The 84651-nt window shown below is 71.3% G+C and carries 67 protein-coding genes, 2 tRNA genes and 2 pseudogenes; 40 read left to right on the top strand and 31 right to left on the bottom strand.

Annotation, left to right across the window (positions count from 1 at the left end; translation table 11 throughout):
- Positions 1-115: 115 nt before the first annotated feature.
- Positions 116-727 (bottom strand): hypothetical protein, encoded by a 612-nt coding sequence (locus tag AB0G47_RS39350; RefSeq protein ID WP_360780400.1) that lies wholly within the window; start codon positions 725-727, stop codon positions 116-118.
- A gap of 216 nt (positions 728-943) precedes the next feature.
- On the opposite strand from AB0G47_RS39350, the gene AB0G47_RS39345 reads away from it, so the two are divergent.
- On the top strand, positions 944-1240 hold the full coding sequence (locus tag AB0G47_RS39345) for a YciI family protein (protein ID WP_360780397.1): 297 nt from the start codon (positions 944-946) through the stop codon (positions 1238-1240).
- Here AB0G47_RS39345 and AB0G47_RS39340 read toward each other — a convergent pair.
- Entirely contained in the window at positions 1237-2415 is a 1179-nt protein-coding gene (locus AB0G47_RS39340; protein ID WP_360780394.1) for an oxidoreductase, read from the bottom strand. The genes AB0G47_RS39345 and AB0G47_RS39340 overlap by 4 nt on opposite strands.
- A gap of 218 nt (positions 2416-2633) precedes the next feature.
- On the opposite strand from AB0G47_RS39340, the gene AB0G47_RS39335 reads away from it, so the two are divergent.
- Complete coding sequence (locus tag AB0G47_RS39335; protein ID WP_360780391.1) at positions 2634-3050, top strand: SsgA family sporulation/cell division regulator; 417 nt, start codon at positions 2634-2636, stop codon at positions 3048-3050.
- Between the two features lie 25 nt (positions 3051-3075).
- Here AB0G47_RS39335 and AB0G47_RS39330 read toward each other — a convergent pair whose 3' ends face one another.
- Positions 3076-3912, bottom strand: a complete 837-nt coding sequence (locus AB0G47_RS39330) for an isocitrate lyase/phosphoenolpyruvate mutase family protein (protein WP_360780388.1) — start codon at positions 3910-3912, stop codon at positions 3076-3078.
- A gap of 357 nt (positions 3913-4269) precedes the next feature.
- Between AB0G47_RS39330 and AB0G47_RS39325 the strand changes: the two genes are divergently transcribed.
- From AB0G47_RS39325 to AB0G47_RS39310, 4 genes are all read left to right on the top strand, one after another.
- Positions 4270-5901, top strand: a complete 1632-nt coding sequence (locus AB0G47_RS39325) for an ABC-F family ATP-binding cassette domain-containing protein (RefSeq protein WP_360780385.1) — start codon at positions 4270-4272, stop codon at positions 5899-5901.
- Between the two features lie 10 nt (positions 5902-5911).
- A complete protein-coding gene (locus AB0G47_RS39320; RefSeq protein WP_360780382.1) occupies positions 5912-8203 on the top strand; it encodes an excinuclease ABC subunit UvrA in 2292 nt (763 codons plus the stop codon).
- 72 nt (positions 8204-8275) lie between these two features.
- Entirely contained in the window at positions 8276-9052 is a 777-nt protein-coding gene (gene ddaH / locus AB0G47_RS39315; RefSeq protein ID WP_360780379.1) for a dimethylargininase, read from the top strand.
- A gap of 182 nt (positions 9053-9234) precedes the next feature.
- Complete coding sequence (locus tag AB0G47_RS39310; protein WP_135333005.1) at positions 9235-10206, top strand: acyl-ACP desaturase; 972 nt, start codon at positions 9235-9237, stop codon at positions 10204-10206.
- 26 nt (positions 10207-10232) lie between these two features.
- Here the strand turns inward: AB0G47_RS39310 and AB0G47_RS39305 are convergent, their stop codons facing one another.
- The 5 genes from AB0G47_RS39305 to AB0G47_RS39285 form a co-directional block, all read right to left on the bottom strand.
- Positions 10233-13574 carry a hypothetical protein gene (locus tag AB0G47_RS39305; RefSeq protein ID WP_360780376.1) on the bottom strand — a complete coding sequence of 1114 codons (3342 nt, stop codon included), beginning with the start codon at positions 13572-13574 and terminating at the stop codon, positions 10233-10235.
- A gap of 92 nt (positions 13575-13666) precedes the next feature.
- Positions 13667-13742, bottom strand: a tRNA-Trp gene (locus AB0G47_RS39300).
- 111 nt (positions 13743-13853) lie between these two features.
- The gene (locus tag AB0G47_RS39295) at positions 13854-15068 is read right to left on the bottom strand and encodes a ribonuclease inhibitor (RefSeq protein ID WP_360780374.1); all 1215 of its coding nucleotides are present in this window, start codon (positions 15066-15068) and stop codon (positions 13854-13856) included.
- A complete protein-coding gene (locus AB0G47_RS39290; RefSeq protein ID WP_360780411.1) occupies positions 15062-16411 on the bottom strand; it encodes an SDR family oxidoreductase in 1350 nt (449 codons plus the stop codon). The genes AB0G47_RS39295 and AB0G47_RS39290 overlap by 7 nt, the downstream gene beginning before the upstream one ends.
- A 66-nt stretch (positions 16412-16477) precedes the next feature.
- Positions 16478-16549 (bottom strand) — tRNA-Ala (locus tag AB0G47_RS39285).
- 130 nt (positions 16550-16679) lie between these two features.
- Here AB0G47_RS39285 and AB0G47_RS39280 point away from each other — a divergent pair.
- Entirely contained in the window at positions 16680-19151 is a 2472-nt protein-coding gene (locus AB0G47_RS39280) for a hypothetical protein (RefSeq protein ID WP_360780371.1), read from the top strand.
- Between the two features lie 24 nt (positions 19152-19175).
- Here the strand turns inward: AB0G47_RS39280 and AB0G47_RS39275 are convergent, their stop codons facing one another.
- Together AB0G47_RS39275 and AB0G47_RS39270 are read right to left on the bottom strand one after the other, a co-directional pair.
- Positions 19176-19415: a WhiB family transcriptional regulator gene (locus AB0G47_RS39275; protein ID WP_266872361.1), complete on the bottom strand. Its 240-nt coding sequence runs from the start codon at positions 19413-19415 to the stop codon at positions 19176-19178.
- Between the two features lie 235 nt (positions 19416-19650).
- Positions 19651-20445 carry a VOC family protein gene (locus AB0G47_RS39270; RefSeq protein ID WP_360780368.1) on the bottom strand — a complete coding sequence of 265 codons (795 nt, stop codon included), beginning with the start codon at positions 20443-20445 and terminating at the stop codon, positions 19651-19653.
- A gap of 240 nt (positions 20446-20685) precedes the next feature.
- Here AB0G47_RS39270 and AB0G47_RS39265 point away from each other — a divergent pair, with 240 nt between their 5' ends.
- On the top strand, positions 20686-21912 hold the full coding sequence (locus AB0G47_RS39265; protein ID WP_360780365.1) for a glycoside hydrolase family 64 protein: 1227 nt from the start codon (positions 20686-20688) through the stop codon (positions 21910-21912).
- Positions 21913-21994: 82 nt separating this feature from the next.
- Here the strand turns inward: AB0G47_RS39265 and AB0G47_RS39260 are convergent, their stop codons facing one another.
- The 3 genes from AB0G47_RS39260 to AB0G47_RS39250 all read right to left on the bottom strand — a co-directional run bounded on the left by AB0G47_RS39260 (position 21995) and on the right by AB0G47_RS39250 (position 25097).
- Positions 21995-22237 carry a chaplin gene (locus AB0G47_RS39260; RefSeq protein WP_360780362.1) on the bottom strand — a complete coding sequence of 81 codons (243 nt, stop codon included), beginning with the start codon at positions 22235-22237 and terminating at the stop codon, positions 21995-21997.
- A gap of 129 nt (positions 22238-22366) precedes the next feature.
- A complete protein-coding gene (locus tag AB0G47_RS39255; RefSeq protein ID WP_360780359.1) occupies positions 22367-23386 on the bottom strand; it encodes a LacI family DNA-binding transcriptional regulator in 1020 nt (339 codons plus the stop codon).
- A gap of 118 nt (positions 23387-23504) precedes the next feature.
- Positions 23505-25097: a GMC family oxidoreductase N-terminal domain-containing protein gene (locus AB0G47_RS39250; protein ID WP_360780356.1), complete on the bottom strand. Its 1593-nt coding sequence runs from the start codon at positions 25095-25097 to the stop codon at positions 23505-23507.
- A gap of 167 nt (positions 25098-25264) precedes the next feature.
- Here AB0G47_RS39250 and AB0G47_RS39245 point away from each other — a divergent pair, with 167 nt between their 5' ends.
- From AB0G47_RS39245 to AB0G47_RS39230, 4 genes are all read left to right on the top strand, one after another.
- Complete coding sequence (locus AB0G47_RS39245; RefSeq protein WP_360780353.1) at positions 25265-26326, top strand: hypothetical protein; 1062 nt, start codon at positions 25265-25267, stop codon at positions 26324-26326.
- A 66-nt stretch (positions 26327-26392) separates the two neighbouring features.
- Positions 26393-27868, top strand: a complete 1476-nt coding sequence (locus tag AB0G47_RS39240) for a HEAT repeat domain-containing protein (protein WP_360780351.1) — start codon at positions 26393-26395, stop codon at positions 27866-27868.
- Positions 27869-27898: 30 nt separating this feature from the next.
- Positions 27899-29377: a HEAT repeat domain-containing protein gene (locus AB0G47_RS39235; protein WP_360780348.1), complete on the top strand. Its 1479-nt coding sequence runs from the start codon at positions 27899-27901 to the stop codon at positions 29375-29377.
- A 119-nt stretch (positions 29378-29496) separates the two neighbouring features.
- On the top strand, positions 29497-29715 hold the full coding sequence (locus AB0G47_RS39230) for a LysE family transporter (RefSeq protein ID WP_360780345.1): 219 nt from the start codon (positions 29497-29499) through the stop codon (positions 29713-29715).
- A gap of 25 nt (positions 29716-29740) precedes the next feature.
- On the opposite strand, the gene AB0G47_RS39225 is transcribed toward AB0G47_RS39230, so the two are convergent.
- Entirely contained in the window at positions 29741-30763 is a 1023-nt protein-coding gene (locus AB0G47_RS39225; protein WP_360780342.1) for a multicopper oxidase domain-containing protein, read from the bottom strand.
- Between the two features lie 409 nt (positions 30764-31172).
- Between AB0G47_RS39225 and AB0G47_RS39220 the strand changes: the two genes are divergently transcribed.
- From AB0G47_RS39220 to AB0G47_RS39210, 3 genes are all read left to right on the top strand, one after another.
- Positions 31173-33518, top strand: a complete 2346-nt coding sequence (locus AB0G47_RS39220) for a ThuA domain-containing protein (protein ID WP_360780339.1) — start codon at positions 31173-31175, stop codon at positions 33516-33518.
- On the top strand, positions 33515-35719 hold the full coding sequence (locus tag AB0G47_RS39215) for a family 16 glycoside hydrolase (RefSeq protein ID WP_360780336.1): 2205 nt from the start codon (positions 33515-33517) through the stop codon (positions 35717-35719). Before AB0G47_RS39220 ends, AB0G47_RS39215 begins: the two co-directional genes overlap by 4 nt.
- 149 nt (positions 35720-35868) lie before the next feature.
- On the top strand, positions 35869-37980 hold the full coding sequence (locus AB0G47_RS39210) for a HEAT repeat domain-containing protein (protein WP_360780334.1): 2112 nt from the start codon (positions 35869-35871) through the stop codon (positions 37978-37980).
- A gap of 156 nt (positions 37981-38136) precedes the next feature.
- Here AB0G47_RS39210 and AB0G47_RS39205 read toward each other — a convergent pair whose 3' ends face one another.
- Positions 38137-38478, bottom strand: a complete 342-nt coding sequence (locus tag AB0G47_RS39205) for a hypothetical protein (protein ID WP_360780331.1) — start codon at positions 38476-38478, stop codon at positions 38137-38139.
- A gap of 101 nt (positions 38479-38579) precedes the next feature.
- Between AB0G47_RS39205 and legP the strand changes: the two genes are divergently transcribed.
- Entirely contained in the window at positions 38580-40442 is a 1863-nt protein-coding gene (legP, locus tag AB0G47_RS39200) for a Dot/Icm T4SS effector Zinc-dependent metalloprotease LegP (RefSeq protein WP_360780328.1), read from the top strand.
- A 49-nt stretch (positions 40443-40491) separates the two neighbouring features.
- On the opposite strand, the gene ligD is transcribed toward legP, so the two are convergent.
- Positions 40492-41505 carry a non-homologous end-joining DNA ligase gene (ligD, locus tag AB0G47_RS39195; RefSeq protein WP_360780326.1) on the bottom strand — a complete coding sequence of 338 codons (1014 nt, stop codon included), beginning with the start codon at positions 41503-41505 and terminating at the stop codon, positions 40492-40494.
- Positions 41506-41578: 73 nt separating this feature from the next.
- Between ligD and AB0G47_RS39190 the strand changes: the two genes are divergently transcribed.
- Positions 41579-42640, top strand: a complete 1062-nt coding sequence (locus AB0G47_RS39190; protein WP_360780323.1) for an ATP-dependent DNA ligase — start codon at positions 41579-41581, stop codon at positions 42638-42640.
- A gap of 15 nt (positions 42641-42655) precedes the next feature.
- On the opposite strand, the gene AB0G47_RS39185 is transcribed toward AB0G47_RS39190, so the two are convergent.
- From AB0G47_RS39185 to AB0G47_RS39165, 5 genes and pseudogenes are all read right to left on the bottom strand, one after another.
- A complete protein-coding gene (locus tag AB0G47_RS39185) occupies positions 42656-43915 on the bottom strand; it encodes a vanadium-dependent haloperoxidase (protein WP_360780320.1) in 1260 nt (419 codons plus the stop codon).
- Positions 43912-45258 carry an LLM class flavin-dependent oxidoreductase gene (locus tag AB0G47_RS39180; RefSeq protein WP_360780317.1) on the bottom strand — a complete coding sequence of 449 codons (1347 nt, stop codon included), beginning with the start codon at positions 45256-45258 and terminating at the stop codon, positions 43912-43914. Before AB0G47_RS39180 ends, AB0G47_RS39185 begins: the two co-directional genes overlap by 4 nt.
- Positions 45259-45698: 440 nt before the next feature.
- A pseudogene (locus AB0G47_RS39175) lies at positions 45699-46358 on the bottom strand (ABC transporter ATP-binding protein); the annotation flags it as partial.
- Complete coding sequence (locus AB0G47_RS39170) at positions 46334-47194, bottom strand: ABC transporter permease (protein WP_360780314.1); 861 nt, start codon at positions 47192-47194, stop codon at positions 46334-46336. The gene AB0G47_RS39170 and the pseudogene AB0G47_RS39175, both read right to left, overlap by 25 nt.
- Positions 47191-48249 carry an ABC transporter substrate-binding protein gene (locus AB0G47_RS39165; RefSeq protein WP_360780312.1) on the bottom strand — a complete coding sequence of 353 codons (1059 nt, stop codon included), beginning with the start codon at positions 48247-48249 and terminating at the stop codon, positions 47191-47193. The genes AB0G47_RS39170 and AB0G47_RS39165 overlap by 4 nt, the downstream gene beginning before the upstream one ends.
- Positions 48250-48682: 433 nt before the next feature.
- Between AB0G47_RS39165 and AB0G47_RS39160 the strand changes: the two genes are divergently transcribed.
- A complete protein-coding gene (locus AB0G47_RS39160; RefSeq protein WP_360780309.1) occupies positions 48683-50467 on the top strand; it encodes an FAD-dependent oxidoreductase in 1785 nt (594 codons plus the stop codon).
- Positions 50468-50539: 72 nt separating this feature from the next.
- A complete protein-coding gene (locus AB0G47_RS39155) occupies positions 50540-51493 on the top strand; it encodes a DUF3048 domain-containing protein (RefSeq protein WP_360780306.1) in 954 nt (317 codons plus the stop codon).
- 2 nt (positions 51494-51495) lie between these two features.
- Here AB0G47_RS39155 and AB0G47_RS39150 read toward each other — a convergent pair whose 3' ends face one another.
- Positions 51496-51963 (bottom strand): MarR family transcriptional regulator, encoded by a 468-nt coding sequence (locus tag AB0G47_RS39150; RefSeq protein ID WP_360780303.1) that lies wholly within the window; start codon positions 51961-51963, stop codon positions 51496-51498.
- Between the two features lie 170 nt (positions 51964-52133).
- On the opposite strand from AB0G47_RS39150, the gene AB0G47_RS39145 reads away from it, so the two are divergent.
- Genes AB0G47_RS39145 through pcaD form a run of 6 tightly spaced genes read left to right on the top strand, consistent with a single transcriptional unit; the run spans position 52134 to position 57375 of the window.
- Positions 52134-52916, top strand: a complete 783-nt coding sequence (locus AB0G47_RS39145; RefSeq protein WP_360780301.1) for a CoA transferase subunit A — start codon at positions 52134-52136, stop codon at positions 52914-52916.
- Positions 52916-53563 carry a CoA transferase subunit B gene (locus AB0G47_RS39140; RefSeq protein ID WP_360780298.1) on the top strand — a complete coding sequence of 216 codons (648 nt, stop codon included), beginning with the start codon at positions 52916-52918 and terminating at the stop codon, positions 53561-53563. Before AB0G47_RS39145 ends, AB0G47_RS39140 begins: the two co-directional genes overlap by 1 nt.
- Before the next feature lie 32 nt (positions 53564-53595).
- Entirely contained in the window at positions 53596-54366 is a 771-nt protein-coding gene (gene pcaH / locus AB0G47_RS39135) for a protocatechuate 3,4-dioxygenase subunit beta (RefSeq protein WP_360780408.1), read from the top strand.
- Positions 54366-54920, top strand: coding sequence for a protocatechuate 3,4-dioxygenase subunit alpha (gene pcaG / locus AB0G47_RS39130; protein ID WP_360780295.1), 555 nt, complete (start codon positions 54366-54368; stop codon positions 54918-54920). Before pcaH ends, pcaG begins: the two co-directional genes overlap by 1 nt.
- On the top strand, positions 54917-56257 hold the full coding sequence (pcaB, locus tag AB0G47_RS39125) for a 3-carboxy-cis,cis-muconate cycloisomerase (RefSeq protein ID WP_360780293.1): 1341 nt from the start codon (positions 54917-54919) through the stop codon (positions 56255-56257). Before pcaG ends, pcaB begins: the two co-directional genes overlap by 4 nt.
- A complete protein-coding gene (gene pcaD, locus AB0G47_RS39120; protein ID WP_360780290.1) occupies positions 56254-57375 on the top strand; it encodes a 3-oxoadipate enol-lactonase in 1122 nt (373 codons plus the stop codon). Before pcaB ends, pcaD begins: the two co-directional genes overlap by 4 nt.
- A gap of 84 nt (positions 57376-57459) precedes the next feature.
- Here the strand turns inward: pcaD and AB0G47_RS39115 are convergent, their stop codons facing one another.
- Entirely contained in the window at positions 57460-58476 is a 1017-nt protein-coding gene (locus AB0G47_RS39115) for an alpha/beta fold hydrolase (protein WP_360780287.1), read from the bottom strand.
- Between the two features lie 69 nt (positions 58477-58545).
- Complete coding sequence (locus AB0G47_RS39110) at positions 58546-59202, bottom strand: TetR/AcrR family transcriptional regulator (RefSeq protein WP_360780284.1); 657 nt, start codon at positions 59200-59202, stop codon at positions 58546-58548.
- A gap of 132 nt (positions 59203-59334) precedes the next feature.
- Between AB0G47_RS39110 and AB0G47_RS39105 the strand changes: the two genes are divergently transcribed.
- The 3 genes from AB0G47_RS39105 (at position 59335) to AB0G47_RS39095 (ending at position 62961) form a co-directional block, all read left to right on the top strand.
- A complete protein-coding gene (locus AB0G47_RS39105) occupies positions 59335-60771 on the top strand; it encodes a DHA2 family efflux MFS transporter permease subunit (RefSeq protein ID WP_360780281.1) in 1437 nt (478 codons plus the stop codon).
- Between the two features lie 171 nt (positions 60772-60942).
- Positions 60943-61317 carry a hypothetical protein gene (locus AB0G47_RS39100; protein ID WP_360780279.1) on the top strand — a complete coding sequence of 125 codons (375 nt, stop codon included), beginning with the start codon at positions 60943-60945 and terminating at the stop codon, positions 61315-61317.
- A 141-nt stretch (positions 61318-61458) separates the two neighbouring features.
- Positions 61459-62961, top strand: coding sequence for a SulP family inorganic anion transporter (locus AB0G47_RS39095; RefSeq protein WP_360780276.1), 1503 nt, complete (start codon positions 61459-61461; stop codon positions 62959-62961).
- A gap of 132 nt (positions 62962-63093) precedes the next feature.
- Here AB0G47_RS39095 and AB0G47_RS39090 read toward each other — a convergent pair whose 3' ends face one another.
- Both AB0G47_RS39090 and AB0G47_RS39085 read right to left on the bottom strand, forming a co-directional pair.
- A complete protein-coding gene (locus tag AB0G47_RS39090) occupies positions 63094-64014 on the bottom strand; it encodes an SDR family oxidoreductase (RefSeq protein ID WP_360780273.1) in 921 nt (306 codons plus the stop codon).
- Entirely contained in the window at positions 64011-64844 is an 834-nt protein-coding gene (locus AB0G47_RS39085) for an SDR family oxidoreductase (RefSeq protein ID WP_360780270.1), read from the bottom strand. Before AB0G47_RS39085 ends, AB0G47_RS39090 begins: the two co-directional genes overlap by 4 nt.
- 68 nt (positions 64845-64912) lie before the next feature.
- Here AB0G47_RS39085 and AB0G47_RS39080 point away from each other — a divergent pair, with 68 nt between their 5' ends.
- Genes AB0G47_RS39080 through AB0G47_RS39065 form a run of 4 tightly spaced genes read left to right on the top strand, consistent with a single transcriptional unit; the run spans position 64913 to position 68413 of the window.
- Positions 64913-65692: an enoyl-CoA hydratase family protein gene (locus tag AB0G47_RS39080; RefSeq protein WP_360780268.1), complete on the top strand. Its 780-nt coding sequence runs from the start codon at positions 64913-64915 to the stop codon at positions 65690-65692.
- Complete coding sequence (locus tag AB0G47_RS39075; RefSeq protein WP_360780265.1) at positions 65689-66552, top strand: CoA-transferase; 864 nt, start codon at positions 65689-65691, stop codon at positions 66550-66552. The genes AB0G47_RS39080 and AB0G47_RS39075 overlap by 4 nt, the downstream gene beginning before the upstream one ends.
- On the top strand, positions 66549-67334 hold the full coding sequence (locus AB0G47_RS39070; RefSeq protein ID WP_360780262.1) for a CoA-transferase: 786 nt from the start codon (positions 66549-66551) through the stop codon (positions 67332-67334). The genes AB0G47_RS39075 and AB0G47_RS39070 overlap by 4 nt, the downstream gene beginning before the upstream one ends.
- Before the next feature lie 17 nt (positions 67335-67351).
- Positions 67352-68413 (top strand): nitronate monooxygenase, encoded by a 1062-nt coding sequence (locus tag AB0G47_RS39065; protein ID WP_360780405.1) that lies wholly within the window; start codon positions 67352-67354, stop codon positions 68411-68413.
- Positions 68414-68543: 130 nt separating this feature from the next.
- Here the strand turns inward: AB0G47_RS39065 and AB0G47_RS39060 are convergent.
- The 4 genes and pseudogenes from AB0G47_RS39060 to AB0G47_RS39045 all read right to left on the bottom strand — a co-directional run bounded on the left by AB0G47_RS39060 (position 68544) and on the right by AB0G47_RS39045 (position 74012).
- Positions 68544-71193: pseudogene (locus AB0G47_RS39060) on the bottom strand (AAA family ATPase).
- Between the two features lie 128 nt (positions 71194-71321).
- Entirely contained in the window at positions 71322-72479 is a 1158-nt protein-coding gene (locus tag AB0G47_RS39055; protein WP_360780259.1) for an acetyl-CoA C-acetyltransferase, read from the bottom strand.
- 57 nt (positions 72480-72536) lie between these two features.
- Positions 72537-73124, bottom strand: a complete 588-nt coding sequence (locus tag AB0G47_RS39050) for a TetR/AcrR family transcriptional regulator (RefSeq protein ID WP_360780402.1) — start codon at positions 73122-73124, stop codon at positions 72537-72539.
- 105 nt (positions 73125-73229) lie between these two features.
- A complete protein-coding gene (locus tag AB0G47_RS39045) occupies positions 73230-74012 on the bottom strand; it encodes an SDR family oxidoreductase (protein WP_360780256.1) in 783 nt (260 codons plus the stop codon).
- Positions 74013-74154: 142 nt separating this feature from the next.
- Here AB0G47_RS39045 and AB0G47_RS39040 point away from each other — a divergent pair, with 142 nt between their 5' ends.
- From AB0G47_RS39040 to AB0G47_RS39015, 6 genes are all read left to right on the top strand, one after another.
- Positions 74155-75342: an acyl-CoA dehydrogenase family protein gene (locus AB0G47_RS39040; RefSeq protein ID WP_360780253.1), complete on the top strand. Its 1188-nt coding sequence runs from the start codon at positions 74155-74157 to the stop codon at positions 75340-75342.
- A complete protein-coding gene (locus AB0G47_RS39035; protein WP_360780251.1) occupies positions 75342-76328 on the top strand; it encodes an acyl-CoA dehydrogenase family protein in 987 nt (328 codons plus the stop codon). The genes AB0G47_RS39040 and AB0G47_RS39035 overlap by 1 nt, the downstream gene beginning before the upstream one ends.
- A gap of 192 nt (positions 76329-76520) precedes the next feature.
- Positions 76521-77687, top strand: a complete 1167-nt coding sequence (locus AB0G47_RS39030; protein WP_360780247.1) for an anhydro-N-acetylmuramic acid kinase — start codon at positions 76521-76523, stop codon at positions 77685-77687.
- Between the two features lie 78 nt (positions 77688-77765).
- Positions 77766-78608: a 5'-methylthioadenosine/S-adenosylhomocysteine nucleosidase gene (locus tag AB0G47_RS39025; RefSeq protein WP_360780244.1), complete on the top strand. Its 843-nt coding sequence runs from the start codon at positions 77766-77768 to the stop codon at positions 78606-78608.
- Between the two features lie 4 nt (positions 78609-78612).
- On the top strand, positions 78613-80721 hold the full coding sequence (locus tag AB0G47_RS39020; RefSeq protein WP_360780241.1) for a tetratricopeptide repeat protein: 2109 nt from the start codon (positions 78613-78615) through the stop codon (positions 80719-80721).
- Positions 80722-80788: 67 nt separating this feature from the next.
- Positions 80789-81772 (top strand): DUF2510 domain-containing protein, encoded by a 984-nt coding sequence (locus AB0G47_RS39015; protein WP_360780240.1) that lies wholly within the window; start codon positions 80789-80791, stop codon positions 81770-81772.
- A 156-nt stretch (positions 81773-81928) separates the two neighbouring features.
- On the opposite strand, the gene AB0G47_RS39010 is transcribed toward AB0G47_RS39015, so the two are convergent.
- Positions 81929-82564, bottom strand: a complete 636-nt coding sequence (locus AB0G47_RS39010) for a TetR/AcrR family transcriptional regulator (RefSeq protein ID WP_360780239.1) — start codon at positions 82562-82564, stop codon at positions 81929-81931.
- 184 nt (positions 82565-82748) lie between these two features.
- On the opposite strand from AB0G47_RS39010, the gene AB0G47_RS39005 reads away from it, so the two are divergent.
- Together AB0G47_RS39005 and AB0G47_RS39000 are read left to right on the top strand one after the other, a co-directional pair.
- Positions 82749-83561, top strand: a complete 813-nt coding sequence (locus tag AB0G47_RS39005) for a phosphatase PAP2 family protein (protein WP_360780236.1) — start codon at positions 82749-82751, stop codon at positions 83559-83561.
- A complete protein-coding gene (locus tag AB0G47_RS39000) occupies positions 83558-84460 on the top strand; it encodes a DMT family transporter (RefSeq protein WP_360780233.1) in 903 nt (300 codons plus the stop codon). Before AB0G47_RS39005 ends, AB0G47_RS39000 begins: the two co-directional genes overlap by 4 nt.
- The last annotated feature ends 191 nt before the right edge of the window (positions 84461-84651 follow it).

The following is an 84651-nucleotide window of genomic DNA, read 5'->3' as shown; positions in this document are numbered from 1 at the left end:
TACGTGGTTGACCACACTGTCCTGCCGCCACCGCGCGAAGTCCCGTGCGCCGGGCGCGAGGAACCGCTCGTACCCCCGGCCGTCCCAGCCGTGCATCACTTCGTACGGTGTCAGCTCACTTCGTAGCGGCGAACTTCCAGATGAACGGCTCGCCGTCCTCCTCCGACCACTGGACCTCGAGGTCCTTGGCGTCCTTGGGAATCAGGTAGGTCTCGCACAGGACGTGGCTCTCACCCTGCTTCCAGCCCTTGAGGGAGTAGGCGTCCTCGCAGCCCGGAGCATCCTCCGAGGCGCCGATGAGGAGCGTTCCGGGCCGGCCGTCCGCGAGGATCCTGGTTTCGTCGTTGGCGTCCGGGGTCTCCTTGAGGGCCGCGCCCGACTTGTGCGTGAACTTCACATGGGCGACGGCGGGGACCAGGCCCTTGGCCTTCTTGGGGTCGCCGACCAGCTTCTTGGTGTCGGCCTCCGTGCCCACGTCGACCTTCTGCGCGGTGATCTCGTACGTGACGGGGGCGTCGCCCTCCTTCACCTTGCCGGTGGCGCTCTCGCCGGTGCCGAGCTCGCCGCCCGACTCCGGCTTCGCCTTGGCCTTGTCGGCCGCGGCCGGCTTGTCCTTCGACTTGCCCGACGAGGACTTCTCGTCGTCGCCGCCCCCGCAGGCGGTCAGCGCGAGGGCCAGAACGGCCACGGGCGCGGCAAAGCGAAGGGCGGTCTTCTTGTGCAGCAAAGTGAACTCCCGGCAGAAATGGGCCCGCCGCTCACCCTGTGGTCAACCCACGGGAGCGGCCGGAGGAGCGGTCAGCATATGAGTCGACTACGCATCGCGTCGAGCCGGTTCCGCTGCGTACGTCAGTGATTCGTTAACACTTGCTACGCATTCGGAAGAAAGCGAACGGCCCAGCGGGGACTACGTATTGCGGCTCACAGCGGTAGCCTCGCGATCATGTTCGTTCTCGAGTTGACCTACACCGCGCCCGTCTCCGCCGTCGACCAGGAGATGGAGGCCCATGTCACCTGGCTCGACCAGCTGTACGCCCAGGGCGTCTTCATCGCCTCCGGGCGCAAGAACCCGCGCGACGGCGGCGTGATCCTCGCCGTCGCCGACGACCGCGCGACGATCGAGAAGATCGCGGCGAGCGACCCCTTCGTCGTCGCGGAGGTCTGCGAGTACCGGATCACGGAGTTCATCGCGACGAAGACCGCCCCGGAACTCGCCCCGTACCGCCAGCAGTTGCCCTAGTTCTGCCCCGCTTCGGGCTTCTGGTCCCGCTCCCAGCGGGCGATGCGGCCCTTCTCGCCGGACGCCCAACAGGACCGGTCCCGGGCGCAATCCACCGTGTCGTACGACCCCGTGTCGACGGTACGCCAGCTGCGCCCGCCGTCCGCGGAGACGTCGGTGCCGGTCGGGCCGACGGCCAGGGCCGTGGTGCGGCTCCCCGGCAGCCAGGCGACGCCCGAGCGGTAGGCGGGCGGGGGCTGCGCGGACGGGGTCCAGGTGCGGCCGCCGTCGCCGGTCGTGGCCGCCGCCTTCGGAGAGGGCCGGCCGGCGCGGTAGTCGCCGCCGACCGCGATGCCGTGCGTACGGTCGCGGAAGGCGAGGCCGAAGACGCCGCGGGCCGGGTCGCCCGCGGGGATCGGCGCGTCGGTGGCCTGCCAGGTGCGGCCGCGGTCGGCGGAGTGCAGGACACGCGCGCGCGGCGCGCCGCCGGTGGCCAGCCACACGTCGCGGGGGCCCGAACTCACCAGGCACTGGCCGCTCGCCGCGAAGCCCGCCTCGCCCTCCTGGGCCGCGGGCATCCCGTCGCTGGGCAGCACCTTCCAGGAGCGGCCGCCGTCGCCGGTGGACAGGATGCGGTACTTGCCGTCGACCGGATCGCTCATCGCAAGGCCGTGGCGCCGGTCGAAGAAGGTCATGCAGTCGTAGAAGGCCTTGGGGTCGGTGTTGCGGAACGACTCGGTCCAGGTCGCGCCGCCGTCCGCGGTGCGGAAGACCCGCGACGCCTCGCCCTCACCGATGGCGAGGACCACCGCGCGGCGGCCGTCGAACGCCTCGATGTCGCGGAACTCCAGCTCGGCGGCGCCGGGCGGGGAGACGTCGCGCCAGCTCGCGCCGCCGTCCGTGGTGCGCAGGACCGTGCCCTTGGAACCGGCCGCCCAGGCGGTGTCGCGGCCGACGGCGGCGAGGCCACGGAAGCGGGCGTCGGTTCCGCTGTCCTTCACGTCCCAGCCGCCGCGCTGCGCGGTCGGCGCCGGCGCGTCAGCCGTCGGAGCCGCCTGCGCCGACCCGGGCTCCGCGAGTAGCGTCGCCGCGAACGCCGCCCCGCACAGTCCCACCGACACCACACGGCCCAGCGACTGCGCCGCCCCCGTCTGCCCCGCCCGCATCGTCCGCCTCGAATTCCCCATACCCCTCATGGCGCGCGAAACTAGCCCACTCCCCCGGCCCCGTCCAGATGGCCTCCCTGTCCCGCCGGGGCCCCTGGAACACCCGGATCCTTCCGGGAATCCCGTGAAAAGAGTGAATAGAGGGCGGTGACCGAGGTCACTCGGTGTTCGCGTGCACGGATTCCTCCATTCCGACGTCTATCTCAGTGCCGACCCCAGTCGTCCAGCTGTGAGTGAGGGAGCAGGCGTTGTCCAACCGCATCGAGCAAGCCGTAGAGGCCCGCCTGGTAGCCGCCGCACCGCGGATGCCGACCATCCCCGCGAAGCTCCACTACGACCCGCGCGACCCGTTCGCCGTCCACATGAGCTTCCCCGCCCCGGCGACCCTCGAGGGCGTCGAGGTCTACTGGACCTTCGCCCGTGAACTGCTCACCCAGGGCACGGAGAACGCGGTGGGGGACGGCGACGTCCGGGTGCGCCCCTACGGATTCGACCGCACCGTCCTGGAGTTCCACGCCCCCGAGGGCACCGCGATCGTCCACATCCGCTCCGGCGATCTGCGCCGCTTCCTGCACCGCACCATGGCCCTGGTCCCCGCGGGCGACGAGCATCTGCACGTCGACCTGGACCAGGACCTCGCCGAACTGATGCGGGACGCCTGCTGACGCCACAGCCCCGGCCGCCCCGCCCTCAGGAGCCGAGCAGCCCGTTCAGCTCCCCGTAGTCGAGCCCGCCCGCGAGCGACTCGTACGTCCCCTCGGCGAGCAGCTCCCGCGCGGCCCTGCGCACGACGGCGTGCGCGGCCTGCGCGATGCCGGCGCCCACGCTGATCCGCGCGACCCCGAGCCCGGCGAATTCCGCGACCGACGGCGCACCCGGGCCCGCCATCACATTGAGCGGCCCCGCCACGCCCTCCACGAGCACCTTGACCGTCGCCGGATCGACCGCCCCCGGGACGAAGATCCCGTCCGCTCCCGCGGCGAGGAAGGCGGCCGCCCGCTCCAGGGTCAGACCGACGCGGTCGGCACGCGCGCCCACGCCGCGCAGATACGTGTCGATGCGGGCGTTCACGAAGAGCGGCACGCCCGCGGAGTCGGCCGCCGCACGGACCGCGGCGATGCGCTCCGCCTGCTCGGCGACCGGACGCAGCGGTGCGTCACCGTCGTACAGGGCGTCCTCGATGTTCACGCCCACGGCGCCCGCCGCGAGCACCGCGCGCACGGTGTCGGCGACGCCCGCAAGATCCTGCGCGTAGCCGCTTTCGATGTCCGCGGTCACCGGCACCCCGACCGCCGCCGCGATCCGGGCGACCGCGCCGAGCGCGCGGTCCCTGCCGAGGTGGTCGCCGTCCGCGGCCCCGAGGTCCCACGCGACCCCGGCACTGGTCGTGGCGACGGCCGTGGCGCCCGCGGCCTCGACGATGCGGGCACTCGCCGCGTCCCACGCGTTCGGCAGCACGAGCGGCCGTCCGGCGGTGTGCAGGGAGCGGAACTTCAGAGCGCTGTCACGGAGGTTCGTCGTCGTCATGCGGACCACTCAACCAGCGTTCCGTGGACCGGGGCTGGCGAGAATCCGACATGTACGTCGCCGTGGTCCGTTGTAATTCGTTGACAGCCGAGCGATCCCCTCGTACGTTGTAGAACGGTTCTGTTGTCGCCGATAGGAGAAGGACGTTGCTCGTCTGAGGTCTGGAGTCACCGCGTCACACAGCTCGGCTGTGTGCGTAGCGTGCGACCTCGGCGTTCGAGCCGTCCCCGGCGCAGGGCCTTTTCTCATGCCCCCGCGCTGACGCCTCCGTCTCCGCCTCTGTCTGTCGCACCCCGCGGTGTCCCGAAACGCGTTGCCCCTTGACCGCGCTTCATCTCACGCAACCGCGAGGCCTGTATGTCTACTCACCCCACCTCCATCACCTGCACGTCGCTCGACTTCACCTGGCCGGACGGCACCTCGGTCTTCGACGGGCTCCAGGTGGCCTTCGGCCCCGGCAGGACCGGCCTCATCGGCGTCAACGGGTCCGGAAAATCAACCCTGTTGAAGCTGATCGCCGGTGAGCTGACGCCGGGCGACGGCGTCATCCGGGTCGCGGGCGACATCGGCTATCTGCCGCAGAACGTCACCCTCGACACCGGACTGCGCGTCGACGACGTACTCGGCATCGCCGGGACGCGTGCCGCGCTGCACGCCATCGAGGCGGGCGACGTCGCCGATGAGCACTTCACCGCGGTCGGAGACGACTGGGACGTCGAGGAGCGCGCGATCGCGACCCTCGACCAGCTGGGCCTTGGCCACATCGGCCTCGACCGCACCACGGGTGAGGTGTCGGGCGGCGAGTCGGTGCTACTGCGTCTTGCCGCGCTGCTGCTGCGCCGCCCCGACGTGCTGCTCCTCGACGAACCCACCAACAACCTTGATCTGTACGCCCGCCGGCGCCTTTACGAGGCCGTCGAGGCCTGGTCCGGAGTGCTCGTCGTGGTCAGCCACGACCGTGAACTCCTCGACCTGGTCGACCAGATCGCCGACCTCAGGGACGGCGAAGTGAAGTGGTACGGCGGCAATTTCACCGCATACGAGGAGGCCCTTGCCACCGAACAGGAAGCGGCGGAGCGCATGGTGCGCGTCGCCGAGTCGGACCTGAAGAAGCAGAAGCGTGAACTGGCCGACGCTCAGGTCAAGTTGGCCCGGCGCAAGCGGTACGGCCAGAAGATGTGGGACCAGAAGCGCGAGCCGAAGATCGTCATGGGCGAGCGCAAGCGCGCGGCGCAGGTGTCCGCGGGCAAGCACCGCATCATGCACGAGGAGAAACTCTCCGAGGCCAAGGAGCGTCTTGACGATGCCGTGGAGGCGGTGCGTGACGACGACGAGATCCGTGTCGACCTGCCGCACACCGCGGTCCCGCCGGGCCGCACCGTACTCGGTCTCAGCAATCTGACGCTGCGTTATGGAGCGCGCGTGGCGGGCGAGTTCGAGCTGCGCGGGCCCGAGCGGGTCGCGCTGGTCGGCCGCAACGGCGCGGGCAAGACGACCCTGCTGCGGACCATCGCGGGGGAGCTGGCCGCCGAGGAGGGGGAGGCGCTGGCGCACGTCCCGATGCGCTTCCTGCCGCAGCGGCTCGATGTGCTCGACGAGGAGCTGACCGTCGCCGAGAACGTGGCACGGTTCGCGCCCGACGCCACCAATAACCGGATCCGGGCGCGCCTCGCCCGCTTCCTGTTCAAGGGGGCGCGGGCCGACCAGCCGGCGGCGACCCTGTCGGGCGGCGAACGGTTCCGGGCGGCGCTCGCGGCGCTGTTGCTCGCGGAACCCGCGCCGCAGCTCCTGATGCTCGACGAGCCGACGAACAACCTCGACATGGCGAGCGTGAAGCAGCTGGCCACGGCCCTGGAGTCGTACGAGGGAGCGCTGATCGTGGCCAGTCACGACATGCCGTTCCTGGAGTCGATCGGCATCACACGCTGGCTGCTCCTCGACGGCGAAATGAAAGAAATCACGACAGAGGCTGTCGGGTATCCCGGCTAGCTTCGCGTGCATGCACCAATACATCACCATCAGGGGAGCCCGTGAGAACAACCTCAAGGAGGTGAGCCTGCGCATCCCGAAGGGCCGGCTCACGGTCTTCACCGGAGTCTCGGGGTCGGGAAAGTCGTCGGTCGTCTTCGACACGATCGCGGTCGAGTCACAGCGCCAGCTGAACGAGACCTTCACGTGGTTCATCCGCAACCGGCTGCCCAAGTACGAGCGGCCGCACGCGGAGACCATCGAGGATCTCTCGCCCGCGATCGTCGTCGACCAGAAGCCCATCGGCGGCCACTCCCGCTCGACGGTGGGCACCATGACGGACATCTACTCGGTGATGCGCGTGCTGTTCTCGCGGCACGGCACACCGAGCGCCGGACCTGCCACGGCGTACTCGTTCAACGACCCCTCGGGCATGTGCCCCGAGTGCCACGGCCTCGGCAGGACCGTGCGGCCCGACTACGACCGCATCCTGGACCCCGCCAAGTCCATCGCGGACGGCGCGATCCTCTTCCCGCCGTTCGCCGTGGGGACCTGGCAGGGCCAGACGTACACCAACACACCCGACCTCGACACGCACAAGCCGGTGGGTCAATTCACCGCCGCCGAGCGGCAGTTCCTGATGCGCGGCGACAGGAACGGCGGCAAGGTCAACGTCAACAACACCGGCGGCACACGGGACATCGACTACGAAGGTCTCGCCGACCGCTTCGAGCGGCTCTATCTCAACCGCGACCTCTCCGCGCTCTCCCAGAAGACCCGTGACCTGGTGCAGCGTTTCCTCGTCGAGGGCGAGTGCGACGCCTGCCACGGGGCGCGGCTCAACGCGGCGGCGCTCGCGACGCGGATCGACGGCAGGAACATCGCCGAGTGCTCGCGCATGGAGGTCACCGACCTCATCGCCGCCCTGGAGCGGATCGACGACCCGGTGGCGGGCCCCATCGCGGGAGCAGCCGTGGCGGCGCTCGAGCGGATCGAGGCGATCGGCCTCGGCTATCTCAGCCTCGGGCGCGAGACGTCCACGCTCTCCGGCGGCGAGGGGCAGCGCCTGAAGATGGTGCGGCATCTCGGCTCCAGCCTCACCGGCATGACGTACATCTTCGACGAGCCCAGTGTCGGCCTGCACCCGCGCGACGTGGGCCGTCTCAACGATCTGCTGCTGCGGCTTCGCGACAAGGGGAACACCGTCCTGGTCGTCGAGCACGACCCCGACGTGATCGCCGTCGCCGACCATGTCGTCGACATGGGTCCTGACGCGGGCGCCGGAGGCGGCCTGGTCGTCTTCGAGGGGACACCGGACGAGCTGCGGCACGCGGACACGCTCACCGGCCGGTTCCTTCGGCGCTCCACAGGCGTCAAGGAGAGCCCGCGCGAGGCGGTCGGCGGGCGCTGGGTCAAGGGCGCCGACCTGCACAATCTCAAGGATGTCAGCGTGCGCGTGCCGACCGGGGTGCTCACGGCGGTGACCGGTGTCGCGGGCTCCGGCAAGAGCACGCTCGTGTCGCGGGCGTTCGTCGACGAGCATCCGGACGCCGTGGTCGTCGACCAGTCGGGCATCGGCATCTCGGGCCGGTCGACCCCGGCGACGTATCTCGGGATCATGGACTCGCTGCGCAAGCTGTTCGCCCGCAAGACCGGCCAGGATGCGGGGCTCTTCAGCTTCAACTCCGCGGGAGCGTGCGAGAGTTGTCAGGGGCGCGGGATCATCTACAGCGATCTGGCGTTCATGGATCCGGTGACCACGACCTGTGAGGCGTGCGAGGGGCGGCGCTTCAAGGAAGAGGTGCTGCGGCTCACCGTGGACGGCCGCTCCATCGTCGACGTCCTGGAGATGACGGCCGAGCGCGCTCTCGACTTTCTCGCCGCCGTCGACGACAAGGCGGTACGCCGCCGGCTGCGCGCCCTGCGGGACGTCGGGCTCACCTACCTGACGCTGGGGCAGCCCCTGAGCACGCTCTCGGGCGGCGAGCGGCAGCGCATCAAGCTGGCGACACAGCTGCACCGCACCGGCACGACGTACGTCCTCGACGAGCCGACGACCGGCCTTCACATGGCGGACGTGGGCGGGCTGCTCGCCCTCCTCGACCGGCTTGTCGACGCGGGGAACACGGTGCTCGTCGTCGAGCACAACCTGGAGGTCGTCAAGCACGCGGACTGGGTGATCGACCTCGGCCCTGACGGCGGCAAGCACGGCGGCCGCGTCGTCTTCGAGGGGACACCGCAGCAGCTGATCGGCACGGAAGGGTCCTTCACCGCCGCCCATCTGCGGCGAGACCTGGGCCTGGAGCCCTCGCGCGCTGCATGATGTGCGGCAACACCCCGGCCCGGCACCCCGCCGGGCCGGGCGCCCCCGCCGCCGCACTACGGAGAACGCCCCGTGCCCAGCAAGAAAGCGCTGATCCGCCGCCCCAGCCCGCGCCTCGCCGAAGGCCTGGTCACGCACATCGAACGGACGCCGGTCGACGCGGACCTCGCCCTCGAGCAGTGGGAGGCCTACGCCGAAGCGCTGCGGGCGCACGGCTGGGAGACGCTCGAGGTGGAGCCCGCCGACGACTGCCCGGACGCGGTCTTCGTCGAGGACGCGGTCGTGGTCTTCCGCAATGTGGCGCTGATCGCCAGGCCCGGCGCCGAGTCGCGGCGCGGCGAGACGGCCGGGGTCGAGGAGGCGGTGGCCCGGCTCGGCGCCTCGGTGAACTGGGTGTGGGAGCCCGGGACGCTCGACGGCGGCGACATCCTCAAGATCGGCGACACGATCTACGTCGGACGGGGCGGGCGCACGAACGCCGCGGGCGTACGGCAGCTGCGGGCGGCCTTCGAGCCGCTCGGCGCGCGCGTCGTCGCCGTACCCGTCAGCAAGGTCCTGCACCTGAAGTCCGCCGTGACGGCGCTGCCCGACGGCACGGTCGTCGGCCATCCGCCGCTGGTGGACACCCCTTCGCTCTTCCCGCGCTTCCTGCCCGTGCCGGAGGAGTCGGGGGCGCACGTGGTGCTGCTCGGCGGTTCGAAGCTGCTGATGGCGGCGAGCGCGCCGAAGACCGCGGAGCTGTTCACGGATCTCGGGTTCGAACCCGTCGTGGTGGACATCAGCGAGTTCGAGAAGCTCGAAGGCTGTGTGACATGCCTCTCAGTGCGGCTCCGCGAGCTGTACGCCTGACCAGTACTGGGGCGGATGTGGCGATCGGGGCCGGTGGGCCCCGCTTTCTCAGGCACTTTACGGAGGGCTTAACCTACGGCAACGTAACCTACGACACCGTAGGTAGGTAGCACCCGCTCGTGCGACCTGGTAACCCCCTGTAGCCCGTTATCCGAAAAATCTCCCGTCCCCCTGGAGCCCCCGTGACGATCACCTCTCCCCACCTCGGCAGCACGGACGACTGGACCGACGCCCGGTTGCTGTTCGCCCTGGAAGAAGTGGTCGAGAAGGAGCTCAACCGCCACCTGAAGGTGGCCAAGGACTGGATGCCGCACGAGTACGTCCCGTTCTCGGACGCCCGGAACTTCCCCGGCTACTTCGAGGACGGCGAGGCCTGGGAGCCCGAGCAGTCCAAGGTCACCGACATCGGCAAGGTCGCCCTGGTCGTCAACCTCCTGACCGAGGACAACCTCCCCAGCTATCACCACGAGATCGCCACCCTCTTCGGCCGCGACGGCGCCTGGGGCACCTGGGTGCACCGCTGGACCGCCGAGGAGGGCCGGCACGGCATCGTGATGCGCGACTACCTGCTTGCCTCGCGCGCCGTGGACCCGGACAAGCTCGAGCAGTTCCGCATGGCGCACATGGCCGAGGGCTTCGAGTCCGACAACCGCCACTCGATGCTGCACTCGGTCGCGTACGTCGCCTTCCAGGAGCTCGCGACCCGCGTCTCGCACCGCAACACCGGCCACCAGTCGGGCGACCCGGTCTGCGACCGGATGCTGGCGCGCATCGCCACCGACGAGAACCTGCACATGGTCTTCTACCGCAACCTCCTGGGCGCGGCCTTCGAGATCGCCCCCGACCTCACCATGCAGTCCGTGCGCGACGTCGTGGTCAACTTCCGTATGCCCGGACACGGCATGCCCGGCTTCGAGCGGGCCGCCGCGCAGATGGCGATCGGCGAGATCTACAACATGCGGATCCACCACGACGACGTGATCCAGCCCGTCCTTCGCTACCTGAAGGTCCTGGACATCGACGGGCTCGGCCCCGAGGGTCTCAAGGCGCAGGAAGAGCTCGGCCTGTACATGAACGGGCTCGACACCGAGGCCGCCAAGTTCGACGAGAAGCTGGCTGCGCGTAAGGCGCGGATGGCTGCGCGGGGGAAGTAGGCGCGGCCGCCGGTGTGCACGGCGGGTCATTCCTCCGCCGTGCACACCGTCAGAGCCGCGTCCCGGACGTCCGGGACCGGATGGAGCCGCAGGGACACGAGCAGGTCCCGCCAAGGCGCGGGCCAGTTCGTGCGCTCGCCGAGCGCATCCGTGATCGCCAGGGCGAAGAACCCCTCCGCATGGCCGCCTTCCTCCGCGAGGCGGTGCGCCACGGGCAGCAACAGAGCCTCCCTCGTGTGCTCCGTGTCCGCGAAGCGCGTCCGGAGGGCGATCGCGGTCTGCATCGCGAGCACCGGCCGCCCCTCGTGCAGTCGGGCAAGGCGCAGCAGCGCCGCACCGGGCTCCACGTCGACATCCATCGCCGCCGCAAGGATCTCCGCGGCCTGTGACACGTAGTCCGCGTACCCGGCGAGCACGTCACCCGCGGCCAGAGCGGGAATCCCATAGGTCCCGCCTTCCTCTGCCAGCGTCTGCGCCAGATACTCGATCCGCCGACGGGCGGGCAGATCCCGGCCCGGAGTCGAAGCGGGCGCCGCCTCCGCCAGCGCCGCAAGCGCCCCGCACAACGCCTCTCCCCCGCGCGGAGCGATCGCCGCCGCCGTCACGAGCCCCCGCGCCGCCGCGCGCCACGTGGCCCGCCGGGACAGATCCGCGACCGCCTCCGCGAGGACCGCGGCCGCGTCCGGCGACCACGGGGCCCACCGCGCCAGCGCCGACAGCGCCAGGGCCGCCGCGTCGTCGTCATCGGCGCCGACCGCCTCACGTACGAGACGCGCGTACCGCTCCCGATGTCCCTCCGCCAGATCGAGCGGCCGCACCCGCAGCACGGCCGTCCGCAGCACCGCCTCGCCCGCCGCGGCGTCCCGCAGCAGCGCCCAGACCCGCTCCTCGCCAAGGAGCCCGCCCGCGAAGGCGACACACGCCGCCCGTACGTCACGGTGGGCACCCGGCGCCTCGTAGGCATCGCCGAGCAGCGCCGCCGCCTCGGGCGCGGGCAGCCGTACGGCGGCGAGCCTCGCGGCCTCCTTGCGGCTCGTCACCTTCTTGCCCTCGCCGCACAGGACCTCCCGCAGCAGCGCCGCGAGGCGGGACGGTGCGAGGTGGCGTGACGCCTGCGTGGCCGCGTACACGGCGACGCGCGCCCGCTCGCCCCCTGCGTGCGCGAGCAGCTCGGGCAGGGAGTCCCCCGGCCGCTGGGTGTGGGCGAGCGCGCCGAGGGCCGCCTCGGCTAGCACCGTGTCGGGCGATCCGGTCCAGCGGCGTACGAGGTCCTCCCCGGCGCCGGGCATGCACGCACCGCGCGCGATCGCCGCCGCGCGGGTCCACTTCGGCAGCCCCGCGTCACCCGCCGCTTGGGCCAACTGCCGTACCAGTGCGTCCTGTTGGCGCGGCAGCCAGCGGCGTATCTGCCAGGCGTAGGCCGGTACGGTCCACGCCGCGCCCTTGGTCAGGAACCGCCCGTACGGCGGTGTGCCGGACAGGAGTTGGTCGAGCAGGTCCGTGCGGCGGGCGCACAGCAGTGAGTACACGGGGGTCAGCACGCCCGTCGACGGCTCCTGCGCGAGCACCCGCGCCACGCGCTCGTCGCGCGTCGCGGCCGGTTCAAGCCACAGGGCGATCGCCTTCGAGACGGTCGCGTTGTCGCCGAAGCGGATGGCCTGCCAGAGGAGTTCCTGGAGTTCGGGCAGGCCCGCGGCGCGCTTGCCGACGGCTCGGGCGAGCGCGAAGGCCAGGCTGTAGTCGGCCTTCTCGGCGCCCGCCTCGATCCAGGGGCGCAACGCTTCGAAGACCTGGCGTTCCTGGCCGCGGCGCAGTGTGCGGTCGAGGCGGCCGAGGTCGGCGCCGCCGGTGCTGCCGGAGATCCGGACGAGGGTGCGCAGCGCCCAGTTCACCAACTCCCGCTCCCCGCCCGCCGCGTGCTCGCGCAGCACGGCGACGGCGAGGCGGCTGAGTGCGCCGCGGGTGCCGTACGAGGAGTCGCGGGCGGCGACGGCGTCGGCGCAGATCCGGTCGAGAAACGGTTCGGCGTCGGCGCCGAAGAGTGCGGGGCGGGTCTCGGCGAGCGCGGACAGGGCGGCGGAGCGCACCGGGTCCTGCTCGTTGGCGAGGCGCGTCATCTCTTCGAGCACGGCGGCGACTTGGGCGCGTTCCCCGGAGCGCGCGGCATTGCGGACGAGCAGCGGCCAGGCCTCGGCGCGGTCCTCCGCGGCCGACCGCCGGGTCGCCGCGACGAGCCGCTCGCGTACCTCGGCGCAGGGCAGAAAGGACTCGGCGAGCAGGACGGAACTCCCTTGCCCGCCACGCTCCTTGGCCCGCTCGGCCATCCGCCGGGCCACGTCGGCGACCGCACTGCGGGGCAGCGCGCCGAGAAGAACCCCGTCGACGGTGGTGAACCCCGCGCCGCGCCCCTCTACGGCCCGCGCGTACACGGCGGCCCGCTCCCCCGGCGGGTGGGCGAGGATCAGCCGGGAGAGGTCGGCGGAGTCGTCGGCGACGGCACGGGCGTACGCGAGGAGTTCGGGGGCACCGGAACGGGCGAGCTTGCGCAGCACGGGCATCGTGAGCTCACCACTGCGCCGCAGCGACCACCCCCACGTCCCGGCGAGCATCTCCAGCACGCGCCCCGGAGCCACGCCCGCGAACACGCCGATATACGACCGGAGTTGAGCGGGAAAGTCACTGGGTGCGAACCGGTCCAGCAGGTCGAGCACCCGGACCGGCTCGGCGTCCGTGGCCGCCGCGATCCCTGCCGCGTACCGCTGCCACCAGGCGTCCCGCAACGCCTCGGGCAGCGCGCCGAGTTCGCGTGCCGCCACGTCGATGAGCACACCCGCGTGCCGCTTCGCCAGCGGCCGCCACCCGCGTACGGCGTGGAAGAGCTCCGGCATCAGCCGTTCCACCACGGGGACCGAGCAGCCGGGCAGCAGCCTGGCCGCCTCCGTGTCACCCCACGCGCGCCGCAGCGGGCCGATGACGCGATCGGCGAGCGCGGTGCGGCGCCCGGCGACGATCGCCTGAAGCAACTGCCGCCGCACCGCTTCGGGGGCATCGTCGAGCGCGGCCTCGAAGGCGGCGTCCGGCACCCCATGGCTCTCCGCGATCCGCAGCGCGTGACCGCGCACGAAGGGGTCGGGGTCGGCGAGCCGCGCCCCGGTCCACTCGGCATCCCCGCTGGCACAGGCGAGCACGATGGCCACTCCGCGCTCGTACGCCCCGCCGCACTCCAGCTCCTCCAGGACCGACCGCAGCGCGCCGCGCGCCGCGAAGTCCCGGGCGCTCTCGGCGATCTCGCGCATCCGGCGCGGATACGGCAGCGGATCGAGGTCGGAGAGCAGATAACGGGCGGCGGTCTTCTCGGGCGGGGCCATGCGCGGATTCTGCCTGGCGGGACCGGCCCGGGGACAGCGAATTGCGGAGGTGACGGGGAGGTACGGAGGTGACGGGGGTGAAGAGCTGAGGGGGCGGGGCGGCTGGATTCGAACCAGCGTGTTCCGGTTTTGGAGACCGCCGCGACTGCCTCTGCGCTACGACCCCGCCCTTGGGGGGATCGTATCCCCCGGGCTCCGGGCCCCGTAAGGGGCGCGGGGAACTGCGCGACCAGCCCCCACCGATCCGCAGAATAAATCACCACATGCCCAGCAAAGCCTTCACCGATGCGCGCTGCGTACGGCGGCAACGTCCGCCGGGACACTCGGCACGGCGATCTCCGCAGCGAACGCCGCAAGCCGCCGCTTGACGCTGGCCGCGACACCCTGGCCCAGGACGAATCGCGTAGGCGTCAGCGCCAACGCGGCGCCGTCCAGAAGCCGGTGCGCCTCCCGGCTGCGCAGCCCGGTGTGGCTGAGCACCAGGTGGGCCAGGCGGTGCTCCCCCGCGGCGAGACTTCCGGCGATGGCGGTGGCGGCCGCGTCGTCGACACGGTTGTCCGCCGCGCCGAGCGCCCCCGCGGCGCGCACCCGGCCGAGGTCGAGCAGCTCGACTCCGGCGGCCACGGCGGCGGCGACAAGGCGGGCGGCGGCGCGTGGCCCGATGCCGTTGCTGGCGACGGCGAGGCGGTCGAGCCCGCCCCACGGCGCACGCTCAAGACCTTCCGCGAGCCGCAGCGCTCCCGCGTCGCCCAACTGCGCTGCCGATACGTAAAGTTCACGCACCCCGCCCGGGGCGATCAGCTCGGCGAGCGGCGCGGCCCCCGCCGGGCCGAGCGGATTGCCACCCAAGAAGACCCGTTCGACGCGCCGCCCCGCGGCGGCCGCCGCGAGCAGCGCGTCGGCGAGGACGGCGGTCCCGGCCGCGTCGAGCCCCGTCTGGACGAGGTCGAGCGTGCGCAATGTCCTTACGGATTCGATCAGTTCGGTCGCCGCGGCGCCGCCCCGCGGACCCAGCGGATTGCGCTTGAGCCAGACGCCCGTCACCACCTGCGGCGAGGCCCGCAGCTGATCCGCGATGCGGCAGGCGCCGCCCGCGGTGATGCCGTTGCAGCCGAGGTAGAGGGTCTGCACCCCCTTGGCTCCGGTCGCGGTGGCCGCCGCGACGGCCGCCCCCTCGTCGCCCAGGCCGTCGGTGCCGAGCAGCAAGTGACGTACAGGAGGAGGCCGTTCAGTATCGCGTTCGGCATCCGAGCCGCCCCGCAGCGCATCGGCGACCAGCGCGACGCCCTCCGCACCGAGCGACTGCTTACACAGGTCGAGCCGCCCGTCCGGAAGTACCGTCCCGGCCGCGAAGTCGAGGCGCTCGCCGGCCGGACGGCCGCCCCGCAACCAGTCGAGCAGCGGCTCCAGTTCGGCGGCGGGGCGTGGCACTACGCGCGGAACTCCCGCGAACGCGAACTCGAACGGGCCCACGGCCGCCGGGTCGTTCACCACTCCGCCTCCCGATAGTCCTTGAGAAAGACCCCGGAGACGGGTGCGCCCGCCTCGCCGCGCACGATCGGGTCGTAGATCCGCGCCGCGCCGTCCACCACGTCGAGGGGCGTGCGGAAGCCCGCGCCGGCGATGCGGTCCTTCTTGGGCGCCGGGTTCTCGTCCGTGATCCAGCCGGTGTCGACGGCGCACATGTGCACGCCGCGCTCGGCGAGTTCGGCTGCGCTGGTGCGGGTGAGCATGTTCAGGGCGGCCTTCGCCATGTTCGTGTGCGGGTGTCCTGGCATCTTGTTGCGCACCGCGAAGCGGCCCTCGACCGCCGTGACATTGACGATGTACGTACGCGGCCGTGGCGAGGCAAGGAGCAGGGGCAGCAGGCGGTCGCAGAGCAGGGCCGGGGCGAGCGCGTTGACCAGCTGGGTCTCCAGGACCTCGGCGGGGTCGAGGTCGCCGAGCCGGGCCGACCAGGAGTTCTCCGGCGAGGGGTCGGGCAGCAGCCCCGCCTCGTCGGCCTCGCGAAGGACCAGGGCGATGGCGCCCTGCGCCGCTGAGCCGTCGAGCGCCCGCATCGGCCGGAACCCGGGCGCCGCAAGCGCCCCGGCGGGCAGTGTCGCCGACTCCCCCGCCGTGAGCGCCGCGTACGACTCCGGCGGCCGCCGGACCGTCTGCGCGGCGTTGTTGACCAGGATGTCCAGCGGCTCGCCGGCCTGCCGCAACTCCTCGCACAGGCCAAGGACCTGTCGCGGGTCGCGCAGGTCGACGGCGAGCACCGTGAGCCGGTCGAGCCACTTCTCGCTGCCCGGCACCGCGCGGAAGCGCCGCTCCGTGTCGTGCGGGAAGCGGCTGGTGACCAGGAGTTCGGCGCCGTCGCGCAGCATCATCAGGGCCAGCTGGAAGCCGATCTTCACGCGGCCCCCGGTGAGCAGCACGCGGCGCCCGCTCAGATCGGTGGTGAGCGCGCGCCGGGCACGGTTGTCGGCGGCGCAGTCGGGACAGAGCCGGTGGTAGAAGGAGTCGACCTGTCGATACGACGCCTTGCAGACATAGCAGGGCCGTGGCCGCCGGAAGGCACCGACCGCGCCCGTCGAGGCCTCGGCGACCAGCGGCGCGTCCTCGCGGCGGCCGTCGGCCCCGGTGGCGGTGGCGGCCATCACGGCCGCGTCGGCGGCGGAGAGTTCGGCGCCGCGCGCCTTGCGTCTGCGCAGCCGTCCGTCGCGGGCGAAGGACGCGGCGACCTGCTCGGCGCGCAGCCGCACCGGGTCGTCGACGGGCAGCTCGCGGAGCCTGCCGACCATGTCGTGGAAGACCGCGAGGTCCGCCGCGCTGATCCCACCGCTCTCGCTGATCCCACCGCTCTCGCCGATCCCGCCGCTCTCACTCATCCGTCCCGCCCCGCCCGTGCCGCTCGCCCGTGGTCCCGGCCGGATTCGAACCGGCGTATCCGCCATGCCGTGGCGGCGAGTCTGCCTCTGCTCTACAGGACCCCGCATACGCCCGGACCAGCGGTGATCGCCTGGCCCGCGCCCCCGGATCGTAACCGTGCGAGGACCGCCGTGCCGAACGGATTTACGGCCGCCCGCCGCGGTGCAACGGTGGGCAGCGGGGGTGGAACCCATGGCGCAGACCCATGAATGGATGTTCTACGAGGTCATGTGGCGCGGCTGGGCGGGCAGGGCACGCATGCCCTATCCCGTGCCGTGGTGGGCACAGGCGGCCTTCCGGCGCTGGAGCGACGACTTCGACCAGGGGACGTACGAGTCCAAGGAGGCGGCCTTCGCCTCCAACGCCCTGTACCGCTACTGGCACATGGTGGGTGTGAAGGACCACCGCCAGGAGTCGCTGATCGGCCAGGCGGGCGAGATCGAGCCCGTCTACGACAAGTACTGTCTCTCCTTCTTCCTCTACGAACCGGCGAACGGCGCCCTGCATCTGCCGCAGCTGACGGGCGGCGGGACGGTCGGGCAGCGCATGGAGGCGCCGCATCTGCCGGTGGTCCTGACGACGTTCCGCACGGCCGACGGCACCGAATTCGTGCAGCGGACCTTCGCGACCACCGTCGGCACCCGGCAGCGCGATCTCGTCGTGACCCGTCTGACGGTGGGCAGCGCGAGCGGGCAGCCGCGCGAGGGCTGGCTGTGCGCGGCGGTCATGCCGGCCGGGCCGAGCGGTTTCCAGCGGCACGACCGCAACGGCCGGCAGATCACCGACCGGCGCCTGACGTTCCTGCGCCATCTGCCGGACGAGGGGCGGGTGGAGACCAACAGCGGGTGGGGCCCGGTGTTCGACACGGCTCCGGAGCAGTACGGCGTGTACGGCAACCCGGACTTCACGTACGACCCCGACTCCTACCTCACGCACAGCCCGTTCCACGACCTGGTCAACGGTGGCAAGCTGAACGGCGCGCTGCGCGCCCAGGACCAGATCGCGGGACTGTGCAGCGCGGCGTTCGCCTGGCCCTACCGGGTCGCGGACGACGAACTGTTCGAGCTCGACGTCCGTCTCCCCGTCGATCTCTACAGCGGGGCCGCCGATCTGGCCGAGATCAAGGCCACTCCCGCCGCACGCCTGGAAGAGGCCAACCGCGACTTCTGGACGGACAAGCTCCTGTCACAGGGAGTGCAGCCCGAACTACCGTCGCCCGTCGCCCACTTGACGGACCGGTTCCGGCAGTGCCGCTCGCAGCTGCTCATCCTCTCCGACCACGGCGAGATCCATCCCGGGCCGACGGTGTACGACTCCTTCTGGATCCGCGACTCGTCCGTCGAGGCCACGGCATGCTCGCTGGTGGGCGATTCGGCCCTGGCCGAGCACCAGTTGGGCACGCACTATCCGCTCAAGTTCAACCGCGGGACGGGCCGGATCGGGCCGTGCGCCGAGTACGGCTTCTACGGCGGCCCGCACGAGAAGGACGACCGCGAGTGGGACAGCAACGGCCAGGCGCTGTGGGCGATCGGCCGCTTCGACCGCACGCGCGGCCGGGCCGCCGCCTTCGGAGCGAAGCTCTACACGCCGTACGTCATCGACGGCGCCCGCTGGCTGCGGGACAACCGCGACCAGTACGGCCTGCTGCACAGCGGCTGGAGCGCCGAGCACCTCGGCGAGCGCGACAAGCCGCACTACTGGGACGACCTGTGGGGCCTGGCCGGACTGTACGAGGCGGCGCGGCTCGCGGAGCGCATCGGCTCGCCCGACGTGCCGGAACTCTGGGGCGCCTTCGACGACTTGAAGCGCGCGACGGCCGCGTCGGTGCGCTGGGTCCTTGAGGAGCAGCGCCGGCGCGGCGCCTGGGAGACGTACATACCGACCGGACCCGCCGACGTCGGCCGGCTCGACTCGACGATGATCGGCACGGCGGCGTTCTTCCATCCGCTGCGGCTGCACATGGGCAGCAAGCTGGGCGAGGACATCGACCGGGCGGCACGCCACACGCTCGACACGATGTACGCCCATTTCGTGACCGGCGGCTACCGGCACGAGGCGGCATGGAACACCTACGGCCCCTACCTGACGACGCAGTTGGCGCACGCCTACCTCCTGGCCGGCGACGCGGCGCGGATGGACGCGCTGCTCGGCTGGATCGTGGGCGCGTCCATGCCGCGGACCGATGAGCGTGCGGTGGCGCTGGGCGCGTGGAACGAGCAGCACGCGTTCCCCATCGCGTCCGACTACCGCGAAGTCCCCGGCCGCCACTGGTACATGGGGGACATCCCGCACGGCTGGGCGGCGGCCGAGTATCTGCTGCTGCTCCGCGACATCCTCTTCTTCGAGGCCGACGAGGACCGCGACCCGCATCTGTACATCGCTCCGGGCGTACGTCCGCACTGGGTGCCGGACGGCGAATCGGTGGCCGTCGACGACGCCCCGAACCTGTTCGGCACGCCCTTCGGCTACCGCCTCACCCATGACGCGGGCGCGCGGAAGGTCACCGTGGACATCACCCGGTCACCGGAGCGGGTCCGCTATGTCTATCCGTGCCGGTTCGGCTCGGTGCGGTCGGCGACCGCGGACGGCCGTGATCTGACGGTCACGGGCGACGATGTGCGCGTACCGGCGGGGACGAGGAGGTTCACGGTCACGTACGCGTGAGAAGGTCGCGAACGCGTCAGATGATCACGTACGCCTGAGGTGGAGCCGCTCCTTCTCGGAGAGCCCGCCCCAGACGCCGAACCGCTCGTCATGGGCGAGGGCGTATTCGAGACAGGCGGGGCGCATCTCGCAGAGCTGGCATATGTACTTCGCCTCGCGCACGGAGCTGCCCGGTTCGGGAAAGAAGAAGTCGGAGCCCGTCTGCGCACACAGCGCCTGCTCCTGCCAGGCGAGTTCCGGCTCGGTGGTCATGTCGATCTTCATGCCGATGATGCTGGCAGGGCGCGCGAAACAACCGATCAACGAACGATCAACGCGGCGCGGCGAGGCGTTTCGGCCGTTGTGGAACGTGGCGAAATCCTCCATGCCCGCCAGGAACATGGCGTAACCCCCGTCAGGTTCAGTCGGGTTCAAGTGATGCACGGGGCAGGCCCGATCCACGGCTCCGGCCTGCCCGGCGCCGCCCCCGGTGGCGGGCGACGCCGGAAGGCCGACTCCCTCAGCCCGCGCTCGGCGCCTCCGGCTGCATCAGCGCGAACCGCGCCCCGGACGGATCGGCGAGCTTGGCGAAGCTGCCGACGCCCGCCAGGTCCATCCGCGGCACCCGCACCGCGCCGCCCGCGGGCTTGACCTTGGCAAGCACCGCGTCGATGTCGGTCACCTGGAAGTACGGAGTCCAATAGGCCCCGCCCTCGGCTTCCTCCGGGGCGTCGGCCAGCGGCCACAGGCCGCCGAACATGTCGTCCTCGGTGCCGCCGGCGGGGTGGATCATCGTGTACGAACCGCCGGGGAAGGACTGGGTGGTGGTGCCCCAGCCGAAGACCGTGCCGTAGAAGGCGGCGGCCGCGGCGATGTCCGGCGTGTACAGCTCCGTCCAGTTCATGCTGTTCGGCGCGTCCACGAGGTCCAGGCCCTTGATCGTGCCCGGCTGCCAGACGGCGAAGCCGACCCCCTGGGCGTCGGTGAACACCGCCATGCGGCCGAGGTCGCCGACGTCCATGGCCTCGTACTTGACGCTGCCGCCGGCCTGCTCGACCGCCTTGCTCGCCGCGTCGGCATCCGGCGTCTTGAAGTAGATCGTCCAGGACGGCGGGGCCTCGTCGACGGGGACGGTCATGGCGCCCGCCACGGTCTTTCCGTCCGACTGATACATGCCGTATCCGCCGAATTGCTCGCCGCCGGACTGGAACTCCCAGCCGAAGAGCGCGCGGTAGAAGGCGTTGGCGCGCTCCAGGTCCGGAGTGCCGAGGTCCACCCACACAGGGGCACCCGTGAGGAAACGGGTACTAAGCATGATCGACTCCTTTGTCGCATCTCGCTTCCGTTCCTCCGAGTCTGGCACCTGGCACTGACACCGCACGCCGACCGCCATCTTGTGAAGGAACAACATTTCTGAGAGCGCTCTCAGCCACATCTCTTGACGCCGGATTTCCCCGACGCAACAGTGGTCGCACGGCACGGCCGGCCGCACCCCACGCCCCCACACCTTCACGTACGACATCCCCCCACACCCCCACACTCCGGGAGATCCTCCGTGATATCGCGTCGCGTATTCCTGTCGTCCGCAGCCGGTGCCGCAGGAGCCCTGACCTATCCCGCCTGGGGCAGCGTCCTCAGCCCCGACGCCAAGGCGGCGCCCGCCACCTGTGAACTCGCCCTGCAGAACAAGTCGTTGCCCGGCGAGGTGCGCGCCTACGTCACCGGCCACGAGCAGGGCACCGACCGCTGGGTGCTGCTCAAGCCGGACGGCGGTGTCTACCGGCCCGACTCGCCGTCGGCCCCGCAGACGCCGCTCCCGGTCGACTGCTCCATCCCGCTGGGCGCGGCCGGTTCCGCACCGAAGGTCCTGACGCTGCCTCAAATGTTCGGCGCCCGCGTCTACTTCGTGCGGGACGACAAGCTGGACTTCTTCCTCAACCCGGGCCCGTCCCTGGTCGAGCCCGCCTTCGCGACCAAGGAGGACCCCAACTACGGGCGCACCTGGTCGTTCTGCGAATTCACCTTCAACAGCACGCAGTTGTACGCCAACATCAGCTACGTGGACCTGGTCACGGCCCTGCCCATCGGCCTGACCCTGGAGGGCGACGCCAAGCACACCGTCGCCCCGCTGCCCGACGGGGCCGTCGACAAGATCGCGGCTGATCTCGTCGCGCAGGGCGAGAAGGACGGGCAGCCGTGGGGCGACCTGGTGATCCGGGGCGACGGCGGGGACGTACTGCGCGTCATCTCACCGCAGAACCTCATGGCCCCGTACTTCGACCGGCCCGACCAGATGCCGTTCCGGGACGTGTGGAACAGCTACATCGACCAGGTGTGGGAGAAGTACCGCGGCACCGACCTCAAGATCGACCTCCAGGGCGGCCGGGGTGTGTTCACCGGGCGGGTGAGCGGTGACACGCTGACCTTCGACGGCGGGCACACCTTCGCGAAGCCCACGTCGAAGGACATCTTCACCTGCAACCACGGGCCGTTCACCAATGACCCCGCGGACTCCGACGACAAGAAGGGGCTGCTCGCGCGGCTCGCGGCGGGGTTCAACCGGAGCATCATGCTGACGCACGCGGAGCAGCCGAACGGGGCGGGCTCCGGGGACTACTACAAGGACGCGGTGACGAACCACTGGGCGCGGGTGGTGCACGCGAACTCCCCCATCGGGTACGCGTTCCCGTACGACGACGTCCGGCCGGACGGGGAACCGGATGTGTCCGGCGCGGCGCACGACGGCAATCCGCGCAGGTTCACGGTGAGCGTCGGGGCGTAGCCCGGCGAGTGTTCGGGACGTAGCCCGGCACGCGCGAAGGCCCCGTCGCGTTCGGCACGCGACGGGGCTTTCGCCGGCAGACTTATGCGCAGCGGTTGGCCACGGCGGGGTTGAAGGCGCCGATGACATTCACGGAGTTGCCGCAAACGTTGATGGGAACGTGGACCGGCACTTGCACGAGGTTGCCGCTGAGGACGCCGGGCGAGTACCCCACCACGCCCTTCGCGAAGGCGCCGGGATCGGGACCGGCGATTGCGGAGCCGGCCCCGCCGATGACGGTGACCGCGGCGAGGGCCGCCGCTGCCAGGATCGCGCGCTTGCGCATGGGTCTACCTCCTGATGAAGGGAAATACCGCTCGCAGCCTCACCCGGCAGGCACGCGGCGAAAACGCCGGTGAGCCACCCGGGGTAACGAGGGCACCCTTTCGTGCGGCGCGCTGGTCCGTCCGGCCGCCTACGCCGACCCCCTGCGCACCAGCTCCGTCGGCAGGACGACGCTCTCCTCCGGGCCGCCCCGCGCAAGCAGGATGCGCGCCATCAACCGCCCCATCTCCTCGATGTCCTGCCGCACCGTCGTCAGCGGTGGAGACGTCTGCTCGGCCACCGCCACCATGTCGTCGAAGCCCACCACCGCGACGTCCTCCGGCACCCGCACCCCCCGCTCGTGGAGCACACGGAGCGCGCCCGACGCGGACAGGTCGTTGGCCGCGAAGACGGCGTCCAAGTCCGGGCAGCGGTCGAGGAGTTCGCGCATCGCCCGCTCCCCGCCGGCCGGCGTGAAGTCGCCATCGGCGACGTACGCGTCGCCCGCATCCGGCAGGACGTCGCGGAAGCCGTCGAGCCGGTCCACCGCCGACGTCTGGTCAAGCGGGCCGGTGATGTGCGCGACGCGGGTGCGGCCCAGCGAGACCAGATGGCGGACCGCGGCCCGCGCGCCCCCGCGGTTGTCGCAGTCGACGTACGGCGATGTGGCCGTACCGTCGGGCCACCCCGGGCGGCCGCCGAACACCGTCGGCACACCGGCGCCCTGGATGATGCCGGGCAGCGGATCGTCGAGGTGCAGGGAGAAGACGAGCGCGCCGTCGACATGGCCGCCCGACAGATAGCGGCCGACCCGCTCGTGGTCGTCGCGCCCCTCGGTCAGGAGCAGCACCAGCTGCACGTCGCGCGAGGTCAGCTCCTTGCTGATGCCGCGCAGCTGCAGCGCGAAGAACGGGTCGGCGAAGACCCGTGTCTCCGGTTCGGCGATCACGACGGCGACCGCGTCGTGGCGGCGGGTGACCAGGCTGCGGGCGGCGCGGTTCGGTACGTAGCCGAGCTCGTCGACCGCGTGCCTGACCTTCTCGGCGAGCGCGTCGCGCACCCCCTTGTCGCCGTTCACGACGCGGGACACCGTGGCCCGTGAGACCCCGGCGCGGGCGGCCACCGCCTCCAGCGTGGGGCGCGCGGCGGCGCTCGTCGGCGGCTCGGTCACCTGGGGCTCCTCTGGGACTGCGGTGAATCAAGGACTTCGGCGGATCACGGACCGCTGCGGATGACGGACTGCTGCGGATCGTCCGCCGGTCAGAATACGGTCGGCTCGGTGCGCCCGGTCACCTCCGCGGTGCGTCCGCCCTGATCAGCTCCGCAGCCTTCTCCGCGAGCGCGACCGTGGGCGCGTGGGTGTGGCCGCGGGTGATCCTCGGCATCACGGAGGCGTCGACCACCCGCAGCGCCTGCACGCCGCGCACGCGCAGCGTCGGATCGGTGACCGACCGCTCGTCGCCGCCCATCCGGCAGGTGCCGACCGGGTGGTAGAGCGTCTCGGCGGAGCCGCGGATCGACCGGGCAAGGGTGTCGTCGTCGACGGTCCCCGGATACGGTTCGAGCGGCCCCGACGCGTACGGGGCCAGGGCGCTGCCCGCGAGGAGTTCCTCGGCGCGGCGCACCCCGGCGACCAGGGTGGCGATGTCGGCGTCGGCCGTCAGATAGCCGGGGTCGATGCGGGGCGGCGCGGAGACCCCCGGCCGGGTGGGCGTGGTCCGGCCCTCGCTCTGCGGCTGGAGGAGGACCACGCCGATGGTGATGCCGTGCTCGGTGGGCGGGACGAGCCCGTGGTCCACGAACGGCACGGGGGCGTAGATCAACTCGATGTCGGGGGCGGTCAGTTCGGGCCTCGTCCTGATGAAGGCGACGGCCTCGGCGACGTTGGACGTGAGCGGGCCGCGCCTGCCGAGCAGGAAGCGCCCGACGTTGGCGAGGGAGTCGGCGCCGGTCAGGGTGACGGGCTGCGGGCAGCGCATGGTGACCGAGTAGGCGAGGTGGTCCTGGAGGTGACGGCCCACTTCGGGTGCGGGGACGCGGGTCTCGATGCCCGCCTTGGAGAGTTCGTCGGGGTCGCCGACGCCGGAGGCCTGGAGCAGCTGGGGCGAACCGATGGCGCCCGCGCTGAGGATCACTTCGCGGCGGGCGATCAGCTTGCCCGCGACACCGTCGGCGATCACTCCGGCCACGCGTGTCCCGTCGAACTCCAGCCTGCGCACCCGCGCGTCGGTCAGGATGTGCAGGTTGCGGCGGCGCCCCGCCGTCCTGAGATAGCCGTCGGCGGCGCTCCAGCGGCGGCCGCGGCGCTGGTTGACCGGGGTGAGCGCGAAGCCGCCGTTGTCGGGGCCGTTCAGCTCGGTCAGTTCGCTCAGGCCCGCCGCACGGCAGGCGTCGAGGAACGCGGGCGTGGTCGGGTTCAGTGCGCGCGGCGGCGAGATCCAGAGCGGCCCTTCCGTTCCGTAGACGCTGCCTGCGCCCGCCGGGCCCGTCCACCGCTCGGCGCGCCGGAAGTAGCGCTCGAACTCCTCGTAGGACCACTCTGGGCCCGCGGCCTCGCCCCAGGCGTCGTAGTCGTCGCGGTGGCCGCGCACCCACATCATGGCGTTCATCGAGGACGAGCCGCCGAGCATGTGGCCGCGGGGCCAGAAGAGTTCACGGCCGTCGAGGGCGGACTGCTTCGCGGTGGAGAAGTTCCAGTCGTACGGCGTCTTGAACAGCTTCGGGAAAGCGGCCGGGATCCGGATCTCGGGCTTGCGGTCCCGCGGCCCCGACTCCACGAGCGCCACCCGCGTCGCGGGATCCTCCGAAAGCCGCGCGGCAAGCACACATCCCGCGGATCCGGCACCGACGATGACGTAGTCGTACTCGCTGTCCTTGCTCAACTCGACTCCCTCGGGGGACGGTTCGCGGCGGCGTGCGTACTGGGACGTGCGGGTCGCAGGGGTGCTCCGGACAAGTCGCAGGGGCGATCCGTACAAGGAGTACACCCAACGTGTATCCCTGGGTAAAGGGTTGGCACGACGATCCGTGTGTCGTACAGGATCTCCACATGACGACCAGAAAGGCCGATGCCGACCACAGCAACTCCGTTGCCGGGCACAGCACCTCTGTTACCGGGCACAGCAACCCTGTTGCCGGGCACAGCACCCCTGTTGCCGGGCACAGCACCTCTGTTGCCGGGCACCCTCAGGAAACGCCTCCGACGCCCCTCACCCCGTACGCACACCTGCCGCGCAGGTACCACGACCGTCACATCGCCCACAGCACCGTCGACGCCTTCGGGTCCGCGCACTGGCTGCTGGCCGCGCGCGAGCCGAAGCCCGGGCGCGGCGCCCTCAGGCCGTACGACGCCCTGGTCGTCACCGTCGACGCCGAGGGACGGAACCACACGACGGAACTCAGCGCGCTCCGCGCCCGGTTCCCCCGGATCGACGCGCTGCCGGACGGGGGCTTCGTCGTCGCCGACGCGCGCAGCCGCAGGAGCGAGCAGCATGTGCAGGTGTACGACGCGCTGGGCCGCGAGTCGTGGACGTTCCGCGTCGGGGACGCCATCGAGCAGTTCCTGGTCGATCCGGCCGGCCGGCTTTGGGTCGGCCACTTCGACGAAGGCGTCTTCGGGGACGACGAGCTCAGCGGCCCCGGCCTGCGCTGCTGGAGCGCCGAGGGCGAGCCGCTGTGGGCGTACGAAGCGGTGGAGGGCGCGGGCGAGATCTACGACTGCTATGCGCTCAACGTGAGCGGGGACGGCGTCTGGGCCTGCGCCTACGACGACTTCGCGCTCCTGGAGATCGACCCGGATCGAATGGACGGCACGGACGGCACGCATGGCTCCGATCGCACCGTGCGGCCGCGCCTCAACTCCGTTGCGGGCGCGCATGCGTTGGCCGTGTGGGCGGGCCGGGCGATGTTCGTCGGCGGGTACGGCGACGACCGTGACCGTCTCGTCGACGCCGTGGTCACGCACGACCGGGTACGGCCGGTCTCGACCGGACGGCTCGTCCGGCCGGACGGCACCCCGCTCGGGCGCCGGCGGACGGTCAGCCGTGGCCGGAGGGTCTATGTACAGGAGGAGCCGCACTCGGCTTGGGCAGTCCTCGACATCGGCGTGTGACTCCGCTGAGGGGGCGGGCGTCGGACCCGCCTCCGGCCCGCGCGGCGCCCCGCCTACGCTGTCGGGATGTTCGCGAACCGGAGAGCGCGCAAGCAGGCGGAACTGCATGAGGAGCTGGCCGCCAGGCTGCGGGACACGGACCCGGAGGTCCGGAGCAAGGCGGCGACCGAGGCCGCCGAGACCGACGACCAGGAATGGGCGCTGCGCGAACTGGTGCGGGCCGTGGAGCGCGAACCGTGGGCGGAGGACTTCTCCGGGACGGTGGTCAGCGGCTTCGCGGCAGCGCTGCGCCGAGAACGGCCGATCCGCGAACGGACGGAACAGGTCATCGCGCGGCACCTGGACGACCCCGAAGGCTTCGTGCGGGCCTGGACCTCGCTGACGGCGGAGCTCGGCGGCGGCCCCGCCGTACGGGACATCGACGACGACCTGCGCGACGACATGCGGGGCCGCCTCATCGCCATGCGCCGCGAGGGCTGGACGGCCGAGGGCATATCCGGCCGCGGACAGCCGGGCGGCTTCGCCTACGACCTGGCGTTCGACATCGCCGTCATGCTGGCCTGCGTCGTGCTGCACCAGAACGCGCCGGTGTCGGACGAGGAGGCGCAGCGGCTCCGCGCCGAGACGCGCGCCGCGCTGAGGAACGCGCTGCCGTACGCGCCTGGAAGCGACGAACGGGCCACCGCCCTCGCCCCGTTGACCAAATCCCCCGAGGCCGAGTCATGGACCGACCGGGCCCGTGCGGGCGTACGCGTCGACGAGGCACTGGACCTGTGCACCAGCGGGGAGCAGGACCTGGTGACGCTGGGAGCCGAGCTCCTGGCCAAGCTCCTCTTCGGTGAAGTGGTCCGGCTCGGCCCGGTGCGCGAGGTCCTGGACGGTCTCGTCGAGCGCGAGGCCCGGGAGAACCCCTTCCTCCTGAGCCGGATCCTGCAGTGCTACAGCCATCTGCACATGCCGATGCCCCTGGACGACCCGCCCCTCCCGCTGCTGCTCGACTCGCTGCGCCACCCCGACCCCGTCGTCCGCGCCGCGGCCGCGGAGGGCCTCGACCCGATGGCCACCGGCTCCCCTGCGGAGGCTGAAGCCGTGGAGGGCCTCGTCGGCCTCCTGGAGAACGACCCGGACACGGGTGTGCGGTGCCGCGCGGCCCTGGCACTGCGGTGGCTCAAGTACGACGACGAACGCCACGCCCGCATCGCCTCCGACGCGTTGGAGCGCCAGGCGGACTCGGACGTACCGGAGATCCGCGCGCACAGTGTCGCCGACGCCCTGCGGCGCGGCGCCCCGGACGCGTACGACAGGCTGCTCGCGGGGCTCGAATCCCCGTCCGCACACTGGCAGTTGGTCCTGGCCCTGGGGAACGTGCCCGGCGGATCCGGCTTCGTCCTCCCTACGCGCTCCCAGCGCAAGGCGATCATTCAGCGCGTCGAGGCGTTGCGCGACACAGGGTGGGCCGACCGGGACATCACCGCGGACTTCACGGGTGCGGAGAGGGCGCAGCTGCTGTCCCACCTGCTGGATCTGCTGCGGGGCCGGTAGCCGCAGAGCGCCGCCGCATACGGTGTCCTCATGTTCAAGAAGCGGAAAGCGCGCCTGCAGGCAGAGCTGCACGAGGACCTGGCCGCCGCGCTGCGGGACGCGGACCCGGAGGTCCGGGGCAAGGCGGCGGGCGACACGGCGGAGACTGCCGAGCTGGGATGGGCGTTGCGGGAGTTGGCGCTGGCCATGGCACGCGAGCAGTCGGTGGACGAACCGTTCGACTCCCTCGCGGGCGCCTTCGCCGTCGCCCTGCGCCGCGACCGCGCGATCCGCGAGCGTACGGAGGCGGTCTTCGCCGCGCATCTGGACGACCCCGAGGAATTTCTGCGGGAGTGGACGGCTCTGACGGCAGACCTCGGCGGCGCCCCGGCCCTGAGTGAGATCTCCCCCGACGCACGGGACGATGCGCGAGGACGGCTCCGCCAGATACGGGACCACGACTGGACCGCGCAGGGTCTCGCACACGCGGGCCGACCCGACAGCTTCGCGTACGAGGTGCGGTTCGGTGTCGCCGTCACGCTGGCCTGCATCGTGGTGCGGCGAGCCGTACCACTGCCCGCCGACGAGGCGGAGCGGCTGCGCGCCGCCGCCCGCGACGCCCTCGCGAAGGCACTCCCCCTCGCTCCGGGCGGCCCCGAACGTACCGACGTCCTGACGGAGCTGGCCGAACAGCCCGAGGACGAGTCCTGGACGGATCGCGCGCGGTGCTGCCTGCTGATCGACGAGGCCCTGTCCCTGTGCGACGACGCGGACCCGGACCGGGTGGCGCTCGGCGTCGAGGCGCTGTCCGCGGTGCTGCTGTTCAACGGCGTGTTCCGGTCCGACCGGATCCGCGAGACCCTCGACCGCCTCGCCGCGGGCCCGTCCGACGCCGTCGCGTTGAGCGAACTGCTGTGCTGCTACGAACGGCTGCACATGGACGAGCCGCTGGAGGCCCCACCCCTCCCCTTGTTCCTCGACGCATTGCGGCACGCCGACGCCAGGGTTCGCAGCGCCGCCGCCGAGGGCCTCGACCCGATGGCCGAGGGCTCCCCGTCGGAGGGCGATGCCGTGGACGCCCTGGTCGACCTGCTCGAGCACGATGCCGACCTCGGTGTCCGCGTGAGCGCCGCCAGGACTCTTGCCGGCCTCGTCTGCGCCGAGGAGCGCAACTCGTGGGCCACGTTCGACGCCCTGCAACGGCACGCCGACTCCCCCGTCCCGGAGATCCGCGCGCTCAGCCTCCGTGACGCACTCAAGCGCGGCACTCCGGACGCGTACGACCGCCTCCTGCGCGAACTCGAACCATCCGACGTGCACTGGGAGTTCCTGTCGGCATACAGCTACGCCGCCATGCGCCACGATTTCCGTCTCTCGCCGGACATCCGCCCTCGCCTCGTCGAACGCCTGGAGCACCTGCGGTCATCCGGCTGGTCCGACCGCTGTGAGGATCCGGACGCCTACCCCGATCCGGAGGACCGGGCCGAGATGCTCGACGAGATCCTGCGAGACCTCCGCGCCGACGCCTAAGGCCTTCCCGGGAGCCGACGCCGAACGGTGCGAGCTCCCGTGGGCCCACTGGCAAAGGGGCAGGTCCGGCGGGGTGACCGCACTTCTCACGGCCTCCCACATCGCCTACACCGCCGTCCTTGTCCCACTTCATCCCTCCAGGCACAGGCCACTTCTCGATGGGCCTCCTGCTGACCACCGTGCACATCCTCATCGGTCTGCTCTGGTCCGCCGTTCTCATCGGCTTCGCCCGCGTTCTGCACGGCTGGCTCCGCAAGCCCCGGGCCCGCCGCCTGCTCGACAGGATCACCGGCACCGTCATCGGCATCTTCGGCATCAGACTGGCACTCGGCGACTGACGATCCGATGACGATCCGACACGCTCTAGCCGTGGTCGTGCCCGGACGCCCCGGACTTCTCCGCGGACCCTGACTTCTGCGCGGACCCGGCCGCCCCATGATGCGGCTCGTAATCCGGGATGGTCCCGTCCGCCTTCTTCACCAGGAACAGCCCCGCCATCCCCATGTCCGAGTGGCTCTGCACATGGCAGTGGTACATCCACGCGCCCGCGCCGACCCCCTCCCCCGCGATCACCTGGAAGCCGAACGAGTCCCCCGGCCCCGTGATCTTGTCGTCGAGGATCTGGCTGGGGTCCTCGGGGCCGGTCAGCAGGCCCGTGCGGTTGTCCGCCCAGCGGTGACCGTGGACGTGGAAGGTGTGGTAGTACTCGCCGTGCGTGATCGAGACGAACTCGACCCGATCCCCCACCGTGGCCTCGAAGTTGGGGCTGTCGTGGCCGGCCTTGTTGTTGATCGTCATGTCGTTGAAGACGATGGTGAACGTCTTGTCCGGCAGCAGATCGCCCTTGCGCCGCACGATCAGCGGCCCGTAGAGCCCCTTGCGTACGCCGCCGGTGCCGTGATCGGTGCCGACCACGTGGTCGTGGTAGTGCCAGTAGCCCGCGGTACCTGGGCGCCAGGTGCCGTCCTTGCGGCGGCCCGGCGCGTGCGTGCGCCAGGTGTAGGTGCGTTTCCCGCCCGGCCCGACATCGCTCTTGGTGTGCTTGGTGCCGTCGCTGGAGATCTCGTAGTCCATGCCGTGGACGTGCAGGCTGGCGTTCACGTCCATCAGGTTCTCGAACTCGATGTGCAGCGTGTCGCCCTCGTTCAGCTCGATCAGCGGGCCGGGGATGGACGCCTTGCCCTTCTCCAGGCCGTAGCCCATCTGCCCGTCCGGCAGCTTCTCGGCGTACATCTTGATGCGGCGCACCTCGCCGCCCGCCGGCGCGGTCTTCGGCCCTTCGGCCGTGCTCGCCTCGGGGGCGGAGGCCAGCGACAACGATGTCACCCCGGCCGTCGCGGCCACGCCACCCACGAGCATCCGCCGGTTGAAGCTCCGTCTGTCCATGCCGAACTCCCCACTGCGGTACGGAGACTGACGGGGCAGAGGTTGCCCCCGGGACGGCCACACGGTACTGGGGGGATCTTCGTTTATCCACACTCAGGACAAAGTTGGCACTGTTGCAGTCATACCTATTGGCGAGTGACGAAAAGAGGTCTAGCTTCATCGGCGCTGTTGCTGTGACCGACGAGGGGTGGGTGTACTCATGCGGCTCACACCGCATCAAAGGCCCTTGGGCGTACGAGGGTTGAGCAGACGCAGGGACCGCAAAGACCGCAGAGACCACAGAGACCGGGGAAGACGCCGGCCGCCCCGAGCCTGGGCCGCCGCCCTGCTCTCCGGAGCCCTGGTCACCGGCGCGCTCTCCGCACAGGCCGCCACCGCGCGGCCCTATCCGGAACCGCCGTTGACAACGATGTCCCTGCCGACCCCGCCCGGCGGGGCGAACGTCCGCGTGCTGGTCTTCCACGGCTCGGCGGCGGGCGGCGACGAGTCCCCCGTCGTCAACGCGGGCATCGAGGCCATCGAGAAGATCGGCCAATCCGGCCCGGCCGCCCAGCGGTTCAGGATCGAGGCGACGGACGACCCGGCGGTCTTCACGAACGAGGCCAAGCTCGGCAAGTTCAACGCGGTCGCCTTCCTGACCGGCGGCGGCGACATCCTCGAACCCGAGCAGGAGGCGGGCCTCGAGGCCTACATGGAGGCCGGCGGCGGCTTCCTCGGCATCCATGACGCGGCCCGCGCCGAGCCGTACTCGACCTGGTTCACCGGTCTTATCGGTGCCCGCCCCGCCGACTCCAGCCCAACGAACGTACAGCGGGCCACAGTTGAGGTGGGCGACCGCCAGAACCCCGCCACCAAGGACCTGCCGCTGCAGTGGAAGCGCCCCGACCGGTGGCTGAACTGGACGAAGAACCCGTCAGGCGACGTGCACACCGTGGCCCGCGTGCGCGAGGCGACCTACCAGCCGGGCGAGAGCAAGAACGGCTGGGACCACCCGGTGTCCTGGTGCCGTGACTACGACGGCGGGCGCTCCTTCTACACCGGCATGGGCGGCACCGCGGACTCCTACGACGAGACCGACTTCCGGCAGCATCTGCGCGGCGCCCTGCTGTGGACGACCCGCATCGCGCGCGCCGACTGCAAGTCGACGATCAACGCCAACTACAAGGCGGAGCGCCTGACACAGGCCAATCAGCCGGGCCAGAACGACCAGATCGGCGAGCCGCACGGCCTGGTCACCGCGCCCGACGGGCGGGTCTTCTACATCGGCCGCGGCGGCGCGGACTCCTCGCAGCCGGTGGTCACCGACTGGAACAACCCCGACATCGGCAAGGGCAAGGGCGAGATCCACGTCTACGACCCCAAGACCAAGAAGGTGACCCTCGCGGGAGCGCTCACCGTCTTCGGCAACAAGGGCGGCGGCGATGAGCTGATCAAGGTCGAAGAGGGCCTGCTCGGCATCGAGTTGGACCCGAAATTCGCGGAGAACGGGTGGGTGTATCTGCACTACACACCCCACTCGAAGATCAACCGCGATACGCACATGGCCGAGCGCCATGTCTCCCGCTTCACCCTCGACCAGACCACGAACAAGCTGGACCTGGGCAGCGAGAAGGTGCTGCTCAAGTGGCCCGTGCAGATCCACAGTTGCTGCCACTCGGGCGGCGGGATGGCCTGGGACTCCAAGGGCAATCTCTACATCGCGACCGGCGACAACAACTCATCACGGTTCAGCGACGGTTACGCGGGCAACAACCCGGAGCCGAACTTCAAGGGCGTCTCCTTCGCCGACGCGCGCCGCACCGCGGGCAACACCAACAATCTCAACGGCAAGATCCTGCGCATTCACCCGGAGGCCGACGGGACGTACACGCTCCCCGATGGCAATCTCTTCACCGGCAAGGAGCCGGACGAGGGCGGCGGCAAGACGCGCGGCGAGATCTATGTGATGGGCGTCAGGAACCCGGCGCGTATCTCGATCGACAAGAAGACCGACACCTTGTACGCGGGCTGGGTCGGGCCCGACGCCGGTGCGCCGTCGACGACTTGGGGTCCGGCGAAGTACGACACGTTCGCCGCGATCACCCACGCGTCCAACCGCGGCTGGCCGTACTGCATGGGCAACAACCAGCCCTACCGCGACCGCAATCTGCCGGACCCGACGAAGCCACTCGGCTGGTACGACTGCAAGAACCTCAAGAACGAGTCGCCCAACAACGACGGCCTGGTGAACATCCCGCCGGCCGAACCGAACAACATCTGGTACTCGCCGCAGGGCGGCGGCATCGACTATCCGCGCGACGCGAACGGCGTGCCGAGCTACAAGACGGAGGAGCAGAAGCAGCTCCTTCCGTGGCTCAAGGGCGGCGGCCAGGCCACGATGAACGGCCCCGTCTACCGCTTCGACGCGGCGAGCACGAGCGCCGACAAGTGGCCCTCGTACTGGGACGGCAAATGGTTCGTCGGTGACTTCTACGACGCCGACCAGCCGCGCCACGCGGTGCTCACCGACCCCAAGACGGTCGGCAGCGGCGGGCTTCCGACGCACGCCGAGTCCCTGAAGAAGATCATCCCGATCGGCAACGACGGCATCAAGAACCTCATGGACTGGAAGTTCGCCCCAGACGGTTCGCTGTACGTACTCGACTACGGCCGCGGCTTCTTCACCTCGGACCCCAAGTCGGCGCTGTGGCACGTCACTTACAAGGGCGGCGAGGCCACACCGGCCGCCGACGACCTGGCAAGGAGGGCGGGATGAAGCCCGTCGTGCGCAAACGAAGACTCTGGACGGCGCTGCTCGCGTCGCTCCTGATGGTGCTCGGCCTGACGTCGACGGTGGCCTTCGGGCGCGACGACAACTCGGGCCTGGCCGCCCAGACCCTGACCTGGACGGCGAACAACAGCATCGACGAGTACGCCTCCGCGCCCACCACGGCGGTCGCGGGTGCGACGACGATCGTCTTCGAGAACAGCGTGGCGACCGGCAACGACACCGGCATGCCGCACACGCTGACGTTCGACGTCTCGGACCCCGAGTACAACAACGACGTACCGCTGAACATCCTGGCCAACCCCAACGACGACCAGGGCGGCAAGCACACCGCCGAGGTGAACCTGACGCCCGGCCGTTACCGCTACCACTGCACGATCCCCGGCCACGGGGCGATGCAGGGCATCCTCGTGGTGACCGAGGGCGGCGGCGAGGACACCACGGCTCCCGAGACCTCGGCGAAGGTGGAAGGGCAGACCAACTCCGATGGCGCGTACATCGGTTCGGCAAGTGTCGCGGTGACGGCGACCGACGCGGGTTCGGGCGTCGACAAGGTCGAGTACGCGGTCGGCGCGGACGGCGCCTGGCAGCCGTACACGGCCCCCGTCGTCGTCGACCAGGTCGGCACCCACAAGATCCGCTACCGGGCGAGCGACAAGGCGGGCAACGTGGCGGCGGAGAAGGCCGTCGACTTCACGGTGGTCCCGCCGCCGACCGACGACAAGACACCACCGGAGACCTCGGCCACGGTGACCGGCGAGAAGAACGACAAGGGCGAGTACATCGGGATGGCGACCGTCACCGTGACGGCGTCCGACACCGGCTCCGGCGTCAACAAGATCGAGTACGCGGTCGGGGACGGCGGCGCATGGACGGCGTACACGGCGCCGGTCATGGTCCACGCGGCGGGCGCGCACAAGATCCGCTATCGCGCGTCCGACAAGGCGGGCAATGTGGCGGCGGAGAAGGCCGTCGAGTTCACCGTGGTCACGCCGCCGGTCGAGGACAAGACGCCGCCGGAGACCGGCGCGAAGGTCGAGGGCGACAAGGACTCGGACGGCGCGTACATCGGCAAGGCGAAGGTGACGGTCACGGCGACCGACGCCGAATCGGGGGTCGACAGGATCGAGTACTCCCTGGACGGTGGCCCCTATCTCGCGTACGCCGATCCGGTCGTCGTCGACCGCGTGGGGCGCCACACGGTGGCGTACCGGGCGAGCGACAAGGCGGGCAATGTGGCGGCGGCGAAGGACGTCTCCTTCACGGTCACGGAGGGCGGCGGGATTCCGGCGCCCAACTGCCCGGAGTACGACGAGCGGTTGACGGTGTTCGTCGGCACCGTCGACACGGGCATCCCGAACCGCGTCACCAACAACCGGTGCCGCATCAACGAGTTGATCGAGGACGAGAAGGAATGGACGTCGCAGGCGCTCTTCCTGAAGCACGTCAAGAGCGTCACCGACAAACTCCTGAAGGCCGGTGAGATCGACCAGCGCGAGTACAACAAGATCAACCGCGCCGCCAAACAGTCCGGCATCGGCAGGCCGGGCCAGACCGAGGGCTACCGCAAGATCTTCGACGGCACCCAGGAGTCCCTGAACAAGTGGGAGCAGGTCGGCGGCGGCAAGTTCGGCCTCAACGGCGACGGCTCGATCACCAGCAGCACCTCCGTGGCGGGCATGGGCATGCTGTGGTTCCCGGAGCGCAAGTACGGCGACTTCTCGCTGAAGCTCCAGTGGCGGGACGACGCCCCGGGCAACGGAAACGCCAACTCCGGTGTCTTCGTGCGCTTCCCGCAGGTCCACGACCACCCGGAGGAGCCGCGTCCGGAGTGGGTCGCCATCAAGTACGGACACGAGGTGCAGGTGCTCGACCGTCCTGACGGCGACATGTACAAGACGAGTTCGATCTACGGCTTCGACCGGGTGGGCCTCGGCGGCGCCGGTGTCACCCCGAAGGGCACGTGGAACGACTACGAGATCCGCGTGGTGGACCAGCACTACTCGGTCTACCGCAACGGCGTGCTGCTCAACGAGTTCGACAACACGGGCGGCCAGGACTTCGTCCCGCCGCGCGGTGACGACCCCGGCACGGACGGGCGGCGGTTCGCGTCCGGCTATGTCGGGCTGCAGGTGCACGGGGTCACTGATGTGATCTCGTACCGGGACATCAGGATCAAGGAGCTGTAGCCGGCCACCGCCTACCCGGACCGGCTTCGGCCCCCGCACCCCGACTTGGGGCGCGGGGGCCGTTGTCAGTGGCGTGAGGCATGCTTTTGATCAACGGAATCGAGCACGGCCGAGCAGGATCAAGCGCGGCCCGGCACGGGGGAACAGTGATGGCTTTCACGGGGATCGACGACATCGACTGGGCGTCGATGGTGCATGCCTACGGCGACGCGTCGGACGTGCCGCGGCTGCTGCGGGGTTTGGCGTCGGCGGACCCGGAGGAGCGGGACATCGCCCTGGACGGGATGTACGGCGCGGTGCATCACCAGGGCGATGTCTACGACTCGACCGTCGCGTGCCTGCCGTTCCTCTTCGACCTCGTCGCCGACGCGTCGGTCGCCGACCGGGGTTCCCTCGTGGGCCTGTTGTGCAGCATCGCGGGCGAGGAGGAACCGGACCCGGAGGAGATCGGCGGCCTCTTCGAGGACGAGGAGGAGGACGCGCACTGGGTCGGGAACTTCCTCACCGCCAGCGCGACGATCCGGGGACGTGCCGGGTTCTTCCTGGATCTCCTCGCGGACCCGGATCCAGGCCTGCGCGAGGTGCTGCCGGAGGCGGTGGTCCAGCTGCACGACGACCCCGCGCGGGTGCTCGCAGCGCTGCGCGGGCGGATGGCCGTGGAGCAGGCGGATGTGGTCGTACGTTCCCTGGTGCGGGCGATCGGCATGCTGGGCACCCGGCACGCACAGCTGCTCGGTGCGGAGGCCGGCGCCTGCCTGCGCGAGGTGCTCTCGTCCGGCGGCGCCGCCGATCCCGAGCTGCGCCTGACGGTCCTCGCACAGCTGGCCCGGTGCGCTCCCGAGCTGCTGCCGGAGGACTGCGTGGACATCGCCACGGAGGTGATGCGGATCGCGTACGAGGCAAAACGCGAGCGAGGCAGCGCTGCCGGGGAAGCCGCCGCCTCCGACCAACGGCCGCGCACCAACACGATGTTGTCCCATCTCAGGGATCTGGAGGCCGCGCACCGCGCGAGCATCGACGCGGACCTCGCCGACGACCTCCTCGAGGATCTGCACGACGCACTCGGCGACTCCACGGAGCAGCGGTTCGAGCTGCTCCACGAGCAGCTGTACAGCCCCGACTGGGGACAGCGCATGGCGGCGGTCCAGATGAGCGGACAGCTGCTGACCGGCTGGCGCGCGCCGAACGACCTCACGGTCGCGCTGCTCGCGCGGCAGCTGGTGGAGCACGAGGAGCGGCTTTCCCGGGCCGCGCTGCGGGAGTTGGGGGTTGTGCATCCCATCGCCCGTTTCATGGCGGATGTGCTGGAGGCGGCCCTCGTCGAGTGGGAGGACGAGTGGGAGCCGGAGGACTGGGAGACCTCCCTCTTCGGCGGGGCGATCAACGTGCTTGCCCTGCAAGGTGATGAGCGGGTCGTGCCGTATCTGGCTGCGGTCCTGGAAAGCGGCGGCCCCATCCCCGAGGATCTGTCCCGGTGGGTCGGGGCGATCGGCCCCGCCGCGGCGCGCCTGGCGCCGGTGCTGCAGCACAGGCTGGCCTCCCTCGGTCCGAACGACGCAAGGTCGGACTCCTCACGACTCGTCGCGGCCTTGGGCCGCCTGCGCGCAGCCGATTCCCTGCCCCTGATCGTGCGCATCCTGCGGGACAACCACGGCGCACAGACCCAGTGGCCCGCACTGAGGGCGCTCGTCCGGTACGGGCCGGCCGCCGCCGAGGTCGCGCCGTATCTGCGCGATCTGGTGTCAGACGGCTACCCCACCACGAGCCATCGGCTGAAGGCGGCCGACGCCCTCCGGGCGGTGACGGGCGAGACCGGACTCGTGCTGCCCGTACTGCGCGAGGCCCTGGCCGCGGACCAGCAGTACGACCGGAATCTCGCACTGCGCATCGCGGGATCGCTCGGCCCTCAGGCGACGGAACTCGCGCCCCGGCTACACGAGCTGATGACCGATGAGGGATCGATGGAGGCGACGATCGCGCTCTGGAAGGTGCGGGCCGAGGCGGCCGAGGTCCTGCCGACGTTCCTCGCCCAGTGGACGGCGAAGCCCGGCACCCGTCCGGCGACGGCCACCTGTCTGGTCGAGATGGGCGCCGAGGCCCTGCCCGCCCTCCCTCTGATACGCGAGGAGCTGGCCGCCACCCGCCGCCACAACAACACCGGCTCCCGCGGCATCATGCGCGATGCCTGTGCCGATGACGAGGCCCTGCTGAGGAGGTGCCGCCGCATCGCCGCCGCGCTCGCCCCGGAGGGCACCGGCTGACCTCCCTGCAAGGCTCTCCAGCCCTGTCGGGTCGGGCAGTTTCAGCTGGTCGGACGCGATCCTGCAGTGGGCGGGCAAGACCGCGGACGCGTTCACGGAGCAGTTCGAGGACGCGCCGGACAAGCTGAAGAAGCTCAAGAAGTACCGGAAAGACATTCACCGGGTCGGTGAGACCTCCACGGCCACCGTGTCCGGGCTGCCGTGGGTGAGGACCGGGTTGCCGCGGACCGAGACGAAGTCACCGGGGGCGACCACACCCGAGCCGTCGAGGTCGGCGTGGACACGGACCGTGTAGCGGGCCCGGGGGTCGGGAGGCGGCACCTCCAGGGTGAGGTGCGGGGCGTCGGCGAGGTCGACGCCCCGCTCCACCACGCGGGACACGACGCGCGCCGGCGCGTCGGCGGCGGTGATCTCCTCGACCTGCGCGCGCAGGGTCACGGTGCCCTGCGGCGCCTTCGCCCCCGGCACGAGACGGACAGCGATTTCTACGTTGCGCATACGCTCGCCCAGCCCTTGTTGGTCTCCATGTCCGCCACTACTTTCCGCAAAATAGCGCCCTTTACCTCGGGGCGGGAAGTCAGCAGCGAGGGAGAAACAGAATGCCTGCTTCGGAGTCGCGAGTTGCCGGTGAGGGACACGGTGAATTCCGGTCCTCGCGTGATGTGAAGACCGGTCTGATCGACGGCGCCACTTTCCAGACCAAGCCGGTCCAGTACGTGAACATCGACGGGCTCGCGGTCTTCGAGGGCGACATCGTGCTCGGTACGGTGGCGGATGTGGAGCGCCGCACTTCGGAACTGAAGGCGGAGTCCGAAGGAAAGGTTCCGCAGTCGGCGGTCGCCATCAGCGGAAAGCAATTCCGCTGGGCCAACGCTCTGGTGCCGTTCGAGATCGACCCGGCGCTGCCGAACCAGCAGCGGGTGACCGACGCGATCGCGCACTGGGAGAGCCGTACCCGGATGCGGTTCGTTCGGCGCACGCCCGCCAATCAGGGGCAGTTCCGCGACTTCGTCCGGTTCGTGCCGGGCGGTGGCTGTTCCTCGTTCGTGGGCAGGCAGGGCGGATCGCAGAACATCACGCTGGCAGGAGGCTGTTCGACGGGAAACTGCATTCACGAGATCGGGCACGCGATCGGTCTGTGGCACGAGCAGAGCCGCGAGGACAGGGACACGTTCGTCACGATCGTCTGGGCCAACATCACCCAGGGCTTCGAGCACAACTTCGACCAGCACATCACCGACGGCGACGACGTCGGCGCCTACGACTACGGCTCGATCATGCATTACCCGCGGGACGCCTTCTCGAAGAACGGCCAGGACACCATCGTGCCGTCCGTGCAGGGCGTCACCATCGGTCAGCGCTCGGGGCTCAGCACGGACGACATCGCCGCCGTGCACGCGCTGTACGGTCCTTCGCCGGCCTCCGGGCCCGTGGTGTCGTGGGAGTCGGACCGCATCGACGTGTTCGGGATCGGCACGGACTCCGCTCTTCACCACAAGTGGTGGGACGGCAACGCGTGGGGCCCCGGCATCAAGAACTGGGAATCCCTCGGCGGCATCTGCACCAGTCCCCCGACGGCCCTCGCATGGGCGCACGACCGCCTCGACGTGTTCGTCATCGGGACGGATTCGGCGCTTCACCACAAGTGGTGGGACGGCACGGCTTGGGGGCCCGGCGTCACAAGTTGGGAATCCCTCGGCGGAATCTGCACCAGTGCGCCCGAAGCGGTTTCCTGGGGGCCCGACCGCCTCGATCTCTTTGTCGTCGGCACCGACTCCGCTCTCCACCACAAATGGTGGGACGGCAGCGCGTGGGGCCCCAGCGTCAAGGGCTGGGAATCCCTCGGCGGAATCTGTACGAGCAAGCCTGTAGCGGTGTCCTGGGGCGCCAATCGACTCGATCTCTTTGTGGTCGGCGCGGATTCCGCGCTGCACCACAAGTGGTGGGACGGCAGCGCGTGGGGCCCCAGCGTCAAGGGCTGGGAATCCCTCGGCGGCATCTGCCAGGGCACACCCACCGCCGTGTCCTGGGGGCAGAACCGTCTGGATCTCTTCGTGGTCGGCACGGATTCCGCGCTCCATCACAAGTGGTGGGACGGCACGGCTTGGGGACCCAGCGTGCAGGGCTGGGAATCCCTCGGCGGCATCTGCCAGGGCACACCCACCGCCGTGTCCTGGGGCACCGACCGCCTCGACCTCTTCGTGGTCGGCACGGACTCCGCGCTGCACCACAAGTGGTGGGACGGCACGGCTTGGGGACCCAGCGTCAAGGACTGGGAATCCCTCGGCGGCATCTGCACGAGTCCACCCGCGGCCGTCTCCTGGGAGCCCAACCGCCTCGACCTGTTCCTCACGGGCACGGACTCCGCTCTTCACCACAAGTGGTGGGACGGGAAGGCGTGGGGGCCGAGCGTCACGGGCTGGGAGTCCCTCGGCGGGACCCTGACGAGCTTCACGGACTAGGGCCTGTCCGGCGGCTCATGGCCGGCCTGTCCGGCAGATCATGGCCGGGTCACTCCTCGTGCTTGGCCCGGCTCGGCTGCACCCGCTTCGGCTCGCCCGGCATCTTCGGGTACTCGGGCGGGTACGGCATGTCGCCGAGGCCGCGGTCGTGCTCGTCGCGGTCGGCCTGTTCCAGGAGTGCGTCGAGCGAGAAGGCGTGCTTCTCCATGTCCGCGTGCACATCGCCCACTTGGGCATACCGGCGCGGCATCGAGGCGATGTCGAAGTCCTGCGGGACGGCGTCGTCGATCTCGTCCCAGCGCAGGGGCGCCGAGACAGGCGCGTTCGGCCGGGGGCGGACCGAGTAGGCGGAGGCGATGGTGCGGTCGCGGGCGGTCTGGTTGAAGTCGACGAAGATCCGCTCACCCCGCTCCTCCTTCCACCACGCGGTGGTGACCGCGTCCGGCATGCGCCGCTCCAGCTCACGTCCGCAGGCGATCACGGCACGCCGCACCTCGGTGAAGTTCCACCGCGGCTCGATCGGCACGAAGACGTGGATGCCACGCCCGCCGGACGTCTTGGGCCACCCTTGCAACCCGAACTCATCAAGGACAGACCGGAGTTCATGCGCGGCGCGGACCGCGTCCGCGTAGTCGGTGCCGGGCTGCGGGTCGAGGTCGATGCGGAGTTCGTCGGGGTCGTCGGGGTTGTCACGGCGTACCGGCCAAGGGTGGAAGGTGAGGGTGTTGAACTGCGCGGCCCAGACGACGGCGGCGATCTCGGTGGGGCAGATCTCGTCGGCGGTGCGGCCGCTGGGGAAGGCGATGGTGCCGGTGGGGATCCAGTCGGGGAGGTTCTTGGGGGCGCGCTTCTGGTAGAAGAACTCGCCGGTGACGCCTTCCGGGAAGCGCTGGAGCGTGGTGGGCCGGTCCCGCAGGGCGCGCACGATCCCGTCGCCGACCGCGATGAAGTACTGGGCGACGTCCAGCTTGGTGAAGCCCCGCTCCGGAAAGACGATCTTGTCGGGGCTGGAGAGCCGCACCATCCGCCCGCCCGCGTCGAGCTCCACCGCTTTACCAGCCATGCCGTCACGCTAGGCGCAGGGGGCGAAAGTCGCATACCGGGCGGGCAGTGGCGCACGGGGACACAATCGAGCCATGGATCTGCCGGTGATGCCCCCCGTCAAGCCCATGCTCGCCAAGCCCGTGGCGAGGATCCCGCCGGGCATGCAGTACGAGGCCAAGTGGGACGGGTTCCGGGCGATCGTCTTTCGTGACGGCGACGATCTGGAGATCGGCAGCCGGACGGGCAAGCCCCTCACCCGGTACTTTCCCGAGTTGGTCGAGGCTCTGCGGGAGCGGATCCCGGAGCGGTGCGTGCTGGACGGCGAGGTCGTCATCGCGCGCGACGGACGGCTCGATTTCGATGCCCTCACCGAGCGCATCCACCCGGCCGAGTCGCGCGTGCGGACGCTCGCCGAGCGGACCCCGGCCTCGTTCGTGGCCTTCGACCTGCTCGCCCTGGACGACGAGGCGCTGCTCGACACGCCCCTCACCGACCGGCGCGCCCGCCTGACCGAGGCCCTCGACGGGGTCACCGCGCCCGTCCATCTCGCGCCCGCCACCACGGACCCGGAGCTGGCGCAGCAGTGGTTCGAGCAGTACGAGGGCGCGGGCCTCGACGGGGTCATCGCCAAGCCGCTCGACCTGCGCTACCGGCAGAACGAACGCCTCATGTTCAAGATCAAGCACGAGCGCACTGCGGACTGCGTCGTCGCCGGCTACCGCTTCCACAAGAGCGGCCCCATCGTCGGTTCGCTCCTGCTGGGTCTGTACGACGACGAGGGCACCCTGCAGCACGTCGGTGTATGCGCCGCGTTCTCCATGCAGCGGCGCGCGGAGCTTGTGGAGGAGCTGGAGCCGCTGCGGATGGAGTCCGCCGAAGGGCACCCCTGGGCGGCCTGGACGGAGGAGTCCGCGCACGAGACGTCGCGGATGCCGGGCGCCCCCAGCCGCTGGTCGGGCAAGAAGGATCTCTCCTGGGTGCCGCTGCGCCCCGACCGCGTCTGCGAGGTGGCGTACGACCACATGGAGGGCGGACAGCGCTTCCGGCACACGGCGCGGTTCCGCACCTGGCGGCCGGACCGGACCCCTGACAGCTGTACGTTCACCCAGCTGGAGGAGCCGGTCCGGTACGACCTGGCGGATGTGCTGCGGTAGCCGCTCCCCGCGGGGTCAGCGGGCCGGGCGCAGCAGGGTGTCGGCGTGCCGGAGTGTCTCGGCCGCGACCTGCTTGCCGAGGCGGATCCCCGCCTCGTCGGCGGACCGGGTGTGGATGCCGGAGTAGATGCGGGCCTGCACGTTCTCGGCGGAGAGCCGGTGCCAGTCGGTGTAGGTACGGGTCACGCCCGGCGCGGTGGGGCTGGTCAGCTCGTACGGCGCGGTGTGCGGGCCCGCGAGGGCGTTCAGGACCCCTTCGGCCGCACCCGAGTACGTGTTGTGTCCGCTCGGGTAGTCGGGGTGGGCAGGGGTGTCGTGCAGCGGGGTCCAGCCCGTGTCCTGGTCGATGTCACCCGTGCGGATCGCGGTGACGGGGCGCCAGCGCTGGTGGGCGTACTTGCTGTCGGACGTGGCGATCTGCGTGTCGACGGACGCGACGTGGAAGAGCGCGACCAGACGTGCCCGGTCGGCGGACGAGCGCGGGGCACGGTCGACGGCGACGCGCAGGGGCGTGGTGTAGAGGGTCAGCGACGAGCCGAGCCAGAAGTTGGCGGTCTCGGTCTGCCGGGCGGTGCGGCTGCTGCCTTCCCTGACGCCGTACGCGCGGACCTCGGCGAGGTCCGCCTTGTACCGCCGGGAGTCCAGTGCGGGCGGCGCGGGCAGCCGGTACTGGTCGGCGGTGCGCAGCGCGAAGGGCTTGGCGAGGCGGTTACCGTACTGGGTGGCGGGTGCGTACGCGGGCGGGGTCGGCTGCCAGACGCCGGGGGCGGCCGGCGGCACGGTGAAGGGGGCGTTGACCGACTGCGGGTCGAGCCCGTCGTCCTCGCGGGACTTCAGGGCGAGGGCGGCCTGCCGGGATCCGGCGGCCACACCCTTGGTCTCGGCAGCACCATCGGGGATCGCGTCCAGGGTCGTCCGCAGCGCCGCGTCGAGCTGCTCGGTGCGGGCGGGCGCGAGGGCCACCAGCGCGTCGTGGACGGCGGAGGCGAGGGCGGCGTCCTGGAAGTCGGCCCGCGCCACACCGTCGGGCACGGCACGAGTCGCCCGCGCGGCCGCCAGCCAACTGATCGCCCACGTACGGTTGTTGGTGACCTGCGTCGTGGCGCCGGCGGTGGCGATGGTCTCCGCCGTCGTGTCGTACCAGTCGAGCGCGGCGGACGGCGCACGTCCTGTGCCGGTCGGTGTCGCGGCGACGGAAGGCGCTGCGGTGGAGACGGCGAGCAGCGCGGTGGCGCCGAGCGCGGTCAGCGCGGCACGGGATCTGAACACGTTCACGAACTCTCCTTGAGGCGGGCGGGGTTGGCGTACTGACTGTCCGGGCGGGTCAGCCCGTAATGATCGCGCAGGGTCGTGCCGGTGTACTCCGTACGGAACAGGCCGCGGGCCCGCAGGATCGGCACGACGTGGTCGGCGAAGAGGTCGAATCCGCCCGGCAGCCAAGGCGGCATGACGTTGAACCCGTCGGCGGCGCCCTGCTCGAACCACTCCTGGATCTGGTCGGCGACCTGCTCGGGCGTCCCCGCGATCACCCGGTGGCCGCGGGCCCCGGCGAGGCGGTGCAACAGACCGCGCACGGTGGGCTGTTCGCGTTCGATGATGTCGAGGATCACCTGGAACCTGCTCCCGTTGCCGCGCTCGCCCCCGGTCTCGATGAGCTCGCGGGGTACGGGCCCGTCGAGCTGATCGGCGGTCAGCCGGACGCCGAGGATCCGGTGCAGCAGTTGCAGGGAGTACTCGGGCTGGGTGAGTTCGTTGAACTCGTCGTGCAGGGCCCGTGCCGCGGACTCCGTGGAGGCGATGAACGGGCTGATTCCGGGAAGGACGAGCACCTTCTCCGGGTCCCGCCCGGCCTGCCCCACCCGCTTCTTCAGATCGGCGTAGAAGTCCTGGCCGTTGCCGAGGGTCTGGTGCGCGGTGAAAACGGCTTCCGCGTACCGCGCCGCGAAGGCGCGACCGTCTTCCGACGACCCCGCCTGGACGTAGACGGGCCTGCCTTGCGGCGTGCGCGGGGTGTTGAGCGGCCCGCGCACGGTGAGTCGCGGGCCCACATGCTCGATCGGGTGGATCCGCTCGGTGTCCGCGAACAGCCCGCTCCCGGGGTCGGCGACGAGCGCGTCGTCCTCCCAGCTGTCCCAGAGCTTGGTGACGACGTCGAGGAACTCCCGTGCCCGGTCATACCGTTCGGCGTGTACGGGGTGCACGTCGAGCCCGAAGTTCTGCGCGGCCTGCGGGGCGCCGGTGGTGACGATGTTCCAGCCCGCGCGTCCCCCGCTGAGGTGGTCGAGCGAGGCGAAGAGCCGGGCCAGGTTGTAGGGCTCGGTGTAGGTGGTGGACGCGGTGGCGATGAGGCCGATGCGTTCGGTGACGGCGGCGATGGCGGAGAGCCAGGTGAAGGGTTCGAGGCGGAAGCGGCTCGCGTACCGGACGTTGTCGGCGAGGGCGGGCCCGTCCGCGAAGAAGATCCCGTCGAAGGCGGCAGCCTCCGCGCGCCGGGCAAGATCCTGGTAGAAGCGGATGTCCAGGATCCGCCCGGGCTCGGACCCGTCATACCGCCAGGCAGCTTCATGGTGCCCGCCGGGATAGACAAAGAGGTTGAGGTGAAGCTCCCGCCGACTCATACGTGCCCCACCTCTACGGCCCGCGCGCCGGCCGCGTGGGCATCGACGCCGGGGGCCACGCCGCCGGCCGCCGGGTCTCGGTCGGCCGGGTCCGTACCGACGGACGACGCATCGCCTTCGGCCGGGCCCCCGCCGGCGAGCGAGCGGGCACCTTCCGCCGAGCGCGCGCCAGCAGGAGGCGGGGCACCCTCAGCCGAGCCCACGTCAGCGATCAACGCTTCGCCTCTGCTCAACTCCGCGTCGGCGCGCGGCAGATCACCTCCAGCCGGGCCCCCGCCGGCGAGCGACGGAGCGCCTTCTGCCAGACCCGCGCCAGCAGGCAACTCATCTCCGTCAGCCGGATCCACGTCGGCAGGCGGCGAATCCCCTTCGGCAACGTCAACGCCCAGTTGCCGCAGCAGCCTCCCCCGCAGCGCCGCGTACTCCGTGCTGCCCTGGACGCGTGGCGCCGGCAGCTCCACCCGCACGTCGGCCGCGATGCGGCCCTCGTCCAGGACGAGCACCCGGTCGGCCAGTGCGATGGCCTCGTCTACGTCATGGGTGACCAGGAGCACGGCGGGGCGGTGTGCCTCGCAGAGGCGGCGCAGCAAGGCGTGCATGCGGATGCGGGTGAGTGCGTCCAACGCGCCGAACGGTTCGTCGGCCAGGAGGAGTTGGGGCTCGCGCACCAGGGAGCGGGCCAGCGAGACGCGCTGCTGTTCGCCGCCGGAGAGGTCGGCGGGCCAGGCGTCCTCTCGGCCCGCGAGGCCCACCTCGGCGAGGGCCGCGCGTCCCCGGTCAAGCGCTCCGGGGCCGGTGAGGCCGAGGGTGACGTTGGGCAGGACACGCTTCCAGGGCAGCAGTCGCGCGTCCTGGAACACGACCGACACATCGCCGGGGGCCGACAGCTCCCCGCTGCCGTTGACCTCGTGGTCGAGTCCCGCGAGGGCCCGCAGCAGCGTGGACTTCCCGGAGCCGCTGCGGCCGAGGAGCGCGACGAACTCGCCTGCGGATATGGAGAGTTCGAGCTCGTCAAGCACCTTGCGGTCCCCGAAGGAGCGGACAAGGCCGCTGATCCGGACCGTCGGCCCGTCCGTCAGCCCGCCAGTGTGCGTCGCCATGACAGCGCCCTCCGCTCCACGAGTCGTACGAGCGCATCCGAGATGAGACCGAGGAGGCCGTACACGACGAGGCCGACGATGATGATGTCGGTCTGTCCGTAGGTGCGGGCCAGCTCCATCATGTAGCCGATGCCGCTGGTGGCGTTGACCTGCTCGACCACGACGAGCGCGAGCCACGCGCCGGTGACCGCGAACCGCATGCCGAGCAGGAAGCCCGGCAGCGCGCCCGGCAGGACGACGTGGCGCAGGAACCCGGCCCGCGAGAGGCCCACGGTCTCGGCGAGTTCGGCGTACCGGCCGTCGATCGTCCGCAGACCGTTGTGGGTGTGGATGTAGACGGGTACGAAGACGCCGAGCGCGATGGTGATGACCTTCATCGACTCGCCGATGCCGAACCAGAGGATCAGCAGCGGGATCAGTGCCAGGGAAGGGATCGCCCGCTTGATCTGCACGGGGCCGTCGATGATGCCCTCGCCCAGCCTGCTGAGCCCGGCGACGACGGCAAGCGCGAGCCCCGCCGCCGTGCCGAACAGGAGGCCGAGCAGGGCGCGTTCGGCGGATGTGGCGAGGTTCGACTGGAGCCGTCCCTCGGCGATCAGATCGGCGGCGGTGCTCACCACCGTCCAGGGCGCGGAGAGGTTGCGGGCGTCGATGAACCCGGCGGCCGAGCCCGCCGACCAGAGGGCGAGCAGCAGGACGGGCCCGAGCGCCCAGCCGTACGGGAGGGGGCGGCCGGGGCCGAGCCTGCGCCGCGGACGGCGGCGCGACTCGACCGGCGCGGCGGCGGGCCTGACGGCCTTGGTCAGGGTGGGTGCAGTGGGTGCCTGAGCGCTCATGACCCCGCCCCCGCCTTGATGGCATCCGCCGCCACCGACTCGTACCGGCGGTCGAAGAGCACCTCCGCGTCGAAGCTCTTCCTCCCGGTCTCCTTCGCCAGCAGATCGACCGTCTTCTGCTGCCGTGCGATCGCCGATGTCCAGTCCGCCGGGATGTCGGGGTGACCGGCCCCCTTGACGAGGTACTCGCCGTCCTCGCGGGTCAGCCCCTGGTCCTTGACGTAGTAGCCCTCGATCCACTCCGTGGGATGCCGGTCGACCCATGCGGCGGCGCGGGCCCAGAACTTCACGAATTCCCTGATGGCCGCCGCCTTCCGCGGATCCTTCACCGACTCGGTCGGCACCCACAGATGCCCCGGATCGTCCCGCAGCCCGTGCTGGATCGTCTTCGCGCCGTCCTTGCCGTACTTCGCCGGATAGCGCTTGATGTTGACTCCGCCGAGCGGCGCCGCGTCGACCTGGCCGCTGCCGAGCGCCGTCGGGTAGACATCGCCGGTGCTCGGCAGTTCGACGAGTTCCACGTCATCCTTGCCGAGCCCGGCCTTGGCGAGGATGCGCAGCACGAGCGCGCCCTGCGCCTGGCCGGGGCTGTACGCGATCTTCTTGCCGCGCAGATCCTTCAGCGTGCCGATGTCGGCGCCGGGCGCGATGCCCAGTTCGTAGGTGGGATGGTCGATCGGGTCCTTGCGGAATTTGGCGGCGACCAATTTCGTGTCGAGCCCCGTCCAGTGCGCGTGAATGGAGGGTATTTCCGCCGCGGAGCAGACGTCGAGGGAATGCGCGCGGAATGCCTCCGAGCATTGCGGGCCGCCGCTGACATTGGCCCACTTCACCTTGAAGGGAAGCTTGTCGAGCTGCCCGGAGAGTTTCAGGGCGATCTGTATCTCCGGGGACCCGACGGTGATGGTGGTGTCCGGGTCCACTTTCGCCGGAATCTTGGCGGAGACCTTCTCGGCGTCGACGGTCGTGGTGGGCGATGTGCTGTCGGCGCATCCTGCCAGGAGCAGCGGAACGGCCAGGGCAGCGGCGAGCGCCACCCGTGGGTGTCTGGGCATGAGTTCTTTCCCGGGAGAGCGGACGTACACGGAAGGAGAAGCCTGGAGTTGCTGGAATTTCGCGTGGCTTCTTACGAGAAGACGTTCCGGACGTCAGCTACACAGCGCGGCGGAGACGCGCATCAGATCGACAGCACGCCGCTGCTTGAACCGCCGGGATATTCGCATGGCGTCGAAACTAGCCACGGCGCCGAGAGAGGGTCAAGTCTCTTGCCGCGGCCGGGCTTTCCGGCAACGCACGTTTCGTACGGCGGCCATACGTCCGTTACACCACGGCCCGGCGCGACCGCCCCGGCCGGACCACGACCACCGTCGGCGGCACAATCGCGCCAACATTCACGCCCGCCGCCTCGTGCGACTTCCGCGCCACGGTCCCGTGACCGTATGCTCCTGCGCCTGATACGGGAGTTACCTACGGTAAGGGGGACGGGACATGGGGCGCTCGGGAGCCGAGGGCAGCACGAGGCGTACGTTCGTCGCGGGGGCGGCCGCGGCGGGTGGCGTGGCCGCGCTCGGCATAGGGGCACTGCCCGCGGTGGCGGACGACCGGGCCCCGAAGGCACGGCAGTCGGTCGCCGTGCTCGGCGGCGGTGTCGCCGGCCTGACCGCGGCCCATGAACTGGCCGAACGCGGCTTCACGGTCACGGTCTACGAGCGCCGGGCGCTCGGCGGCAAGGCCCGCAGCATGGACGTACCGAACAGCGCGAAGGGCAACCGCAAGCCGCTGCCCGGCGAGCACGGGTTCCGCTTCATCCCCGGGATCTACCACAACCTCCCGGACACGATGCGCCGCATCCCGTTCCCCGGGAACGCGAACGGCGTGTGGGACAACCTCGCCGCGCCCCGCGAGATGTCGTTCGCGCGCACCGGCCGCGAGGACATCCGGATGCCGATCCCCTGGCCGGGCAGCGAGCCGGAGCAGCTCACCCTCGACGACATCAGGCGGGCGCTGACCGCACTGCTCGACACCGCGTTCAACCTGCCGGCCCACGAGGCCGCGTACTTCGTGAACCGCGCCCTTGTCTTCCTCACCAGCTGCGACGAGCGCCGCGACGACACCTGGGAGTCGACGCCCTGGTGGGAGTTCGTGCGCGCCGAGCAGATGTCGAAGGACTATCAGCGCATCCTCGCCATCGGCGTCACCCGCAACATCGTGGCGACCAAGGCCGAGGAGGCGAGCACCCGCACCGTCGGCACGCTCGGTGAGGCCTTCGTCTTCAACGCGCTCGGCCAGGGCGCGGACGGCCCGCCCGACCGGATCCTGAACGCGCCGACGAACGAGGCGTGGATCGACCCGTGGGTGACCCATCTGAAGTCGCTGGGCGTCGAGTTCCGCATGGGCTGGAACGTACGCGACCTGGGGTTCGCGGGCGGCCGGATCACCAAGACCGTCGTCGAGGATCCGGACGGCGTACGGCACGACATCACCGCCGACCACTACGTCCAGGCCATGCCGGTGGAGCACGCGCGCAGGACGTGGAGCGCCGAACTGAAGTCCGCCGACCCCCAGTTGGCGCGCTGCGACAAGCTGGAGACGGACTGGATGACGGGCATCCAGTTCTATCTGACGGAGCACCCGCCGGTCGTCAACGGCCACTTCAACTGCATCGACTCGCCGTGGTCGCTCACCGGCATCGCACAGGCAGGCCACTGGCCGGACCGCGACTTCCCCGCCGACTACGGCGACGGTGTCGCCGTCGAGTGCCTCTCCGTGGACATCTCCGAGTGGGACAAGCCGGGGATCCTTTACGGCAAGACGGCCAAGCAGTGCACGCGCGACGAGGTCGCCAAGGAGGTGTGGGCGCAGCTCAAGGCCGCGCTCAACGACACCGGCAAGACCGTCCTGAGCGACGGCAAGCTGCACTCGTGGTTCCTGGACCCCGGCGTCGACGGCCTCGGGACGCCGAACCCGACCAACGAGGACGAGCTGCTCATCCACCCCGTCGGCACCTTCCACAACCGTCCGTCGGCCGAGACGAAGATCCCCAATCTCTATCTGGCGGGCGACTACGTGGCCGTGCCGATCGACCTGGCGACGATGGAGGGCGCCAACACCTCGGCGCGCCAGGCGGTGAACGCCATCCTGGAGCGGGTGGGGTCGGACGCCGAACGCTGCACGGTGACTCCGCTGTACCGCGTTCCGGCGGTCGAGCTCCTCAAGCGCCACGACCGCACCCGCTACCGGCTCGGCCTGCCGAACGCCCTCGATCTGGGCTGAGGCCGTCGACGCAGGCCGAAGGCCGAACCGGACGTAGGCTGAAGGAAGGGCCTGACGGGGTAGGTGGTCGCCATGGGACGGTGGACACACATACGGCGCGCGGCGGTGGCGGCAGTGGCCGTCATCGCCCTCGCGCCGGCCTGCACGTTCGGGGACGACTCCGGAGGCGACGTGAACGCGCCGTCGGACGGGTCGGGCGGCGGCCCCGTACTCGCGGTGAAGATCGACAACGTCGGCCCCGGGCGCCCGCAGACCGGGCTCGACGCGGCGGACATCGTCTACGCCGAGCAGGTGGAGGCGGGGCTCAGCCGGCTGATGGCCGTCTACGGCGATCCGGAGCGGCTGCCGTCGGTCGCCGGTCCGGTGCGCAGCGCGCGCGAGACGGACCTGGAGCTGCTGCGCCAGTTCGACGACCCGGCGCTCGCGTTCTCCGGGGCGCAGTCGAAGCTGCTTCCGCTGATCGCCGACGCACCGCTGCGTGGCCTGACGCCCGGCAAGGCACCCGCCGACGCCTATTTCCGCGACGGCAACAGGGCCGCGCCGCACAATCTCTTCGTACGTCCGAAAGCCCTCGGCCTGGAGCAGGGCGACGGCGACGGCCTGTCGAGCACGGGCTTCGTCTTCGGGCCGCGCCCGAAGGCCGGCGGCACCCCGGAGCAGGAGCGCACCGTCCGCTTCCCTGCGGCACGGTTCACCTTCACCTGGTCGACCGAGCAGGAGCGCTGGCTGATCGCCATGGACGGGGAGCGGGCCATCACGTCCGACGGCAAGGGCCTGGCTGCGTCGACCGTCGTCGTGCAGTACACGAAGGTCCGGGAGTCCCGCTTCCAGGACCGCTCGGGGAACAACACCCCGTTCACCGAGACCGTCGGCTCCGGCAAGGCGCAGGTCCTGCGGGACGGCCGCGCCTACGAGGCGCGCTGGGAGCGGCCCGACGCGGAGGACGGCACGGAGTTCACCACGCCGGACGGCGAACCGCTGCCGTTCGCGAAGGGTCAGGTCTGGGTGGTGTACGCGAAGGCCTGACGTCAGGCCTTGCCTGCGGCGAGGGGCTCCCCGGGATGGCGGAGGCCCTCCGCCGCGTCCGACACCCGCTGGATCAGATCGAAGAACACGGTCTGCTCGTCGGCGGAGAGCGGGCCGAGGAAGACCTGGTTCATCCGGGCCGTCCGCACGGTCAGCTTGCGGTGTGTGCGCTTGCCCTCGTCGGTGAGGTGCAGCAGATAGCGGCGGCCGTCCTGCGGATCGCGCACCTTGTCGAGCAGCTCGCGGCGGATGAGCCGGCTGATGACCTCCGCGATGGTGGAGCGGTCGAGGCCGACCCGCTCACCGACGGTGCGCTGGTCGAGGCCGGGCTCCGCGATCAGCGCGTTCAGGACGGCGAACTGCGGAGAGGTGATCTCCTCGGAGACCATCGTGTTCCACAGCAGGTAATGCGCCTGCTGCAGACGCCGGGCCAGGTGCCCGGGGTGGGTGGTCAGGTCCACCGCGGCCATGAGTGCCTCCGTTTTCCGTGGGTGCACTGAACAATACTCGCCCTTGACGGCTTAGGGAACGAGTGGCAGCGTAAGTTCAACCTCGTAGAAATAGTCAGTGCCCTGATTAATGGGCGGGACATCGAAGGCCTGGAAAAGAGCGCAGGCCTGGAAGAGATGGGGCTCGACGGATGGACAAGGTGGTGGCCTCGGCCGCCGATGCGGTGGCCGACGCACGAGACGGAGCGTCGCTCGCCGTGGGCGGGTTCGGCCTCAGCGGAGTGCCGAACGAGCTGATCCGGGCGCTGCACGAGCGGGGCGTCTCGGGCCTGAGCGTGGTGTCCAACAACTGCGGCGCCATGGACAGCGGGCTCGCGGTACTGCTCTCGGCGGGCCGGATCGCCCGCGTGACCGGGTCGTACATCGGCGCCAACAAGGAGTTCGCCCGCCAGTACCTGGGCGGTGAGCTGGAGGTGGAGATGATCCCGCAGGGCACGCTCGCCGAGCGGCTGCGGGCCGGGGGCACCGGCATCCCCGCGTTCTACACGCCCGCCGGGGTCGGCACGCAGGTCGCCGACGGCGGACTGCCCTGGCGTTACGACGGACAGGGCGGCGTGGCGGTGGCCTCCCCCGCCAAGGAGGTCCGGGAGTTCGACGGCGTCTCCTACGTCCTGGAGCACGGCATCCGCACGGACTTCGCACTCGTACGGGCCGCGAAGGGCGACCGGCACGGAAACCTGGTCTTCAACAAGTCCACCCGCAATTTCAACCCCCTGGCGGCCATGGCCGGGCGGGTCACGATCGCCGAGGTGGAGGAGCTGGTGGAGCCGGGCGATATCGACCCGGACGCCGTGCATCTGCCGGGGATCTTCGTGCAGCGGGTGGTGGCGCTCACCCCGGGACAGGCCGCCGACAAGGGCATCGAACGACGCACGGTTTCCGCGCCTCCGGCACGAGGGACGGTGAGCAACTGATGGCCTGGACGCGTGAAGAGATGGCCGCGCGGGCGGCGCGCGAGCTGCGCGACGGGCAGTACGTGAACCTGGGCATCGGCCTGCCCACGCTGATCCCCAACCATCTGCCCGAGGGGGTGGAGGTGGTCCTTGAGTCGGAGAACGGCATCCTGGGGGTCGGCCCCTACCCCACGGAGGAGCAGGTCGACCCCGACCTGATCAACGCGGGCAAGGAGACCGTGACGGTCCTGCCGGGCGCCTCCTACTTCGACTCCTCGCTCTCCTTCGGGATGATCCGCGGCGGTCACATCGACGTCGCGGTGCTCGGCGCGATGCAGGTCTCCGCGGGCGGCGACCTGGCCAACTGGGCTATCCCGGGCAAGATGATCACCGGGATCGGCGGGGCGATGGACCTCGTGCACGGGGCGCGGACGGTGATCGTGGCAATGACCCACACCGCCAAGGACGGCTCGCCCAAGATCCTTGAGGAGTGCGCGCTGCCGCTGACCGGCAAGGCCTGCGTGAACCGGATCATCACCGACCTCGGCGTCCTGGACGTCACCGAAACCGGCCTGGAACTGGCCGAGTTGGCGCCCGGCGTCTCCGTGGACGAGATCACCGCCAAGACCGCGGCCAAGGTCCGCGTCCCCGAAGGGATCTCCTCATGAGCCTGCGTGACGTCTACACGGAGCCGAGAGACATGACCCTCACCGAATCCCTGCCCGACGGGCTGAGCCAGCGGGAGATAGACGCGGAGGTCGCCAAGGCGCAGGCTGCGGCGGCGCCCGCCGACCACCCGCCGCGCGACTATCCCCCGTACCGCAGCAGCCACTTGCGCCACCCGAAGCAGCCGCTGATCCCGCTGCGCGACCCGGAGGCGGTGGAGCTGAGCGGGCCCGCGTTCGGCGTCACCGACGTCACGGCGCTCGACCGCGATCTGACGCGCCAGCACCAGGGCGAGCCGCTGGGTGAGCGGATCACCGTGTCCGGCCGGGTCCTGGACCGCGAAGGGCGGCCGGTGCGCGGCCAGTTGGTCGAGCTGTGGCAGGCCAACGCGTCGGGGCGGTACGCCCACCAGCTCGACCAGCACCCGGCCCCGCTCGACCCGAACTTCACGGGCTTCGGCCGCTGTCTGACCGATGACGACGGAACGTACTCCTTCACGACCGTCAAGCCGGGCGCGTACCCGTGGCGCAACCACGTCAACGCGTGGCGCCCGGCCCACATCCACTTCTCGCTCTTCGGCTCGGCGTTCACGCAGCGCCTGGTGACGCAGATGTACTTCCCCGGCGACCCGCTGTTCCCCTACGACCCGGTGCTGCGGTCGGTGACGGACGAGGCGGCACGGCAGCGCCTGGTGTCGACGTATGACCACGATCTTTCCACCCCCGAGTGGTCGCTCGGCTACCGCTGGGACATCGTCCTCGACGGCCCCTCCGCGACGCTCTTCGAGGAAGGCGGCAACCACTGATGTCGTACGCTCCGACGCCCTCCCAGACGGTCGGCCCGTTCTACGGCTACGCGCTGCCCTTCCCGCGGGGCGGCGAGGTCGCGCCGACAGGACACCCGGACACGATCACCCTGCACGGGCATGTATACGACGGCGCGGGAAACCCCGTGCCCGACGCCCTGATCGAGACCTGGCAGCCCGCGCCCGACTGCTCCCGCACGGGAGCGCCGGGATCGCTGCGGCACGACCCGGTCACGGGCGAGGTGATCGGCCGAGACGGCGTCGCGTTCACCGGGTTCGGCCGGGTGCCGACCGACGCGGACGGCCACTGGGCGATCCGTACGCTCCCGCCGGGCGGTGTCTCGTACATCGCGGTCGCGGTCTTCGCGCGCGGCCTGCTCCACCACCTGTACACGCGCGCCTACTTGACCGACGAGCCGGGCGACCCGCTCCTCGGTTCGCTCGACGCGCGGCGGCGCGCGACGCTGATCACGCGCCCCGAGGCGCACCGCACGTACCGTTTCGACATCCGCCTTCAGGGCGAGGGCGAAACGGTGTTCCTGGAGTTCGAGTGAGTTCAGCGGAGTACGACAACGGCCTGCTCGCCCCGGGGCGAGCGGGCTCCCCCGCCGAGGCCGCGGTGTCGGATGTGGCCTTCCTTCAGGCGATGCTTGACGCGGAGGCGGCGCTGACCCGCGCCCAGGCGGAGGCGGGCCTCGCCCCTGCGGACGCGGCATCCGCGGTCGGCGCCGCGGCGGACGCCGCCCGCTTCGACGTACGCGACATCGCGCTCCGCGCGCGTGCCGGCGGCAATCCGGTGATCCCGCTGGTGGCGGACCTGACGGCGGCGGTGCCGGAAGCGGCGGCGCCGTATGTGCACCGGGGCGCGACGAGCCAGGACATCATGGACACGGCGATGATGCTGATCGCGGGCCGGACCCTCGACCTGATCCTCGCCGACCTGGCCCGCACGGAACGGGCACTGGCCCGCCTCGCCGCAGCACACCGGGACACCGTGATGCCGGGCCGCACACTGACCCAGCATGCCGTCCCGACGACCTTCGGCCTCAAGGCGGCGGGCTGGCGATCGCTGACCCTCGACGCACGGGACAGGGTGGCTGCGGCGCGTGCCTCGCTTCCGGTGCAACTGGGCGGTGCGGCAGGGACGTTGGCGGCGTTCGGGGCGTACGGCGGGAGCGCAGGGCTCGTCTCGGCCTATGCCCGGCAGTTGTCGCTCGCCGAACCCGGGCTGCCCTGGCACACGCTGCGCACACCCGTCGCCGACCTCGCCTCGGCCCTTGCCTTCACCGCGGGTGCCTTGGGGAAGGCGGCGGTGGACATCCTCACCCTTGGCCGTACGGAGATCGCCGAGGTCTCCGAAGGTGCCGGCGGCGGCTCCTCCGCCATGCCCCACAAGGCGAACCCGGTACGTTCCACGCTGATCGCGGCGGCGGCGCGCCGCACGCCCGCCCTCGCGGCCACGCTCCTCGCCTCCATGGCCGCCGAGGACGAACGCCCCGCGGGCGCCTGGCACGCGGAGTGGGAGGCCCTCCGCGACCTCCTGCGCACGGTCGGCGGGGCGAGCCGGGACGCGGCGGAGCTCACCGAGAACCTCCGGGTGCACGCGGACACCATGCGCGAACACCTCGGCCTCACCCACGGGTTGATCGTCTCCGAGCGCCTGACGGCCGACCTTGCGCCGCTCGTCGGCCGGGCGCGCGCGAAGGAACTCCTCACGTCGGCGGCCCGCCGCACCCGGGACGAGGCCAGGTCCCTCGCTGACGTACTGGCCGAGGAAGCCGAGCTCAAGGGCGTCGACCTCGCGGACATCGACCTCGCCGAACTCACCGACCCCACCCGGTACACCGGCTCCGCCGGCGCCCTCACCGACCGAGCCCTGGAGCGACGTTGAGCACCGAGCTGCCGCACCACACCATCGAGGGCGCCCCGGCCGCGCCCGCTCTCCTCCTCGGCCCGTCCCTGGGCACCTCCACCGCCCTGTGGGACGCCGTGGCGCCCGAACTCTGCGCCGCTCACCGGGCCGTACGCTGGGACCTCCCCGGCCACGGCAAGTCGCCGGCCCATCTGATCGGCCCGGGGGCGACCGTCGCCGACCTGGCGGATCTCGTCCTGGCGCTCGCCGATTCGCTCGGCATCGACCGTTTCGCGTACGCGGGTGTCTCGCTGGGCGGCGCCGTCGGTCTGCATCTCGCGGTGCACCACCCCGAGCGGGTGGAGAGCCTCGCCGTGATCTGCTCGTCGGCGCACTTCGGCGGGTCCGCGCCGTGGGAGGAGCGTGCGGAACTCGTACGCCGCGAGGGCCTCGCCGCACTCGCGGAGACCGCGCCACAGCGCTGGTTCACCCCCGGGTTCACGGTCCCCGGCCTGGTGGACGACCACCGGAACACCGACCCCGACGCGTACGCCGCGTGCTGCGACGCGCTCGCGGCGTACGACCTGAGGGGCGTGCTGGCGGAGGTCGGCGCGCCCACGCTGGTCATCGCGGGGCGCGAGGATCCGGCGACACCGCCGGCCCACGCGCGCGAGATCGCCGACGCGGTGCCGGGCGCGTCCCTGACCGAGCTGGCCGGGGCCTCGCATCTGGCCCCCGCGGAACGCCCCGACGCGGTGATCGCCGCGCTGCGGGGGCACTTCGGCGGGGCGGCGGCGAGCGGGATGGCGGTACGCAGGGAGGTCCTGGGGGACGCGCACGTGGACCGTGCGCAGGGGAACACCACGCCCTTCACGGCCCGCTTCCAGGACTTCATCTCCCGCTACGCATGGGGCGAGATCTGGACCGACCCCACGCTGGCCCGCCGCGAACGCAGCATGATCACACTGACGGCGCTGGTCGCACACGGCCACTACGAGGAACTGGCCATGCATGTACGGGCGGCCCGCCGCAACGGCCTGACGCCCGATGAGATCGGGGCAGTGTTGCTGCAGACCGCGGTCTACTGCGGGGTCCCTGCGGCGAATTCCGCGTTCGCGGTGGCGCAGAGGGTGCTGGCGGAGGAGAGCAACGAATAGCCCCTCCGGCGTTTGAGGAGCGGGGGTCTGGGGGCGGAGCCCCCAGGAGACCGAGCCACGGTGGCAGTCCAAGAGCCCCGCCCCCTACGTCGCACTGCGCTCACTCGCTTCGCGATACCTCCGCTCCAGCTCCCCCACAAACGCCTCCTCCCCCGGCCGCCCCGCCCGCAGCAACTGCCGCCACCGCTCCGCACTCCAGTCCGCCGGCGCCGTCCCCCGGACGAACTCCTCCACAAGACCCACGAACCGCGTCGGATCGGCGCGAAAGGGAAAGTGCCCGGCACCGCCGAAGATCTCCAGGCGGCTGCCCGGCATCGCCTGATGCGCGGTGAACGCGTGGTCGACCGGCAGCACGCTGTCCCGGTCGCCCCACACGAGCATCGTCGGCATCCCCTCGGCCAGGTAGCAGCGATCCAGCATCGTCACCACCTGCCCCCGCCAGTCGACCACCGACCGCAGCGTGCGGATGAACGCGGTCCGCGCCCAGACGTCCGGCAACGCCTCGACCAGGCCCATCAGTTCGGGCGCGTCCTGCCCGAGCCCGGTGTCGAGGAGCCGCAGCAGCCCGACGACAGCCCGCACGGGCAGGTCGGCGCCGGGCAGTTCGAGCAGGGAGAGGAGCAGCGCGGCGCCGGGCAGCGAGACCCCCCGCAGCACGGGGCTGACCTGTGGCCCCACGCCTCCCGTACTGACCAGGACGAGCCGCTCGACCCGCTCGGGAAACTGGTAGGCGAACTGCATCGCGACGCCACCGCCGAACGAGTGCCCGACGAGCGTGACCCGCTCGATGCCGAGTACGCCGAGCAGATCGCGGATTCCGTTGGCGTACGCCGCCACGGAGTAGTCGGCGCGCGGTTTCTCGGACGCGCCGTGACCGAGCAGGTCCGGGGCGATGACCGTGTGCGTGCGGGCCAGTTGGGCGATCAGCGGCGACCAGGTCACCGACGACGCACCGATGCCGTGGATCAGCAGGATCGCGGGCCCCTCACCCGCGATGCGGTACGCACGCCGGTAGCCGTGCACCGTACGGAACCGCAGTGTGCCCCCGCCCTCGTCGTCGGTGGGAAGCCGCCGGGACTGGAAGGGCAGAATCCGCGCCATGGGCCGGAGTGTAGGCAGGCGGGACGTTGGGGTGGTTTCGGATGGGTTTCAGGTGGCGTAACTCGGGCGCTAATCGGCGCCGTAGCACCCCAGGAACATGTCGACGCCGGCGACGATCAGGCGCTCCGTCAGATCGTCGCTGATGTCGGTGCCGTACGAGCCGAAGACGAGGTGCGGGAAGACCAGCAGGGAGTACAGCTGGATGACCGCGGCCTCCATGTCCGGGACGACGAGGCGGCCCTGGTCGGCCAGTTCGCGCAACGCGCCCGCGATCGCGGGGTGATGCCCCTCCGGGCCGTGGTGCTCCCATGCCGTGCCCAGTGTGGGGAAGCGGTGGATCTCCCTGGCGACCAGTTGGCGCAGCGCCTTCATCTCCTGGTCGTCGCGGACCGCGTCGACCCAGATCCGGGCGGCGTTCAGGAACGCCCCGCGCAGGTCGTCCGCCGCGGTGAGGCCGTCAAGGGCGGCCACCGATGAGGACGCTGCGAGGGGTTCGTCGAGCGCGCCCGCGATGACCGCGGTGAACAGCGCTTCCTTGTTGCCGAAGTGGTTGTAGACGGTCACCTTGGACACGCCCGCCTCGGCGGCGATGGCGTCCATGCCGACGCCGAACCCGTCACGGAGGAACAGCGAGCGGGCGGCGCGGACGATGGCCTCGCGCTTGCGTTCCGCGCGCGGCCCCGAAGGCCCCTCGCCCCGACCCGTGCCTTTTCCCTCGCTTCTCATGCGTCGCACCCTACCAGCCAACTGAACTGAACAGTTGAGTTCACATGAACTAGTCAGTACAGTTCAGTCGCGTCAAGCCACGCCCGGTCGACCGACGCCCGGTCAAGCCACGCCTACAGGTCAGGACTCGCCATGACGCATCCCCACCCGCCCCCGGCCGCCGCGCACCACACGGCATCCCCGCCGCCGACGGGCCGACGCCCCTGGACGGCGCTCACACTCCTCTGCCTGGCCCAGTTCATGCTGGTGCTCGACGCCACCGTCGTGAATGTCGCGCTGCCGAGCATGGCCGCCGGCCTCGACCTCGACCGAACCGCCCTGACCTGGGTCGTCACGACGTACACCCTGTGTTTCGGCGGACTGATGCTGCTCGGCGGGCGGCTCGCCGACGTCCTCGGGGCGCGCCGCCCCCTGCTCGCCGGGCTCGCCCTCTTCACGGTCGCCTCGCTCGTCACCGGGCTCGCGTCGGACGCGACGACGCTCCTCGCGGGACGCACCGCGCAGGGCATCGGCGCCGCGCTGCTCTCCCCGGCCGCCCTCGCGATCGTCACCACCTCCTTCCACGGCCGGGACCGCCATCGCGCGCTCGGTGTCTGGGCGGCGATCGGCGGCGCGGGCGCGGCGTTCGGCGTCCTGCTCGGCGGGATCCTGACCGACGGCCCGGGCTGGGAGTGGATCTTCTACGTCAACGTGCCCATAGGGGCAGCCCTGTTGCTCGCCCTGCCCACCGTCGTCCCCGCCCGCACACCCCGGCCCGCCCGTCTGGACGTACCGGGTGCGCTCCTGGTCACCGTCGGTACGGGGGCGCTGATCTACGGCCTGGTCGCGGCGGGCGACACGGGCTGGTCGCATCCCCGGACGCTGATTCCGGTGGCCGTCGCGGCGGCGCTGTACGGAGTGTTCGTCGCCGTCGAGCGCGTCCAGCGCACACCGCTGATCGACCTGGCGGTGCTCCGGCGCCGGCCGGTCGTCGTGGGCTCGTATCTGATGCTGGTCGCCACCGCCCTGCTGATCTCGCTGTTCTTCCTGGGGTCCGTGTTTCTTCAGGAGGTACGCGGCCACAGCGCCCTCAGGACCGGGGTGCTGTTCCTTCCGGTCGCCGTCGCCACGGCGGTCGGCGCGCACCTGGGCGGGCAGTTCGTGGGCCGGGCGGGGGCGCGGGCCACGGCGGCGGTGGGGCTCGCGCTCGCCGCGGCCGGCACCGGCCTGCTCACCGGCGTCGGCCCTGACGGCAGCACGTGGGCGGTCGTGGCGCCGGGCATGTCCGTGGCGGCACTGGGACTCGGCTCGGTGTTCGTCGCGGCCACGACCACCGCGCTTGGGTTCATCGACCCCGAGGAGGCGGGCGTCGCGTCCGGCGTGGTGAACACCTTCCACGAAGTGGGCGGCTCGGTGGGCGTCGCCGTCGTCTCCACGGTGGCCGCGTCCGGCATCGAGGGCGGGACGAGCGGCGGATTCGCGAACGCGTTCCTGGTGTGCGCCGTCGCGGCCGCGGTCAGCACGGCCGCCACCTTCGTGCTCGTACCGCGCGGGAAGCCGCAGATGACGGGCGGACCGCACGCCCACTGAACGGTGCCGGGCACGGCCCCAGGGCCGTGCCCGGCGCAAATGCGCCACGTACGCACGATCGACGGGTGACTATCGCGTCATGTCACCACCAGGTCACCCGGGTGACACATACGCAGGTTAAGTTACGTGGAGACGATGCGAGTTACGCAGCCACGTGAGGACTTTGCCACTGTGACGGGAGCCGGAATACGCCGAGGGGCGCTGCCCGCGGCGCTGATCGCCGTGGTCATGGTGATCGTCCAGTTCTTCGCGCACGGGGTCAACGAACCCGCGTCCGGCACGGAGTCCCGCACGGCAGCGGCCGCCGCGCCCTACGCGCACTGCGGCGACGAAACGGACCCCGAAGAGACCTCCGAGCACTTCCGGGCCCGCGGCCGCCCCAACTGCCGCGACCTCACCCCCGACTCCGTCGTGCGCGCCGACACCAGGACCGTCACGTCCCCGGACGGCGCCACGCGCGCGCAGCGCCCGGCCGTCTCCGCCTACGCCGAGTCAAGACCCGCGGGTCGCGAACTACCGGCGCTCCTCCAGGTCTTCCGCTGCTGATCGGCCTCTCCCGCACGACGACGTCCACGCGCGTGGCCCATCCGGGCGCCACGCGCGCGTGAGCCGACCGCACGTACTCGCCGGAACCAACACGTCCACGTCACACCGATGCGCCCCCCACGGCGCTCAGGAGTCATCGACATGCACCAATCCCCTGCCTCTCCACTCGATCGCGCCCGCTCGCTCTTCCGGTCCCCGGGCGACGCGCGGCACGATCTCGCCGCCTCCGTAGTCGTCTTCCTCGTCGCACTTCCGCTGTGTGTCGGCGTGGCCGTCGCCTCGGGGGTACCCGCCGAACTCGGCCTGATCACCGGCATCGTCGGCGGCATCGTCACCGGCCTCCTTCCCGGCAGCAGCCTCCAGGTGAGCGGCCCCGCCGCCGGACTCACCGTCCTCGTCTTCGAAGCCGTCCAGGAGTTCGGCATCGCGGCGCTCGGCGCCCTCGTGTTCGCCGCCGGGATCCTCCAGCTCGCCATGGGCGCGCTGCGGCTCGGCCGCTTCTTCCGGGCCATCTCCGTGGCCGTCGTCGAGGGGATGCTCGCCGGCATCGGACTCGTCCTGATCGCCGGGCAGTTGTACGCCATGGCGGACCTCGAAGCCCCCGCGAGCGGGCTCGGCAAGATCGCCGGCCTTCCCGGGCTGCTCACCGACATCGTCGGCTCGGGGCGCGCGCTGACCGCCTTCGGGCTCGGCGCGGGCTCCGTCGCTGTCCTCGTGCTGTGGCGCAGGCTCCCCGCCAAGGCCCGCGTGGTGCCCGCGCCGCTCGCCGCCGTCGCGCTCGCCACGGGCGCCTCGCTGCTCTTCTCGCTGCCCGTGGCCACGGTCGAGGTGCAGGGGCTCGTCGAGGCGGTCCAGCTGCCGGACGCCGCTGCCTTCGGCGAACTGGCCGGAGTCGGCGCCATCGGCACCGTGCTCGCCTTCGCCCTGATCGCCTCCGCGGAGAGCCTGTTCAGCGCGGCCGCGGTGGACCGGCTGCACGACGGTCCGCGTACGTCGTACGACAAGGAACTGATGGCCCAGGGCGCGGGCAACACCGTGTGCGGACTGCTCGGCGCGCTGCCGATGACCGCCGTCATCGTGCGCAGCGCGGCCAATGTGCAGGCGGGCGCGCGGACCAAGGCGTCCCGCGTCCTGCACGGCGTGTGGCTGCTGCTCTTCGCCGCGCTGCTGCCCGCCGCGCTCGGTCTCATCCCGGTCGCCGCGCTCGCCGGTGTCCTCGTGCACGCGAGCTGCAAGCTGGTTCCCGTACGGCAGTTGGCGCAGCTGTGGCGTGAGCACCGTGGCGAGGCGGTCGTGCTGGCCGTGACGGCCGTGGCGATCGTCTCGGTGAGCATGTTCGAGGGCGTCCTCATCGGCCTCGCCCTCGCCGTCATCAAGACGGCGTGGGAGACGTCCCATGTGCACGTGGAGGTCGTCGACAAGGGCGCCGGGCCGATCCGGGCGCACCTGTCCGGCAATGCCACGTTCCTGCGGCTGCCGAAGCTGCTCGACGCGCTGGAGGCGCTGCCCCAGGACCGGCCGATCGAGCTGGACCTCACGGGGCTTCGGCATCTGGATCACGCGTGCCGGACGTCGCTGGAGAACTGGGCTGCGCGGCACAGTTCTGATGGCACTGAGCCGGTGAAGGTCGCCTCCGGAATCTAGGTGACCGTCTGTCACCGGCTTCGCCGAGTTCGTCCTCAAACGCCGGACGGGCTGATTGGTTTCAGCCCGGCCTGCGTTTGAGGCCATCTTGTACGGGGTCTGGGGCGGAGCCCCGGTTTCGGGCGACCACCCCTACCTCGCCCCATACACCGGCTGAGGCACCTCCGCCCGCGAGAGCAACTTCCGCGTCGCCTCCCCCGCCTCCTCCGGACTCCACCGCGCCCCCTTGTCGGCGCTTGGCCCCGGCCGCCACCCCTCCATCACGGTGATGCGCCCCGCCTCGGCCTCGAACACCCGCCCGGTGACACCGTCCGATGCCTCGGAGCCGAGCCAGACCACGAGCGGTGACACGTTCTCCGGGGCCATCGCGTCGAAGCCTCCGCCCTCGGGCGCGGCCATGGTCTCGGCGAAGGTCGACTCCGTCATCCGCGTCCGCGCGGCCGGCGCGATCGCGTTCACCCGTACTCCGTAGGAGCCGAATTCGGCGGCGGCGACCATGGTGAGGCCCAGTATCCCGGCCTTGGCGGCGCTGTAGTTCCCCTGGCCGACGCTGCCCAGAAGGCCCGCCCCGGAGCTGGTGTTGACCACGCACGCGTGCCGCGCACGCCCGGCCTTCGCCTCGGCGCGCCAGTACGCCGCCGCGTGCTTCAGCGGCAGGAAGTGGCCCTTCAGGTGGACGCGCATGACGGCGTCCCAGTCGTCCTCGTCCAGGTTCACCAGCATCCGGTCACGCAGGAACCCCGCATTGTTCACCAGGGCGTCAAGGCCGCCGTACGTGTCGACGGCGGCCGCGACCAGGGACGCCGCCCCCTCCGACGTGGCGATGTCACCGCCGTGCGCGACGGCCTCGCCGCCCGCCGCGCGGATCTCCGCGACGACGTCGTGCGCGGGCCCGCCGGACGCCCCGGAGCCGTCGGGCCCCACACCGAGGTCGTTCACGACGACCTTCGCGCCCTCGGCGGCGTACGCGCGCGCGTGCGCCCGCCCAAGGCCGCGCCCCGCGCCCGTGACGATCACGACACGGCCCTCGCAGATCCCGTTCCTGGCAGTCATTCGGAAACCCTTTCCCTTGCTGATGGCTGCTTGTTCGCGGACGCCGCATCGAGGAACGCCGGGCGCTCACCGCCGCCGTGCAGACGCAGCGCCGCACCGCTGATGTAGCGCGCGCCCTCGGAGGCGAGGAAGACGCACGCGTCCCCGGCGTCCGACGGTTCGGCGAGCCGTCCGAGCGGGACCGTGCGGGCGACCTCCGCGATGCCGGCCTCGTCGCCGTAGTGCAGATGGGCGCTCTCGGTCCGGGCGAGGCCGAGGACGACGGTGTTCACCCGCACCGTGGGGGCCCATTCGACGGCCATGGTGCTTGCCAGGTTCTCCAGGCCCGCCTTCGCCGCTCCGTACGCGCCGGTGCCGGGCGAGGGCCGCGTGCCGCTCACGCTCCCGATCATCGTGATGCTGCCGCCCGCGGGACGCTGCGCGCGCATCACCTCGTACGCCGCGAGAGACGCGTACAACGGGGCCAGCAGGTTGAGTTCGACGATCTTGGCCTGGCGGGTCGGTGACGCATCGGCGAGCAGCCCGAAGGGTGAACCGCCCGCGTTGTTCACCAGCACGTCCAACCGGCCGTGATCGGCGGCCACATCGGCGAAGAAGGTGCGCGCGGCCTCCGGGTCGCGCAGATCGAGAGGGCGGAACTCGGCTGCCGCGCCGCCCGCTTCGACCGGGCTCTCCGGCGGCCTGCGGGCGCAGACGACGACGTGCGCGCCGGCGGCGAGGAAGCTGCGCGCGATGCCGGCTCCGACGCCCCGGGTGCCACCGGTGACGACGACCACCTGCCCCGCGCCGTGCCGCCCGGCCGGTGGCACACCCTGTCGCGTGTCAGTCATCGCTGCTACCTTTCCAACTAACAAATGTTTGATTGAAAGCGCCTGGTTGAAAGGTAGCGGATCCTCTGATGTCTGTCTCCACCTCGAGCCCGGACAAGGGCGTGGCCGTTGTCACCGTCGACTTCCCACCCGTCAACGCCCTGCCTGTGCGCGGTTGGTACGACCTGGCGGCCGCCGTGCGCGAGGCGGGCCGGGATTCCGGGACCCGCTGTGTGGTCCTTGCCGCGGAGGGCCGCGGTTTCAACGCGGGCGTGGACATCAAGGAGATGCAGCGCGACAGCGGGCACAGCGCACTGATAGGCGCCAACCGCGGGTGCTACGAAGCGTTTTCTGCGGTGTACGAGTGCGAGGTGCCGGTCGTCGCGGCGGTGCACGGCTTCTGCCTGGGCGGCGGCATCGGGCTCGTGGGCAACGCGGACGCGATCGTGGCGAGCGACGACGCCACCTTCGGCCTGCCCGAGCTGGACCGCGGCGCGCTCGGCGCCGCCACGCACCTCGCCCGCCTGGTGCCGCAGCACCTGATGCGCGCCCTGTACTACACCTCGCGCACGGCGACCGCCGCCGAACTGCATGCGCACGGCTCCGTGTGGCGGGTGGTCCCACGCGCGGAACTGCGCGATGCGGCCCTGGAGTTGGCGCGGGAGATCGCCCGGAAGGACGGGACGCTGCTCCGCTTCGCCAAGGCCGCGATCAACGGCATCGACCCCGTCGACGTGCACCGGAGCTACCGCTTCGAGCAGGGCTTCACCTTCGAGGCGAACTTGAGCGGCCTGGCCGACCGCGTCCGCGAAGGCTTCGGAGCGAAGGACGAGACGCAAGACGAGACGGATGAGAAGGGCAGGGCATGACGGACAAGACCATGACGCCCGACGAGATCGTGGGGCGGCTGCGGAGCGGGATGACGCTCGGCATCGGCGGCTGGGGCTCGCGCCGCAAGCCGATGGCGCTGGTGCGGGCGCTGTTGCGGTCCGAGGTCACGGACCTCACGGTCGTCGCGTACGGCGGTCCTGACATCGGCCTGCTCGCAGCGGCCGGACGGATCCGCAAGCTGGTGACGGCGTTCACGACGCTCGACTCGATCCCGCTGGAGCCGCATTTCCGGGCGGCACGCGAGCGTGCCGCCTTCGAACTCGTCGAGCTGGACGAGGCGATGTTCATGCAGGGCCTGACGGCGGGCGCCCAGCGGCTGCCGTTCCTGCCGATCCGCGCGGGCCTCGGCTCGGACGTCCTGCGGGTCAACCCCCAGCTGCGTACGGTCACTTCGCCGTACGAGGACGGGGAGGAGCTGGTGGCGGTGCCCGCCCTGCGGATGGACGCGGCCCTTGTGCACATGAACCGCGCGGACCGCCTGGGCAACGCCCAGTATCTGGGCCCCGATCCGTACTTCGACGACCTGTTCTGCGAGGCGGCCGACACCGCGTATGTGTCGTGCGAGCGGATCGTCGAGTCGAGCGCGCTCACCGAGCACGCGGCGCCGCAGACGATGCTGATCTCGCGGCACGCGGTGACGGGGGTGACCGAGACGCCGAAGGGGGCGCACTTCACATCGTGCGTGCCGGACTACGGCCGGGACGAGCCCTTCCAGAAGGCGTACGCCACCGCGGCCGGCGACCCGGACGCCTGGCGGGCGTTCCAGGACCGCTTCCTCTCCGGCACCGAGCGGGACTACCAGACGGCCGTCCAGACCTGGCACAAGGAGCAGCGATGACGCAGACCGAATCGGCGACGCCCGCCGCGACCGCCGTCACCCGCGCCGAGTACTGCGTGATCGCCTGCGCCGAGGCCTGGCGGGACGCGGGCGAGGTCCTCGCATCGCCGATGGGCACGGTGCCGTCGATCGGGGCCCGCCTTGCGAAGCTGACCTTCTCGCCGGATCTGCTGCTCACGGACGGGGAGGCGCTGCTGATCGGCGACGTTCCCGCCGTGGGGGCGCCGTCCACGGTGACGGAGGGCTGGCTGCCGTACCGCAAACACCTGACGATGGTGATGGGCGGCCGGCGTCACGTGATGATGGGCGCGAGCCAGATCGACCGCTTCGGCAACCAGAACATCTCCTGCATCGGCGACTGGGACCGGCCCAAGCGCCAGCTGCTCGGGGTGCGCGGCGCGCCGGTCAACACCCTCAACAATCCGGTGAGTTACTGGATCCCGCGGCACTCGACGCGCGTCTTCGTCGAGAAGGTCGACATGATCAGCGGGGTGGGCTTCGACAGCGCGGCGGCGGCAGGACCCGCCGCGACGCGCTACCACGATCTGCGCCGGGTCGTGTCGGACCTCGGCGTCTTCGACTTCTCGACGCCGGACCACGCGATGCGCATCGTCTCGCTGCACCCGGGGGTGACGGTCGATCAGGTGCGGGAGGCGACGGGCTTCGCCCTGCATGTTCCGGACGACGTCCCGTCCACGCGCGAGCCGTCGGCGGAGGAACTGCGGCTGATCCGGGACGTGGTGGACCCGCGCGGCCTGCGGGACCGCGAGGTGCGCGCATGACCCCAGGACCGGCGACCATGGAGACGGCGCTGACCAGGCTGGTCGGTGTCCGCCACCCGATCGTGCAGACCGGCATGGGGTGGGTGGCAGGCCCCCGCCTGGTCTCCGCGACGGCGAACGCGGGCGCCCTGGGGATCCTGGCCTCCGCCACGATGACCGTCGACCAGCTGCGCTCCGCCGTCCGGGAGGTCAAGTCCCGTACGGACGAGCCGTTCGGGGTCAACCTGCGCGCCGACGCGGCCGACGCGCGGGACCGCGTACGCATCATCGTCGAGGAAGGGGTACGGGTCGCGTCCTTCGCCCTGGCCCCGTCGAAGGAACTGATAGCCGAGCTGAAGGACGCCGGGGTCGTCGTCATCCCGTCCATCGGCGCGCGGCGGCACGCGGAGAAGGTCGCCGCGTGGGGCGCGGACGCGGTCGTGGTGCAGGGCGGCGAGGGCGGCGGGCACACCGGGGAAGTGGCGTCCACGGTGCTGCTGCCGCAGGTCGTGGACACGGTGGACATCCCGGTGATCGCCGCGGGTGGCTTCTACGACGGACGGGGGCTCGTCGCCGCGCTCGCGTACGGCGCGGCGGGCGTCGCGATGGGCACGCGCTTCCTGCTGACCTCGGACTCGACGGTCCCGGACGCGGTGAAGGCGCGCTACTTGGCGGCATCGGTCAAGGACGTCACGGTGACGACCCGGGTGGACGGCCTCCCCCATCGCATGCTGCGCACGGACCTGGTGGCCGCCCTCGAGAAGTCCGGCCGTCTGTCGTCGCTGACGCGGGCGGTGCGCCATGCGGCGGCGTTCCGCAAGCTGTCCGGGATGGGGTGGGGGGAGATGGTCCGGGACGGCATGGCCATGCGGCACGGCAAGGGCCTGACGTGGAGTCAGATACTGCTGGCGGCGAATACGCCGATGATGCTGAAGGCGGCGATGGTGGACGGCCACCCTGAGGCGGGGGTGATGGCCTCCGGGCAGGTGGCGGGGGTCATCGAAGACCTGCCCTCGTGTGAGGAGTTGATCGCGCGGATCGTGGAGGAGGCGGCAGAGGTGACGGGGCGCTTGGGGAAGGACTTCCCCGGCACGGGCTGAGCTCTCAGCCCGGCGGGACAGATCCAGCCCGTCGAGGGGGTCCCCCCTGCTCCTTAAGAGCTTGGGGGAGTTTGAGGACGAACTCGGCGGAGCCGGTGATCTACGGCCACCCGTAGCGCCACCGGCCCCCTCACACCCCGGCCACCGCCAACGACGCCCGTGCCCGCGCGACCAGACCGTCCGCCCCGCACGCGTCGGCCAGGGCAAGCCCCCGCGCCAGCTCACTGGCGGCTCCCGCCGCGATCCCGTACTCGACCCGGGCCACCGCATGCTTCGTACGCGCACGGCGAAGCCTCCAGGCAGGCGACCGCTCGCGCGTACAGGTCGACCGCCCGCTGCCCGCTCTCCAGGGACGCCGCGCACCGCAGCGCCTCCCCGATCGCCGTCTCCGTGCCGAACAGCTCCGCCTGGACCCGCGCGTCCGCGGCCAGTTCGGCGGCACGCCGCGGATCGTCCGAGGCCAGCGCGCGGGCCAGGTCGTGCGCCCAGGGCGCGACGATCGTGTTGTAGCGGCCGCGTGCGTTCGACGCCTTCGCGGCGACCTCCAGTTCGTTGACGCCTTCGGTCCGCTGCCCCACGGCGATCAGCAGACGGCCGCGCACGGAGTGGATGTCGGGCACGAAGATCGTGGACGGGTAGGGCGGCGCGATGCCGTAGCGTTCGGCGACGTCCTGTGCCTCGTCGACCTTGCCGCGCGCGAGCAGCGTGTCGATGAGCATGCACGCCGCGTCCCAGTGCATCGGCAGACCGCTGCCGACCCGGTCGGCAAGGCGCAGGCTGTCCCGCAGCGAGGCCTCCGCCTCCTTGAGGCGCCCACGCCTGCGGTGCACCAGGCCGACCCAGGCCTTGGCGAGCGCCAGGTGGCCGCCGCTCCAGCCCGCGGTCTCATAGGCGCGGACCGCCTCCGCGAAGAGGCTCTCGGCGCGGTCGAGCCGGTCGGTGAAGATGTAGGCGCTGCCCAGCATCATCAGGAGCTCGAAGCCCCACTCGGTGTCGGTCCAGCCGAGGCCGGGCGCGAGGCGGCCGTTGACGAGGGAGCGGTCGCAGAGTTCGACGATCTCCTCCGCGTTCTCCCCGCGGGTCATGGCGTCGAAGGCGCGCAGGATCAGCAGGGCGCGCTCGGAGTTGTCGCGTCCCGGCAGCGGTCCGGCGAGCGCGGCAAGCCGGCGTGAGCGGCCCGTCGCGTCCTCCTCGCCGGCGTGGATGCCCTCCCACATGTAGTGGACGCCCTGCAACCGCATCCGGTCGGGGCCCGGCTCCAGGCGCGCGGCCTCGGCGTCGACGACGCGCAGCGCCTCCTCCAACTGGTCGTTGTGCACCAGGGCTTGGGACAGCCGGCAGACCGCGTCCACTCTCAGCGTGCGGTCGAGCCCCGGCGTGTGCAGCGCCTCTCTGAGATGGCGGATGGTCGTGGCGGGCGAGGTGAGCAGGGTGGCGCAGCCCAGTTCGTAGAGCACGCGCGCGTGGTTCTCGGGCAGCGGCGGTTCCCGCAGGGCCCGCTCCAGACAGCGGCGGGCGGCGTCCGGCGCGCCGACCGCGAGATGCTCGGCCGCGGCGTGGCGCAACTGCTCGACCAGTTCGGGGTCGTCGTCCGGGTGCACTTCGAGGAGGTGCCGGGAGGCGGCCGCCGCGCCACGGCCCGACAGCGTGACGGCCCAGGCGGCCTGGCCGTGCATCGCGGTGCGCGTCGCGGGCGGGATCGAGCGGTAGACGGTGCTGGCGATCAGCGGGTGGACGAACTCCATGCCCTGGTCGTCGCCGAGCAGGATGCGGGCCGCGCGCAGTCGCTCCGCGCACCGCTGGGCCGACTCGTGCGTCAGCCCGGCGAGCGAGGCGGCGAGGTCGAGGGGGATCGCGGCGCCGAGGATCGCGGCCGCCCACGCGAACCGTGTGACGTCCGTGCCGAGGCCTTCGAGGCGGGCGACGAGGCCGCGGCCGCGCGCCGACCGGTTCAGGGCGCGCAGTTCGTCCGCGGAGCCCTCGACCGGTTCGAGCTCGCTGTCCTGCACCTTGGCGAGCAGTTCCACGGATTCGTACGGATTGCCGCCGGTGACCGCCCACACCTCGCGGCAGAACGGGGCGTCGGCGTGCTCGCCGAGGGTGGCGCGGGTGAGTCCGGCCGCGGCCTCGGGGGTGAGCGCCCGCAGGACCGTCGAGGGACCGGACGCCGCGCCGACCGCCGCGAGGTGGCGTGCGCTGTCGCCCCTGGCCTCGTCCGGCCGGTGGGCGACCACGACCAGGACCGGCAGTTCGGCGAGGCGCTGGGAGAACGCGGCCAGCCAGTGCAGGGTCTCCTGGTCGGCCCAGTGCGCGTCGTCGATGATCAGGACGAGCGGCCAGTGCAGTCCCGCCAGGCGTGCGACCGCCTCGACCAGGCCGTCGCACACGCCCTGCGGGTCGGCCTGGACGCCGCCCGGCTCGGCTATGCCGAGCGCGGGGCCCGCGATCTCGTACCAGTCGCCGAGATACTCCCGGGCCTCGTCGGGCGTGAGGGAGACAAGCGCCGGCGCAAGCAGTTGTCGTACGACGTTGAAGGGGACGGAGGTGACGGTCTCACCGCCGCGCGCGGACCAGACCGTGGCCCGTCCCTCCGCGATCCGGCGCACCTCGGTCAGCAGTGCCGTCTTGCCGATGCCCGCCTCGCCGCGGAAGACGAGCAGTCCGCCGGCCGTCATCGAGTCGGAGCACAGCTCGTCCACGGCCCGTGCGGCCGCCGCGAGTTCCGCGTCGCGCTCCCACAGCGGGGCCCAGGTGGCTCCTCCGGGCCGTCCCTGCGTCATCGCGCTACCTCCTGAGGTCGCTCAATCGACGTACAGACCTCGAGACTAGCGGGGTAGTGGGTCTCTCGGTGCGGGGTCCGGGCAGCAACCGCCGCAAGGGGTGAGAGTCGGGCCGGGGCTGGACGCCGTCAGAGCCGTTCGATGATGGTCACGTTCGCCTGACCGCCGCCTTCGCACATGGTCTGGAGGCCGAACCGGCCGCCGGTTCGCTCCAGTTCGTACAGGAGTGTCGTCATCAGTTTGACGCCCGTCGCGCCGAGGGGGTGACCGAGGGCTATCGCACCGCCGTTGACATTGACCTTGTCCGGGTCGGCCCCGGTCTCCTTCAACCAGGCGAGGACGACCGGCGCGAACGCTTCGTTGATCTCGACGAGGTCGATGTCGTCGATGCTCATGCCGGTCTTCTTGAGCGCGTACGCCGTGGCGGGGATCGGCGCGGACAGCATGCGGATGGGGTCCTCGCCGCGCACCGAGAGGTGGTGGATACGGGCCCTGGGCGTCAACCCGTGTTCCCGCACGGCCCGTTCGCTCGCGATGAGCATGGCGGCCGCGCCGTCCGAGACCTGCGAGGAGCAGGCGGCGGTGATGGTGCCGTCGTCCAGGACGGGCTTGAGGCCCGCCATCTTCTCCAGGGTCGTGTCGCGGCGCGGGCCCTCGTCGGTGGTCACCCCTCCATGGGCGACGAGTTCGCGGTCGAAGCGGCCCTCGTCGATCGCACGGATCGCCCGCTGGTGCGAGCGGAGCGCGAACTCCTCCATGTCGCGGCGGGATATGCCCCACTTCTCGGCGATGAGCTGGGCGCCGTGGAACTGGTTGACGGGCCGGTCGCCGTACCGGGCGCGCCAGCCCTCGCTGCCCGCGTAGGGGCCTTCGGTGAGGCCAAGCGGCTCGGCGGCCTGCCGGGACGCGAAGGCGATGGGGATCATCGACATGTTCTGCGTGCCGCCCGCGACGACGAGCTCCTGGGTGCCGGACAGGACGCCCTGTGCCGCGAAGTGCACGGCCTGCTGCGAGGAGCCGCACTGCCGGTCGATCGTCACGCCGGGCACCTCTTCGGGCAGTCCGGCCGCGAGCCAGCTGGTGCGGGCGATGTCGCCCGCCTGCGGGCCGACCGTGTCCAGACAGCCGAAGACGACGTCCTCGACGGCGGCCGGGTCGACGCCCGTGCGCTCGACAAGTGCCTTCAGGACATGGGCTCCCAGGTCGGCGGGGTGGACGGCCGAGAGGCCTCCCTTGCGCCTGCCGACGGGGGTGCGGACCGCTTCGACGATGTAGGCCTCGGCCATGACTGCGTACTCCTCGTGCTCCTCGGTCGGTGCGGTCGTCGGTCGACGACGCGCGCTCTACGTGCGTACGGAGATGCCGTCAAGGACCATCGAGAGGTACTGGCGGGCGATCTCCTCGGGGCTGTGGCCTCCGCCGGGGCGGTACCAGGACGCGGCGACCCAGACGGTGTCGCGCACGAAGCGGTAGGCGAGCCGGATGTCCAGGTCGTCGCGGAAGACGTGCTCCGCGACGCCCCGCTCAAGCGTCGTCAGCCACGCCTTCTCGAAGCGCTGCTGCGAGTCGGCCAGGTACTGGAAGCGCTCCTGCGCGACCAGCTGCTTGGACTCCTTCTGGTAGATGGCGACGGCGGCGCGATGCCGGTCGATCTCCCGGAAGGACTCGGTGACGAGCGCCTCGAGCGTCTCGCGGGGGCCGAGCTGCGACTGGAGCACGGTGTCGTACCCGTCCCACAGCTCGGTGAGGAAGGTGGAGAGGATCTCTTCGAGCATCGACTCCTTGGAGTCGAAGTGGTAGTAGAGGCTGCCGGCGAGCATGCCGGCGGCGTCCGCGATCTTGCGGACCGTGGTCGCGTTGTACCCCTGTTCGGCGAAGACGTCGGCGGCGATGGCAAGGAGCTCGCCTCGACGCTCGGGTGAGGGGCTCACCGGGGCCTTCTTCTTGGTGGTGTTGACCTGCTTCTTTGTAGTGCTGCTCTGCTTCGGTGCTGTGGTGCTGCTCTGCTTCGGTTTCGACACACGGTCATTCTCCGCCTAGGCGTGCTGGTTGCTGACCGAGACCGTCTCCCCCGTCATGTACGAGGAGTACTCACTGGCCAGGAAGACGATGACGTTGGCTATCTCCCAGGGCTCGGCATACCGCCCGAACGCCTCACGCGCGGTGAGCTCGTCGAGCAGCTCGGGGGAGGTGACCTTCGCGAGGTGCGGGTGCATGGCGAGGCTGGGCGAGACGGCATTGATCCGTATCCCGTGGGGAGCGGCCTCGATGGCGGCGCAGCGGGTGAGCGCCATGACGCCGGCCTTCGCCGCGGCGTAGTGCGCCTGGCCCGCCTGGGCGCGCCAGCCGAGGACCGACGCGTTGTTCACGATCACGCCGCCCCGCTCGGCGGCCCGCATCCGGCGCAGGGCGGCCCGGGTGGAGCGGAAGGTGCCGTTCAACGTCACGTCGATGACCTTGTCCCACTGCTCATCGGTCATCTCGGTCAGCTCGGCGGTGCCCCCCAGCCCCGCGTTGTTCACGACGACGTCCAGACCGCCATGGCGCTGCTCGGCCAGGTCGTAGAGGGCCTGCACTTGGGCCTCGTCCGTGACGTCGCAGGGCGTGCCGTCGACGCGGTCGGCGCCGAACTCCCCGGCGAGCGCCGCCACCGCCTCCTTCGTGCGGCGCGGGTGGGCGTCGCCGATGACGATGCGCGCACCCTCCTCCAGGAAACGGCGCGCGGTGGCTCCGCCGATGCCCGCTCCTGCCGCGGCGGTGATGACGGCCGTGCGGCCCGCGAGCAGACCGTGTCCCGGCACGTACTCGGGCGCGTCCATGCGCGGCCCCCTTCTTCGCTCTCGACGGTTCACTCTCGACGGCTGACTCCCTTCAAGGTAATCTACCAAACACTTGTTAGGGAAGAGTGCCGGGAAAGAACCGACCGCAGAACCGAAGAGGAACTGAAGAGGTGGGCCACTGATGGACCTCGACTTCACCGCCGGAGAAGGGGATTTCAGGCAGCGGGCACGCGCCTGGCTCGGCGCGCACGTGCCGGCCGGGCCACTGCCGTCGCTGGAGACGGCGGAGGGCTTCGCCGCGCACCGCGCCTGGGAGCACGAGCTCGCGGCCGACCGCTGGTCGGTGGTCTCCTGGCCCGAGGAGTACGGCGGGCAGGGCGTCGACATCGTCAAGTGGCTGATCTTCGAGGAGGAGTACTTCGCGGCGGGCGGCCCCGGCCGGGTCTCGCAGAACGGCATCAATCTCCTCGCGCCGACCCTCTTCGACTTCGGCACGGCCGAGCAGCGCGCGCGGATCCTGCCGCCGATGGCGAGCGGCGAGGTGATCTGGGCGCAGGCCTGGTCGGAGCCCGAGTCCGGCTCGGACCTCGCATCACTGCGCTCCACCGCCCGCCGCACGGACGGCGGTTGGCTGATCAGCGGGCAGAAGACCTGGTCGTCGCGGGCCGCGTTCGCCGACCGCGCGTTCGGCCTGTTCCGCAGCGATCCGTCCGGGACCGAAGAGGGCAAGCCGCACCGGGGCCTGACGTATCTGATGTTCCCGCTCGACGCGGACGGCGTGACCGTCCGCCCCATCGGCCGCCTCGACGGCAAGCCCGCGTTCGCCGAGCTCTTCCTCGACGACGTCTTCGTACCGGACGAGGATGTGATCGGTGAGCCCGGCCAGGGCTGGCGCATCGCCATGTCGACGACGGGCAACGAACGGGGTCTGACGCTGCGCTCCCCCGGCCGCTTCGTCGCATCGGCCGAGCGTCTGGTGCGGGAGTGGCGCGCGCACGGCGACCCGGCGGACACGGCGCTGCGCGACCGGGTGGCCGACGCCGTGATCGGCGCCCGTGCCTACCAGCTCTTCACCTGGGCCAACGCCTCGCGCTTCGCGGCGGGCGAGACGATCGGCGCCGAGTCGAGCCTGAACAAGGTCTTCTGGTCCGAGTACGACATCGCGCTGCACGAGACGGCGCTCGATCTCCTGGGCGCGGAGGGCGAGTTGTTGGGGGGCCAGTTGATGGAGGGCCGAGCGGCCGACGGCGGCGAGTGGGCCGAGGGGTATGTCTTCTCGCTCGCCGGGCCGATCTACGCGGGCACGAACGAGATCCAGCGCGACATCATCGCCGAGCGGCTGCTCGGCCTGCCGAAGGGACGCCGCTGATGAGGTTCCTCCTCGACGCCGAGCAGCGCGAGTTCGCGCGCTCGCTGGACGCGATGCTGACGGCGGCCGGCACACCGGCGGCCGCCCGGGCCTGGGCCGCCGGGGACCACGCGCCGGGGCGCGCCGTGTGGGGACGGCTCGCGGACGCGGGCGTGTTCGCGCTCGCCGCCCCCGAGGAGTACGAGGGGGTGGGCCCGCTCCCGGTCGAAGTGGCCGTGGCGTTCGTCGAGCTGGGCCGTCATGCCGTGCCCGGACCGGTGGTCGAGACGGTGGCGGCGGCCGCGCTCCTCGCCCGTCTCGCCGGCCTCGGCGACGCGGAGCCCGCCAAGCGGCTGCTTCCGCCCCTGGCATCGGGAGACGCCATGGCGACGCTCACGCTCCCCGAGGGCGGTCCTTTCGCGCTGGACGCGGACGCGGCGACGCTGCCGCTGATCGTCACGGAGGGAGAACTGCGCCTCGCGTCCGGGCACGCGCGCGTGGGCCGCTCCTTGGACCCGGCACGCCGCCTCGCCCGCCTCCACCCCACCGGTGAACTCCTCGCATCGGGCCCCTCGGTGACCGCCGCCGCCCGCCACGCGGCGAACTGGGCCTCGCTCGCCACGGCCGCACAGGCGCTCGGCGTGGGGCTCGCGCTCCTCGACAGGACCGTCGCGTACGTCAAGCAGCGCACCCAGTTCGGCACACCGATAGGCGGCTTCCAGGCCGTCAAGCACCGCCTCGCCGACGTCCTGACAGGCCTCGAATTCGCCCGCCCGCTGCTGTACGGCGCGGCGCTGACGATGGACACCGCCGATGTGGCCGCCGCGAAGGTCGCGACGGGCGAAGCCGCGTACGCCGCCGCCCGCGCGGCACTCCAACTCCACGGAGCGATCGGCTACACGGCGGAGTACGACCTCTCCCTGTGGCTGACCAAGGCCCGTGCGCTGCGCACCGCGTGGGGCGATCCCGCCGCGTGCCGGGCACGGGTGCTGGCATCGGACGGGTGAGATCCGGCCGCCGACATGGGATTACAGGTCAGGTTCGCGCACCGCTGCCCCCGTGCGCGGATCGCCGCATCCTCGGCGGACAGGGCAAGGCGCCACGCCCGGCCGCCGAACTGGATCGTACGTACGAGTGCGCGCACTGCATCACGCTGCGATGATCAAACGCACTGGTGAGGAGAGCGAGAGGGGCAGCACGTGCGCGTAATCGGGCTGATGTCGGGGACTTCGTACGACGCCATCGACGCCGCTGCGGCCGACCTGACGATCGAAGGCGATCGTCTGGTGCTCACCCCGCTGGGGCTCATCACGCGCGGCTATGACGAGGCGCTGCGGGCGGCGCTCGCCGCGGCGCTGCCGCCCGCAGCGACCACGCTTGCGGAGGTCTGCCGCCTGGACACCCGCATCGGCCAGGCGTTCGCCGCCGCGGCGGCCGAGGCGGACCGCGAACTGTGCGACGGGCAGGCCGAGTTGGTCGCATCGCACGGCCAGACCGTCTACCACTGGGTCGAGGAAGGCCGGGTGCACGGCACGCTGCAGATCGGGCAGCCCGCGTGGATCGCCGAGGCCACCGGGCTCCCCGTGGTCGCCGACTTCCGCCCCCGCGACATCGCCGCGGGCGGCCAGGGCGCACCCTTGGTCAGCGTCGTCGACCAGATGTGGCTGCGCGGCCGGCCGGGCGCCCCCACCGCGGTGAACCTGGGCGGCATCGCCAACATCACCGCCCCGGACGGCACCGCGTTCGACACAGGACCCGCCAACGCCCTCATCGACGCGGCGGTGCGCGACCTCACGCGGGAGCGGCTCGGCTGCGACCTCGACGGCGAGATGGCCGCGCGCGGCACGGTCGACGAGAAGCTCCTGGCCGAGCTGCTCGCCGAGCCCTACTACGCCAGGCCCGCCCCGAAGACCACAGGCAAGGAGCTCTTCCATCTGCCCTATCTGCGGGCGGCGCTCTCCGGGTACGAGGCGCTCGCCCCCGAGGACGTCGTCGCGACCCTCACCCTGCTGACCGCCCGCACGGTCGCCGACGCCGTGCGTTCGGCCGGCGCCTCCGAGGTCATCGCCTCCGGCGGCGGCACTCGCAATCCGACGCTGATGGCCTTTCTGCGGGCCGAGTTGGGCGACATCCCCGTGCGCACCTCCGACGAGCTCGGACTGCCGTCCGCGGCGAAAGAGGCGTACGCCTTCGCGGTGCTTGGCTTCCTGACCGCGCACGGGCTTGCCGGGACGGTTCCGCGGAGCACGGGAGCGCGGCACGCGAGCGTACTGGGTTCGATCACTCCGGGGCGGCGCGGCCTGCGCCTTCCCGAGGCGGTGTCCGTGGGGCCGGTGCGACTGGTGGTGGACGGGGTAACTCGCTGAGTGGCAGGGGCACTTGTGGACACGCGCCGTCACCGCGTCCTGGGTCCCGCGCGCCCTGAACGGCAGTACTTTAGGCACATGCCGCAGACACCACCCACCGTGGCCGTGCTCACCGCGCTCCCGCTGGAGTACGCCGCCGTGCGGAGCCATCTCCCCCAGGTCGAGAAGCTCGTCCACCCGCGCTTCGGCACCCGTGCGGTGCGCGGGCCGCTGCCCGGAAGCCCTTGGCACATCGCCCTGTTGGAGATCGGCGAGGGGACCCTGACCGCGGCCGCGGTCACCGAGCGTGTGGCCACGTGGCTGGAGCCGCGGGCGGTGCTCTTCGTGGGCGTGGCGGGCGGTCTGAAGGACGACATCGAGATCGGGGATGTCGTCGTCGCGACCAAGGTGTACGGCATCCACGGCGGCAAGCAGACGCCCGAGGGATTCCTCGTGCGCCCCGAGGCGTGGCGGGCGCCGCACGGCCTTGAGCAGACGGCACGGGAAGCGTTGCGGGGTCAGGCGCGCTTCAAGCCGATCGCCGTGGGGGACGTGGTCCTCGCCGACGCGTCATCGGCGGTCGCCGAGCATCTGCGGACCCACTACAACGACGCCGTCGCCATCGAGATGGAGGGCAGCGGCGTCGCTCACGCGGCGCATCTCACCGGGGAGTTGGGGGCGCTGATCATTCGCGGGATCAGCGACAAGGCCAATCCCGGCAAGGCCGCGTGCGACGCCTCGGGGAGTCAGGGGCTGGCCGCGGGCAACGCGGCCGCGGCCGCCGTGGCGGTCGTCCGCGAGATGGTGGCCCCCCAGGCCCCAGGCCTCCCGCCCGCCGAGGCCTCGCCCCCTCGGCAGTACGGCGGTGACCACATCGACTTCAGCCACGGCACCTTTCACGGGCCCGTGACCGGGAAGACCGTGAACGGCCCGGGGGCGTGATCCCGTGACCACTGCGTACAGCGGCGATCACGCCGACTTCGGGGGCGGGACCTTCAACGACAGCGTCATAGGCAAGGTCGAGGGCGGCCTGCACCAGCACAACCACCACCACGGGCCGGTTCCGATCGCCACCGCCTCGCTGCCCGCGCCGCCCGCCGGATTCACCGGCAGGGACGGCGACTTGGAGCGGTTGCTTCCGGTGCTCGACCCGGCCGGTGTGGACACGGGTCTTCCCGTCGTCATCTGCGCGGTCTCCGGCCTCGGCGGCATCGGGAAGACGTCGCTCGCCCTGTACGCGGCCCAACTGGCGGACGCCGAAGGCTGGTTCCCCGGCGGCACGCTCTTCGTCGACCTTCGCGGGTACGACGACAATCCGGTCACCGCGGACCAGGCGGTGCTCGCGCTGCTCGACGCGCTGGGGGTGCGCGGCGCCCGGCTTCCCCAGACCACGGCGGCGCAGTACGCCCTGTACCGGACGCTCCTGGCCAGGGAGCGGCAGCCGATGCTGATCCTGCTGGACAACGCGTCCGACCCCGCGCAGATCACCGCGCTGCTGCCGGGGGTCGGCGCGGGGCAGCACCGCGTCCTTGTCACCTCCCGTGACCGGCTGACCGACCTTCCCGCCCGGCTGATCGGCCTGGACACGCTTGCGCCGGACGCGGCCGCCGATCTGCTGACGCTCGCGCTGCGCCTGAGCGACGACCGGGACGACCGCCCGAACCGCGAGCCCGGCGCGCTGCGTGAACTCGCCGCGGTGTGCGGGCATCATCCCCTCGCGCTGCAGATCGCCGCGTCGATGCTGCGCAAGCGGCGGTATCGCGGCATCGCCTCGCTGGTCGAGGAGATCCGGGACGCCGCCGATCCGACCGACGTGCTCGCACTGCGTCCGGTCTTCGACGTGTCGTACGGGCGGCTGCCGGCCCCGCAGGCCCTGTTGTTGCGGGTCCTGTCGATCGCACCGACCGCGCAGGTCGGCACCGAAGCGGCCGCGGCGCTGGCCGGACTTGAGCCCGACACGGTCGCCTCCATGCTGGAGGACCTGGCCGCCGCCCATTTCGTCACCCCCGTGCCCGGATCGACCTCCGGCGTCCCGTCGTGGCGGATGCACGACTTGGTACGGGCGTACGGGATGAGCCTGATGGCCGAGGACGCGGCGTCGGTGGTGGAGGCCCGAGGGCGCCTGTTGCGCTTCTACGGACGCTGGACGAAAGCCGCTCGGGACCATCTGGAGCGGCTGCCGGACGATCCTGTCCCGGAGTTGTTCGACGGGCGTACGGCAGCCCTCAGGTGGCTGGACGCGGAACGGGCCAATCTGGTGGCCGCCGCACAGTGGGTCGACGACGACCGGGACGGACTGACCACCCATGACCTCTCCCTGGCCCTGCGGTCCTTCCTGGACTGGCGGCGCTACTACGAGGACTTGATCACCGTCAGCCGGTGCGCGGTGCGGTCCGCGATCCGCACAGGCCTGCGAACCCAGGAGGCCGCGGCGTGGAACAGCCTCGGGTTCTCGCTTCGCGAGACGGGGCAGCTGGAGGAGGCCATCGAAGCGGGCACCCGTGCTCGCGAGGTCTACCAGGCCATCGGCAGCCTCAATGGCGAGGGCATGGCATGGGACAACCTGGGCAACAGCCTGAGCGCCGCCGACCGCCACGAGGAGGCCATCGACGCCCACCTTCGCGCCGGCGAGCTGTGCAAGGCCACCAACGACCGCAACGGCGAGGCCTACGCCTTGGACCACCTGGGCAACGCGCTGGCGCAGGTCGAACGGTACGAGGAGGCCATCAGCGCCCACAACGACGCCCTGCGCCTGCACCAGACCATCGGTGACCGGTACGGCGAAGGCAGGGCCTGGCACAACCTCGGTGTCACGCTGCGCATCACGGGCCGGGCGGCCGAAGCCGTCGAGGCGCTCTCCGAGGCGCTGGAGACCTGCCTTGAATTCGAGGACCGGTACGGCACGGGCCAGACCCTGGCCGAACTCGCCAAGGCCCTGGAGGCCACCGCCGACGCCACCCGTGCCCGCACCGCATGGCTGGATGCCGCCGTGGCCTTCGACCTCGCCGAAGCCCCCGCCGACGCCGCCGAAGCCCGCCGCCGCGCCACCCAGTAGCCCCGCCAGGGCCCCCGCCCCGACCCCTCTCATCCAGCTCTAACCAAACCCTCATACCCTGACGCCCATGACCCAGGTAACCCCTCCCGGCTGGTACCCCGACCCCGGACAGTCAGCTGACGGTCCCCGCACCGAGCGTTGGTGGGACGGAAACGTATGGACGGACCAGGTACGGGCGGTGGGTGCCGCCGCCGGATTTGGTGAGGCGCCGCCTGCCTACGCGCCCGGCGCACCGGGGGGCACGTACCCCAACTACCCGGCCTATCCGGGGCAGACCGCCTCTCGTCGCGGCTTCCGCACGGCCATAGCCATAGGCATCGCCGTCGTCGTTCTCGCGGGCATCGGCGGCGGCGTGTACTTCCTCACCTCCGATGACGACGGTGGCGGAGGCAGTGAAAGCGTCGCCAAGTCGCCCTCCCCGGCGGCCCCTTCGGAACCCGGCACGCCCCAGGAGCCGAAGGCCCCGGAGTCGTCGGAGCCCCCGGGCGGGCCGTCCGCCGCGCCGCCCGGCGAGGAGGGGTACGCCACCGACATCTTCAGCGGCATCAGCCTTCCTGTGCCCGACGGCTGGACCGGCGTTGCCGCGGGCGGCGGTGCCGCGGTGACGACGGGGTCCTATCCCTGCCCCAGGGAGCCCTCCAAGACCTGCAGCCGGGGCGGCGCGTACTCGGGGCCCGCCGAGCGGTTCAAGGTCGAGGCCAAGACGGCGGAGGCGGCCGCCAAGGCCGACATCTCCGTGAACGCCGAGCAGTCGTACGGCGGAAAGACCTACGGAAAGGTCACCTCGCACAAGGAGTTGGCCTCGAAGGCCGTCACCGTCGCGGGTCAGAAGGGCTATCTCGTCCGCTGGAAGGCGGTCACGGAGAAGAGCGACGACGGGTACGTCCAGTCGCTCGCGTTCCCCTCGCCCGCCGACAAGTCCACGATCGTCATCGTGCGCTTCGGCATCGACGTCAACGAGAAGTCCCCGAAGCTGACCGTGATGGACGAGATCACCAGGGGGATCAAGGCCGCGCCCGGCGGCGGAGGCGGCAGCGGCCAGGAAGTGTGACGCGCTTGGCGCCGCCCCGGGGAGTCTTGGCCGGGGCGGGCCGGAACCACGCATGGTTCCGGCCCGCCCCGGCGGGGGCCACGCCACCCCCGTCCCCACGGTGTGGCGCGGCGCAGGCAGATCGGGGCCCGTCATCCATCGGGCCCCGGTCCACGATCAGCCGGGGTCGGTGAGCCCCAGGGCGGGGAGTACGCACGCCTCCACGAAGCGCGCCAGATACTCCTCGTCCGCGTACTTGCCCTCCAGGACCGGCCGGGCCCGGACCACGCCGATGAGCTGGGCCGTGATGAACCGCGTCGCCGGGTGGTCCGCGTCGATCTCGCCCCGTGCCACGCCGCGGGCGACCAGCTCGTCCAAGGCCTGGGTCTCGGGCTCGACCAGCGCTTCCCGCAGCGCGTCGCGCAGGTCCTCGTCCTGCAGGACCGCGTGGCTGAGCGCCTGCACCAGCATCGAGTCGCGGCTCGACCACTCCCCCGCGGCCCGCGCCGCCTCGCGCAGATCACCCGCGAGCGTGCCGGTGTCGATGCCCGCGAAACGGACGCACCGGTTGGCGCGCAGCGCGGCGGCCACGAACTGGGGCTTGGTCTTCCACTGGCGGTAGAGCGTGGACTTGCTGCAGCGGGTGCTCGCGGCCACGCCCTCCATGGTCACGGCGTCGTATCCGCACTCACGGAGCTGGTCGAGGACGGCGTCGTAGAACTCCTGCTCACGCTCGGGCGTGATCTTGGACCGGCGCGGCGAGCCCCCGGGGTCCGCTGTCACTGTGTCTGCTGCCTGGTCCCGCGACGTCATGACTCTTCTCCTCGATGCGGCGTCTTCACCGGCCTGCGGCTTCGTCGACCCTATCGATACGCCAGTGTACCGGTACGGGGTCGTATCGGTACACTCCCGTATCGGTACACTGGCGTATCGATGTGTGGGGCGATCCCTCACTCACTACCCGCACCACCCAGTCGTCACGTAAAGGGGCCGGGGGATGGAATCCCGAACCGAGCCTGCCGAAAGGGAACCGGACATAGCCGTCCGGGAGCCGGACACATCTGCCCGACCGCCCCTCGTCCGCGAGCTCCTCCTCGTCGTAGGACTCTTTCTCGTCTACAAATTCGGCAGGCAGCTGGCCAACGGTCACACCGGTGAGGCCTTCCGCAACGCCCATCACGTCTGGGACGCCGAGCGCACCCTGCAGCTGCCCGGCGAGGGCGCCGTCCAGGACGTGCTGCTCGGCAGCGACACCCTGGTGCACATCGCGAACACCTACTACGCGACCGTGCACTTCCCGGCGACCGCGCTGTTCCTGGTCTGGCTCTATCTGCGGCGGCCCCGGCACTACGTATGGAGCCGGCGGGTGCTCGCCGCGCTGACCGCGGCCGCGCTCGTGCTGCACCTCACCTTCCCGCTCGCGCCGCCCCGGATGCTGGACGCGGCGGGGCTCGTGGACACCGGGCAGGTGTACGGGCCGACGGTGTACGGCGCGGCCCCGCAGACGGACTCGATGGCCAACCAGTTCGCGGCGATGCCGTCCCTGCACTTCGGGTGGGCGCTGATGCTCGCCGTCGGTCTTGTCGCCGCGACGTCGTCACGGTGGCGGTGGCTGTGGCTGCTGCATCCGCTGATCACCCTGCTCGTGGTCGTCGGGACCGCCAATCACTACTGGCTCGACGCCTTCGCGGCGACCGCGCTCCTCGGGATCGCGCTCGCCGTGATCAGGCTGCCGGGTCCCGGCCGCTCGCTCGTCGTACGACGGCACGCACCCGCGCGTGAGCCGGCCGCCTCGGGGGCCGGGCGGTGAACGCCACGCTCATCGCCGTCGCGCTCTCGCTCATCTCCGCCGCCGCGTACGCCACCGCCGCCGTGGCCCAGGAACGGCTCGCGTCGCGCATCGCGGACAGCGGCAACGGCGGGCTGCGCCTGCTGGCAAGCGGCCCCTGGTGGTCGTCGGTCGGGCTCAACGCCTCCGCGGCACTCCTGCACGTGGCGGCCCTGAAGTACGGGCCGCTCACCCTGGTGCAGCCGCTCGGCGCGCTCACGCTGGTCGCGGCCGTGCCGCTGGGCGCGCGGCTCGCGGGGCGACGGGTCACCCGCCTGGAGTGGCGCGGCACGGGGCTCACGCTTATCGGGCTCGGCGCGCTGCTCCTGACCGCGTCCGGGCCCGCCCCCGACGACACCCTGAAGCTGCCGGAGGCGCTGGCCGTGGCGGGCGTCACCATGGCGGTCATCGGGGTGCTCTCGCGGCCGGGCACCCGGCCGGGGCTGCGGCACGCGACCGCTTCCGGGTTCGCGTCGGGCGTCGCATCGGCGCTCACCCAGACCGTGACGGTCGCCGCGACGGACCACTCGGGGCCACTGTTCAGCCCACAGGTGGTCGTCGTGGCGCTGCTCGTCGCCGCGTTCGCCGTGGGCGGCCTCTTCCTCTCCCAGACCGCCTACCGCGGGGGCCTGGGCGCACCGCTCGCGGTAGTCACCCTGGCCAATCCACTGGCCGCCGCGGCGATCGGCCTGACGCTGCTCGGCGAACGCCTGCAGGGCGGCGTGGCCGGTCTGTTCCTCGCGGCGGGGGGCGCGGCGCTCGCGGCGTACGGAGTGGTCGTACTCACCCGCTCACCACGGGACGAGGCGCCTTCGGAGGACTTCCTGCCATCGATCCCCGCACAAACGGAGCCAGCCGCCCTCCACCTTTCAAGCCCCTGAACGAGGGCGCCCCGTAAGGGGCGCGGGGAACTGCGCGACAAGCCACGAAGCACCCGCAGACACAACACGAGAAACGGCGTCGGGGGGCGGGGGGCCGGGGCCCCCCCCCCGTTGCGGGTCCGGGGGGGACACCCGCCCCCCCCCCCGCGCCGGGCCGGGGTGAGGGGCGGGGGGAAACGTGGGGGCGGCGC

The sequence above is a fragment of the Streptomyces sp. NPDC021622 genome (assembly GCF_040640795.1).
Lineage (GTDB): Bacteria > Actinomycetota > Actinomycetes > Streptomycetales > Streptomycetaceae > Streptomyces.
Note: the sequence above shows the minus strand (reverse complement) of the source record. Positions and strands in the feature narration are given on the sequence as shown.

Excerpts from the sequence above, each read along its gene's own strand:
- AB0G47_RS39215 (WP_360780336.1), top strand. The coding sequence starts at position 33,515 with ATGAAGCCCGTCGTGCGCAAACGAAGACTCTGGACGGCGCTGCTCGCG.
- AB0G47_RS39340 (WP_360780394.1), bottom strand. The coding sequence starts at position 2,415 with ATGAGGGGTATGGGGAATTCGAGGCGGACGATGCGGGCGGGGCAGACG.
- pcaH (WP_360780408.1), top strand. The coding sequence starts at position 53,596 with ATGACCCTCACCGAATCCCTGCCCGACGGGCTGAGCCAGCGGGAGATA.
- AB0G47_RS39155 (WP_360780306.1), top strand. The coding sequence starts at position 50,540 with ATGGGACGGTGGACACACATACGGCGCGCGGCGGTGGCGGCAGTGGCC.
- AB0G47_RS39165 (WP_360780312.1), bottom strand. The coding sequence starts at position 48,249 with ATGCCCAGACACCCACGGGTGGCGCTCGCCGCTGCCCTGGCCGTTCCG.
- AB0G47_RS39115 (WP_360780287.1), bottom strand. The coding sequence starts at position 58,476 with ATGGCGCGGATTCTGCCCTTCCAGTCCCGGCGGCTTCCCACCGACGAC.
- legP (WP_360780328.1), top strand. The coding sequence starts at position 38,580 with ATGCCTGCTTCGGAGTCGCGAGTTGCCGGTGAGGGACACGGTGAATTC.
- AB0G47_RS39205 (WP_360780331.1), bottom strand. The coding sequence starts at position 38,478 with ATGCGCAACGTAGAAATCGCTGTCCGTCTCGTGCCGGGGGCGAAGGCG.
- AB0G47_RS39045 (WP_360780256.1), bottom strand. The coding sequence starts at position 74,012 with ATGGACGCGCCCGAGTACGTGCCGGGACACGGTCTGCTCGCGGGCCGC.
- AB0G47_RS39180 (WP_360780317.1), bottom strand. The coding sequence starts at position 45,258 with ATGAGTCGGCGGGAGCTTCACCTCAACCTCTTTGTCTATCCCGGCGGG.
- AB0G47_RS39010 (WP_360780239.1), bottom strand. The coding sequence starts at position 82,564 with ATGACGTCGCGGGACCAGGCAGCAGACACAGTGACAGCGGACCCCGGG.
- AB0G47_RS39325 (WP_360780385.1), top strand. The coding sequence starts at position 4,270 with ATGTCTACTCACCCCACCTCCATCACCTGCACGTCGCTCGACTTCACC.
- AB0G47_RS39080 (WP_360780268.1), top strand. The coding sequence starts at position 64,913 with ATGTCTGTCTCCACCTCGAGCCCGGACAAGGGCGTGGCCGTTGTCACC.
- AB0G47_RS39225 (WP_360780342.1), bottom strand. The coding sequence starts at position 30,763 with ATGGACAGACGGAGCTTCAACCGGCGGATGCTCGTGGGTGGCGTGGCC.
- AB0G47_RS39270 (WP_360780368.1), bottom strand. The coding sequence starts at position 20,445 with ATGCTTAGTACCCGTTTCCTCACGGGTGCCCCTGTGTGGGTGGACCTC.
- AB0G47_RS39055 (WP_360780259.1), bottom strand. The coding sequence starts at position 72,479 with ATGGCCGAGGCCTACATCGTCGAAGCGGTCCGCACCCCCGTCGGCAGG.
- AB0G47_RS39275 (WP_266872361.1), bottom strand. The coding sequence starts at position 19,415 with ATGAAGATCGACATGACCACCGAGCCGGAACTCGCCTGGCAGGAGCAG.
- AB0G47_RS39035 (WP_360780251.1), top strand. The coding sequence starts at position 75,342 with ATGAGGTTCCTCCTCGACGCCGAGCAGCGCGAGTTCGCGCGCTCGCTG.
- AB0G47_RS39330 (WP_360780388.1), bottom strand. The coding sequence starts at position 3,912 with ATGACGACGACGAACCTCCGTGACAGCGCTCTGAAGTTCCGCTCCCTG.
- AB0G47_RS39070 (WP_360780262.1), top strand. The coding sequence starts at position 66,549 with ATGACGCAGACCGAATCGGCGACGCCCGCCGCGACCGCCGTCACCCGC.
- AB0G47_RS39075 (WP_360780265.1), top strand. The coding sequence starts at position 65,689 with ATGACGGACAAGACCATGACGCCCGACGAGATCGTGGGGCGGCTGCGG.
- AB0G47_RS39065 (WP_360780405.1), top strand. The coding sequence starts at position 67,352 with ATGGAGACGGCGCTGACCAGGCTGGTCGGTGTCCGCCACCCGATCGTG.
- AB0G47_RS39005 (WP_360780236.1), top strand. The coding sequence starts at position 82,749 with ATGGAATCCCGAACCGAGCCTGCCGAAAGGGAACCGGACATAGCCGTC.
- AB0G47_RS39210 (WP_360780334.1), top strand. The coding sequence starts at position 35,869 with ATGGCTTTCACGGGGATCGACGACATCGACTGGGCGTCGATGGTGCAT.
- AB0G47_RS39160 (WP_360780309.1), top strand. The coding sequence starts at position 48,683 with ATGGGGCGCTCGGGAGCCGAGGGCAGCACGAGGCGTACGTTCGTCGCG.
- AB0G47_RS39095 (WP_360780276.1), top strand. The coding sequence starts at position 61,459 with ATGCACCAATCCCCTGCCTCTCCACTCGATCGCGCCCGCTCGCTCTTC.
- AB0G47_RS39110 (WP_360780284.1), bottom strand. The coding sequence starts at position 59,202 with ATGAGAAGCGAGGGAAAAGGCACGGGTCGGGGCGAGGGGCCTTCGGGG.
- AB0G47_RS39015 (WP_360780240.1), top strand. The coding sequence starts at position 80,789 with ATGACCCAGGTAACCCCTCCCGGCTGGTACCCCGACCCCGGACAGTCA.
- AB0G47_RS39345 (WP_360780397.1), top strand. The coding sequence starts at position 944 with ATGTTCGTTCTCGAGTTGACCTACACCGCGCCCGTCTCCGCCGTCGAC.
- AB0G47_RS39245 (WP_360780353.1), top strand. The coding sequence starts at position 25,265 with ATGACGACCAGAAAGGCCGATGCCGACCACAGCAACTCCGTTGCCGGG.
- AB0G47_RS39235 (WP_360780348.1), top strand. The coding sequence starts at position 27,899 with ATGTTCAAGAAGCGGAAAGCGCGCCTGCAGGCAGAGCTGCACGAGGAC.
- AB0G47_RS39040 (WP_360780253.1), top strand. The coding sequence starts at position 74,155 with ATGGACCTCGACTTCACCGCCGGAGAAGGGGATTTCAGGCAGCGGGCA.
- AB0G47_RS39305 (WP_360780376.1), bottom strand. The coding sequence starts at position 13,574 with ATGGCCCCGCCCGAGAAGACCGCCGCCCGTTATCTGCTCTCCGACCTC.
- AB0G47_RS39150 (WP_360780303.1), bottom strand. The coding sequence starts at position 51,963 with ATGGCCGCGGTGGACCTGACCACCCACCCCGGGCACCTGGCCCGGCGT.
- AB0G47_RS39240 (WP_360780351.1), top strand. The coding sequence starts at position 26,393 with ATGTTCGCGAACCGGAGAGCGCGCAAGCAGGCGGAACTGCATGAGGAG.
- AB0G47_RS39025 (WP_360780244.1), top strand. The coding sequence starts at position 77,766 with ATGCCGCAGACACCACCCACCGTGGCCGTGCTCACCGCGCTCCCGCTG.
- AB0G47_RS39105 (WP_360780281.1), top strand. The coding sequence starts at position 59,335 with ATGACGCATCCCCACCCGCCCCCGGCCGCCGCGCACCACACGGCATCC.
- pcaG (WP_360780295.1), top strand. The coding sequence starts at position 54,366 with ATGTCGTACGCTCCGACGCCCTCCCAGACGGTCGGCCCGTTCTACGGC.
- AB0G47_RS39170 (WP_360780314.1), bottom strand. The coding sequence starts at position 47,194 with ATGAGCGCTCAGGCACCCACTGCACCCACCCTGACCAAGGCCGTCAGG.
- AB0G47_RS39220 (WP_360780339.1), top strand. The coding sequence starts at position 31,173 with ATGTCCCTGCCGACCCCGCCCGGCGGGGCGAACGTCCGCGTGCTGGTC.
- AB0G47_RS39145 (WP_360780301.1), top strand. The coding sequence starts at position 52,134 with ATGGACAAGGTGGTGGCCTCGGCCGCCGATGCGGTGGCCGACGCACGA.
- AB0G47_RS39085 (WP_360780270.1), bottom strand. The coding sequence starts at position 64,844 with ATGACTGACACGCGACAGGGTGTGCCACCGGCCGGGCGGCACGGCGCG.
- ligD (WP_360780326.1), bottom strand. The coding sequence starts at position 41,505 with ATGGCTGGTAAAGCGGTGGAGCTCGACGCGGGCGGGCGGATGGTGCGG.
- AB0G47_RS39280 (WP_360780371.1), top strand. The coding sequence starts at position 16,680 with ATGGCGCAGACCCATGAATGGATGTTCTACGAGGTCATGTGGCGCGGC.
- AB0G47_RS39190 (WP_360780323.1), top strand. The coding sequence starts at position 41,579 with ATGGATCTGCCGGTGATGCCCCCCGTCAAGCCCATGCTCGCCAAGCCC.
- AB0G47_RS39140 (WP_360780298.1), top strand. The coding sequence starts at position 52,916 with ATGGCCTGGACGCGTGAAGAGATGGCCGCGCGGGCGGCGCGCGAGCTG.
- AB0G47_RS39090 (WP_360780273.1), bottom strand. The coding sequence starts at position 64,014 with ATGACTGCCAGGAACGGGATCTGCGAGGGCCGTGTCGTGATCGTCACG.
- AB0G47_RS39260 (WP_360780362.1), bottom strand. The coding sequence starts at position 22,237 with ATGCGCAAGCGCGCGATCCTGGCAGCGGCGGCCCTCGCCGCGGTCACC.
- AB0G47_RS39320 (WP_360780382.1), top strand. The coding sequence starts at position 5,912 with ATGCACCAATACATCACCATCAGGGGAGCCCGTGAGAACAACCTCAAG.